The 115,343-nt window shown below is 62.1% G+C and carries 104 protein-coding genes and 1 pseudogene (1 of these 105 running past the window's edge); 59 read left to right on the top strand and 46 right to left on the bottom strand.

Going from position 1 to position 115,343, the window contains the following annotated elements:
- Together LB556_RS25035 and LB556_RS25030 are read right to left on the bottom strand one after the other, a co-directional pair.
- Positions 1-356 carry the 5' portion of a sulfate transporter family protein gene (locus tag LB556_RS25035; RefSeq protein ID WP_224570274.1) on the bottom strand. Its footprint begins 355 nt before the window's first position, so the window shows 356 of its 711 coding nt (coding positions 1-356); its start codon is at positions 354-356; the stop codon falls past the left edge of the window.
- A gap of 118 nt (positions 357-474) precedes the next feature.
- Positions 475-1,377 carry an EamA family transporter gene (locus tag LB556_RS25030; protein ID WP_224570273.1) on the bottom strand — a complete coding sequence of 301 codons (903 nt, stop codon included), beginning with the start codon at positions 1,375-1,377 and terminating at the stop codon, positions 475-477.
- Positions 1,378-1,650: 273 nt separating this feature from the next.
- Here LB556_RS25030 and LB556_RS25025 point away from each other — a divergent pair, with 273 nt between their 5' ends.
- Positions 1,651-2,643, top strand: a complete 993-nt coding sequence (locus tag LB556_RS25025; RefSeq protein ID WP_224570272.1) for an adenosine kinase — start codon at positions 1,651-1,653, stop codon at positions 2,641-2,643.
- A 295-nt stretch (positions 2,644-2,938) separates the two neighbouring features.
- Positions 2,939-3,649 carry an antitoxin Xre/MbcA/ParS toxin-binding domain-containing protein gene (locus tag LB556_RS25020; protein ID WP_224570271.1) on the top strand — a complete coding sequence of 237 codons (711 nt, stop codon included), beginning with the start codon at positions 2,939-2,941 and terminating at the stop codon, positions 3,647-3,649.
- A gap of 46 nt (positions 3,650-3,695) precedes the next feature.
- On the opposite strand, the gene LB556_RS25015 is transcribed toward LB556_RS25020, so the two are convergent.
- Both LB556_RS25015 and LB556_RS25010 read right to left on the bottom strand, forming a co-directional pair.
- A complete protein-coding gene (locus tag LB556_RS25015; protein WP_224570270.1) occupies positions 3,696-5,975 on the bottom strand; it encodes an NADP-dependent malic enzyme in 2,280 nt (759 codons plus the stop codon).
- A 131-nt stretch (positions 5,976-6,106) separates the two neighbouring features.
- A complete protein-coding gene (locus LB556_RS25010) occupies positions 6,107-7,300 on the bottom strand; it encodes a glycosyltransferase (protein WP_224570269.1) in 1,194 nt (397 codons plus the stop codon).
- 161 nt (positions 7,301-7,461) lie between these two features.
- Between LB556_RS25010 and mutS the strand changes: the two genes are divergently transcribed.
- A complete protein-coding gene (gene mutS, locus LB556_RS25005; RefSeq protein ID WP_224570268.1) occupies positions 7,462-10,230 on the top strand; it encodes a DNA mismatch repair protein MutS in 2,769 nt (922 codons plus the stop codon).
- A gap of 22 nt (positions 10,231-10,252) precedes the next feature.
- Here the strand turns inward: mutS and LB556_RS25000 are convergent, their stop codons facing one another.
- The 3 genes from LB556_RS25000 to LB556_RS24990 all read right to left on the bottom strand — a co-directional run bounded on the left by LB556_RS25000 (position 10,253) and on the right by LB556_RS24990 (position 14,137).
- Positions 10,253-11,098, bottom strand: coding sequence for an aldo/keto reductase (locus LB556_RS25000; protein ID WP_224570267.1), 846 nt, complete (start codon positions 11,096-11,098; stop codon positions 10,253-10,255).
- Between the two features lie 91 nt (positions 11,099-11,189).
- Positions 11,190-11,582: a DUF305 domain-containing protein gene (locus tag LB556_RS24995; protein WP_224570266.1), complete on the bottom strand. Its 393-nt coding sequence runs from the start codon at positions 11,580-11,582 to the stop codon at positions 11,190-11,192.
- A gap of 44 nt (positions 11,583-11,626) precedes the next feature.
- Positions 11,627-14,137 carry a heavy metal translocating P-type ATPase gene (locus tag LB556_RS24990; RefSeq protein WP_224570265.1) on the bottom strand — a complete coding sequence of 837 codons (2,511 nt, stop codon included), beginning with the start codon at positions 14,135-14,137 and terminating at the stop codon, positions 11,627-11,629.
- Between the two features lie 201 nt (positions 14,138-14,338).
- Between LB556_RS24990 and LB556_RS24985 the strand changes: the two genes are divergently transcribed.
- The 4 genes from LB556_RS24985 to murJ all read left to right on the top strand — a co-directional run bounded on the left by LB556_RS24985 (position 14,339) and on the right by murJ (position 20,799).
- Positions 14,339-15,151 (top strand): glycosyltransferase family 25 protein, encoded by an 813-nt coding sequence (locus tag LB556_RS24985; protein WP_224570264.1) that lies wholly within the window; start codon positions 14,339-14,341, stop codon positions 15,149-15,151.
- Positions 15,152-15,464: 313 nt separating this feature from the next.
- A complete protein-coding gene (locus LB556_RS24980) occupies positions 15,465-16,319 on the top strand; it encodes a glycosyltransferase family 25 protein (RefSeq protein ID WP_224570263.1) in 855 nt (284 codons plus the stop codon).
- 33 nt (positions 16,320-16,352) lie between these two features.
- The gene (locus tag LB556_RS24975) at positions 16,353-19,154 is read left to right on the top strand and encodes a [protein-PII] uridylyltransferase (protein WP_224570262.1); all 2,802 of its coding nucleotides are present in this window, start codon (positions 16,353-16,355) and stop codon (positions 19,152-19,154) included.
- A gap of 46 nt (positions 19,155-19,200) precedes the next feature.
- Positions 19,201-20,799: a murein biosynthesis integral membrane protein MurJ gene (gene murJ / locus LB556_RS24970; RefSeq protein ID WP_224570261.1), complete on the top strand. Its 1,599-nt coding sequence runs from the start codon at positions 19,201-19,203 to the stop codon at positions 20,797-20,799.
- Positions 20,800-20,829: 30 nt separating this feature from the next.
- Here the strand turns inward: murJ and LB556_RS24965 are convergent, their stop codons facing one another.
- On the bottom strand, positions 20,830-20,997 hold the full coding sequence (locus LB556_RS24965; RefSeq protein ID WP_224570260.1) for a hypothetical protein: 168 nt from the start codon (positions 20,995-20,997) through the stop codon (positions 20,830-20,832).
- 307 nt (positions 20,998-21,304) lie between these two features.
- Between LB556_RS24965 and trpS the strand changes: the two genes are divergently transcribed.
- From trpS to LB556_RS24950, 3 genes are all read left to right on the top strand, one after another.
- Complete coding sequence (gene trpS, locus LB556_RS24960; RefSeq protein ID WP_224570259.1) at positions 21,305-22,372, top strand: tryptophan--tRNA ligase; 1,068 nt, start codon at positions 21,305-21,307, stop codon at positions 22,370-22,372.
- A gap of 162 nt (positions 22,373-22,534) precedes the next feature.
- Positions 22,535-23,026, top strand: coding sequence for a universal stress protein (locus tag LB556_RS24955; RefSeq protein ID WP_224570258.1), 492 nt, complete (start codon positions 22,535-22,537; stop codon positions 23,024-23,026).
- A 142-nt stretch (positions 23,027-23,168) separates the two neighbouring features.
- On the top strand, positions 23,169-23,738 hold the full coding sequence (locus LB556_RS24950) for a NifU family protein (RefSeq protein ID WP_224570257.1): 570 nt from the start codon (positions 23,169-23,171) through the stop codon (positions 23,736-23,738).
- Positions 23,739-23,849: 111 nt separating this feature from the next.
- On the opposite strand, the gene LB556_RS24945 is transcribed toward LB556_RS24950, so the two are convergent.
- Positions 23,850-24,467, bottom strand: coding sequence for a L,D-transpeptidase (locus LB556_RS24945; protein ID WP_224570288.1), 618 nt, complete (start codon positions 24,465-24,467; stop codon positions 23,850-23,852).
- A gap of 226 nt (positions 24,468-24,693) precedes the next feature.
- Here LB556_RS24945 and cueR point away from each other — a divergent pair, with 226 nt between their 5' ends.
- From cueR to LB556_RS24920, 5 genes and pseudogenes are all read left to right on the top strand, one after another.
- Positions 24,694-25,104, top strand: a complete 411-nt coding sequence (gene cueR, locus LB556_RS24940) for a Cu(I)-responsive transcriptional regulator (RefSeq protein WP_224570256.1) — start codon at positions 24,694-24,696, stop codon at positions 25,102-25,104.
- 304 nt (positions 25,105-25,408) lie between these two features.
- A pseudogene (locus LB556_RS24935) lies at positions 25,409-25,954 on the top strand (IS1595 family transposase); the annotation flags it as partial.
- Positions 25,955-26,107: 153 nt separating this feature from the next.
- Positions 26,108-26,947: a hypothetical protein gene (locus tag LB556_RS24930; RefSeq protein ID WP_224570255.1), complete on the top strand. Its 840-nt coding sequence runs from the start codon at positions 26,108-26,110 to the stop codon at positions 26,945-26,947.
- Between the two features lie 232 nt (positions 26,948-27,179).
- On the top strand, positions 27,180-27,350 hold the full coding sequence (locus LB556_RS24925; protein WP_181763313.1) for a hypothetical protein: 171 nt from the start codon (positions 27,180-27,182) through the stop codon (positions 27,348-27,350).
- Between the two features lie 94 nt (positions 27,351-27,444).
- On the top strand, positions 27,445-28,113 hold the full coding sequence (locus tag LB556_RS24920) for an NYN domain-containing protein (protein WP_224570254.1): 669 nt from the start codon (positions 27,445-27,447) through the stop codon (positions 28,111-28,113).
- A gap of 287 nt (positions 28,114-28,400) precedes the next feature.
- On the opposite strand, the gene LB556_RS24915 is transcribed toward LB556_RS24920, so the two are convergent.
- Positions 28,401-28,769: a hypothetical protein gene (locus LB556_RS24915; RefSeq protein ID WP_224570253.1), complete on the bottom strand. Its 369-nt coding sequence runs from the start codon at positions 28,767-28,769 to the stop codon at positions 28,401-28,403.
- A gap of 449 nt (positions 28,770-29,218) precedes the next feature.
- Between LB556_RS24915 and LB556_RS24910 the strand changes: the two genes are divergently transcribed.
- Positions 29,219-29,719 (top strand): MmcB family DNA repair protein, encoded by a 501-nt coding sequence (locus LB556_RS24910; protein ID WP_181171036.1) that lies wholly within the window; start codon positions 29,219-29,221, stop codon positions 29,717-29,719.
- A gap of 72 nt (positions 29,720-29,791) precedes the next feature.
- Here the strand turns inward: LB556_RS24910 and nhaA are convergent, their stop codons facing one another.
- From nhaA to LB556_RS24885, 5 genes are all read right to left on the bottom strand, one after another.
- Positions 29,792-30,988, bottom strand: coding sequence for a Na+/H+ antiporter NhaA (nhaA, locus tag LB556_RS24905; RefSeq protein ID WP_224570252.1), 1,197 nt, complete (start codon positions 30,986-30,988; stop codon positions 29,792-29,794).
- 176 nt (positions 30,989-31,164) lie between these two features.
- Positions 31,165-31,728, bottom strand: a complete 564-nt coding sequence (locus LB556_RS24900; RefSeq protein WP_224570251.1) for an ActR/PrrA/RegA family redox response regulator transcription factor — start codon at positions 31,726-31,728, stop codon at positions 31,165-31,167.
- A 64-nt stretch (positions 31,729-31,792) separates the two neighbouring features.
- Entirely contained in the window at positions 31,793-33,124 is a 1,332-nt protein-coding gene (locus tag LB556_RS24895; protein WP_224570250.1) for an ActS/PrrB/RegB family redox-sensitive histidine kinase, read from the bottom strand.
- A gap of 157 nt (positions 33,125-33,281) precedes the next feature.
- Positions 33,282-35,744, bottom strand: coding sequence for an ATP-dependent helicase HrpB (gene hrpB, locus LB556_RS24890; protein WP_224570249.1), 2,463 nt, complete (start codon positions 35,742-35,744; stop codon positions 33,282-33,284).
- 47 nt (positions 35,745-35,791) lie between these two features.
- Complete coding sequence (locus LB556_RS24885; RefSeq protein WP_224570248.1) at positions 35,792-36,682, bottom strand: DMT family transporter; 891 nt, start codon at positions 36,680-36,682, stop codon at positions 35,792-35,794.
- Between the two features lie 27 nt (positions 36,683-36,709).
- On the opposite strand from LB556_RS24885, the gene LB556_RS24880 reads away from it, so the two are divergent.
- The 15 genes from LB556_RS24880 to LB556_RS24810 all read left to right on the top strand — a co-directional run bounded on the left by LB556_RS24880 (position 36,710) and on the right by LB556_RS24810 (position 50,666).
- Positions 36,710-37,405, top strand: a complete 696-nt coding sequence (locus LB556_RS24880) for a PIG-L deacetylase family protein (protein ID WP_224570247.1) — start codon at positions 36,710-36,712, stop codon at positions 37,403-37,405.
- Positions 37,406-37,638: 233 nt separating this feature from the next.
- Complete coding sequence (locus tag LB556_RS24875) at positions 37,639-38,970, top strand: ABC transporter substrate-binding protein (protein WP_224570246.1); 1,332 nt, start codon at positions 37,639-37,641, stop codon at positions 38,968-38,970.
- 215 nt (positions 38,971-39,185) lie between these two features.
- Positions 39,186-40,133, top strand: a complete 948-nt coding sequence (locus LB556_RS24870; RefSeq protein WP_224570245.1) for a carbohydrate ABC transporter permease — start codon at positions 39,186-39,188, stop codon at positions 40,131-40,133.
- The gene (locus LB556_RS24865; protein ID WP_224570244.1) at positions 40,130-41,080 is read left to right on the top strand and encodes a carbohydrate ABC transporter permease; all 951 of its coding nucleotides are present in this window, start codon (positions 40,130-40,132) and stop codon (positions 41,078-41,080) included. Before LB556_RS24870 ends, LB556_RS24865 begins: the two co-directional genes overlap by 4 nt.
- Positions 41,077-41,283, top strand: a complete 207-nt coding sequence (locus tag LB556_RS24860; protein WP_224570243.1) for a hypothetical protein — start codon at positions 41,077-41,079, stop codon at positions 41,281-41,283. The genes LB556_RS24865 and LB556_RS24860 overlap by 4 nt, the downstream gene beginning before the upstream one ends.
- 2 nt (positions 41,284-41,285) lie before the next feature.
- Positions 41,286-42,398: an ABC transporter ATP-binding protein gene (locus LB556_RS24855; protein WP_224570242.1), complete on the top strand. Its 1,113-nt coding sequence runs from the start codon at positions 41,286-41,288 to the stop codon at positions 42,396-42,398.
- Complete coding sequence (locus tag LB556_RS24850) at positions 42,391-43,404, top strand: ABC transporter ATP-binding protein (protein WP_224570241.1); 1,014 nt, start codon at positions 42,391-42,393, stop codon at positions 43,402-43,404. Before LB556_RS24855 ends, LB556_RS24850 begins: the two co-directional genes overlap by 8 nt.
- Before the next feature lie 71 nt (positions 43,405-43,475).
- Entirely contained in the window at positions 43,476-45,119 is a 1,644-nt protein-coding gene (locus LB556_RS24845; RefSeq protein WP_224570240.1) for a dihydroxyacetone kinase subunit DhaK, read from the top strand.
- A gap of 72 nt (positions 45,120-45,191) precedes the next feature.
- Positions 45,192-45,794, top strand: coding sequence for a dihydroxyacetone kinase subunit DhaL (dhaL, locus tag LB556_RS24840; RefSeq protein ID WP_224570287.1), 603 nt, complete (start codon positions 45,192-45,194; stop codon positions 45,792-45,794).
- Positions 45,791-46,180 carry a dihydroxyacetone kinase phosphoryl donor subunit DhaM gene (gene dhaM, locus LB556_RS24835; RefSeq protein ID WP_224570239.1) on the top strand — a complete coding sequence of 130 codons (390 nt, stop codon included), beginning with the start codon at positions 45,791-45,793 and terminating at the stop codon, positions 46,178-46,180. The genes dhaL and dhaM overlap by 4 nt, the downstream gene beginning before the upstream one ends.
- 21 nt (positions 46,181-46,201) lie before the next feature.
- On the top strand, positions 46,202-46,504 hold the full coding sequence (locus LB556_RS24830) for an HPr family phosphocarrier protein (protein ID WP_140760692.1): 303 nt from the start codon (positions 46,202-46,204) through the stop codon (positions 46,502-46,504).
- A 41-nt stretch (positions 46,505-46,545) separates the two neighbouring features.
- A complete protein-coding gene (gene ptsP / locus LB556_RS24825; RefSeq protein ID WP_224570238.1) occupies positions 46,546-48,120 on the top strand; it encodes a phosphoenolpyruvate--protein phosphotransferase in 1,575 nt (524 codons plus the stop codon).
- Between the two features lie 9 nt (positions 48,121-48,129).
- The gene (locus LB556_RS24820) at positions 48,130-48,546 is read left to right on the top strand and encodes a hypothetical protein (protein ID WP_224570237.1); all 417 of its coding nucleotides are present in this window, start codon (positions 48,130-48,132) and stop codon (positions 48,544-48,546) included.
- A gap of 41 nt (positions 48,547-48,587) precedes the next feature.
- Positions 48,588-49,574, top strand: coding sequence for a dihydroxyacetone kinase subunit DhaK (gene dhaK / locus LB556_RS24815; RefSeq protein WP_224570236.1), 987 nt, complete (start codon positions 48,588-48,590; stop codon positions 49,572-49,574).
- A 51-nt stretch (positions 49,575-49,625) separates the two neighbouring features.
- Positions 49,626-50,666, top strand: a complete 1,041-nt coding sequence (locus tag LB556_RS24810; RefSeq protein ID WP_224570235.1) for a nucleotidyltransferase family protein — start codon at positions 49,626-49,628, stop codon at positions 50,664-50,666.
- 8 nt (positions 50,667-50,674) lie between these two features.
- Here the strand turns inward: LB556_RS24810 and LB556_RS24805 are convergent, their stop codons facing one another.
- Genes LB556_RS24805 through LB556_RS24795 form a run of 3 tightly spaced genes read right to left on the bottom strand, consistent with a single transcriptional unit; the run spans position 50,675 to position 52,389 of the window.
- Entirely contained in the window at positions 50,675-51,658 is a 984-nt protein-coding gene (locus LB556_RS24805; RefSeq protein ID WP_224570234.1) for a serine kinase, read from the bottom strand.
- The gene (locus tag LB556_RS24800; protein ID WP_224570233.1) at positions 51,655-52,089 is read right to left on the bottom strand and encodes a lasso peptide biosynthesis B2 protein; all 435 of its coding nucleotides are present in this window, start codon (positions 52,087-52,089) and stop codon (positions 51,655-51,657) included. Before LB556_RS24800 ends, LB556_RS24805 begins: the two co-directional genes overlap by 4 nt.
- 9 nt (positions 52,090-52,098) lie before the next feature.
- The gene (locus tag LB556_RS24795; RefSeq protein WP_224570232.1) at positions 52,099-52,389 is read right to left on the bottom strand and encodes a PqqD family protein; all 291 of its coding nucleotides are present in this window, start codon (positions 52,387-52,389) and stop codon (positions 52,099-52,101) included.
- Between the two features lie 810 nt (positions 52,390-53,199).
- Between LB556_RS24795 and LB556_RS24790 the strand changes: the two genes are divergently transcribed.
- Positions 53,200-55,107, top strand: a complete 1,908-nt coding sequence (locus LB556_RS24790) for a propionyl-CoA synthetase (protein ID WP_224570231.1) — start codon at positions 53,200-53,202, stop codon at positions 55,105-55,107.
- 146 nt (positions 55,108-55,253) lie between these two features.
- On the top strand, positions 55,254-56,336 hold the full coding sequence (locus tag LB556_RS24785) for an acyltransferase family protein (RefSeq protein WP_224570230.1): 1,083 nt from the start codon (positions 55,254-55,256) through the stop codon (positions 56,334-56,336).
- 132 nt (positions 56,337-56,468) lie between these two features.
- On the opposite strand, the gene LB556_RS24780 is transcribed toward LB556_RS24785, so the two are convergent.
- The 6 genes from LB556_RS24780 to LB556_RS24755 all read right to left on the bottom strand — a co-directional run bounded on the left by LB556_RS24780 (position 56,469) and on the right by LB556_RS24755 (position 64,051).
- The gene (locus LB556_RS24780; RefSeq protein ID WP_224570229.1) at positions 56,469-58,856 is read right to left on the bottom strand and encodes a polysaccharide biosynthesis tyrosine autokinase; all 2,388 of its coding nucleotides are present in this window, start codon (positions 58,854-58,856) and stop codon (positions 56,469-56,471) included.
- A gap of 148 nt (positions 58,857-59,004) precedes the next feature.
- A complete protein-coding gene (locus tag LB556_RS24775; RefSeq protein WP_224570228.1) occupies positions 59,005-59,901 on the bottom strand; it encodes a UTP--glucose-1-phosphate uridylyltransferase in 897 nt (298 codons plus the stop codon).
- Positions 59,902-59,975: 74 nt separating this feature from the next.
- A complete protein-coding gene (locus LB556_RS24770) occupies positions 59,976-60,944 on the bottom strand; it encodes a glycosyltransferase family 2 protein (protein WP_224570227.1) in 969 nt (322 codons plus the stop codon).
- Complete coding sequence (locus LB556_RS24765) at positions 60,934-61,884, bottom strand: glycosyltransferase (RefSeq protein WP_224570226.1); 951 nt, start codon at positions 61,882-61,884, stop codon at positions 60,934-60,936. Before LB556_RS24765 ends, LB556_RS24770 begins: the two co-directional genes overlap by 11 nt.
- Positions 61,884-62,864, bottom strand: coding sequence for a glycosyltransferase family 2 protein (locus LB556_RS24760; RefSeq protein ID WP_224570225.1), 981 nt, complete (start codon positions 62,862-62,864; stop codon positions 61,884-61,886). Before LB556_RS24760 ends, LB556_RS24765 begins: the two co-directional genes overlap by 1 nt.
- A gap of 14 nt (positions 62,865-62,878) precedes the next feature.
- Positions 62,879-64,051, bottom strand: a complete 1,173-nt coding sequence (locus LB556_RS24755) for a glycosyl transferase family 1 (protein WP_224570224.1) — start codon at positions 64,049-64,051, stop codon at positions 62,879-62,881.
- 470 nt (positions 64,052-64,521) lie between these two features.
- Here LB556_RS24755 and LB556_RS24750 point away from each other — a divergent pair, with 470 nt between their 5' ends.
- The 4 genes from LB556_RS24750 (at position 64,522) to LB556_RS24735 (ending at position 69,635) form a co-directional block, all read left to right on the top strand.
- Positions 64,522-65,808 carry a glycosyltransferase family 4 protein gene (locus LB556_RS24750; RefSeq protein WP_224570223.1) on the top strand — a complete coding sequence of 429 codons (1,287 nt, stop codon included), beginning with the start codon at positions 64,522-64,524 and terminating at the stop codon, positions 65,806-65,808.
- A 56-nt stretch (positions 65,809-65,864) separates the two neighbouring features.
- Positions 65,865-66,842, top strand: a complete 978-nt coding sequence (locus LB556_RS24745; protein ID WP_224570222.1) for a family 16 glycosylhydrolase — start codon at positions 65,865-65,867, stop codon at positions 66,840-66,842.
- 194 nt (positions 66,843-67,036) lie between these two features.
- Positions 67,037-68,533: a lipopolysaccharide biosynthesis protein gene (locus LB556_RS24740; RefSeq protein WP_224570221.1), complete on the top strand. Its 1,497-nt coding sequence runs from the start codon at positions 67,037-67,039 to the stop codon at positions 68,531-68,533.
- 103 nt (positions 68,534-68,636) lie between these two features.
- Entirely contained in the window at positions 68,637-69,635 is a 999-nt protein-coding gene (locus tag LB556_RS24735; RefSeq protein ID WP_224570220.1) for a phosphoribosyltransferase family protein, read from the top strand.
- A 10-nt stretch (positions 69,636-69,645) separates the two neighbouring features.
- Here the strand turns inward: LB556_RS24735 and LB556_RS24730 are convergent, their stop codons facing one another.
- The 9 genes from LB556_RS24730 to LB556_RS24685 all read right to left on the bottom strand — a co-directional run bounded on the left by LB556_RS24730 (position 69,646) and on the right by LB556_RS24685 (position 78,948).
- Positions 69,646-70,857 carry a glycosyltransferase family 2 protein gene (locus LB556_RS24730; protein ID WP_224570219.1) on the bottom strand — a complete coding sequence of 404 codons (1,212 nt, stop codon included), beginning with the start codon at positions 70,855-70,857 and terminating at the stop codon, positions 69,646-69,648.
- Positions 70,858-70,887: 30 nt separating this feature from the next.
- Positions 70,888-71,970 (bottom strand): glycosyltransferase, encoded by a 1,083-nt coding sequence (locus LB556_RS24725; protein WP_224570218.1) that lies wholly within the window; start codon positions 71,968-71,970, stop codon positions 70,888-70,890.
- A gap of 6 nt (positions 71,971-71,976) precedes the next feature.
- The gene (locus LB556_RS24720; RefSeq protein WP_224570217.1) at positions 71,977-72,360 is read right to left on the bottom strand and encodes a UDP binding domain-containing protein; all 384 of its coding nucleotides are present in this window, start codon (positions 72,358-72,360) and stop codon (positions 71,977-71,979) included.
- A 66-nt stretch (positions 72,361-72,426) separates the two neighbouring features.
- Entirely contained in the window at positions 72,427-72,876 is a 450-nt protein-coding gene (locus LB556_RS24715; protein WP_224570216.1) for a hypothetical protein, read from the bottom strand.
- 13 nt (positions 72,877-72,889) lie between these two features.
- Positions 72,890-74,332 (bottom strand): GMC oxidoreductase, encoded by a 1,443-nt coding sequence (locus LB556_RS24710; protein ID WP_224570215.1) that lies wholly within the window; start codon positions 74,330-74,332, stop codon positions 72,890-72,892.
- A gap of 67 nt (positions 74,333-74,399) precedes the next feature.
- Positions 74,400-75,731 carry a UDP-glucose dehydrogenase family protein gene (locus LB556_RS24705; protein WP_224570214.1) on the bottom strand — a complete coding sequence of 444 codons (1,332 nt, stop codon included), beginning with the start codon at positions 75,729-75,731 and terminating at the stop codon, positions 74,400-74,402.
- Positions 75,732-76,032: 301 nt separating this feature from the next.
- Positions 76,033-76,434: a hypothetical protein gene (locus LB556_RS24695; protein WP_224570213.1), complete on the bottom strand. Its 402-nt coding sequence runs from the start codon at positions 76,432-76,434 to the stop codon at positions 76,033-76,035.
- Between the two features lie 297 nt (positions 76,435-76,731).
- Entirely contained in the window at positions 76,732-77,754 is a 1,023-nt protein-coding gene (locus LB556_RS24690) for a glycosyltransferase family 2 protein (RefSeq protein ID WP_224570212.1), read from the bottom strand.
- A gap of 63 nt (positions 77,755-77,817) precedes the next feature.
- Complete coding sequence (locus tag LB556_RS24685) at positions 77,818-78,948, bottom strand: nucleotidyltransferase family protein (protein WP_224570211.1); 1,131 nt, start codon at positions 78,946-78,948, stop codon at positions 77,818-77,820.
- Between the two features lie 508 nt (positions 78,949-79,456).
- Between LB556_RS24685 and LB556_RS24680 the strand changes: the two genes are divergently transcribed.
- The 6 genes from LB556_RS24680 to LB556_RS24655 all read left to right on the top strand — a co-directional run bounded on the left by LB556_RS24680 (position 79,457) and on the right by LB556_RS24655 (position 85,279).
- Positions 79,457-79,609 carry a lasso peptide gene (locus tag LB556_RS24680; protein ID WP_224570210.1) on the top strand — a complete coding sequence of 51 codons (153 nt, stop codon included), beginning with the start codon at positions 79,457-79,459 and terminating at the stop codon, positions 79,607-79,609.
- A 123-nt stretch (positions 79,610-79,732) separates the two neighbouring features.
- A complete protein-coding gene (locus LB556_RS24675) occupies positions 79,733-80,047 on the top strand; it encodes a PqqD family protein (RefSeq protein WP_224570209.1) in 315 nt (104 codons plus the stop codon).
- Positions 80,048-80,156: 109 nt separating this feature from the next.
- Positions 80,157-80,549 (top strand): lasso peptide biosynthesis B2 protein, encoded by a 393-nt coding sequence (locus LB556_RS24670; protein WP_224570208.1) that lies wholly within the window; start codon positions 80,157-80,159, stop codon positions 80,547-80,549.
- Entirely contained in the window at positions 80,546-82,468 is a 1,923-nt protein-coding gene (locus LB556_RS24665; protein ID WP_224570207.1) for a lasso peptide isopeptide bond-forming cyclase, read from the top strand. The genes LB556_RS24670 and LB556_RS24665 overlap by 4 nt, the downstream gene beginning before the upstream one ends.
- On the top strand, positions 82,465-83,442 hold the full coding sequence (locus LB556_RS24660) for a serine kinase (RefSeq protein WP_224570206.1): 978 nt from the start codon (positions 82,465-82,467) through the stop codon (positions 83,440-83,442). Before LB556_RS24665 ends, LB556_RS24660 begins: the two co-directional genes overlap by 4 nt.
- Positions 83,435-85,279, top strand: coding sequence for an ABC transporter ATP-binding protein (locus LB556_RS24655; RefSeq protein ID WP_224570205.1), 1,845 nt, complete (start codon positions 83,435-83,437; stop codon positions 85,277-85,279). The genes LB556_RS24660 and LB556_RS24655 overlap by 8 nt, the downstream gene beginning before the upstream one ends.
- 116 nt (positions 85,280-85,395) lie before the next feature.
- Here LB556_RS24655 and LB556_RS24650 read toward each other — a convergent pair whose 3' ends face one another.
- The gene (locus LB556_RS24650; RefSeq protein WP_224570204.1) at positions 85,396-85,671 is read right to left on the bottom strand and encodes an exopolysaccharide production repressor exox; all 276 of its coding nucleotides are present in this window, start codon (positions 85,669-85,671) and stop codon (positions 85,396-85,398) included.
- A gap of 600 nt (positions 85,672-86,271) precedes the next feature.
- Here LB556_RS24650 and LB556_RS24645 point away from each other — a divergent pair.
- Positions 86,272-86,949, top strand: coding sequence for a sugar transferase (locus LB556_RS24645; protein WP_224570203.1), 678 nt, complete (start codon positions 86,272-86,274; stop codon positions 86,947-86,949).
- A gap of 83 nt (positions 86,950-87,032) precedes the next feature.
- A complete protein-coding gene (locus LB556_RS24640) occupies positions 87,033-88,289 on the top strand; it encodes a polysaccharide biosynthesis/export family protein (RefSeq protein ID WP_224570202.1) in 1,257 nt (418 codons plus the stop codon).
- A 212-nt stretch (positions 88,290-88,501) separates the two neighbouring features.
- On the opposite strand, the gene LB556_RS24635 is transcribed toward LB556_RS24640, so the two are convergent.
- Entirely contained in the window at positions 88,502-89,800 is a 1,299-nt protein-coding gene (locus LB556_RS24635) for an O-antigen ligase family protein (protein ID WP_224570201.1), read from the bottom strand.
- A gap of 582 nt (positions 89,801-90,382) precedes the next feature.
- Between LB556_RS24635 and LB556_RS24630 the strand changes: the two genes are divergently transcribed.
- The 5 genes from LB556_RS24630 to LB556_RS24610 all read left to right on the top strand — a co-directional run bounded on the left by LB556_RS24630 (position 90,383) and on the right by LB556_RS24610 (position 97,418).
- Positions 90,383-91,135, top strand: a complete 753-nt coding sequence (locus LB556_RS24630) for an SDR family NAD(P)-dependent oxidoreductase (protein WP_224570200.1) — start codon at positions 90,383-90,385, stop codon at positions 91,133-91,135.
- 233 nt (positions 91,136-91,368) lie between these two features.
- Positions 91,369-92,718, top strand: coding sequence for a glucoamylase family protein (locus LB556_RS24625; RefSeq protein ID WP_224570199.1), 1,350 nt, complete (start codon positions 91,369-91,371; stop codon positions 92,716-92,718).
- Complete coding sequence (locus tag LB556_RS24620; RefSeq protein ID WP_224570198.1) at positions 92,708-94,237, top strand: mercuric reductase; 1,530 nt, start codon at positions 92,708-92,710, stop codon at positions 94,235-94,237. The genes LB556_RS24625 and LB556_RS24620 overlap by 11 nt, the downstream gene beginning before the upstream one ends.
- 349 nt (positions 94,238-94,586) lie before the next feature.
- Entirely contained in the window at positions 94,587-95,804 is a 1,218-nt protein-coding gene (locus LB556_RS24615) for a glycosyltransferase family 4 protein (protein ID WP_224570197.1), read from the top strand.
- Between the two features lie 39 nt (positions 95,805-95,843).
- On the top strand, positions 95,844-97,418 hold the full coding sequence (locus tag LB556_RS24610; RefSeq protein ID WP_224570196.1) for a glycosyltransferase: 1,575 nt from the start codon (positions 95,844-95,846) through the stop codon (positions 97,416-97,418).
- On the opposite strand, the gene LB556_RS24605 is transcribed toward LB556_RS24610, so the two are convergent.
- The 3 genes from LB556_RS24605 to LB556_RS24595 form a co-directional block, all read right to left on the bottom strand.
- Positions 97,401-98,360 (bottom strand): hypothetical protein, encoded by a 960-nt coding sequence (locus tag LB556_RS24605; protein WP_224570195.1) that lies wholly within the window; start codon positions 98,358-98,360, stop codon positions 97,401-97,403. The two genes, LB556_RS24610 and LB556_RS24605, sit on opposite strands and share 18 nt — an antisense overlap.
- A gap of 140 nt (positions 98,361-98,500) precedes the next feature.
- Positions 98,501-99,076 (bottom strand): DUF1349 domain-containing protein, encoded by a 576-nt coding sequence (locus LB556_RS24600; protein ID WP_224570194.1) that lies wholly within the window; start codon positions 99,074-99,076, stop codon positions 98,501-98,503.
- Between the two features lie 57 nt (positions 99,077-99,133).
- The gene (locus tag LB556_RS24595; protein ID WP_224570193.1) at positions 99,134-100,573 is read right to left on the bottom strand and encodes an aldehyde dehydrogenase family protein; all 1,440 of its coding nucleotides are present in this window, start codon (positions 100,571-100,573) and stop codon (positions 99,134-99,136) included.
- Positions 100,574-100,849: 276 nt separating this feature from the next.
- On the opposite strand from LB556_RS24595, the gene LB556_RS24590 reads away from it, so the two are divergent.
- Positions 100,850-101,509, top strand: coding sequence for a TetR/AcrR family transcriptional regulator (locus LB556_RS24590; protein ID WP_224570192.1), 660 nt, complete (start codon positions 100,850-100,852; stop codon positions 101,507-101,509).
- 46 nt (positions 101,510-101,555) lie between these two features.
- Here LB556_RS24590 and LB556_RS24585 read toward each other — a convergent pair whose 3' ends face one another.
- Positions 101,556-102,041, bottom strand: a complete 486-nt coding sequence (locus tag LB556_RS24585; protein WP_224570191.1) for a hypothetical protein — start codon at positions 102,039-102,041, stop codon at positions 101,556-101,558.
- A 253-nt stretch (positions 102,042-102,294) separates the two neighbouring features.
- On the opposite strand from LB556_RS24585, the gene LB556_RS24580 reads away from it, so the two are divergent.
- A complete protein-coding gene (locus LB556_RS24580) occupies positions 102,295-102,588 on the top strand; it encodes a hypothetical protein (RefSeq protein ID WP_224570190.1) in 294 nt (97 codons plus the stop codon).
- 7 nt (positions 102,589-102,595) lie between these two features.
- Positions 102,596-102,823, top strand: coding sequence for a hypothetical protein (locus LB556_RS24575; protein ID WP_224570189.1), 228 nt, complete (start codon positions 102,596-102,598; stop codon positions 102,821-102,823).
- A gap of 307 nt (positions 102,824-103,130) precedes the next feature.
- Here the strand turns inward: LB556_RS24575 and LB556_RS24570 are convergent, their stop codons facing one another.
- The 4 genes from LB556_RS24570 to LB556_RS24555 form a co-directional block, all read right to left on the bottom strand.
- Positions 103,131-103,718, bottom strand: a complete 588-nt coding sequence (locus LB556_RS24570) for a hypothetical protein (RefSeq protein ID WP_224570188.1) — start codon at positions 103,716-103,718, stop codon at positions 103,131-103,133.
- 33 nt (positions 103,719-103,751) lie between these two features.
- On the bottom strand, positions 103,752-104,861 hold the full coding sequence (locus LB556_RS24565; protein WP_224570187.1) for an MrcB family domain-containing protein: 1,110 nt from the start codon (positions 104,859-104,861) through the stop codon (positions 103,752-103,754).
- Positions 104,862-105,140: 279 nt separating this feature from the next.
- Positions 105,141-105,329, bottom strand: a complete 189-nt coding sequence (locus tag LB556_RS24560) for a hypothetical protein (protein WP_224570186.1) — start codon at positions 105,327-105,329, stop codon at positions 105,141-105,143.
- A complete protein-coding gene (locus LB556_RS24555; RefSeq protein WP_224570185.1) occupies positions 105,330-105,569 on the bottom strand; it encodes a hypothetical protein in 240 nt (79 codons plus the stop codon).
- A 330-nt stretch (positions 105,570-105,899) separates the two neighbouring features.
- On the opposite strand from LB556_RS24555, the gene LB556_RS24550 reads away from it, so the two are divergent.
- Complete coding sequence (locus tag LB556_RS24550; RefSeq protein ID WP_224570184.1) at positions 105,900-107,273, top strand: hypothetical protein; 1,374 nt, start codon at positions 105,900-105,902, stop codon at positions 107,271-107,273.
- A gap of 272 nt (positions 107,274-107,545) precedes the next feature.
- Here LB556_RS24550 and LB556_RS24545 read toward each other — a convergent pair whose 3' ends face one another.
- Entirely contained in the window at positions 107,546-108,676 is a 1,131-nt protein-coding gene (locus tag LB556_RS24545; RefSeq protein WP_224570183.1) for an FRG domain-containing protein, read from the bottom strand.
- 319 nt (positions 108,677-108,995) lie between these two features.
- Between LB556_RS24545 and LB556_RS24540 the strand changes: the two genes are divergently transcribed.
- A complete protein-coding gene (locus LB556_RS24540) occupies positions 108,996-110,603 on the top strand; it encodes a P-loop ATPase, Sll1717 family (RefSeq protein WP_224570182.1) in 1,608 nt (535 codons plus the stop codon).
- A 481-nt stretch (positions 110,604-111,084) separates the two neighbouring features.
- On the opposite strand, the gene LB556_RS24535 is transcribed toward LB556_RS24540, so the two are convergent.
- Positions 111,085-111,699: a recombinase family protein gene (locus tag LB556_RS24535; RefSeq protein WP_224570181.1), complete on the bottom strand. Its 615-nt coding sequence runs from the start codon at positions 111,697-111,699 to the stop codon at positions 111,085-111,087.
- A gap of 177 nt (positions 111,700-111,876) precedes the next feature.
- Between LB556_RS24535 and LB556_RS24530 the strand changes: the two genes are divergently transcribed.
- Both LB556_RS24530 and LB556_RS24525 read left to right on the top strand, forming a co-directional pair.
- Positions 111,877-112,182 (top strand): hypothetical protein, encoded by a 306-nt coding sequence (locus LB556_RS24530; RefSeq protein WP_224570180.1) that lies wholly within the window; start codon positions 111,877-111,879, stop codon positions 112,180-112,182.
- 80 nt (positions 112,183-112,262) lie between these two features.
- Positions 112,263-112,760 carry a hypothetical protein gene (locus LB556_RS24525; RefSeq protein WP_224570179.1) on the top strand — a complete coding sequence of 166 codons (498 nt, stop codon included), beginning with the start codon at positions 112,263-112,265 and terminating at the stop codon, positions 112,758-112,760.
- Between the two features lie 162 nt (positions 112,761-112,922).
- Here LB556_RS24525 and LB556_RS24520 read toward each other — a convergent pair whose 3' ends face one another.
- Positions 112,923-113,267 carry a hypothetical protein gene (locus LB556_RS24520; protein ID WP_224570178.1) on the bottom strand — a complete coding sequence of 115 codons (345 nt, stop codon included), beginning with the start codon at positions 113,265-113,267 and terminating at the stop codon, positions 112,923-112,925.
- A gap of 683 nt (positions 113,268-113,950) precedes the next feature.
- Between LB556_RS24520 and LB556_RS24515 the strand changes: the two genes are divergently transcribed.
- Both LB556_RS24515 and LB556_RS24510 read left to right on the top strand, forming a co-directional pair.
- Entirely contained in the window at positions 113,951-114,193 is a 243-nt protein-coding gene (locus LB556_RS24515) for a helix-turn-helix domain-containing protein (protein ID WP_224570177.1), read from the top strand.
- 273 nt (positions 114,194-114,466) lie between these two features.
- Positions 114,467-115,252 (top strand): LEM-3-like GIY-YIG domain-containing protein, encoded by a 786-nt coding sequence (locus tag LB556_RS24510; RefSeq protein WP_224570176.1) that lies wholly within the window; start codon positions 114,467-114,469, stop codon positions 115,250-115,252.
- The last annotated feature ends 91 nt before the right edge of the window (positions 115,253-115,343 follow it).

Raw genomic sequence — 115,343 nt, 5'->3', positions numbered from 1 at the left:
AATGCCGGCATGGCGCGTCCCGCCGGGTCGCCGGGATAGTCGGTGCGCTCGACCACTTCAGCGACATCGTCGAGGAAGAGGCCAGCGACCACGGCCGTGACCGGCGCCACGAGCAGCGCCATGCCGAAGGCCAGCGCGATGGCCGCGATGATGCCGCCCAGCCAGCCAGCCCAGGACGGCAGGCCGGGCGCCAGTGTTTGCAGCCACGGCAGGGCCAGCCATTCGACAAGGCTGGTCAGGCCGAACCACAGGGCGACCAGCGCCAGCAGGGTCAGGCCGAGCGTCTTGACGAACACGGCACGAAACGGAGGCGAGAGCAGCTCAAGGGCCGCGGTGCGGGCAGCGTCGAAAATCACCGTACTTCAACCCCAGGTCAGCGGACACAGCCACAAGGCAGGACGCCTCCGAGATAGGCAGTGCGGACCGCGAGCACAAGCGCGGGCCATTGCACGCCTCGGCATCCCCTAAACTTGCCTATCGGGCGAAGGCCGGCTTGCGCACCGGTATGGTCATCGCAGCCACGCCGGCGACGACAAAACCCATGCCGAGCCAAGCCGTGGGACCCAGGCTCTCGCCGAGGAAAACGGCGCCGATGCCGACGCCGATCGGCACCCGCAGATAGGCCTGGGACGTGGTGCCGACCGAACCCAGCGTGTGGATCAGACGGAAATAGATGACGAAAGCCAACGCCGTCGAAAACACGGACAGGCAGAGCAAAGCGAGGATAGAGGCCGCCGAAGGCGCCAGCGTCCACGGCCGGTCGACCGCCAGGCTGAGCGGCACCAGCATGACGGCGCCGCACAGCATCGAACCGGCGGCGGGAAGCATCGGATCGAGGCCCTTGAAGCTCCGACCGAAAATGGCGGCACCGGCATAGCAAACGGTTGCCGCGACGATGGCGATCTGTGCCCAGAGCTGGTGGCCGATGCCGCCGAGCGCCTGCGCGCCGACGATAAGGCAGATGCCGGCGATGCCGGCGCCGACGCCGATCAGCTTGCGCGTCGTCACCGGCTCATGGCGGGTGATCAGCGCGGTCAGCAGGAAGGTGAAGATCGGCGAGGTGGCATTGAGGATGGTGGCAAGGCCGGCGTCGACCGAACGCTCGGCCGCGGCGATCAGCGTGAACGGGACGACGCTGTTCAGGCAAGCCTGGAAGGCGAAGCGGCGCCAGCTCGCCGCGTCGCCCGGCACGGCAAGGCCGCGCCAGCGGATGATGGCGAACAGGATGGCGCCGGCGATCAGGGTGCGGGCGGCGATGAAGGTGATGGGCGGGATGGTCTCGACGCCGATCTTGATGAAGGTGTAGGACGCGCCCCACAGCACCGCCAGCACGCCGAGCAGCGCCAGGTCGGTGGTCGTATCGCTCTTTGCAGACATGGGCTTGCCGCCTTCGGATCGGGATCGGACAAGCCCTTTTAGGCAACGCCACGACGAAATGCTTCGGCCACGATCGAATTGTCATAGCGCCTGGGGTACAACGAAAACCAGGTGCGGAACCGTCTTGCTGGCACGCGGTTTCCGGCTCGTTCGGCAAGGGATGGGCCTCGCCTCCGGCTATGACAGAAAATCGGTTGCCAGTTTTCAGGGTCATGCTGTAGACCCGCGCGGGCATGGCAGGAAGCCGGCTCGGGGTTTTTCGCGGAGACATTGATGCCGGACTATGACGTGCTTTGCATCGGCAATGCGATTGTCGACATCATCGCCCAGTGCGAGGAGGATTTCCTCGAGACCAACGGCATCATCAAGGGCGCGATGAACCTCATCGACACGCACCGCGCCGAATTGCTCTACAGCCGCATGGGGCCGGCGATCGAGGCCTCCGGCGGCAGCGCCGGCAACACGGCGGCTGGTATCGCCTCCTTCGGCGGTCGCGCCGCCTTCTTCGGCAAGGTCTCCAACGATGTGCTGGGCGAAATCTATGCGCACGATATCCACGCGCAGGGCGTCGCCTTCGACACAAGGCCGCTTGAGGGCGAGCCGCCGACGGCGCGCTCGATGATCTTCGTCACGCCCGATGGCGAGCGCTCGATGAACACCTATCTCGGCGCCTGCGTCGAACTCGGGCCGGAAGACGTCGAGGCCGACAAGGCGTCGGGCGCCAAGGTCACCTATTTCGAGGGCTATCTGTGGGACCCGCCGCGCGCCAAGGAAGCCATCCGGCAGACGGCCAGGCTGGCGCACGCGGCCGGCCGCGAAGTGTCCATGACACTCTCCGATTCGTTCTGCGTCGACCGCTACCGCGACGAGTTCCTCGACCTGATGCGTTCAGGCACGGTCGACATCGTCTTTGCCAACAGCCACGAGATCAAGTCGCTTTACCAGACGTCGTCGTTCGACGAGGCGCTGGCGCGGATCCGCAAGGATTGCAAGATCGCGGCGGTGACCCGCTCCGAAAAGGGCTCGGTCATCGTGCGCGGCGACGAGACCGTGGTCATAAAGGCCACCGCCATCAAGGAGCTGGTCGACACGACGGGCGCCGGCGACCTCTACGCCGCCGGCTTCCTGCATGGCTATACACAGGGACGCGACCTCCAGACCTGCGGCGATCTTGGCTCACTGGCGGCCGGATTGGTGATCCAGCAGATCGGCCCGAGGCCACGGCAGAACCTGCGCAAAGAGGCCGAGCAGGCGGGGTTGTTGTAACTCATCCAGCTGGTCGCGTTGCTGCCCTTCGCGGCCGCCACCCCTTTGGGCGTTCGGATCCTTTGCACGGACCGCTTCTGGCCGTCGCGCGGTTGTCACATACCGCTCCTACACGAAAATGCGAGCGTGCCCTGACTGACATTTCGGAACGCTTATCGGGGTGTGAAGCAATGCAGGACAGCAACCTGTCGGGTCGCTGCATCTGTCGCCGTCACGCCCTCCACTTTCCACCCTAGCCGTTCAACAACCGGCCGCGGCTGGAGGGAGGAGCGCGCGCGGCCCAGAAGACAGATGCATGACAAGATTTCAGACTAAGACGACCGGTATCACGCAGGACGATTTCGCCGACATGGTCGCCGAAAAGGTCGAGCGTGCGCTTGCCCATTATGACGAGGCCATCAACGGGTCCACAATGGTCTCGGTCGGCAAGATCGCCGGCAGCATAGCGTCCGCCGTCACCTTGCTGTCGCCCAAGCACCAGCGCGCCATCGACGCCATCCATGCCGACCTTCCCGGCCTTGCCTCGAAATTCGTGCGTGCGCTCGCGGCGGAAGCCGCGCGCCGCAGCGAGGCCGGCACCGCCGGCGCGGACAACCTGTCCTCGACCCTTTTGGCCGGCGCCGAGACAGCGCTCTCGCTCCCCCAGTCCGACGACCTCGAATCGATGCTGATCGAGGACTGGGCCGGCCGCGTCGCGGGCTCGACCTACCTCGAGGAAAACCTGCGCATCGCCCGCTCGACCCTGCACCGCTGGCAGAAACGCGGCGACGTCGTCGCGCTGCGCAAGGGCGGCCGCAAACACGTCTTCCCGCTGGCGCAGTTCGTCGACGGCAGGCCGGTGGCGGGCATAGGCGAGGTGCAGGAACTGATCGGCAACCCGAGGCTCGCATGGCTGTGGCTGACCCGCCCGGCGGCACAGCTCGACGGCCGCATTCCGATCGACCTGCTGCGGCAGGACCAGGCGGAGGAAGTGGTCGCGGCGGCGCGGGCGTTCGCGCCGGGGTGACGGCCCCAGCCTGATCGCCAGCTTCGTCGGTCGCGCGGACTGTTCCTCAGGTCCCCGCCGTATAGGCCGCGATCGCCGCCATATTCACGATGTCCGAGTCCTTGGCGTTCAGCGAGACGATCTGCACCGGCTTGTTCAGGCCGACCAGCAGCGGGCCGATGACGGTCGAGCCGCCGAGTTCCTGCAGCATCTTGGTCGAGATCGAGGCCGAGTGGAACGCCGGCATGATCAGCACGTTGGCCGGGCCGGTCAGACGGATGAACGGATATTGCGCCATGGCGCGGGCGTTGAGTGCCACGTCGGCCGCCATTTCGCCGTCATATTCGAAATCGACGCGCCGCTTGTCGAGAATGCGCACGGCTTCCTGGATACGCTCGGAACGCTCGCCCTGCGGATGGCCGAAGGTGGAATAAGCAAGCATGGCGAGCCGCGGCTCATAGCCCATGCGGCGGGCAAAGCCTGCCGCCTCCTCGGCGATGTCGGCGATCTGCTCGGCGTTGGGCATGTCGTGGACGGCGGTGTCGGCGACGATCACCGTGCGGCCGCGCGCCAGCACGATCGAGGCGCCGATGACGCGGTGCCCGGGCTTGGCGTCGATGACGCGCCTGATGTCGTCGAGTGCAGTGGAATAGTTGCGGGTGACGCCGGTGACGATGCCGTCGGCGTCGCCCAGCGCCACCATGCAGGCGGCGAAATGGTTGCGGTCGTTGTTGATCAGCCGCTGGCAGTCGCGGAACAGGAACCCTTTGCGCTGCATGCGTTCGTAGAGGTAGTCGGTGTAGATCGAATTGCGGCGTGACAGGCGCGCATTGATGATCTCGATGCCTTGCTTGTTCAGGTCGATGCCGGCGTGCCTGGCGTTCTCCTTGATGACGTCGTCGCGGCCGAGCAGGATGGCCGTGCCGAGCCGCTGGTTCACATAGGAGACGGCGGCGCGCATCACCTGCTCCTCTTCGCCTTCGGCGAAGACGATCCGCTTGGGCTGGCGGCGCACGCGGTCGTAGATGCGCTGCAGGGTCGAGGCGATCGGATCGCGGCGGGCGGAAAGTTCCTGCGCGTAGCGGTCGAGATCGAGGATCGGCTTGCGGGCGACGCCCGAGTCCATCGCCGCCTTGGCCACGGCAATCGGGATGGCCGAGATCAGACGCGGGTCGAACGGCACTGGGATGATGTAGTTGGGGCCGAATTTCGGCCGGTTGCCCTGATAGGCAGCGGCAACGTCGTCGGGCACGTCCTGGCGCGCCAGTTCGGCCAGCGCCCGGGCGGCGGCGATCTTCATGTCGTCATTGATGGTGGTGGCCCTGACATCCAGCGCGCCGCGGAAGATGTAGGGGAAGCCGAGCACGTTGTTGACCTGGTTGGCATAATCCGAACGCCCGGTGGCCATGATGGCGTCGGTGCGGATCTCGGCTACTTCCTCGGGGGTGATTTCCGGATCGGGATTGGCCATGGCGAAGATGATCGGGTTCTTGGCCATCGACCGCACCATGGCGGTGGTCAGCGCGCCCTTGGCGGAAAGGCCGAGGAAGACATCGGCGCCGTCGAGCGCTTCGGCCAGGGAACGCGCCTCGGTCTTGACCGCATGCGCTGATTTCCACTGGTTCATGCCCTCGGTGCGGCCCTGGAAGACGACGGCCTTGGTGTCGCACAAGGTGATGTTTTCGGGCGAAAAACCCATCGCCTTCATCAGTTCGATGCAGGCGATGCCGGCGGCACCCGCGCCGTTGCAGACCATCTTCGTGGTCTTCATGTCGCGGCCGGTGATCTCCAGCGCGTTGATCAGGCCGGCGGCCGAGATGATGGCGGTGCCATGCTGGTCGTCGTGGAAGACCGGGATGTCCATCAGCTCGCGCAGGCGCTGCTCGATGATGAAGCACTCCGGCGCCTTGATGTCTTCCAGGTTGATGCCGCCGAAGGAAGGACCGAGGAAGCGCACGCAGTTGATGAACTCGTCGGCATCCTCGGTATCCACCTCGAGGTCGATGGAATCGACATCGGCGAAGCGCTTGAACAGCACCGCCTTGCCTTCCATAACCGGTTTGGAGGCCAGCGCGCCGAGATTGCCGAGGCCAAGAATGGCGGTGCCGTTGGAGATGACGGCGACCATGTTGCCGCGCGTCGTGTAGTCGAAGGCTCTGGATGGGTCCTCGGCGATGGCGCGCACGGGCACGGCGACTCCCGGCGAATAGGCGAGGCTGAGATCGCGCTGCGTCGTCATCGGCTTGGTGGCGACGATCTCCAGCTTTCCGGGCCGGCCCATGGCGTGGAATTCGAGCGCTTCCTGCGCGCTGACGGACGGACCGTTGTTCTCGGTTTTCCTGGCCATGATCTTTTTGATTTCCTCGCCGGTGCGGCACCTCCTTGAAGCGGGCGCCTGTGTGCCTGCGAATTAAGACCACGGGCCGCCGCGTGTAAACCACGAAGCTGGGCAAAGCTGCTTCAAGGCGGACACGGCGGTCACGGCCGTTCTTGTGGCGTCCTGGACGGCGGGATCTCGCGCGCGTGCTGGCGCACCGTCGCCCAGCGCCGCAGCATCCCGATTTCGGGAAACGGCCATTGCGATAGCGGCGGTTGGCTGCTTCCTATCCTCTTGAACAGGTCGGAAAGAAATACTGTGAGCTCCTGCCGTTGAGCCCGCACCTTGGCCAGCGTGCGGTCGCGGATCTCCTCACGCGGAATGGCGCGGTCGCGGAGCGTCTCGACCGCGCGCCGGATCGCCGCCGGATCGGGCTCGGCGATGATGCAATAGTCCGGATCGAAAAAGACGTCCCGGCCGCCGACGCTGGGCGTGCTGACCACCGGCAACCCGGCCATCAGATATTCCATGCTGGAGCGCATCGCTCCCTCCGCTGCCGACAGACAGAGACCAACCGCGGCCTGGTTGTAGACGCGATTGACCTCATGTGGCGCCAGCGGAGCCACGACATCACGGACGGCGGGGTTGGCTATGCGGTGCAGCGGCGACTGCGACCGCAGGCGGCGGATAAAAGCACGGTCGCCGGCCCGGGGCAGTTCGCCAATCGAAAAGGTGACGTGGACAAGCCTTTCTATGTCGAAGGCGAGATAGTGGCGCTTGGTGTGCGAGATGCGAGCATTATAGACGGCGTCGAACTCGACCGGGACGTCCAACAAGGGCCGGAAAATCTCCTCCGAGACCATAAGATTGTGGTTGGAGAAGATCGCGGTTCCTCCGACCGCGGCAACCAGACGGCGCTCTTCCTCGGTATTACAGAGAAAAATCAACTCATGAGCTGGAAAGCGCTCGCGGTACCAGGCGATGTCTCTGCCGAGGCTTGGGATGACACGCGGCCGCTCGAGCGTCCAGTTCGGCATCATCAGGAAGACGACGCGACGCGACGCGAGGCGCCGGCCGATCGCCACGATCGAGCTGAGCGGCCGTGGCCCGCCGATCGGCGTGTAGATCACCAGCGGATCGTGATTGAGAACATGGACAGCGACCCGGATGTTTCCGTCGAGACCGGAGAAGGGACCGGTATCCGGAAGGAAGAAAGGAAGCCGCTTGGCCGCCATGAGCTTCAGATCGCCTACACTTTGACTGGCGTGCCGGGCTGTCATGAGCCAGAGCCGTTCGAGTGGCGAGTCGATCGGTCCCACCATCTCCTCGAACGTTTCGTGCCCGTCCCTGTCCATGATGCCCCGCTACTAATACTCCAAGGCGACAGATATTCGCGATCACACCATCGGACAATGCCGCTGAATAGCCGTTCCACGGAAGATGGCTCGCGGTCTTCCCCTGCTTTTCGACGGCCCGGCATTAAACCCCGCCATCACATCTGCTAGCGTGCCGCGCCATGAACATGCACAGCCCGAACGAGCCCGACACCGCCCCCGAGGCGATGACGCCGCCACAGCCCGGCGCTGCCGTCACGCCGATGATGGAGCAGTTCATCGAGATCAAGGCGGCGAACCCGGATTCGCTGCTGTTCTACCGCATGGGCGATTTCTACGAACTGTTCTTCGACGATGCCGAGAAGGCGAGCCGGGCGCTGGGCATCGTGCTGACCAAGCGCGGCAAGCATCAGGGCCACGATATTCCCATGTGCGGCGTGCCGGTGCATGCGGCCGACGACTATCTGCAGAAGCTGATCGGCCAGGGTTTTCGCGTCGCTGTCTGCGAGCAGATCGAGGATCCGGCGGAGGCCAAGAAACGCGGTTCAAAATCGGTGGTGCGCCGCGACGTGGTGCGGCTGGTGACCCCGGGCACGATCACCGAGGACAAATTGCTGGCGCCGTCGGAATCGAGTTTCCTGATGGCGCTGGGCAGGGTGAAGGGCGGGGCGGAGCCAAGAGGCGGGGAGCGCGGCAGCGCAGCAGGGAACCAAGGAAGCTTTGCAATTGCCTGGATCGACATCTCGACCGGCGCCTTCCGCGTCGCCGAGACCACCGCCGACCGGCTGCTGGCCGACATCTTCCGTGTCGATCCGCGTGAGCTGATCGTCGCCGAGCCGGTGTTCCACGATCCCGAGCTGAAGCCGGTGTTCGACGTGCTCGGCCGTGTCGCCAGCCCGCAGCCGCCAAGCCTGTTCGATTCGGCCTCGGCCACGGGACGGATCGCGCGCTTCTTCGAGGTAGCGACACCGGACAGTTTCGGCACGTTTTCGCGGGCCGAACTGTCGGCGATCTCGGGCGCCATCGCCTATGTCGAGAAGACGCAGAAGGCCGAGCGGCCGCCGCTGTCGCGGCCCGAACGCGAGGAGCAGGGCTCGACCCTGTTCATCGATCCCGCGACGCGCGGCAATCTCGAACTGTTGCGCACGCTGTCCGGCAGCCGCGAGGGTTCGCTGTTCAAGGCCATCGATCGCACGGTGACCGGCGGCGGCGCGAGGCTGCTCGCCGACCGGCTGATGGCGCCGCTGACCGACCCGGGGGCCATTGCAGCACGGCTGGATTCAGTGTCGTTCTTCCGTTCCGAAGTGCGGCTTTGCCAGGCAGTGCGGATGAGCCTGAAGAGCGTCGCCGACATGCCGCGTGCGCTATCCAGGCTGGCGCTGAACCGGGGTGGTCCGCGCGATCTCGGCGCGCTGCGCGCCGGCTTCGAGGCGGCGGGCGCCATCGCCGAAACTTTTGCCGCGACCGCCCTGCCCCAGGAACTGGCCGGCGCAATGGCCGCGATTCACGCGCTGCCCAAGTCACTTGCCCAGCACCTCACCCAGGCGCTCGGCGAGGAACTGCCGCTGCTCAAACGCGACGGTGGCTTCGTTCGCGGCGGCTACCATGCCGAACTCGACGAGATGCGGGCGCTGCGCGACGAGTCGCGCAAGGTGATCGCCGGACTGGAGCGCTCGCTGATCGAGGAGACGGGTATCCGCTCGCTGAAGATCCGGCACAACAACGTGCTCGGCTACTACATCGAGGTGACGGCCAACCATCATGCCGTGATGACCGGCAGCGATGGGGCGAAGGCGCGTTTTATCCATCGCCAGACCATGGCCAACGCCATGCGCTTCACGACGACGGAACTCGCCGAGCTCGAAACCAAGATCGCCAACGCCGCCGACCGGGCACTGAACATCGAGCTGACTGCCTTCGATGCGCTGACGGCGGAGGCGGTCGGCGAGGCCGAGGCGATCCGCGCCGGTGCCGATGCGCTCGCCGTGCTCGACGTGTCGGCGGCACTTGCGCTTCTGTCGGAAAGCGAGGCCTGGTGCCGGCCGGTGGTGGATTCCAGCCTTGCCTTCGAAATATCCGGCGGCCGGCATCCGGTGGTCGAACAGGCGTTGCGCCGTTCGGGCGAAGGCCCGTTCGTGGCCAATGATTGCGACCTCTCGCCGGAAGGCAGTGCCAAGAACGGCGCGATCTGGCTGCTGACCGGCCCCAACATGGGTGGTAAGTCCACGTTCCTCAGGCAGAACGCGCTGATTGCGATCCTTGCCCAGACCGGCTCCTTCGTGCCGGCGGCATCGGCCCATATCGGCGTCGTCGACCGGCTGTTCTCGCGCGTCGGCGCTTCGGACGACCTGGCGCGCGGCCGCTCGACCTTCATGGTCGAGATGGTCGAGACGGCGGCGATCCTCAACCAGGCCGGCGAACGCGCGCTGGTGATCCTCGACGAGATCGGCCGCGGCACCGCGACATTCGACGGCCTGTCGATCGCCTGGGCGGCGGTCGAATATCTGCACGAGAAGAACCGCTGCCGCGCGATCTTCGCCACCCATTTCCACGAGATGACGTCGCTCGCCGGCAAGCTGGCGCGGCTTCACAACGTCACCATGCGGGTCAAGGAATGGGAAGGCGACGTCGTTTTCCTGCACGAGGTCGGCAAGGGTGCGGCCGACCGCTCCTACGGCGTGCAGGTGGCGCGGCTCGCCGGCCTGCCCGAGGCGGTTGTGGATCGCGCGAAAGCGGTTCTGCACCAGCTCGAGGAGGGCGAGGTTTCGGGCAAGACCAACCGGCTGGTCGACGACCTCCCGCTGTTTTCGGTGGCGATGAAACGCGAAGCACCAAAACCGGTGAAGAGCGACGCGCTGGGCGCCGCACTCGGTGAGATCAATCCCGACGAGATGACGCCAAGGGAAGCGTTGGAGGCGCTTTACCGGCTGAAGGGACTGGTGGGGAAGTAGCAAGGCGGTATCACCCGCCGTTCTAAATCATCTCCAGTCCGCGCTTGCGCGTCGGTGGCGGGAACGCATGGTCGAGATCGGCGATGTCCTGCGCCGTAAGGTCTATGTCCAACGCAGCGACATTCTGGCGGACGTGCTCCTGGCTGCTGGCCTTGGGGATGGCGATGACGCCCTGCTGTCGCATCACCCAGGCCAGCGCGATCTGTGCCGGCGTCAAACCGTGGCGGGCGGCGACGGCCTCGAGCTTGCCGCTGCGTGCCAACGCGCCTTGCTCCACCGGCGAATAGGCCATCAGAGGGATGCCACGTTTCCGCATCCAGGGCGTGAGATCGAATTCCGGGCCCCGGCGAACCAGATTGTAGAGCACCTGGTTGGTCTGGACCTTGTCGCCGTCGGACAGGAGCGCCAATTCCTGCATCTCGTCGGTGTCGAAATTGCTGACGCCCCAATGGCGGATCTTGCCGGCTTCTTTAAGCGCCTCGAAGGCTTCGACCGTTTCCGACAGGGGCACGCTGCCCGGCCAATGCAGCAGATAGAGATCGATGCGGTCGGTGGCGAGGCGCTTCAGGCTGTTCTCGCAGGCGCGCTGCACGCCGGCACGTGAAGCGTTGGACGGCAGAACCTTCGAGACCAGGAAAACCTCGGCGCGGCGCCCGGCGATAGCCTGGGCAACCACCTCCTCGGCACCGCCGTCGGCATACATTTCGGCGGTGTCGATGAGCGTGACGCCGAGATCGAGACCAAGCTTGAGGGCATTGACCTCCTCGGCCCGGCGGCGCGAATCCTCGCCCATCTTCCACGTGCCCTGACCGAGTACGGGGATCGCCTCGCCGGAAGGCAACGTGGTGGTTCTGACGCTCGATGACATGACAGGCCTCCAGTTCAGGTCGGATCGCAGCACAGGCCGGGCGCGAAATCCAGGACGCTTGCGCCGCAACCTCCCTTGTTGCGCCCAAAGCCTACTTCACCGGGTGGGCGGCGAGCCAGTCCTGCATCTGCTTGATTTCGGCTTCCTGCGCGGCAATGACCGCTTCGGCGAGCTTGCGGATTTCCGGATCCTTGCCGTTGGCCAGTTCGACCCTGGCCATGTCGATCGCGCCCTGATGATGCGGGATCATGCCGCGGACGAAATCGACATCGGCATTGCCGGTATATTGCGAGGCCATCATGTCGGCATGCATCTTGTCCATCGCCGCCTTGTAGCCCGCCGTAGAGGGACTTTCCGCCCCCATGGCCATGGCACCCATGTCGTGCTTCACCTCCTCGCTCCGCGCCGGCACGCTTTCTAGGAAAACAGCAAGCAGCATCCCTGCCGCCATCAGCAGCAGCACGAGTTTTTTAGCCAAGGTCATTCATGGTCTCCTGATGGTTGATTTTCGTATCTGGGGGCCTAATCTCAGAGTTTCAACGTTCTGAGCCGCAATGCGTTTGCGATGACCGAGACGGAGGACAGGCTCATCGCCGCCGCCGCCAGCATGGGTGACAGAAGCGTCCCGGTGAGCGGATAGAGCACGCCGGCCGCGACCGGGACGCCAAGCACATTGTAAAGGAAGGCGAAGAACAGGTTCTGCCGGATATTGCGGATGGTCGCCCGGGCCAGGGTGCGGGCGCGGACGATGCCGTTGAGATCGCCCTTGACCAAGGTGATGCCGGCGCTTTCGACCGCGACGTCGGCGCCGGTTCCCATGGCGATACCGACATCGGCGGCGGCAAGCGCCGGCGCGTCGTTGACGCCGTCGCCGGCCATGGCGACGCCGCCGGCGCCGCTGCCGCGCAATTCGTCGACGAGTGCGGCCTTCTGTTCCGGCAATAGGCCGGCGCGCACCTCGTCGATGCCGAGACGCCCAGCGATCGCCCTGGCCGTGCGTTCATTGTCGCCGGTCGCCATGATGATCTTCAGCCCGCTGTCATGCAGCGCCTTGATCGCCTCGGTGGTGGTCGCCTTGACCGGATCGGCGACGGCGACGATGCCGGCCAGCTTGCCGTCGACAGCGACGAACATTGCCGTCTTGCCATCGCCCTGCAGTGCTTCCACGCCGGCCATCATCGTGGAAACGTCGATGGTCAGGTCGGCCATCATCGCGGCATTGCCGAGCGCGACCTTCTTTTTCGATACCGTGCCGGAGACGCCCTTGCCGGTAACCGCCTCGAAGCTGCTCGCCTCGGCGATCGTCACGCCGCGCTGGCCCGCCCCGTCGACGATGGCTTCGGCCAGCGGATGCTCCGACCCCTTTTCCAGGGTCGCGGCGTACCCCAGCAAATCGTCCTCGGAAAAGCCGCTGGCGGCCACGACATCGGTCAATTTCGGCCGGCCTTCGGTCAGCGTGCCGGTCTTGTCGACGATCAAGGTGTCGACGGAGGCGAAGCGTTCGAGCGCGGCGGCTTCCTTGATCAGCACGCCGGCGAGCGCCCCGCGCCCGGTGGCGATCATGATCGACATCGGCGTGGCAAGGCCGAGCGCACAGGGACAGGCGATGATCAGCACCGAGACCGCCGAGACGATGGCGAAGATCAGGCTGGGCTGAGGGCCGAAGACCGCCCAGGCGATGAACGCGGCGATCGCGGCCAGCACGACGGCCGGGACGAAATAGAAGGAAACGCGATCGGCCAATCCCTGGATCGGCGCGCGCGAGCGTTGTGCCTTGGCGACGAGTTCGACGATGCGCGACAGCGTGGTCTCGGCGCCGATCCGCTCGGCGCGCATGATCAGCGAGCCGCTTTTGTTCAGCGTGCCGCCGGTCAGGGCGTCGCCTTCGGCCTTCTCGACCGGCAAGGGTTCGCCCGTGATCATCGATTCGTCGATGGAAGAGCGGCCTTCCAGCACCGTGCCGTCGACGGGAACAGCATCGCCGGGACGGATGCGCAGGCGATCGCCTGTCTTGACGTCGTCCAGCACCACATCGGTCTCGGCGCCGTCCTCGGCGATCCGCCGCGCGGTTTTCGGCGCGAGGTCAAGCAGGGCCCGGATCGCCGAGCCGGTTTTTTCGCGGGCGCGCAGTTCCAGCACCTGGCCGACAAAGACCAGCGCGACGATGACGGCGGCGGCCTCGAAATAGACCGGCACCGCACCGCCATGGCTGCGGAACTGGTGCGGAAAGATGTCCGGGAAGAGCGTGGCGACGACGCTGTAGAGATAGGCGGCGCCGACGCCGAGCGAGATCAACGTCCACATGTTGGGGCTGCGGTTGAGGATCGAGTCCAAACCGCGATGGAAGAACGGGAAGGCGGCCCAGAGGACCACGGGGCTGGCCAGCACCAGTTCGATCCAGACCTTTGTGCGATCCTCGACCAGGCCCTCCAGCGACAGGCCGACCATCGGCGCCATGGCGATGATCAGCAGCGGAACCGACAGCACCGCGCTCACCCAGAGCCGCCTCGCGAAATCGACAAGTTCGGGATTTGGCCCTTCATCGCCCGTCGGCACGCCCATCGGCTCGAGCGCCATGCCGCAGATCGGGCAGGAGCCGGGCTTGTCGCGGATGATCTCGGGGTGCATCGGACAGGTGTATTGCGTCCCCTTGGGCATCGGCGCCGCCGCCGGCCTGCCACCGAGATAGGTTTGTGGCGCCGCCTCGAACTTCGCCTTGCAGCCGGCGGAACAGAAATAGAAGCCTTGGCTCTCATGACGGGCGAAATGTTTCGCCGTCGAACGGTCGACGCTCATGCCGCAGACGGGGTCGGTGGCCGTCAGGTAGCTTTCCGGCTCTGCCTGGAACTTCGAGCGACAGCGCTCGCTGCAGAAATGATAGAGGCGGCCGCCATGCTCTGATGTCGGCTTGCTGGCAGCCGGATCCACCGTCATGCCGCAGACCGGGTCGCGCGGAGCCGCATCCGATGCAGCGCCTTTCGGCGCGCAACAGACGCCATGCGAGCCATGCGGGTGGTGATCGTGATCTGAATGCGTCATTGCGACATGCCTCGATGATCTGCTTCGGAGCGGAGGTAGTGCTTCCAGTAACTGGAAGGTCAAGGGCCGTTTTGATTTTTAGGGTCTGCGGGCCTAGCGGATTGACCGAATGGCAAAAACTGTACACAACCGCGCCTACACTGAAACATTTCCGTTGCTGATATTATACTCGCTGCCCTTCCCGCTGGACTTTGGTCGACAATGAAGTGCCTGGTCATAAACCTCGATCGGTCCCCGGAACGACTTGCCCATATGAGGGCCGGGTTCGGCCGTATAGGCATCGCGTTCGAACGCGTCGTGGCTATCGATGGATACAGCCACCCCGAACTCAAGCAGCAAGCTCAGCATCCGATGTATGGAGCCCGGCAACTGTCGAGCAGCGAAATCGCCTGCCTGCACAGCCATCGCGCCTGCTGGTCGATTCTCGTGCAGGACGAGGCGCGCTACGGCGCTGTATTCGAGGACGACGTGGTCTTCTCAGCGAATGCCGGCCGGTTGCTTGCAGACAGCGACTGGATTCCGGCCGATGCCGACATCGTCAAGCTGGAGACGTTCTTCAAAAAGACCATGATCCACCGGATGAGGATTTCCGCCCGTCATGGGTTCTCAATGTACAGGCTCTGCAGGTTCCATCCTGGGACCGGAGGCTACATCGTCTCCAGACGAGCCGCGCGCGATCTCCTCGATGCGACCGAAAAGGTGAATCTGACCGCCGATGACATGGTCTTCAATCCGGCGTTCTCACCCTCTGGCGGGAAGATGATCTACCAGCTTGTACCCGCCTTGTGCGCACAGGCCCAGTTCCTCGGCTCCATAGGAGCGGGATTGCCGAGCCTGCTCGACCAAGAGCGCGAAACCGCACGGGTCGCAAGCGGACTGGCCATAAAACGCAGAAGGCCGTTCTTCGAGAAGATGAGAGTGGAAACCAGGCGCATCGTCGAGTGGGTCGTCGACCACTGCAGGCTTCGGCGGTACACGATCGTCGCCCTCGATCCACCCGAGGCAGGACGATAGACCTGTTTCGGGATGGGACATCCCGAAGACGGCCGGCACCTTCGCGAGGGTTTGGGCTCCGCTTCGAATTCCGCCTGGCTACCAATGACTTCGAGCGAAAATTTCTCGACTTCTCGCAACAGGTAATTTTCCAGTAATCCTGGGGTCATAGCCTGGGTTCCGGCTTTGGCTTCTGTTTACGACGCGAATTCAACCCAGAAAAATCAACAACCATATTTTTACCTGTGCTAGACAACAGCTGCGATGCTGAATTTCTCCCTCAGTTCCGCGAAACAGAGATTTCATACATTTTTTGCAAAGATAGCCGTTAGAAATGAAGTGCTTGGTTATTAATCTCGATCGTTCTCCCGAGCGGCTCGCCCATGTGACCGCCGAGTTTGCCCGCATCGGCATTGAGTTCGAGCGGGTCGCGGGCATCGATGCCGCGCAACGTCCCGACCTGGCGCTGCAGCCGCAGCACGCGATGCACGCCATCCGGCCGCTTTCCGGCAGCGAGATCGCGTGCCTGCATAGTCATCGTGCCTGCTGGACGATCATTGCCCAAAACGACGCGCCATATGGCGCCGTGTTCGAGGACGATATAGTCTTTTCAAGCAAAGCCGGCATGTTGCTGGGCGATACAGGCTGGGTGGCGGCGGGCGCGGACGTCGTGAAGCTCGAGACGGTCTTCTCCAGAACCGTAATCCAGAGGAAAAGAATCGCCGCTGGGCATGGTTTTTCCATGGTCCGGCTCCGCAAAGGCCATCCGGGGGCTGGAGGGTATCTCCTCTCGCGGCAAACGGCACGCGATTTTCTGGAGGCAACGGCGCGGGTCAACATAGCGGTCGACGATCTCATCTTCGATCCCACCATGGCAGCCGGCAAGACCGTCTACCAACTTGTTCCCGCGCTGTGCGCGCAGGACCAGTTCGTTGGCGACAGGCTGCCAAGCCTGCTTGACCAGGAACGGGACGCCGCGCGGACAGCGAGCGGGCTTATGGGAAGGCGGAGGAAGCCTGCAGCCGTGAGAATCAGGAGGGAGGCCAGGCGAATCATGAGGTGGATCGCCGATTTCTGCCGGCTGCGGCGGCAGATTGTCGTTCCGCTCGCTCCAGTCGAAGCAAACGACATGGCCGATTTCGGGGTTGCTGGCAGGCCCCATACCCAGCGCCGCGAAAACGCGCTATAGACGCCGCCCAAAAGGCAAGGCCAACCGGTATCGATGGCGAAAATCTCCCTGAAGCTCGATGAACTGATCGACGGCGACGCCTTGCGCCGCGAGATGACCGCGCTGACCGCGGCCAGTGCCGGCGACGGCTCCAGCCAGGCCATCCGTGCTGCCGTTCTTCAGCTTCTCAAGGGGCGTCTCGCCGAGGGCCGCAAGACAGCCGAGGCCATGCTGAGGCAAGATGGCGGCGGCAACGCCTGCGCCGAGCGGCTGTCGCACCAGATGGACGAACTGATCCGCGCGCTCTACGATTTTGCCGCGACGCATGTATACCGGGTCAAGAACCGGTCCTCGGCCGAACGCATGGCGGTCGTTGCCGTCGGCGGCTATGGCCGCGGCACGCTGGCGCCGGGATCCGACATCGACCTTCTGTTCCTGCTGCCCTACAAGCAGACGCCGTGGGGCGAACAAACAGTCGAGTACATGCTCTACATGCTGTGGGACATGGGGCTGAAGGTCGGCCATGCTACCCGCAACATCGACGAGTGCCTCAGGCTGTCGCGTACCGACATCACCATCCGCACCTCGATCCTGGAAGCGCGTTTCCTGTGGGGCGAACTCAAGCTCTACGACGAACTGATGCTGCGCTTCGACCATGAGGTGGTGCGCACGACGGGACCGGAATATGTCCAGGCCAAGCTCGCCGAACGCGACGAGCGCCACGCCAAGGCCGGTGAAAGCCGTTATCTGGTCGAGCCCAACGTCAAGGACGGCAAAGGCGGCTTGCGCGATCTGCAGACGCTGTTCTGGATCGGCAAGTATTTTTACCGCGTGCGCACCGGCGAGGAACTGGTCGAGAAAGGCGTCTTCACGGAGGCCGAGTATCGTGAGTTCCAGAAGGCCGAGGATTTCCTGTGGGCGGTGCGCTGCCACATGCATTTCCTCACGGGGAAGGCCGAGGAGCGGCTGCATTTCGATATCCAGCGCGAGATTGCCGGACGGCTCGGCTATACCACCCATCCCGGCCTGTCGGCGGTCGAACGCTTCATGAAGCACTACTTCCTCGTCGCCAAGGATGTCGGGGACCTGACCCGCATCTTCTGCGCCGCGCTGGAGGAGGAGCAGGCCAAGCACGTTCCCGGCTTCAACCGCATCTTCCTCACCTTCCAGCGCCGCAAGCGCAAGCTTGCCGGCACGTCGGACTTCATCGTCGACAACCATCGCATCAACATCGCCGACGACGGCGTCTTCGAGCGCGACCCGGTCAATCTTCTCAGGCTGTTCTGGTTCGCCGACAAGCATGGGCTGGAATTCCATCCCGATGCGCTGAAACTGCTCACCCGTTCGCTCGGCCTGGTCAACAAGTCGCTCAGGCGCGACGCGGAAGCCAACCGGCTGTTTCTCGACATATTGACCTCGGACCGCAACGCCGAACTCAACCTGCGGCGCATGAACGAGGCCGGGCTGCTGGGCCGGCTGATCCCGGATTTCGGCAAGATCGTCGCCATGATGCAGTTCTCGATGTACCATCACTACACGGTCGACGAGCACTTGATCCGCTGCATCGGCGTGCTGGCCGAGATCGAGCGCGGCGACGGCGAGAAGGTGCACCCGCTGTCGCATTCGCTGATGCCGAGCCTGAAGAAGAGCCGCGAAGCGCTCTATGTCGCCGTGCTGCTGCACGACATCGCCAAGGGCAGGCCGGAAGATCATTCCGAGGCCGGCGCTCGCATCGCACGGCGCATCTGCCCGCATATGGGGATGTCGGCAGCCGATACGGAAACCGTCGCCTGGCTGGTCGAGAACCATCTGGTGATGTCGATGACGGCGCAGACCCGCGACCTCAACGACCGCAAGACCATCGAGGACTTCGCCTCGATCGTGCAGTCGGTCGAGCGGTTGAAGATGCTGTTGGTCCTCACCGTCTGCGACATCAGGGGCGTCGGACCGGGCGTGTGGAACGGCTGGAAAGGCCAGTTGCTGCGTACGCTCTACTACGAGACCGAACTGCTGCTGACCGGCGGGTTTTCGGAGGTCTCACGCGCCCAGCGCACGGCGGCGGCGCGCGAACGCCTGGCCGAGGCGCTCGCCGATTGGCCCGACAAGGCGCGCAAGCGCTATGTCGGGCTGCACTATGAAAACTACCTGCTGACCGTGGACCTGCCGGACCAGCTTCGCCACGCCGAGTTCATCCGCGAGGCTGATGCGGCGGGCAACAAGCTCGCCACCATGGTCAAGACCCACCAGTTCGAGGCGGTGACCGAAATCACCGTGCTGGCGCAGGATCATCCCCGCCTGCTCTCGGTGATCGCGGGCGCTTGTGCCGCTGCCGGGGGCAACATCGTCGACGCGCAGATCTTCACCACCTCGGACGGCCGCGCGCTGGACACCATCCTGATCTCAAGGGAGTTCGACCGCGACGAGGACGAGCGGCGGCGCGCCGAGCGCGTTGGCCGGCTGATCGAGGACGTGCTGTCGGGCAAGAGCTGGCTGCCGGAGATGATCGAGAAACGCACCAAGCCCAGGCGCGGGTCCAAGGTGTTCAAGATCCCCCCGCGCGCCGAAATCCGCAATGCGCTGTCGAACCGGTTTTCGGTGATCGAGGTCGAGGGGCTCGACCGCCCCGGCCTGCTGTCGGAAATCACCGGGACTCTGTCCGACCTGTCGCTCGACATCGCATCGGCGCATATCACCACCTTCGGCGAGAAGGTCATCGACACTTTCTATGTCACCGACCTCACCGGCCAGAAGATCGATAGCCCGGCCCGCATCGCCACCATCCGCAACCGGCTGATGGCGACGCTCGAAGGCGCGGCACTCGAACGCGGCGGCAAAGCCAAGGCAGCCGCCGAGTGACGGCCATCATCTCCTTCTCCCAATCCCACAGGCAGTTTGCGAACGCATGAGTCTGGTCAAGAAATTCGCTACCGTCGCTTCCGGCACGCTGATGAGCCGTGCGCTCGGCTTCGGCCGCGAGATGCTGATGGCTGCGGCGCTCGGCACCGGGCCGGTCGCCGACGCCTTCAACGCCGCCTTTCAGTTTCCCAACACGTTTCGCCGGCTGTTCGCCGAGGGCGCGTTCAATGCCGCCTTCGTGCCGCTGTTCGCCAAGGAGATCGAGACGCACGGCACGGACGGTGCCAAGCGCTTCTCGGAAGAAGTCTTCGGCGTGCTGTTCACCGCGCTGCTGGCGCTGACCATCGCCATGGAACTGGCGATGCCGCTGATCGTGCGCTACCTGGTGGCGCCAGGCTTTGCCGACACGCCGGGCAAGTTCGAGACGACCGTCCGGCTCGCGACGATCATGTTCCCCTATCTGATCTGCATGTCGCTCGCCGCCATGATGGCGGGCATGCTGAACTCGCTGCGGCGCTATTTCGCGGCGGCGATCGCGCCGGCTTTCCTCAACATCATCCTGATCAGCGTGCTCGGCTACGCCTGGTACCATGGACTGGACGCCCATGCTGTCGGCTTCGCCCTGTCCTGGGGCGTGCTGGCGGCTGGCCTCGTGCAACTCGCCATCGTCTGGGTGGCGGTGCGCAATGCCGGCATCGCGATCGGCTTCCGCCGTCCGAAGATGACGCCGAACGTGAAGCGGCTCCTGATCCTGGCGCTGCCGGCGGCGATTACCGGCGGCATCACCCAGATCAACCAGCTGATCGGAACGGCCATCGCCTCGGCGCAGGACAGTGCAGTGTCGTCGCTCGCCTATGCCGACCGCGTCTACCAGTTGCCGCTCGGTGTCGTCGGCGTCGCGGTGGCGATCGTGCTGTTGCCCGAACTGTCGCGGGCGCTGAAATCCGGCAACCTGATCGAGGCGGCCAACCTGCAGAACCGCTCCGTCGAATTCACCCTGTTCATGACCCTGCCGGCGGCGGCGGCACTGTGGGTGATGGCGGAACCGATCGTGCGGCTGGTCTACGAACGCGGCGCGTTCGCCGCCAACCATTCGACGCCGACGGTGTCGGCGATCCTGGCGATCTTCGGATTGGGGCTGCCGGCCTTCGTGCTGATCAAGGCTTTTACCCCAGGCTACTTTGCCCGCGAGGACACGCGCACGCCGATGATCTTCGCCGCAATCTCGGTGGCGGTGAACGTCGCCACCGCGCTCACCCTGTTCCCCACGATGGGCGCGCCTGGCATTGCCGTGGCATCCGCCGTCGCCGGCTGGGTCAACGCGCTGATGCTGCTTGGCGTGCTGATCCGGCGCGGCCATTGGGGGCGTGACGTGCCGCTCTTGACGCGCATTCCGCGCCTGGTGCTGTCGGCGGCCGTGATGGGCGCGGCACTCTATTTCGCCGAGCACTATTTCGCCGTCAGGCTGGGGCCCGGCTCGCCGCTGATGATCAAGGCAACGACGGTGCTGGCGCTGGTGGCTGGCGGGGCGACGCTCTATTTCATCATCGCGTTCGCCACCGGCGGCGCCGATTTCGGCATGATCCGGCGCAATGTCGGGCGCAGGGGATCGCCACTGCCCAAGGAACAGTCTCCAGATCCGTGAGCCTATTGGTTGCAACCCCGTCCAGTACGATCAATCTTCGCCGGACAATTCGTCGTAGATCGAGCGCGGGAGCGGCACACGTGCCTTTTTGCCAAGTTCGATGCCGAATTCGGCCCGAAGCCGCGCGGCTATCGCCAGCGGCGTCTCACGGTCGCGCCGGCTCTCCAGACCTTCCTCGTTGTTGACGGCGACCGGCATCTATTTCTCATCAAGGTCATATACGGGGCAGATTCTCTGATAGCACACATTTTGGGCGCCGACCTCACCGGCTGAGGGGCAAGCGCTGAAGTGCCATGCCAAAGCATAGAAAAAGCAATCCGACCTGACGCAATTGCACTGCCGCTATCCCCGAACAGCCTCTTGATCCTCTTCGCGCCTTCGTCCATAAGCGCGCCGTCGCAAGACTTTCGCCGCGCGCGGTTTCCAGCCGCGCGATTGGCTCCGAAAAGTCTGCAACTTTTCGGAATCACGCTTATACGGCCCTCCACAAGCCATGAGGAAACCCATGTCCGCCTTCAAGCCACTCGTCTTCTCCGGCGTCCAGCCGACCGGCAATCTGCACCTCGGCAACTACCTTGGCGCCATCAAGAAATTCGTCGCCCTGCAGGAGACGTCCGATTGCATCTACTGCGTCGTCGACCTGCACTCGCTGACCGCTCAGCTCGTTTATGACGACCTTGCCGACCAGACGCGGTCGATCACCGCCGCCTTCCTCGCCTCCGGCATCGACCCGAAGAAGCACATCGTCTTCAACCAGTCGCGGGTGATGCAGCATGCCGAGCTCGCCTGGATCTTCAATTGCGTCGCGCGCATCGGCTGGATGAACAAGATGACGCAGTTCAAGGACAAGGCCGGCAAGGACCGCGAGAATGCCTCGCTGGGCCTGCTCGCCTATCCCTCGCTGATGGCGGCAGACATCCTGCTTTACCGCGCCACCCATGTGCCGGTGGGCGAGGACCAGAAGCAGCACCTGGAATTGACACGCGACATCGCCCAGAAATTCAACAACGATTTCTCCGACCGCATCGCCGGCCTTGGCGTCGGCGTCGAGATGCAGGTCGGCGAGGAGACGGTGAACGGCTTCTTCCCGATCACGGAGCCGGTCATCGGCGGGCCTGCGGCGCGCATCATGAGCCTGCGCGACGGGTCGAAGAAGATGTCGAAGTCGGACCCATCGGACTTGTCGCGCATCAACCTGACCGACGACGCCGACACGATCTCGAAAAAGATCCGCAAGGCCAAGACCGACCCGGAGGCCTTGCCGGGCGAAGTCGACGGACTGGAAAGCCGGCCCGAGGCGGAGAACCTGGTCGGCATCTATGCGGGCCTCGCCGAGATGTCCAAGGCCGACGTGCTGAAAGAGTTCGGCGGTCAGCAATTCTCCGTGTTCAAGCCGGCGCTGGCCGACCTGGCGGTGGAGAGATTGGCGCCGATCGCCAGCGAGATGCGCCGCATTCAGGGCGACCGCGCCTACGTCGACGCCGTGCTCCGGGACGGTGGCGAACGTGCCGGCGTGCTCGCAGAGACGACCATGAAGACGGTGCGCGACATTGTCGGGCTGCTGCAGGGCTGAGCCCGATCGTCATTGCGCCGCCCCATGCCGGCCCAAGACTGACTGGCCAAAGACTGACTGGCCCCAGACAATTGGCCCAGGGCATACCGACTCAAGACCGGCGGCTTGCCGCCGGCTTGCGACGGTGGCAGATTGCGGCCGAACGATACCGAGTAGATAGACATGGTCTCCAAACGCCTCAGCCGCGAAGCCGGTCATCGCAGGAAATTCCTGACGATCATCGATGACACGCCGGAATGCGAGCGCGCCGTGGCCTACGCCTCGAAGCGGGCGCAGAGCACCAGCGGCACGCTGGTGCTGCTTTATGTCATCGTGCCGGACGATTTCCAGCACTGGCTGGGCGTCGAGAAGATCATGCGCGAGGAGGCGACCGCCACAGCGCGCACGGCCTTGGACGGCTACGCCAACAAGGTGCGGCAGAAGCTCGGCATCGAACCGGAGATGGTCGTGCGCGAAGGCAAGCCGACGGAAGAGATCCACAAGCTGATCGAGGAAGACCAGGACATCGCCATCCTGGTGCTGGCGGCCGGCGCCGGCAAGGAAGGGCCAGGGCCGCTGGTTGGCGCGGTCGCCGGCAAGGGTGCCGCCTTCCCCATTCCAGTGACCGTCGTGCCGCAGAATCTGTCGGACGAGGAGATCGACAGCCTCGGTTGAGGGCCGCCCGGATCCAGCCCAGCCAGCAAAAACATTCCGCCGGCCGGCCATCGGGGCGATGCCTTTCGCTTGAATGTCCCGCCCATAGGGACTATTTAGAATTATTCCAAACTAGTTGCCCAAAACGGGCATGGAGACGGCCATGTTCATCCAGACCGAGTCGACGCCCAATCCGGCGACGCTGAAATTCCTGCCCGGCAAGGAAGTGCTCGTGGAAGGCACTGCCGATTTCCGCGATGCCGAGAGTGCGGCGACGGCTTCGCCGCTGGCCGGTCGGCTGTTCGAAATTCCCGGCGTCACCGGCGTTTTCTTCGGCTACGATTTCATCACCGTGTCCAAGGACGGCCCGGACTGGCAGCACCTGAAGCCGGCGATCCTCGGCGCCATCATGGAGCATTTCATGTCCGGCGCGCCTGTCATGGCCAAGGCCGGCCCCGCCGCCGAAACCAGCCAGACCGGCGAATTCTACGACAAGGCCGACGAGGAGCTCGTCATCACCATCAAGGAACTGCTCGACACGCGGGTACGTCCGGCGGTGGCCCAGGACGGCGGCGACATCACCTTCCGCGGCTTCGAGAACGGCACCGTGTTCCTGCACATGAAAGGCGCCTGCGCCGGTTGCCCGTCGTCGACGGCGACGTTGAAGCACGGCATCCAGAACCTGCTGCGGCATTTCGTGCCCGAAGTGCAGCAGGTCGAACAGGTCGTTTAGCCGACGATTCCCACAAAACAGACAACAAAAAACCGGGCCGAATTGCCCGGTTTTCTGTTTGGGACGTCCGTTGTTGCCTGGACGGTCCGCGTATGAAAGGTGAATTCTCCTCTATATCACGATGACCTTGGCGCCGACCGAGGCGCGGTCATAGAGATCGATGATGTCCTGGTTCATCAGCCGGATGCAGCCTGACGACATGGCTTTGCCGATCGAGTTCCATTCCGGGCTGCCGTGCAGGCGGTAGCCCATGTCGCCGCCCTTGTTGAACAGGTACATGGCGCGCGCGCCGAGCGGGTTCTTCAGGCCCGGATCCATGCCACCGGCGAACTTGGTGAGTTCAGGCTGGCGCTTGATCATTTCGCGCGGCGGCGTCCATGTCGGCCATTCGCGCTTGATCGCGATATGGGCGGTGCCGTGCCATTCGAAGCCCTCGCGGCCGACGCCGATGCCGTAGCGGATGGCCCGACCGCCGCCCTCGACGAAGTACAGGAACTTGTTCTGCGTATCGACGATGATGGTGCCCGGCTTTTCCTTGGTGTCGTAGCTGACTTCCTGGCGATGGTACTTCGAGGGCACCTTCTCGATCGGGATCCGTGGCAATTGGTAGCCGGCATCGGTCACCGCGCCATAGTCGTTGGAGAAGATCTGCCCGCCGATGGTGCTGCAACCGGCAATAGCGGTGGACAGCGCCAATGCGGCGATTACTGCAAGCGACTTCATGCGCATGTGGTGATCGGTGCCCCGGTCTGAAACCTGAGCGGCCAGAGCCGGCCGCTTTCCCGCCATCATTCATGCTGGCATTTGCTTTGCTTGCCAAGCACACGATGCCTATATGCTGGGACTTACGCTCCGGTAAGCTCAGCACTATGGCATTTCGGCAACAGCCTTCACCGGATTGTGAAGTAATTTCAATGGCCCGATCCGAGCGGCCTGCAAAATCGAGGAGCCAGCCATGAATGTCGGCGACGCCGCCCACCGTTCAGGCCTGCCGGCCAAGACCATCCGTTACTATGAGGAGATCGGCCTGATCGCGCCCGCGCGCGCCGCCAATGGCTATCGCGATTATTCGGGCGACGACATCCATCGGCTGGCTTTCCTGCGCCGCGCGCGCAATCTCGGCTTTTCCATCGACGATTGCCGCCAGTTGATGGCGCTCTACAAGGATCGTGCCCGCGCCAGCCACGACGTGCGCGCGATCGCCGCCGCCCATGTCACGGCCATCGAGGAGAAGGTGCGCGAGCTGCAGTCGATGCGCTCGACGCTGCAGAAGCTGATCCACGCCTGCCACGGCGACGAACGGCCGGATTGTCCGATCCTGGATGACATGGCGGGGGCGTTGGAGAATGATCGCCAGCACGCTTAGAATTGCATCCGCGAGCCAAACGCCAGCGCGTATCCGCTGGCCTTCCGCGAAGGCTAGAGCAAAGGATTCCATATCGTAGGAAAGGGTCGTTTGCTCGCCGTCCCTTGAGCCGCCCGCCGGCGCGGTTTTCTAGCCATTCCCCTACGGCAGGATAAAGCCTGACGTGCCGGCAAGCCGATCTAGCAGCTTGCGGGATTCCTCGATTATGCGGCGCGTCTCTTCGATGTCTGAGCGCAGATCCTCAACATGTGCCACCGCCCGTTGCTGATAGAGGCGCGCGCTCACATTGAAATAATCGTCAGGCTCCCCTATGGGCGGCAACGGCAAGACCGTCGAAGTGGACGAAACCTATATCGGTCGCCTCAAAGGCACCCAGGTTAAGTCAGGCGGCGGCGCACACAAGAACACTGTCGTTACGCTTGTCGAGCGTGGTGGCCGCGCCCGTTCCTTCCATGTCGATACCGCCCGCATGGGCAATGTCATGCCTATCGTTCGCGCCAACATCGCCCGCGAAAGCGCTCTGATGACTGACGAAAGCGGCATCTATCGCCGCGCGGGCCAGGAATTCGCTTCCCACGATGTCGTCACGCATTCCAAGGATGAATATGTCCGCTACGAAGGTGCAAAGACCGTCCACACCAACACCGTGGAAGGCTTCTATTCGATCTTCAAGCGCGGCATGAAAGGCGTTTACCAACATTGTGCGGAACACCACCTTCACCGCTACCTTGCGGAATTCGACTTCCGCTACAGCAACCGTATCGCCATGGGCGTTGATGATGGCACCCGCGCCTTCATCGCCTTGAAGGGTGCCGCCGGCAAGCGCCTCACCTATCATAGACCTGCTTGACGAGAAGCGGACGCACTTCCGAAAGCCGGTACAGCTAGAGTTAGCGCTTTGGCGATACGCGAGGCGCTAGCACTAGCTCATAGTTATCCCTCCCTATGGGGCTTGCCGACTCGCTTGGAGGCTGTTACATGACAGCCAAAAGGTAGAGGCGAAATGAGCGACCACGCATTCCCCACTCACGCAGATGTCCGGAAATGGCAGGCTCAGCTAGAGCAGCTTGTCACGGAGGAGTCCGCGATGAAGGCGCGCCATGCCGAAGAGGAGGCACGCATTAAAAACAAGCGCACACGGCTAAACAAGCTGATCGAAGCGGCGGCGGCGTTCATGGATGCGATGAACGACGAGAGTCCGGTCGAGGTTGACGAAAAGCCGGTCGCGGTAAATCTGCCAGAGGTCGAAAAGCCGCAAGTGCCGTCCAAGAGCGAAATAGCAAGGCCGGCCACAAGGCGCGCTGGCAACCAGACCTGGACCGCTACAATCCATAGGGTCATTCAAGACGAAGGGCGTGGTCTAACGTACCAAGAATTGAAAGAAGGTCTTTTGAAGACCCACCTAGGCGAAACGCTACAGCGGACGGACAAGGCGTTCTATGGAGGGATTGCGAAACTTGAATCGCGGCAGATGATCATCAAACACAACGGTCGTCTATTCTCGCCTTCCGGTTACAAGCGCTTCATGGATGATGTCGCCGCCGGGCGCGTTGAAGACACACCCTATGTAGCGGCTAGCAACAGTTGGCAGGTATCTCCCAACGAAGAAGCCGTTACCCGACTTCTCTCGCGTCATCCGAAAGGACTGACCACAAGCGAAATCGTAGAGAGTTTGCTGAACGACCCTCCTCCCGACTTGGCTGTCACCAAGAACCGGAACTCACTCTATAATCTCCTCGCTAGGGAGAGGGAGAGGGGAAATCTAGTTAAAGAGGGAGACACGTATTCTCTACCTCTCCCTGAAACCGAAAGCAGCGGCTCCGATGAGGAGGCCGCTGCCTAAGAGATCGAGTGTGTCGCGGTTTGGCTTGCCGGCGGTCGCGACACAGAACCCAAGCGAGAAAGGAGGATGCGTCATGTGGTTCATGACCCGGAGAATACCGGTAGCCGCCTAACGGCGGTTCACCCTGCCCCTTTCCACAAGGGGTAAGAACGAAGGTGGCGGTGCGTCCATAGCATCGGCACCTTCGCGCTATTGCGTATCAGATTCACCTGAAAACGTCTAGGTTGAGATCATGCCCGACAAAAAGCCGCAGATCGACAAATTCCGCGAAGCGGCGCGGGATCTGAAAACCGACCAATCCGACGAATCCTTCGAGGCGGTTGTGAAGAAGATTGCCAAGGCACCAAAACTTACGGCGGAACAGATAAAGAATATGGTGCGCCAAAAGCGCCAAACTGATTGAAAATAGCCCTAAAAAAGGAAAACCCCAGTCGCCGGAGCGCTGGGGCGGTTGCACTGAGAGCAGCGCAACGATGTGAGCGCAAGGTAGTGTAGAATTGGGGAAAGATCAAGACCCGCCTGAGGGAAAACGTGCGGCGCTTTATGTCGACGGGTTCAACCTCTACCATCCAATCCATGAAAAAGGCGAGGCCTTCCTTAAGTGGGCGAGCCTTTGGAAACTGGGAGAGATATTCTGTCGGAAGAACGGCCTAACCCTGGTTAAGGCCGTTTGCTGCACAGCCGTGCCTCAAGACGATGCCGGGAAACGTGACCGACATAACAGCTTCAATTCGGCCCAAATTGCTTGCGGCGTAACGATCCTGAAGGGGCATCACGTAATTGATCCAGAGAGCAAAAAGAGGAGCGAGAAACAGTCGGATATCAATCTCGCTCTGTCGCTTATGATGGACGCCGAGGACGACGTTTTCGATTGGGCATTTCTTCTAAGCGCCGATTCGGATCAAGCGGCAACGGCCAAGTTTTTCGCGGACCGGCACCCAAAGAAGGCATTGGTCGGAGTGGCCCCACCGACCAAAAACGTTCCTGACAAGGTCATCCCGTATTGCATCTCCCATTTCATGATGAGCTTTGACCAACTGGAAGAGTGCATCATGCCGGCCATGGTTCCCGGCCTCAAAGGCTTCATCCGCAGACCGGAGGCATACGCTCGACCGGATTGGTGGATGCATCCAGATGACCGCCCGAAAAAGAAGCCTAAGGAATAGTGGTGCTCGACCTATCTTGCGGGACCGGAGGTTCCCCCTACAGCTCCTGTAGCCATTCCCCTACGGCTGGGTAGCGCCTGACTCGGCGGCGAGCCGGCTAGTAGCTTGCGGGGATTCCTCGGGGCATTCGTGAGGCGGTCACAAAAAGCCCGTCGCAGCTAATAAGCGTAAGCGACGGGCTTTTGTGCGGCTACACCCATGGAGGAGGGATCGACCACCTTGCCATGCACAATGTGGCAACAGTGCAACGGTTCCAAACAATTTTAGCTATCGCCAGATTGCCGGGGCTACTTCCGCACAATCCAATCCAGCAAGCCGGATTCAACCCGCTCGCACCCGGTAAACTCGTAAACCAGGGCCTGGGCGAGATCGCGCCATTGAGTCTCCGGCGCCTTCGTTTCCAACACCACATCTTGAAAGGCGCTGCGGAGAATGTCGGCATCGAAGGCTGACACGCGGTGCTGTTCAACGTCTCCGTGCGCCTCGTCTATCTTGCGCTGTCGCAACCGCTTTAGCAGGGCTCTCGATAGCGCTATTGCGCGGCGGGACTGGTCCAAGTCGCGGCGAAAGGCGGCTCTCCCCGCACAGGAGCCTTGCTGTAGCCGGAAGCTGGCTTCAACAGCTGCCCGCGCCATGTCTATGTGGCTTTCGACCATTGCTACCTCCCCGTAGCTCAGGTTGTATTTACTCCTCTAGTAACGGGTTTCAATGTCGGTTTGGTACCAATGGAGCGGTGCCGGCTTTTGCCCGCTTTGGACGGTTCGCCGCTTCGATTATTCGCAAGGCTTCTTCTGGGGTAATGCCACACTTGCGCGCATAGTAAGCGGCTTCAGTTTGCACCTCGTCATCGGACGGTAGCGCAATAATTGCCTGCTTTGCTTTGTGTTTCGCCTTCCTGCCCATAGAACGAATCATACCACAAAACGATGCGCCCCGAACAAGGCGGCGTGGCGATTGTTCCGTCCGTTACCTCCTGATGATCCAATCAGTCGCAGGCTACTTGCTGTTACTCAGTAGCCATTGATTTGTCATTGGGTTTGTCAACCAGATAATCGCCCGCCAAGAACGGGTTCAAACCATGAACAAAATCTGGCATGGTGCTGTCATGCCAATCATCTCCCCGATTCTCCTGAACCCGCTCATCGACGGCCGCCAGTCGGAGCGCGCCATGCTGGTGCGGCGTGGCGTGCAGCGGCTGCTGATGCAGATGGGCGCACATGTTCTGCCGGAGCTGTCGCTGGCGACGGGCCGGCGCGCCGACCTCGTGGCGCTGACGCGGCAGGGCGATATCTGGATCATCGAGATCAAGTCCTCGATCGAGGATTTTCGCGTCGACCGCAAATGGCCGGACTATCGGTTGCATTCCGACCGCTTCTTCTTCGCCACCCATCCCGGCGTGCCGGCCGAAATCTTTCCCGAGGAATGCGGCTTCATCCTCTCCGACGGCTACGGCGCCGAAATCCTGCGCGACGCGCCCGAACACCGCATGGCGGCGGCAACGCGCAAGGCGCTGATGCTGCGCATCGCGCGCGCCGGCGCGGCGCGCCTGCTGGCTGCGGAGCTTGCGGGCGTGGCGGTGCCGGCGCTGGAGGGGGAGAGCGAGTAGCTGCCGTCGAAAGCTGGCGGCGTATGGTCGCTTTCAGTGTTTGCGCGGCGGCGTCTGCCAGAAGCGCGGACGCTATTCCTTGTCCTCTTCCACCCCGCCCACGGCCGGCGTCATCAGCAGCACCGCGGCACCAAGCAGCGCGGCGACGAAGGAACCCGCGAGGATGCCGACCTTGACCGCGTCCTGCAGCGCCACGTCGCTGGCGAAGGCGAGAAGGCCGATGAACAGGCTCATGGTGAAGCCGATGCCGCAAAGCAGCGAGATGCCGATCATGTGCGCCCATCCGGCATGGGCCGGCAGGTCGGCGAGGCCGAAGCGGATGGCGAGCGCGGAGGAGCCGAACACGCCGACCAGTTTGCCGACCACGAGGCCGGCGGCGACACCCAGCGTCAACGGCTCGATCAGGGCGCCGAAACTCAGTCCGGCGAGCGAAACGCCGGCATTGGCAAAGCCGAAGATCGGGACGACGACGAACGCCACGAGCTTGTGCAGGCCATGTTCAAGCCGATGCAGCGGCGAATTGTCGAGATCGTGGCCGATCCCGGCAGAGCGTTCGAGCGGTATGGTGAGCGCGAGTGCTACGCCGGCCAGCGTGGCGTGGACGCCCGACTTCAGCACCAGCACCCACAGGATGGCGCCGAGCACGAGATAGGGCACCAACGTCATCACCCGCATGCGGTTGAGCACGACGAGCGCGGCAATGACGGCGAAGGCGGCGCCGAGATAGGCGAGCGACAGGCCGCTGGTGTAGAATATGGCGATGATGATGACGGCGCCGAGATCGTCGATGATGGCAAGCGCGGTCAGGAAAACCTTCAGCGAGGCCGGCACGCGGCTGCCGAGAAGCGACAGCACGCCGAGCGCGAAGGCGATGTCGGTGGCGGTGGGGATGGCCCAGCCGGAGAGTGCGGCCGGGTTGTTGCTGTTGATGGCGACATAGACCAGCGCCGGCACCGCCATGCCGCCGGCGGCGGCGATGCCGGGCAACACCCGGCGTGGCCAGGTCGAAAGCTGGCCGTCCAGCATCTCGCGCTTGATCTCCAGGCCGACGAGCAGGAAAAACACCGCCATCAACCCGTCATTGACCCAGTGCGAGATGCTGAGCGGGCCAAGATAGGCGTGGAGAACGGCGAAGTAGGTGCCGGCAAGCGGCGAATTGGCGACGATCAGGGCAAGGGCCGCCGCTGCCATCAGCACGATGCCGCCGGCCGCCTCGCTGTCGAGGAATTCGCGGAAGACGGAAATCGGCCGTTGCTTCAAATCCTGCATGTCGCCTCCGTTGAGCTGCTAGTTTCGACTTTGCCCATATGCTTCTTACGGGCGTTTGCGCCGCCTCACCTGCCTGCATCCTCGCCCCGTAGTGGCGGGGAGAGGGACGGCTTCGCGACCGGTTTCGCCGGTCGTCGACGTCGCAAAAAGGACGTCCCAAGCGGCATCCAGTGGTGCTAACGCGGCGCGCGCTTGGCCAGGATCCGCTGCAGCGTGCGGCGGTGCATGTTGAGCCGGCGCGCGGTCTCGGAGACGTTGCGCTCGCACATTTCGTAGACACGCTGGATATGCTCCCAGCGCACCCGGTCGGCCGACATCGGGTTTTCCGGCGGCGCGGCGCGCTCGCCTGTGGTGCGGGTCAATGCCGCGAAGACATCGTCGGCGTCGGCCGGCTTCGACAGATAGTCGACCGCGCCGAGTTTCACCGCGGTCACCGCGGTGGCGATGTTGCCGTAGCCGGTCAGGATGATGGTGCGTGAATCCTCGCGCTTCTCGCGGATGGCGGCGACCACGTCGAGGCCGTTGCCATCGCCCAGCCGCATGTCGACCACGGCATAGGCCGGCGGATTGGCGCGGGCCTTGCCCACGGCCTCCTCGACGCTCTCCGCCGTCTCGACCACAAAACCCCTGGTTTCCATGGCGCGGGCCAGACGGGTCAGGAACGGCTTGTCGTCATCGACGATCAGAAGCGAAGTGTCCTCGCCTTCGACCATTGCGCCACTATTTTCATCGCCTGTCATCGTCTCGAAAATTCCTGCTGCCTTAATTTTACGCAGATATAGTTTTGCGGGGCTATTGTCCAATTCACGCGGTGTCAAGCATGGTCGCCGGGGCCGATTCCGGGTTCAGGAAGACAGTTCTCGGCCACGAAATCCGCACCACGGCCCCTTCGCCAAGCCCGCTCGAGTTGCGAAAATCGAGCGTGGCTCCGGAACGTTCGAGCAATGTCTTGGCGATGAACAGGCCGAGCCCCAGGCCGCCGCCGGCTTCCGTGCCCTGGCGTGTCGACATATAGGGCTCGCCGATGCGGTCGATGATTTCGGGCGGAAAGCCCGGGCCGTCGTCGGTGATCGAGAAGGAGACCATCGCCTCGTCCCAGCTCCAGCGCACGGTGACGCTCTTGCGGGCGAAATCGACGGCATTCTCGACCAGGTTGCCGAGACCGTAGATGACACCCGGATTGCGCCGCCCGACCGGCTCCGGCCCGGTCCGCTCGCCCGGACGAAGCTTGATCGAAATGCCGAAGTCGCGATGCGGCGCGGTGACCTCCTCGACCAGCGAGGTCAGCGGCAGGCGGGACAGATGCGCCTCGCCTTCCGATGACAGGCTGGTCAGGCGCTTGAGGATTTCGCGGCAGCGCTCGCTTTGCGAGCGCAGCAGCTTCACGTCTTCCCCGTATTTCGGATCGGTGCCGAGCGCCTTCTCCATTTCCTTGGCGACCAGCGTGATGGTGGCGAGCGGCGTGCCGAGTTCGTGCGCGGCGGCGGCGGCCAGGCCGTCGAGCGCCGAAAGATGCTGCTCGCGCTGCAGCACCAGTTCGGTGGCGGCAAGCGCGTTTGCCAGAAGCCGCGCCTCGGCGGCCACCCGGAAGGCATAGATCGCCGTGAACGCGATCGAGGACAGCACCGCCATCCACATGCCGGCGACATAGATGAAAGGCATCTCCAGGGGCGCGCCTTCAGACCAGGGCAAAGGCAGATGGATGAAAACCAGCAAGGTCGCCGCCGACATCACCAGTCCGCCGAGGACGGCGGTCAGGCGCAACGGCAGCGACGTCGCCGAAATGACGACGGGCACGGTCATCAGCAGCGAGAACGGGTTGGTCAGGCCGCCCGTCATGTAGAGCAGGCCGGCAAGCTGCAGGCTGTCGAAGATCAGGATGCCGAAGGCGGCGAACGGGGTGAGCCGGTGCGCGGCCGGGAAGCGGAAGGCCAAGAACAGGTTCATCCAGGCCGAACAGGCGATCAGGGCAAAACACAGGCTGACGGGCAGCGGGAACTTCAGGCCGTAGGCGACGACGAGCACCGTCAGGCTCTGACCGACAATGGCGAGCCAACGCAACCGGATCAGCGTGTTGAGGCGCAGCCGCTGGCTCTGCTGGAAGTCGGGTGAACGCAAAACATTGATCATGGCCATGAATTACAGCCGTGGAAGGGGTTGCGCCAGTAGCGCTGTACTGCCCAAGGCCTTCCCGGCTTCGTCATTCCTGGGCGAAGCAGGAGCGAAACGCCGTCGCGCAGAACCGAGGATGACCCCGGGTGAGCGCTACGCCAATCGTGCGTTGCGCCCAATGCTAGGTGCCGCGCGGCTTGGCGCGGGCGGTAGCGGCGGCAAGCAGCGGGTTTTCCGGCCAGACATGCTTGGGATAGCGGCCGCGCATGTCGGTGCGCACATCGGCCCAGGAGCCGCGCCAGAAGCCAGGCAGGTCGCGCGTCGTCTGGATCGGCCGGTGCGCCGGCGACAACAATTCAAGCGTCAGCGGCACCGTGCCGTTGGCGATCGCGGGATGGCGGTCAAGGCCGAACAGCTCCTGGACGCGGATCGCCAGCACCGGCCATTCGCCGTCATAGCGGATCGGCACGTGGCTGCCCGACGGGGCGTCGAAATGGGTCGGCGCCAGCGTATCGATCCCGCGCTGCAGGTCATGCGGCACAAGGGTGGCCAGCCCGGCCGAGACAATGCCGGGATCGATGGCGGCCAGGGATGCCGCACCGGACAGAAACGGCAGCAGCCAGTCGTCGAAGCGCTCGATGAGCGCTTCATCCGACATGTCGGGCCAGGGTTGCCCCAGGCCTTTGTGCAGCCAGGACAGCCGCTGGCGCAGCGTCTGAGCGTCCTTGCTCCAAGTCAGAAGCGAAAGCCCATGCGCGTGCAAGGCCTCGATGATGGCGCGGTCGGCATCGGCGCCAACCGGCGGCGGCAGCATGCGTTCGGCGAGCGTGATGGCGCCGAGGCGCACGGTTTCGCGCACGCGCACGGCGCGGCGCTCGCGGTCGAAGCTCGTTTGCCGGAGCGTTTCGATGTTGCCGCCAGATGCTGACCGGATGTCCTCCTCGCTGATTGCCGCCGCCGCCGCGATGCGCGCATTCTGCGCCTTGCCCTGCAGGTCGGCGACGACCAGAAAGGGCTCGCCCGCCAGCGGATCGGCGGCGTCGAGCATGGCGCCGGAGCCATTGGCCAGCACGAAACGGCCACGCTCGCCGCGCGCCTTGGCGACACGGTCCGGCCAGGCATGGATGAGCAGGGTTCCGGCTGGAACAGCTCCGCTGGTCTTCGCCCCGCCCGCCTGCCTGCCGAGGCGCTCGGCAAGCTGGCGCGCCGACGTGGCGCGCTGCGATTTCTCGCCGCGAAAGCGCATCAGCCGCCGTTCGAGATCGGCGCCGTCGCCGCCAAGGCCACGCTCGGTGAGCAGCACGGCGAGCATGGCTGCTTCCTGCCCCTGTCCGGCTTTCGCCGCCTCGGCGACCATATGCGCCAGGCGGACGGGCAAAGCGAGCTTGCGCATCGCAGCGCCCGCATCCGTCAACCGCCCTTGCCCGTCGATGGCGTCGAGCGCGCGCAACAGCGCCCTTGCTTCATTGAGTGCCGGCGCCGGCGGCGGATCGAGGAAGGCAAGCGTCGCGGGGTCGGCAACGCCGAAGGCGGCGCAGTCGAGCAGGAGGCCCGACAGGTCCGCCTCGAGGATTTCCGGCGGCGTGAAGGCGGGAAGTGCCGCCGTCTGCTCGGCGCGCCACAGCCGGATGGCGACGCCGGCCTGCGTGCGTCCGGCGCGGCCGGCGCGCTGGTCGGCGGAGGCCTTGCTGACGCGCACGGTCTCCAACCTGGTCAATCCGCTGGCCGGCTCATAGCGCGGCAGCCGCGACAGGCCGGAATCGATGACGACGCGCACGCCGTCGATGGTGATGGAGGTCTCGGCGATCGAAGTCGCCAGAACCACCTTGCGGCGGCCTGGCGCCGCCGGCTTGATCGCCGCGTCCTGCGCCTTGCCGTCGAGTTGACCATGGAGCGGGACGATGTCGGTGTCGGCGCCGACCTTGCCGGCCAGCCGCTCGGCGGTGCGCTCGATCTCGCGCTGGCCCGGCAGGAAGGCCAGCACGCTGCCGCCCTCGTCGGCAAGCGCCGAGCGGATCGCCTTGGCTATGGCGTCTTCGATCGGAACGCCTGCCGGCCGTTCGTCGTAGCGGATGTCGACAGGGAAGGCGCGGCCCTCGCTTGCGATCACCGGCGCGCCCGACAGGAGTTTCGCCACCCGCGCGCCGTCGAGCGTTGCCGACATCACCAGCAGTCGCAGATCCGGTCGTAGCGCGCCCTGCACGTCGAGCGCCAGCGCAAGACCGAAATCGCCGTCGAGCGAGCGCTCGTGGAATTCGTCGAAAACGACCGCCGAGACATCGGGCAATTCGGGGTCGTCGAGGATCATCCGTGCGAGCACGCCTTCGGTGACGACCAGGATTTTGGTTCGGGCCGAAGTGCGGTTTTCCATGCGCATGGCATAACCGACGGCGCCGCCGGGTTCCTCGCCCAGCAGGTCGGCCATGCGGCGGGCGGCAGCGCGGGCGGCCAGCCGGCGCGGCTCGAGCAACACGATCTTGCCCGTGCCCAGCCAGGACGCATCGAGCAGCGCCAGGGGCACCAGTGTGGTCTTGCCAGCGCCGGGCGGCGCCACCAGCACAGCGCTGTTGCCATCATTGAGCGCTTCAACAAGCGCCGGCAGCACGGCTGTGACCGGAAGTTCCGGCAGGAGTCTTGTCGTCATCGCGTCCGCATATCAGCGGTCGCGGTCGCTCTGCAATGTGTAAGCCCTCAAAGCCTGGTCCGTGAAAACGGGTTCCAGCGCACCGTGCCGAGCCGCACCTCCTCGCGCATCATGGTCAGCAGGCCGGAGCCGCCGACGACGGCGAGGCCAACCAGCGACAGCCAGTCGGGATATTCCTGGAAGAACAGCGCGCCGAGGATTACCGCCCAGACGATCTGCGAATAATGCGTCGGGGCGATCCGGTTGGCGGGCGCGTATTTGGCGGCGAGCAGTTGCAGCAATTGTCCACCCGCAGTAAAAGCGCCCGCCATCGCCAGCCAGACAAGCTGCATGACGCTTGGCAGGGTGAAAGCGGTGGCGGCGGCGCCGACCCCGTTGAAAACAAGGCCATAGCCGACGAGCACGCCGAGCATCGACGTGCGCTTCTCCTGCTGGGCAAGCGACCGCAACAGGATGACGCTGGTCGCGGCAAGGAAGGCATTCACGAAGGCGGCCAGATGGCCGAGGTTCAATTCGCGAAAACCCGGCCGCACCACCAGCATCACGCCGGCAAAGCCGGCGACGACGGCCAGCCACCGCCAGGGACCGACCTTTTCCTTCAGGATGACGGTGGACAGGATGGTGACCAGCAAGGGCGCCAGGAAGATCAGTGCGTAGACTTCAGCCAGCGGAATGGTAGTGAAGGAATAGACGCTGAGCACGCCCGAGGCGATGCCGGCCCACGCTCGCGCCTGCACGGCCCATGGCCGCTTCATGCGCCAGAAATCACGCCAGCGTTCGCCCGCCGGGCGGGTGAAGAAGAGGAAACAGCCGGCAAACAAGGTGGCGAAGAAGCCGATCTCGAACACGGTGAACTGCCCACCCAGGCTCTTGATAACGGCATCGCTGCCCGAATAGCTTGCATAGGCGATGAGGGCGAGCAGGATTCCGTTTGGCACGTTTTTCCATTTCCGGGAGAGAGTAGCGTGAAAATACTGGCGCTCGGCGCGCATCCCGACGACATCGAGATTTTCATGTTCGGTACGATGGCCGCCTATGCGGCGCAAGGCGCAGAACTGACTTTTGCCGTGGCCACGGATGGTGCCAGGGGCGGCAGGAGTGATCCCCGGGTTCTGGCCCGTGCCCGCCGCGAGGAAGCGACGGCCGCGGCCGCGCTGCTTGGCGCAGCGCCGCGCTTCCTCCACTTTCCCGATGGCGAGCTGGTGGCCGACGGCGCGCTTATCAGCGCGTTGAAAACGCTTCTACGCGAGGTTGGACCGGATCTGGTGATCACGCACGCCCCCAATGACTATCACGCCGATCATCGGTCCCTGTCTGACGGCGTGCGCATCGCGGCCTCTTTCGCCGTTCCCGTGCTGCACGCCGACACGATGGGCGGCACGGGGTTCGCGCCCACGCACTATGTCGACATTTCCGCCTATCGGGATCTCAAAGCGCAGGCGATCCGCGCCCACCAGTCGCAGGGCCCGGAGCAATATGTCGACAGAGCACGCATCCAGAACGAATTTCGCGCCGTCCAATGCAACGGCGTCCCCGGTTCATTGGCCGAGGCCTTCCGCTTCGAACCCAGATTTCCCTTCGCCGACATACGGGCCTTGTTGCCGCCGGCACCGCCCCTGCGGCCGGTGACACCAATCCCGAACGCGAACGAGACCGGCTAGTCGGCAGCCGGAGCAAGCATCCGGCGGTCATTTCCCAACGATTTCAATCAGCCGTTTGGGCATGTTGCGATGCAGCAACGAATTCGCTTGCCTTGTTTAGTAAAAATTGCATCACTAAACAAATTACTAAACATCCGCGGCGCGACGATGCCGCCATGTTTGGGCCTCTGAGGAGAGAGGTTGAGGGCTCTTGGGACCGTCATCCGGACGTGTCTCACAAATGGGAGGAAGGCATGAAATCGAGCTTGAAACTGGCTATGGGACTGGCCTCGGCGATCGCAGCGTCGACAGCCGTCTCGAACGCCGCGCACGCTGAAGACCTGACGCTGTGCTGGGCCGCCTGGGACCCGGCCAACGCGCTTGTCGAACTGTCCAAGGATTTCACCAAGGAAACCGGCATCGGCATGAAATTCGAATTCGTGCCGTGGACCAACTATGCCGACCGCTTCCTCAACGAATTGAACTCGCACGGCAAATTGTGCGATCTGATCATCGGCGACAGCCAGTGGATCGGCGGCGCGGCCGAGAACGGCCACTACGTCAAGCTGAACGACTTCTTCGACAAGGAGAAGATCAGCATGGACGACTTCGTGCCGGCGACCGTCGTCGGCTATTCGGAATGGCCGAAGAACACGCCCAATTACTGGGCGCTGCCGGCCATGGGCGACGTCGTCGGCTGGACCTATCGCAAGGACTGGTTCTCGAAGCCCGAACTGCAGAAGGAATTCAAGGAGAAGTATGGCTGGGATCTCGGCCCGCCGGCGACATTCGACCAGCTGAAGCAGATCGCCGAGTTCTTCCAGAAGCGGCAGATCGACGGCAAGACGGTCTATGGCGCTTCGATCTACACCGAGCGCGGCTCGGAAGGCATCACCATGGGCGCCATGGACGTGCTCTACAGCTACGGCTTCCAATACGAGAACCCGAAGAAGCCCTACGAGATGGAAGGCTTCGTCAACTCCGACAAGTCGGTTAAGGGTCTGGAATTCTACAAGGCGCTTTATGACTGCTGCACCCCTCCGGGCGCCTCGAACAGCTACATGGGCGAAGGCGTCGATGCCTTCAAATCCGGCCAGGTGGCGATGCACATGAACTTCGCCTTCACATGGCCGGGCCTGCAGAAGGACGAGAATGTCGGCGGCGACAAGATCGGCTATTTCGTCAATCCGAAGGGTCCCGACGGCGACCAGTTCGCCCAGCTCGGCGGCCAGGGCATTTCGGTGGTGTCCTATTCCGACAAGCAGGAATCTGCGCTGAAATACATCAAGTGGTTCGCCAACAAGGACGTGCAGGCCAAGTGGTGGTCGCTCGGCGGCTACTCCTGCCTCAACGCGGTGGTGAAGGACCCGAAATTCCCCGCCAGCCAGCCCTACGCGCAGACCTTCCTCGACTCGATGGCCATCGTGAAGGACTTCTGGGCCGAGCCGAGCTACGCGCCGCTGCTGCAGGCCTCGCAGAAGCGCTTCCATGACTATGTCGTCGCCGGCCAAGGCTCGCCCAAGGACGCGCTCGACGGGCTGGTCAAGGACTGGACGCAGGTCTTCCAGGACGACGGCAAGATGTAAGCTCCTCCCGAGCTAGGCCCAGGGCCGGATGATTTCTGGTCGGTTCGACCAGAAATCATCCGCCTCCAGATCATCCGAGAGAGCATGATGTCGTCCGAAAACCGCTTCACACTTTTCGGCATCATGCTCTGGGTCCCGTGCCGCTCTTGGCACGGGACGCGGTTCAGATAAATTCCATGACAGAGACGCCTCAAGTGACCGAAGCAGGATTTACCATGCTCAATCGGACAGCGGAGACCGTTGCCCGGGCGACGCCCGAGCCGTTGGCGCGCAAGGTCCGGGGCATCAGCGACAAGGGCCTCGCCTGGCTGTTCATCTCGCCGACGATCCTGTTGCTGCTCGCCATCAACATCTTCCCGCTGTTCTGGGCGATCTATCTTTCGTTCACCAACTACCGCGCCAACCGGCCGAACGAAGTGGTGAAGAATCTCGGTTTCGCCAACTACCAGCGCATCCTTGGCGACCAGGATATCTGGATCGCCATGCAGACGACGGCGCATTTCGTGTTCTGGACCATCCTCTTGCAGACGCTGATCGGCTTCACGCTGGCCTGGCTGATCGACAGGAAGTTCCGCGGCCATGCCTTCTGGACGACGCTGATCCTGGTGCCGATGATGCTGTCGCCGGCGGTGGTCGGCAATTTCTGGCGCTTCCTCTACGAGCCGCAGATCGGCCTGTTTTCCTACGTCATCTCGTTCGCGTCAGGCATTCCCCCGACAAGCATCCAGATGCTCTCGAACGTCTCGTTGGCGCCGTGGTCGATCATCATCGTCGACACCTGGATGTGGACGCCCTACGTGATGCTGATCTGCCTCGCCGGCCTGCGCTCGATCCCCGAATACATCTATGAGGCGGCCGAGGTCGACCGCGCCTCCAACTGGCGGCAGTTCTGGTCGATCACACTGCCCATGGCGCTGCCCTTCATCATGCTGGCGGTGCTGTTTCGCGGCATCGAGAACTTCAAGATGTTCGACATGGTCAATTTGCTCACCGGCGGCGGGCCGGGCTCGACCACCGAGGTCGCCTCGATCACGCTGAAGCGTCAGGCCTTCGAAAGCTGGCGCACCGGCTACTCATCGGCCTTCGCCATCATCCTGTTCGTCGCGGTGTTCGGTCTCGCCAATATCTACGTCAAGGCGCTCAACAAGGTGAAGCAGAGATGAGCCTGACCACTGCCCATTCGGTCGTCGCCCCCTCGGCAAATTCGAAGCGCATCGCCGGCGCCATCATCATCGCCTATGCGCTGGTCTCGATCGTGCCACTCTTGTGGATCTTCGCCACCAGCTTCAAGACGCCTCCGGATTCGATCGCCTATCCGCCCAAGATCGTCTTCCAGCCGAGCATCGAGGGCTACTGCAACCTGTTCACGACGCGGACAAGGCAGACACCGGAGTACATCAACTCGCTCGGACCGGCGACCGGCTTCTGCGACGAGACCGTGCGCAAGCGCAACATGGTGATCGCCGGCCCGTCCAACTTCCTGCCGCGGTTCGTCAATTCGCTCATCATCGCCTTCGGCTCGACCTTCTGCGCCGTCTTCCTCGGCACGTTGTCGGCCTATGGTTTTTCGCGCTTCAAGGTCCCGCTTGCCGACGACCTGCTGTTCTTCATCCTGTCGACGCGCTTCATGCCGCCGATCGCGGTCGCCATTCCCATATACCTGATGTACCGCGAACTCGGCCTGTCGGACACCGCGCTCGGCATGATCCTGCTCTACACGGCGGTCAACGTGTCGCTGGCGGTGTGGCTGCTCAAAGGCTTCATCGACGAGATTCCGCGCGAGTACGAGGAAGCCGCCATGATCGACGGCTATACGCGGCTGCAGGCCTTCTGGCGCACCGTGCTGCCGCAGGCGACCACCGGCATTGCCGCGACCGCCATCTTCTGCCTGATCTTCGCCTGGAACGAATATGCCTTCGCGGCCCTCTTGACCTCCGGCACGGCACAGACCGCGCCGCCCTTCATCCCGACCATCATCGGCGAAGGCGGCCAGGACTGGCCGGCCGTCGCGGCCGGCACGACGATCTTCCTGGTGCCGATCCTGGTCTTCACCATCCTGCTGCGCAAGCAATTGCTGCGCGGCATCACTTTCGGCGCGGTGCGCAAATGAGCATGACCCAACCTGCAAAACGCAAGTCCCGCTGGCCACGCTGGGCCAGGCGCGGGCTGATGGAAAACATCGCCACGGCGCTGATCGCCATCGGCTTCCTGATGCTGTTCCAGCCCTTCGCGCTGTCGCTCTACACCTATTCGTTCATCACCATGCTCGCCGGCACGGTGATGTTCATCATCGTCTCGAAGTTTCCGGAATAATCATGGCCGAGATTCGCGTCCAGCATCTGAGGAAGGCCTTCGGCGATTTCGTCGCGGTGCAAGACTCCAATTTCGTCGTCGAGGATGGCGAGTTCTTCGTCATGCTCGGGCCGTCCGGCTGTGGCAAAACCACCACCTTGCGCATGATCGCCGGGCTCGAGCTGCCGACCGGCGGCCAGATCCTGCTCGGCGGCGAGGACGTCACCATGCTGCGGGCGCGCGAGCGCGACATCGCCTTCGTCTTCCAGCTGTTCGCACTCTATCCGCATATGAATGTGCGCAAGAACATCGGTTTCCCGTTGCTCGCGCAAGGCATGCCCTCGGCCGAGATCCGCACCCGCGTCGAAGAAACGGCGAAGCTTCTGCGCATCGACCATCTGCTCAACAAATCCGTTTCCGGCCTTGCCGGCGGCGACCGTCAACGCGTCGCGCTCGGCCGCGCCATCGTGCGGCGGCCGAAATGCTTCCTGATGGACGAGCCGCTCGGCACACTCGACACCGAATTCCGCGATCTGATGGTCCATGAACTGCGCGAGTTGCACAACCGCATCCATGCCACCACCGTCTATGTCACGCACGACCAGATGGAAGCGATGTCGATGGCTGACAAGATCGCTGTCATGAACCACGGCGTCATCGAACAGTTCGGCACTCCGCGCGAGATCTATGACCGCCCGGCGACCATGTTCGTCGCGGACTTCATCGGTTCGCCGCCGATGAACTTTCTGGGCTTCGGCGGTGGGCTTTCCAAAGGCGCGCAGGAGATCGTCGTCCAGGGGACAAAAGTCGCGGTGCCGGAGGTGCGCGAGGACATCGCGCCGGCCGACATGGCACTTGGCATCAGGCCCGAACACATCCGCTTCGATGACGCCTCCAAGCTGCGCGGCGCCATCTACGGCACCGAATATCTCGGCACCACGCAGATCGTCGCGGTGGAAACGACGGACGGCATCATCAAGGCGCGCGTGCCGGCCGAAATCCGGCTCAACCCGGGCGACCATGTCGGCCTGACGCTGAACAGCGCGCGGCTGTCGCTGTTCGACAAGGGATCTGGCCGCGCCGTGAGAACGGCGATCCACGACACCGCATCGGAGCGGAGAGCGCAGCATGGCTGACGTGCACATCAAGGGCGTGACCAAGAGTTTCGGCGAGCAAGCCGCGGTCAGCGGGCTCGACCTGCATATATCAGACGGCGAATTCGTCGTGCTGCTCGGACCGACCGGAGCCGGCAAGACGACGACGTTGCGGCTGATCGCCGGGCTGGAGCGGCCGGACGCCGGCACGATCGAGATCGGCGGCCACAATGCCACGAACCTGTCGCCGGCAGAGCGCGATACCGCCTTCGTCTTCCAGCAATATTCGCTCTATCCGCATTTGTCGGTGTTCGACAACCTTGCCTTTCCGCTGCGCTCGCCGGCGCGGAGAATACCGGAAGACCAGATCCGCCGCCGCGTCGAGGAAGTGGCCGGCATGGTGCGCATCCGTCACAAGCTTGCCAACCGTTCGACGAAATTGTCGGGCGGCGAGATGCAGCGCGTCGCCATCGGCCGCGCATTGGTGCGCAAGCCCTCCATCTACCTGATGGACGAGCCGCTGTCGTCGCTCGACGCCAAGCTGCGGGCGGACCTGCGGCTCGAATTGAAGCGCATCCAGTCCGAACTCGGCGCCACCATGCTCTACGTCACCCACGACCAGATCGAGGCCATGACCATGGCCGACCGCATCGGCATCCTTGACAAGGGCGTGCTGGTGCAGATCGGCTCGCCAAGGACGATCTATTCGGAACCGGCAAACCTGCATGTCGCGGCAAGGCTTGGCCAGCCCGCGATCAATCTTCTGCCCACCGGGCTGCTTCCCGACGGCGGCGCGCCGACGGGTACGAAGACGATCGGCGCACGCACCGAGCATCTGGCCATCGAGAAGGCGACGAACGGCCATGCCGACGGCGTCGTCGACTGGGTCGAACATCTCGGCGACCAGAACCACCTGCACGTGGCGGTGGGGCCGAAGAAACTGGTGACGCTGACCGACCCCGACACCGATCTGGCACGAGGCGACAAAGTGGTGATCCGCTACCGGTCGCCGCTCTATTTCGGCGCTGATGGACAACGACTGATGTGAATGGTTTTCGGCTTTCCTGCCAAGGCTGATGCCGGCTTCTGATTGACGATTGCGAATACGGGACGAATTCGATGAAGCACTTTTTCAACCGCAGGGAAACGATCGTCACCGAGGCGCTTGACGGCCTGTTGCGGACCATTGGCTCGGGCGACCTCGCGCGCCTCGACGGCTATCCCGAGATCAAGGTCGTGCTGCGCGCCGATTGGGACAAGTCCAGGGTTGCCGTGGTCTCCGGCGGTGGCGCCGGGCACGAGCCTTCGCATGCCGGCTTCGTCGGCAAGGGCATGCTGACGGCGGCGGTCTCGGGCGAGATCTTCGCCTCGCCGAGCGTCGAAGCGGTGCTGGCCGCCATTCGCGCCGTCACCGGACCGGCCGGTTGCCTGCTGATCGTCAAGAACTACACCGGGGACCGGCTCAATTTCGGCCTGGCGGCCGAGAAGGCGCGGGCCGAAGGGTTTGCGGTCGAGATGGTGATCGTCGCCGACGACATCGCGCTGCCCGACATCGTCCAGCCACGGGGTGTTGCCGGCACCTTGTTCGTGCACAAGATATCGGGCCATCTGTCGGAAGCCGGCCAGGATCTGGCATCCGTTGCGGCGGCCGCGCGCGCGGCGGCGAAGGACATCATTTCGCTCGGCATGTCGCTATCGTCCTGCTCGATCCCAGGCCAGCCGCATGAGGACAGGTTCGGCGCCGATGACGGCGAGCTCGGCCTTGGCATCCATGGCGAGCCCGGCGTCGAGCGCATCGCGGTGCAAAGTGCCGACCGGCTGGTGGCGGTCATGGCGGAGCGCCTCGCGGCGCGGCTCGACCCGAAGGCCGCCTATGCCTTGCTGATCAACAATCTCGGCTCCGTGCCGCCACTCGAAATGTCAGTCGTCGCCAATGCGGTGCTTGCCTCGCCGCTCGCCAGGACCGTCAAGCTGGCGATCGGCCCCGGGCCGCTGATGACGGCGCTCAATATGAACGGCTTCTCGCTGTCTTTGATCAAGCTCGACGCGGCCCGCGAAACCGCCTTGCTGGCACCGGTCGGCCCGCACGCCTGGATGCCGGCAAAGCCGGTCGTCGAACCAACTGTTGTGCCGATGGCAAAGGCAGCCGGACAAAATGCGGCATACGAGGCCAGCCAGGACGCGGCTACCAGGCACCTGATCGTCACGGTCTGCGAAAGACTGATCTCGCTCGAAGCGACATTGAACGGACTGGACGCCAAGGCGGGTGACGGCGACACCGGCTCGACGGTGGCGACTGGCGCGCGCAGCATCCTCGAACGGCTTGACACACTGCCGCTTGCCGACCCCCCAGCGACGCTTGGGGCGATGGGCGATATTCTGAGTTCATCCATGGGCGGCTCTAGTGGGGTGCTGTTGTCGATCTTCTTCACGGCGGCGGCGCAGGCCCTGGATGGCGGCACCGATGTGCCCAAGGCGCTGCTTGCGGGGCTTGAACGAATGACGTTCTACGGTGGCGCCAAAGCAGGCGACCGCACGATGGTCGACGCGCTGGAGCCGGCCTTGAAGGCACTCGACGGCAAGGGCCTGGAAGAAGCCGCGGTGGCGGGCCGGCGCGGCGCCGAGGCAACGGCCACGATGGAGAAGGCCAAGGCTGGGAGGTCCGCCTATGTCGGCGCCAAATTGCAGGGCGTGGCCGACCCCGGCGCCCACGCCGTGGCCGAGGTGTTCGCGGCCGCCGCCGCGCTATACGCGGCGGCCTGATGCATGGATCAGTTGTCGGACGACCGTTCTTTCGCTACTGCGGGCAAGGTGCAACCCGGGAATTCGGCCGACATGACGGCGCTGGACCTTTCGAGGCTGATCACGGCCGCCGCGGATACGATTGCCGACCACGCCGAGGAATTGACGGCGCTCGACCAGGCGATCGGCGATGGCGACCATGGGCTGAACATGAAGCGCGGCTTCGAGGCTGTGCGGACAGAGGCCGATGCGTTCGCCGCAAAGCCGCTGCCCGAGGCGCTGAAGGCGATCGGCACCAAGCTGGTGATGACGGTGGGCGGAGCCTCCGGCCCGCTCTTCGGCACGTTGTTCCTGGCGCTGGGCAGGGAGATTTCGGCGGACCCGGACCGGGCCGATTTGACGGCTGCCTTCGGCAAGGCGATCGAGGCCGTGGCCGCGCGCGGCAAATCGCAGGTTGGACAGAAGACATTGCTCGATGTTCTGCAGCCGGTGCATGACGCTTTGGCCGGGGGAATGACGGCGGCTGAGATAGCCGACATCGCCGACGCCGCCGCCGAAGCGACGGTGCCGATGAAGGCGCTGCGCGGCCGTGCCTCGTTTCTCGGCGACCGCTCCATCGGCCATATGGATGCCGGCGCGCGCTCGACCGCGCTGCTGGTGCGCACGCTGGCGCACATCATCGGGGACAAGGGATGAGCAATGTCGGGATCGTGATCGTGTCGCATTCGCCGCTGGTCGCGGAAGGCACGGCTGACATGGTACGCCAGATGGTGGGCGACGAAGTGCCGCTTGCATGGTGCGGTGGAAACGGCCATGGCGGGCTCGGCACGACTGTCGAGGCGATCATGGGCGCCATCGACAAGGCCTGGTCGGAAGCCGGCGTCGCCATTCTGGTCGATCTCGGCGGCGCCGAGACCAATTCGGAAATGGCCGTGGAGATGATCGGCGAGCCCCGCGCGCAGAAGATCATCGTCTGCAACGCGCCGATCGTCGAGGGCGCGGTGATGGCGGCGACCGAGGCGTCCGGCGGCGCCTCGTTGAAAGAAGTGGTGGCGACGGCGCACGAACTGTCGCCGTCGTGAGTGAACGGGAACGTTGAACATATGTCCGCAACCGCCGAAGCGACCGTCCTGATCACCCATGATGTGGGTCTGCATGCGCGTCCCTCGGTAAAGTTCACCAAGCTGGCCAAAAGCTTTGCCGCCGACGTGGAAATAGCACTCGCCGCCAACGGCCCATGGTTCGATGCCAAAAGCATCGTCAAGGTGATGGCGGCCAAGGCGCCGAAGGGCACCGTGCTGCACATCAGGGCCAACGGCGATGGTGCCGATGATGCCATCCGCGCACTGATCGAACTGGTGCAGCGCGATTTCGACGAGGATGCCGGCCATGTCCGTTCGGCTTGACGCCGATGCATGCCCTGGCCGGCCCGCGGGGAATGCGGGCCATGCGCATTGAGGGTGTTCCGGCTTCAGCCGGCTATGCCGAGGGGCCTCTGTTCGACCTCGGGCGGCCCGCGGGCATCTACGCGAGCAAGGCAAGCTCCGCCGAAGAGAAAGCGGCGCTGGAGGCCTCGATCGACAAGGCGGTGAAACGGCTCGTGGCCATGGTCGAGACCGCCGACAGCGATGCTGCCGGCATACTCGAATTCCACATCGCCATGCTGGAAGATGACGCGCTGAGCGGGCCGGCCTTCACATCGATCGCCTCCGGAAAGCCCGCCGACGCGGCATGGCGGCAGGCGCTGGACGCCGAGATCGCGGGCTACGAAGCCTCGGACCAGGATTATTTCCGCGCCCGCGCCACGGACCTGCGCGATATCAGGGACCAGGTGCTGCGCGCCCTGACAGAGGACGGCGGCCGCACGGCACCAGCCGGCGCCATCCTCTGCGGCGAGGACATCGCGCCGACGCGCTTTCTCGAAATCGACTGGAGCCATGGCGGCGGCATCGCGCTGCGGGCAGGCAGCACCGCCAGCCATGTCGCCATGCTGGCGCGCTCGCGTGGCGTGCCGATGGTCGTGGGTCTGCGCGAGCCGCTGGCCGCTGTTGCCGGCACCGCGCTGCTCGACGCGGAGCACGGCGCTATCGTTCTGGCGCCCTCGCCCGCGGAGATCGGCTCGTTCCGGCGGTCGTCCTCCGCCTTCGCGGCCCGCCAAGGCGACGCGGAGACTTTTCTGGCACGGCCGGCCGCGACGAAGCGAGGCACCGCGGTGCGCGTGCAAGTCAACATCGCCGACCCCCGGGACGTCGACGCCATCGATATCGCGACCTGCGACGGTGTCGGCCTGATGCGCACGGAATTCCTGTTCGGCAAGACGCTGCCGGATGAGGAGACGCAGTATCGCGCCTATCGCAAGGTGCTGGAATGGGCCGGCGAAAAACCGGTGACGATCCGCACCGTCGATGCCGGAGGCGACAAGCCGGTGCCGGGCTTCACGGTCGAAGAGGGCAATCCGTTCCTTGGCCTGCGCGGCATCAGGCTGTCGCTGGCCAGGCTCGACATATTCCGCGTTCAAATCAGGGCATTGCTGCGCGCCGCGCCACACGGCAATCTGAAAGTCATGTTTCCCATGATCGCCACGCCGGAAGAGTATGAACGCGCCGCCGCCCTGTTCGCCGAGCAACACGCAGCCCTTGCCGCGCGTGACATCGCGCAAAGAATGCCGCCGCTCGGCATCATGGTCGAAGTGCCTTCGGTGGCCATCGCGCCCGAGGCATTCGCGGGCGTAGCCTTCCTGTCGATCGGTTCCAACGATTTGACGCAATATGTGATGGCGGCCGCGCGCGACAATGCTGCTGTGGCACACCTGAATTCCGTCAGTCATCCCGCGGTGCTGCGGCTTATCGGCTCGGTCGCGTCCTTCGGACGGGAAAATGGGATTCCCGTCAGCCTGTGCGGGGATGCCGGCGGCGATCCGGCCGCGATTGCCTCATTGCTCGAAGCCGGCCTGCGCGATCTCTCGGTCGCGCCGGCGCAACTCGCCATGGCCAAGGCGGCCATCGCTGACGTGCCGGTCTAGGGGGCAGGCATGGTCGACCCGACACCGGAGCCCGAAGAGGCGATCCGCGCGTACAAGACGATCCTGTCGCAGGTCATCGACCAGCGGCCGTCAGGCATGCGCCAGCGGCTCGCCGACGCGCTCGGCAAGCACCGCAGTTTCGTCACGCAGATTTCGAGCCCCGCCTATTCGATCCCGATACCGTCAAAGCATCTGCCCGCCATCTTTTCCGTCTGTCATTTCAGCCAGCCAGAACGGGACCAGTTCCTTGCCGCATATCACCAGGCGCATCCGGGGAAAATCTCGGCCGCCGCGGGCGCGCGCAAGACAAGGCACGTTTCGCTCATCGTGCCGGATTTCGGCGACGACAGACAGAATGCGGCGCTCGACCGCGCGATCAACGAATTCATCCAGAAGGTCACCAGCATCACCGGCAAGAACGGCTGATCGACCTCATGGATGCCAGGCTATTTCGGGAGGAGACGGCCGTGAAGAAATTCATGAATTCGGTGGACACGGTGCTGACCGAGAGCCTCGATGGTTTCGTTGCCGCCCATGCCGACATGCTGGTGCTTGGCGAGGAGCACAAATTCATCCGCCGCAAGGCCCTCAAGCCGGGCAAGGTGGCGCTGATTTCCGGCGGCGGCTCGGGCCACGAGCCGCTGCATGGCGGCTTTGTCGGCCATGGCATGCTGGACGCCGCCTGTCCGGGCCAGGTGTTCACCTCACCGACGCCGGACCAGATGCTTGCGGCCACGCAAGCCGTCGACACCGGCGCCGGCTGCCTGCTCATCGTCAAGAACTATGAGGGCGACGTGATGAATTTCGACATGGCGGCGGAAATGTCGGAAGGCGTCCTTCAGGTGGTGACCAATGACGACGTCGCCGTCGAGAATTCGTCCTACACGACCGGCCGGCGCGGCGTGGCCGGCACGCTGGTGGTGGAAAAGATCGTCGGCGCGGCTGCTGAACATGGCTTGGCGCTGAAGCCGCTCAAGGCGCTGGGCGACCGCGTCAACGACGCGACCCGCTCGATGGGCGTGGCGCTGACCAGCGGCACCGTCCCGGCGGCCGGCAAACCGACCTTCGACATCGGCGATGGCGAGATGGAATTCGGCGTCGGCATCCATGGCGAACCCGGCCGGCGCCGCGACACCTTGAAGAGCGCCGATGCGATCGCCGAGGAGATCTGCGCGGCGATCCTTGGAGACCTGGGCGACAAGGCGAAAGGACCCGCGCTGCTGTTCGTCAACGGCTTTGGCGGCACGCCGCTGATGGAGCTCTATGTGATGTACAACAGCGCCCGCCGGATTTTCGAGAAGCATGGCGTGATGATTGCCCGCTCGCTGGTCGGCACTTATGTCACCTCGCTCGACATGGCCGGCTGCTCGATCACGCTGACCCTGCTCGATGACGAATCGACGGGCTGGTGGGACGCACCTGTCCACACGGCCGCGCTGCGCTGGGGCATGTAAGGCTGGCTTCAGCCGCGCTTTTCTGTAACCATTCCGGACATCGACTTAGCGATGGATTTGCCCGGATTGACGCTGCCGTCCCTCACCTCCGCCGAAGAAAGACTGCTGCTGCGCTTCGCCGATCCGGAGGTCGTGGCGGCCGAGGACAATTTGTCGGCAAAGATCCTGTCAGCTCTGCTCGACAATGCCGAATTCCACGGCGTCCTGCCGATCATGCTGCGCAAGCTCAGGGAGCGCGGCGACTCGCACCTGCCTGGGGATTCGGGCCTGCAAGCCAGGCTTGACGATCTGCGTCAGAAGGCGACCATCGCCACCGGCCAGTCGATGCTGCTGCAGTATCATGGCGACCGCATCATGAAGGGGATGGCGGCGGAAGGCATTCCAGCGCGGATCGTCAAGGGACCGGTCTTCGCGCGAAACCTCTACCGCAACGTGTCCGACCGGCCGTTCACCGACATCGACATCATCGTCGACCCCGCCGACCTGGCGCGGGCAAACCGGGTGATTGCGGAATGCGGCTTCGAGCTTGGCAGCGACGAGGCCGAATCCTACCGGCTGCAGGAGTTCAAGTGGCTGGAAAAAGATAACTCCAGCCTGCTTGTCGAACTGCATGGCGACCTGGTGCATGACACCGGCATGCGGCGGCGCCTGTCGCTGGGTTTTCGCGAACTGGGTATCATCGATGGCGAGGCAACCGACACCCCGGCGGCCCTTTTGACGATCGCCATCGTGCACGCCGCCGGGGGGCATAAATTCCACCGGCTGCAGCTTTGTGTCGACGTGCTGCAAGGCGTGCGGGCGTTGCAGTCAGCGGAATCGGAAACCCGCCTGCTCGAGGCGGCGCGCATGACCGGGATCGAACTCGAACTGGCGATCGTGCTCAACGTGACCGGCCGGCTGTTCGGCGAACCGCATGCGCTCGAACTCGCGGCGCGGATCAAACCCGACCTGTCGATATGGCTGGCCAAAAGGCTGATCACGACGAACACCCTGCTCAGGGTCAATTCCAGGGAGAAGATCGGCTCGCGCCTGCGCCGCGATGCGTTCCGCTGGATCCAGAGGCTGGCCAAGGCCAGGCCACACGCGGCATGAACCGACCGTCAGTCCCGTGATGTCAGTGTGGCGCTTATCAGCGCCGCCGCTTCGGCCGGGCGTGCGCCTGTTTCCAGGGTGAAGGTCGGCACGGACGAGACCAGTCTGCCGATCGTCGCCAGCCGGCGCTTCTGCAGGGGCAGCAGGCCGGTCATGCCGGTGCGGACATTGTCCATTGCCAATGCAATCATCGCATCGGTCCGGGCCATGGGCGCGAGCCGGGTCTCTTCGTCGGCGGATCGCGCAAGATGCAGGAGCGCGACTACCGGACGGGCGGTCGGGCTTTCGATTTTTACGATCCCGTCCAGCTTATCCAGCGAAACAGCCTGTTCGCCATTGCGGTCCCAGGATGGCCCGAGACACGGAGCCACTTGCGGGATCATCCGCGCGGTCTGCTCGTGGATCTTGACGTGGCGCGGCAAGCCCCAGGCAACAGGAGTGGCGGAAGCGACATTCACGATCATGGCGTCGTCGGAGCACAGGCCGTATCCCTGCGTTGCCAAGGCCAGCGATGTGGTGGTCTTGCCGGTGCCGCTCGGGGCATGGATCAGCACGACGGCGTCACGGCCCGGCAGCGTCAGGCCCGCGGTGTGCAGCATATGTTGGCCGCCGGCGTCGAGTGCCGCGTCCAGCATCAGCATGGACGGCGTCCAGGCGGCCTTGCTGTCGGGCACGACGCGGAGTCGAGCCCACCCCTTCTCGTTGATCTCGACGGTCTGGCGTCCCGGCAAGACCAGATGGACGCTGGCGCCGTCCGTTATCATCCGGCAATAGCCGTCCTCCGGTATCTCGCCGTCGAAGACAAGGGAGCCAACGGGCGTCTCGTCCAACGCCTCCGCCTCGGCAATCTCGAGATGGAAATCCGCCTCGGTCGAACCTTCGATGCGCAGGCTGGCGAGCATCCTGTCGAAGTCCCGCCATAGCTCGGCGCGTTCGGCCGATATGCCGAGGACCTGGCCGTTGAGGTCATAGAAGACGCGGGGTCTGGTCAAGCGGGGCGCACCTTCGCGGCACGGTCATGGTGGCGATAGATCTCGACCATGCCGGGAAGGCTGTCGCTGACCACCGGCCTGCCGTCGAGACAGACCCAGCAATGTGCCGACAGCCGGGACGCTTGCAGCGACTTCGGATCGACGCCGAAGCGCAACTCCGGATCGAAGCCGGCGAGGCGCAGGAAACGATGGCCGAGCAGACCTTCCCGCAGGCACCTGCGGTCGCGCATCAGCCAGGGACGGCGCACAGCACGGTTGACCCGAGCGACAATGTAGGGAGCGGGTAAGCCGCGATAGGGCGACGACGAGACGAGCGGCGCCCATTTCAGCACCTCCTCGAAGCTGCGGTTGGCAATGAGGACCGGCATCAGCCGCGCGCTTGCCCAGAGGTGGCAGCGGAACAAGGCGCGCAGGAGAGGACAGTCCGCCATCGAGTACCCTTAGCTATCAAGCCCCGGAGCGGCGAGAATGCCTTCCGACACCAGATCGGCGGCCAGCGCCGCCATGTCCTCGTCAAGCATGCCCTTGTCGACCTCGAACTCCTCGCAAAGCAGGCCGACGATCTGACTGAAGCTGCGCGCGCCATCCACCTTGTCGAGAAAGGCTTCGGTCGTGCCGTTGCAGGTGTAGAGCTGGCCGCTACGCGCCAGAAGCACGACCGCGCCGTCGCCGACATGCTGGACCGAGGCGTCGTCCGCCAGCCGCAGAACCGTTCCAGAGGCAATTTCCATCACGACCCCCCAAAAGCCAACGCAAAACCCCGAAATGAGATAGCGCGGTGGCGGCGCGCTGTCTATCGGCCAGCCGGGGATGATCGGGGATGGCCCGCGCCGCGCTGTGCTTGCGAAAGGCTCTTGTCAGGCCGCAACATCCCTCCACAGCCGAATATCGCCCCAGAAATAGTCGTCGGAGATGACACGCGCGGCAAGTGCGACGACTGGCAGGACCGTTGCTTTTCTTCCCTTAGGTGAGGTAAGAACTCCCCGGGTCTTGGGGAGATAGCGTATGCGTTACAATTGGGAGCGGGCTCCGACAACTTTCGAACGTCATCGAAAGGCTCTTGCGACAGCCATTTTGATCTTCGGCGGCGTAGGCCTCATGCTGGTGGCATTGCCGATCTAGCACGATGGACATTTGCCCAACGAATCCGGTTCGTTAGTCGGCTATCGACGGGTTGCTTGGCGGGAGTTCCGTCACCGCGGCAGCACGACGATCACCGCCGGCTTGCCGGCGGGAGCATTAGGCAAGGCCTTGCACGGCTTGTCCCTGCTGGCTCACGTGGACCCCAAGCGCCCTCGCCGCGCGACGTCGAAACTCGCCGGATAATCGGCCGTGCCCTTCGCCGGAATATGTCCAGCTGGGTGGTCGAACTGCCGTCCGTCATAAGTCGGCGAAAGCCGTTTCCGCGACACCTGCTCCAGCCAGGAAATGTCCGTCAGGTCAAGACGCGGCGGATTGAGACGAAAATGCAGGAAGACATCTCCGGAAAAAACAGCATAGGCTATCGGCGAGGACGGCAAATGGCTTCTGGGAGGATATTGATGGCTTCACGCTATCACGAGGTCTATGACGGCTGGAAACGCGACCCGGAAAAATTCTGGGCCGACGCGGCTGGCGCCATCGACTGGTATACGCCCTGGGACAAGGTGTTCGATGCCGCCGCCGGCGTCTACGGCCGCTGGTTCACCGGCGCGACCTGCAACACCTGCTACAACGCGCTTGACCGGCATGTCGCCGGCGGGCGCGCCGATCAGGTCGCACTGATCCATGACAGCGCCATCACCGGAACGGTAAGGAAGTTCACCTATGCCGAGCTGAAACGCGAGGTGGTGGCGCTGACCTCGGTGCTCAAGAATCGCGGCATCGGCAAGGGCGACCGTGTCATCATCTACATGCCGATGGTGGCGGAAGCGGCCATCGCGATGCTTGCCTGCGCCCGCATCGGCGCTGTCCATTCGGTCGTGTTCGGCGGCTTTGCCTCGCATGAGCTTGCCACACGCATCGACGACGCCAAGCCGAAACTGATCATCTCGGCCTCCTGCGGCCTGGAGCCGGGCAGGGTCGTTGCCTACAAGCCGTTGCTCGACAAGGCCATCGAGATATCCCGCCACAAGCCGGATGCTTGCCTGATATTGCAGCGCGACCAGTTGCGCTGCGATTTGAAGGACCATTTCGACATCGACTATGCCGACGCCGTCGCCCGCGAACGGGCGGCCGGCGCCAATGTCGATTGCGTGCCGGTGCTGGCCACCGACCCGCTCTACATCATCTACACGTCGGGCACGACCGGCCAGCCCAAGGGCATCGTGCGCGACAATGGCGGCCACATGGTCGCGTTGAAATGGACGATGGACAATGAGTTCGGCGTCAAGCCGGGCGAAGTGTTCTGGGCGGCGTCCGACGTCGGCTGGGTGGTCGGCCATTCCTACATCGTCTATGCGCCTCTGCTGCATGGCTGCACCAGCGTGCTGTTCGAAGGCAAGCCGATCGGCACGCCCGACGCCGGCACCTACTGGCGGGTGATCTCGGAGCACGGCGTGGTCGCACTGTTCACCGCGCCGACCGCCTTCCGCGCCATCAAGGGGCAGGACCCCAAGGGCGAGTTCGTGCCGAAATACGATCTGTCGAAATTCCGCACGCTGTTTCTCGCCGGCGAACGTGCCGACCCCGAAACCATCAAATGGGCGGAGCAGAAGCTCAACGTGCCGGTGGTGGATCATTGGTGGCAGACGGAGACCGGCTCGCCGATGACGATAAACCCTGCCGGGCTCGGCCTGCTGCCGGTGAAATACGGCTCGCCCGGGGTGCCCATGCCGGGCTACGACATCCGCGTGCTCGACGATGCCGGCCATGAGGTGCCGCGCGGCACGCTGGGCAACGTCGTGGTCAAGCTGCCGCTGCCGCCGGGCTGCCTGCCGACGCTGTGGAATGCGGACGCCCGCTTCCGCCAGGCCTATCTCGATGAGTTCCCCGGCTTCTACAAGACAGCCGATGCCGGCATGATCGACGACGATGGCTATCTCTACGTGATGGCCCGCACCGACGATATCATTAATGTCGCCGGCCACCGGCTGTCGACCGGCGCGATGGAAGAGGTGCTGGCCGCCCATCCCGATGTCGCCGAATGTGCCGTCGTCGGCATCGCCGATGCGATGAAGGGCCAGGTGCCGCTTGGCTTCGTTGTGCTGAACGCCGGTGTCACCCGCGAAGGCGGCGCCATCGAGAAGGAGGTCGTCGCTCTGGTGCGCGAGCGCATCGGCCCGGTCGCCGCCTTCAAGACCGTGGTGACGATCAAACGGCTGCCCAAGACGCGGTCGGGAAAAATCCTGCGCGGCACCATGCAGAAGATCGCCGACAAGGAAGCGTGGACCATGCCGGCGACCATCGACGATCCTGTCATTCTGGACGAGATCACCGTTGCTATGAAAGCGCGCGGGATCGGCGTTTGACGAAGCGCAGCGGCAACGGCGAGGCGTTGCCATTCTCGGATGTTTCGGCGCGGCGCAGTTTGTGATCGCCGCGGCGCTCGCTTGTTGATTGTGCAACGCAGCATCACACCTTACGTTTCCCGCGGGGGGCCGTCCGATCGGATCGCATGGCTCAGCAGAAGACAACGTTTGGCGGCATCGACATATTGCGGTTTCTCGCCGCCGTGCTGGTCATGATCTACCATCACGGTTTCTGGGTGTGGGCCTATCCCGACGGCATCTCGGCGCAGGCCACGGGTGGCGTTCCGGCGCAGCCCGGTATAGGTGCCTGGGTCGGGTCCGGCTGGGTCGGCGTCCAGATCTTCTTCGTCATCAGCGGTTTAGTCATCGCGTTCAGCGCCGAGAGTTCGACGCCGCTGCGGTTCTTCGAGGCAAGGGTCAAAAGGCTGGCGCCGGCGGTCTGGATTTGCGCGCCGGTCACCGCGGCGCTTTTGCTGCTCATTGGCTTGAGCTGGCCGACCGATGCGGTGGTCAGGCTCGCTCGAACGGCCCTGTTCGCGCCCTATGGTCCCTGGGTGGACAGCGTCTACTGGACGCTCGGCATCGAGATCGCCTTCTACGCCATCGTCTGGGTCCTGTTGCGGCTCGGCCGCTTCCACCTGATAGAGAGGGTTGCCATCGTCGTCGGCCTTGTCAGCACGTCGTTCTGGTGCCTCTATTATCCGCTCGGCTGGTCCGACTTCGCCGAGACGCGCTGGCTGCAGCTCGTCCTGGTCCATCATGGCTGCTTCTTCGCGGTCGGCGTGCTCATCTGGCTGATGCGGTTCAAGGCGGCGACGGCCCCTCGCCTTGGCTTCTGCCTGCTATTCCTCGGCGGCGGCGTGCTGCAGATCGTCAGCTCCGTCGAGGTCCGCAGCGTCAAGGTCGGAGCCGTGATGCCCTACGCGCCGCCGATCCTGATGTTCCTCGTGGGCATCGCGCTGATGGCGTGGTCGCTCAAACTCGATCTCAGCTGGAGCGGCTGGCGCCGGATCGGCCTTATGACCTATCCGCTCTATCTGATCCACGACGTCATCGGCGCGGCGATGCTCGGCGCCATGGTGCGCGCGGGATTTCCTTATCTCCTGTCGATGGCAACAGTCGGTGCGACCATGATCGCGGCAAGCTGGCTGGTGGCGACGGAAGCCGAACCGCGCGTACGGCTGCTGCTCGATCACACGCTTTTCCGCTACCGGCTGAGGGCGGCGTAGCCATATTTCCAGACTTCGAGCGATGCGCCGCTCCGCTTCATGTCCGGCCGCACGAAATGAGGGAGGGTCGAAGCCTTTGCGCAATATCGAAATGAGAACCTCAGCGCAGCCCAACGGTGGGGGCAGCCTGTCTCAGACCGTCGTCTTGCCGCGCACTTCCGTCTTGTCGAGATAGTAGCTCGAGTATGTGTCGAAGAATTTCTCCGACGCGCCGAAGGATCCGTATTTGGCCAGCTTCTTCAGGTTGACCTTGTTCAGCACCACGCCGACGATCTTGTTGGCGACGTAGGGTTCGGATACCAGCATCGAGCGCACCATGGCGCGCGGCGTGCGGCCCCATTCGGTAACCAGCACAAAGCCATCGACGAGCGGCGCGAAGGCTTTGGCATCCACCACCGGCCCGAGCGGCGGCAGATCGACAATGATATATTCGAAGGTTTCCTTGGCGTTCTCGATGAAGCGACGCATACCGGCCGAGGAGAGAAGCTCGCTGGTGTGCGAGAAATGCCCGCGCGACACCGCCGGAATGATCGCGAGCTTGGTCTGCCTGTCGATCTTGCCGACGGACTGCCAGGTCTGGCCGCTCACCACTGCTTCCATCAATCCCTGGTCGGCTTCCATGCCGAGGCTGCGGCTCAGGCCCGGATTGCGCAAATCGCCGTCAATGAGCAGCGTCTTGGCGCCGTTGGCGGCGAGCAACCCGGCGAGATTGGCCGCGACCGTCGACTTGCCTTCGCCGGGCAGGACCGAGATCACGCCGATGACACGACTGGCTTGCCCTTCCATGACGACATCGAAGGCGATCTTGGCGCTGCGCAGCGTTTCGGAGAACATCGATGCCGGAGCGTCGATGCTCACCCGCATCCGCGCGCGCCTCTCAATGGCGGCCGGAGACCTGGCGACCTTGACATCCGGCTGACCCTCGTCCGGCTTGTCTTCCTTGGCGGGTTTGCCGCCAATGGTCGGCAGGTAACCGAGGAATTTGAGGCCGACGCGGTCGCGCACCTCCTCGCCGGTCCTGAAGAACCGTTCGTTGAACTCGTTGAGACCGCCGAAACCGGCGCCCATCAGAACGCCGAGCACCAGCGAAAGACCGAGCACGACGACGGTGCGCGGGCTCGAGGCTGAGAGCGGTGTCGACGCGTCCGAGATGATGCGTATCTTGCCGACCGGGAAAGATCGCTGCTGCGCGGCTTCCTCGTAACGGCCGAGGAAGGTCTGGTAGAGCGTCGTCAGCGCCGTCGCCTTCTGGTCGAGCTCGCGCAGCTTGACCTGCGACTGGTTGTCGACGGAACTCTTGCCCTGGGCGGCGGCGACGTTGGCCCTGAGCGCTGTCTCGCGCGCCAGGGCCACCTCATACTCGTTGCGATAGCTTTCGGTGAGTTGCTTCAGCTCGCCGAATATCTGGGCCGAAATGTCGGCCTTTTCCTTGGCGAGCGCCAAGGCTTGGGGATGCTGGGCGCCGAAATTCGCCTCGACATCCTGCTGCCGCTTGGCGACCGCGAGATAGCGGGTCTTCAGGGCTGCGATGACCGAGCTGGCCGGCTGGTCGCTGGATATGGCGGCGTCCTTGAAAGCGTTGTCGGAGCCGCCGTCGACGATCGACTTGTACTGCTGGTAGCGAGCGCTGGCACGGGCCGTGTCGGCCTGCGCCACGATGAGCTGGGCGTTCAGGTCGGCGAGTTGCTTGTCGCTCATCAACTGGCCGTCGCTGTTGGCGGAAAGACCATGCTCGGCCCTGAACTTCTCGACCGCGAGCGATGCCTGCTGCGAGCTTTCGCGCAGGTCGGTCAGACGGCCCTGCAGCCAGACCGCCGCGCGCTCGGTGGCGTCGAAGCTGGCATCGAGCTGGTCGGCGAGATAGGCGTCGGCGTAAGCCTTGGTGATGGCTTTCGCCAAGCCCGGATCCGTCCCCTGGTAGCCAAGCGCGATGACATAGCTTCGCCCGACGCGATCGGCCCGGATCTCGTTCTGCAGCTTAAGGATGGCGTAGTCGCGTCGGGATGCGGCGATCAGCGCATCGCGCGCGGCGGGGTCGAGCTTGTTGATGTCGCCGACGCCAGGCACGACATGGCTTGGACGGACATACTGGATCAGGCCGCGGATCAGGCCGATGCCTTGGGCAAGCGCCGATTGCGGCGGGTTCATGAACGTGTCGTTCTGGTCGAGCTTGAGCTTGTCGACGACCACGGCGGCCAGCCGCGTCGATGTCAGGATCTCGATCTGGCTCAGAATCGCGGAGTCGGTCTGCATTGTCGTCGAGGCCGCCGAGATGTCGTCGACGATCTTGTTCAGCCCCTCATCGATCAGCACGCTGGAGATCGACACATATTTGGGTGGCGTGGTCTGCAGATAGAGCAAGCCGAGGAAAAGGCCGATGGCGGCACACACGGCAACCACCTTGGCCTGCCGTGCGGCCATGCCAAGCAGCCGCTCGATGTCGATGAAGTCGTCGCCGTCTTCCGCGTTCGAATTCGGCAATGGCATCCTCTTGTCTAGAGGATAGTTTGCATAATTCATCTTCGGTCCAATTCTGGCTTGTCTCGCTCGCAGGCCCCGGGACGATCGGGAGCATTGGCGGGCGCGGCACACGCTTGGTGCCGGACAGCGCGGGGCCGGCTGGCCCCTCCGCCGTCAGCCGCCCGACAATGTTCCCGAAAGTTGGGCATTATGCGGCTTCTTCCTGGCGTTCATGCGACCGGACGAACTCCCGGAGCATCTCGAAAACCGGACCCTTCATGTCATCGCGCGCCAGCGCGAAGGCGACATTGGCCTGGATGAACCCTTCCTTGGAACCGCAGTCGAACATGCGCCCCTTGAAGGGCTGGGCAAAGAACGGCTGCTCCCTGGACAGGCGGACCATGGCGTCGGTCAGCTGGATCTCATTGCCGGCGCCGCGTTGCTGGTTGCCCAAAAGCTGGAATATCTCGGGCTGCAGGATGTAGCGGCCGTTGATGTAGAAGTTCGACGGCGCGTTGGCCGGCGCAGGCTTTTCGACCATGGCCGTCACCTCGAAGCCGCCACCAATGTCGGCGCCACGGCCGACCATGCCATATTTGTTGGTCTCGCCGGGATCGCAGCGCTCGACGGCGATGACGTTGCCGCCGGTCTCGGCATAGAGGTTGGTGATCTCGGCCAGGCATCCGCGCCCGCCGAAAGAGACCATGTCGGGCAAAAGCAGGGCGAAGGGCTCGTTGCCGATGACTTCGCGCGCGCACCAGACGGCATGGCCGAGGCCTTGTGGCGATTGCTGGCGGATGAAGGAGGTGGCGCCGGCCACCGGTAGCAGGCTTTCCAGTGACTGCAATTGCGCCTTTTTGCCGGTCTGCTCCAGCGTTCCGATCAGTTCCGGATGGAGGTCGAAATAATCCTCGATGACCGCCTTGTTGCGGCCGGTAACGAAGACGATGTGCTCGATGCCGGCCTCGAAGGCCTCGTCCACCGCATACTGCACGACAGGCCTGTCGACGACGGGAAGCATTTCCTTCGGCAACGACTTGGTCGCCGGCAGGAACCTTGTCCCAAGCCCCGCCACCGGTATCACGGCCTTCCTGATTTTCTTCATCGCAAATTCCTTCTGAGGAGATCGACTTCAGTCCATTCGCAGGCCACGAAAAATCCCTCCATGTGCCTGCATCTTCACCTCCCCACCCCCACGGCAAACTGTGCCGCTACTCTTCGCAACCGCACGGCGATCGGCATGCCCATATGGCTGACCGCCGCCGGGTCGCTGAGCGCCGTCCGGATCGCCTTGAGCGGAGACCGCGCCTTGATGTGCTGGACCATCGCCAGGAACGAGGCCGCCTTGCGCAGGCTGCGGCCGCGCCGGGCGAAGGCGGCCTGGGCCGCGTCGTCCATCCGATGGGTCTGAGCGAATTCGGCATCCGCCTTGCGCATCGCCTCGACATGGTGAGGCTCGAGCACGCGCGAGATGGAGCCGCCGCGGATATGATAGGCATAGCCGATATCAGGCTCGACCACGCATCTGCCGCCCACGGCCAGGGCCTCGGCAAACAGGATGTAGTCCTCGCCGATCCTCAGTTTCTCGTCATAGCGTAAGCGGTTTTCGTCGAGGAACCGGCGCAGGAAGATCGGCTTGAGGTAGCCGAGATTGAACTTCGATTCGAAGACGACATTGCCGGCGATGTAGGTGGCCAGCGAAATCTCGCGCAGGCCTTCCAGATACAGGCGCGGGAACATCGCATCCTCGGCCACGCCGTCTTCGCGGACGACCTGAAGATTGTCGACCGCGATCTCGGCTTTCGCCTTTTCGGCGCGGCCGATCATGGCGGCGATGCGGCCGGGAAACACCGCGTCGTCGGAATCGAGAACCGCGATCCACTTGCCGCGCGCTGCGTCGAGCCCGGCATTCCTGGCCCCGCCGGGACCTCGGTTCCGTTCGAGGGCCACGACACGCACGATGTGTTCGGGATAGGCACGCGCCACATCGACCGTGGCGTCACACGACCTGTCGTCGACGACGATGATCTCGACGCTGACGCCCTTCTGCGCGATGGCGCTGGTGATCGCCCGATCAAGGGTTGCCTCGGCGTTATAGGCGGCAATCACAAAAGAAACATCGGGGACGAAGGTTACATCAGGCCGCACGCTTGCCTCCTTCCCCTGGTGAAGGCTGGCCGTAGAGGCGCAGTTCGCGGACACCGACAAGGCCGCTGACGACGCCGACATGCATGATGCCGCGCAGCACGCTGCGGTTCCTGCGCACCGGGTTGGCGACAACGGGAAGCGCGGCAGCGAAGCAAAAGGCCGCCTTTGCCGCGGCAAGGCCGACATGCCTGATCCGCCCGATGCCACGCGCATTGCTGCCAAGGAGGTGACCATGCGTCTGACCCACGCGAAAACGGCGGCGGCCGAGCCAGTCAAACGCGGCCCTGGCACGCGGCACCGCCTCGTCCACCCACGCCTGCGGCGCAAAGGCGATCCGGCCGCCGGCCTTGTGCATCTGGTCGAAGAATTCGGTGTCCTCGCCGCCGGTCTGGCCGCGCGCTAGGCTGAAGCGGCGGCCGCGCAAGCTGTCCGATCGCATGCGCAGCAGGACGTTGCAGGTGTAGCCCGTACGGATTTCGCCGCGCACGCGCACCGGCAAGGTGGAATGGAAATCGCCGCGGCGCATCCAGTCCGGCGCATCCGGGCCATAGAGCGCGCGCACCGGGCCGAGAACCGCTGCGGCCCCGCTCGTTTCAGCCGTGGCTACCAGTTCGGCGAGCCAGTTGACGCTGGCGGTCTCGTCGTCGTCGATGAAGGCCAGAAAATCCGCCTCGCTGGCATCGAGGCAAGCGTTGCGGGCGATCGAGATGTTGCGCGCCGGGCAATGCCGGTAGCGGACCGGCAGCTTCAATTCCCGTGACAGCGCCGTCACCAATTCCCTGGCGCTTGGCGTGTCGTCATTGTCGGCGACGACAACGCCGACCTCGAAGCCGTCAGGCAGGGCAAGAGCGGCGAGCGAGCGCAACGTGTCGGCCAATTCCGGCCGCCGGAAAGTGCACACGCCGATGTCGATGCCGCGGATCTCGGCCTGAACCGCCATCACGCCGCCCTCCGCCGCGCGCCGAGGCCGAGAAGCTGCAGCCAGAAGCCGACGGACCAGCCGAAATGCATCACCATCGCGGAGACGCCGGCAAGCGCGCTATCGGCATTGCGCTGGCTGATGGCCGTCACCAGGCCGTAGCCCAGACACACCGCCACCCACAGCAACAGCGGCAGCGCCGCGATCCAGTGCACGAACGAGAAGGCGGCGAGCACAACCACCGGGAAGACCGCCAGCGGCACCATCTGCCGAACCTTCGGGATCACCCGGTGTTTCAGCACGTTCTTGGCCCGGCCGCGGCCATAGCCGAGATACTGGAAATAGAGGCCGCGCAGCGAGCTACGCGGATAATAGACCATCTGCGTCCTGCCGCTCATCCAGATCCTGTAGCCGGCCTGCCTCAGCCGGTAGTCGAGTTCGGCATCCTCGTTGTGGCTGAACGCTTCGTCATAGCCGCCGACGGCCCGGAAGGCCGATATCCGCATCAGCGCGTGATGGCCGTGATCGACCCACTCCCCGGCGGAGAGGTGGCGATGCTTGGAGCCGCCGGTGCCGAGCTTGGAGTTCTGCGCCGCGGCCGCAGCCTTCTGCACGGTGCCGCTGCCGCTGGTCAGCATCGAAACCACCACCGAATCCGCGCCGGTGGCCTGCGCCTCCTCGACCAGCCGGTCGCAATAGTCGTCGGGATAGCCGCCATGGGCATCGATGCGGATGAAATATTGCGCGGCCTCGCCAAATTTGGCCACCGCAAGGTTGATCGCGGCACTCTGGATGCGCTTTTCATTGTGGAGCAGGACGATGCAGGGATCCATCTTCTGGCGCTCGCCGACGATGGCCAGCGTGCCATCGGTGCTGCCGCCATCGGCCACGACGATCCGCGCGCCAAGCCTTGCCGCCGCCGGGCAGAGCTGGTCGAGCAGCGCGCCGATATGGGTTGCCTCATTCAGGCAGGGGATCACGATCAGAAGCGTTTGCGTCATCGGGCGACCTCCATCTATGCCAGGGCTTCGGCCACGAGGGGTTCGCGTACGGTGGTCAGGCGACGCAGCTTCTCGACCAAGGCGCTGCAGTCGCTGCGATCATGGCTCCACATCCTCGGATTGTGGACCAGCACGCGTGCCTTCAGCCTGCCGAAGCGGTGTTGTTCCATGCTGCCAAGCGCGGTTTCGAGCGCCTCGGGCGTGGCATGCGGCAACAAAACGCCGATATCCTGCTGCCGCAGGAACCGTCCGGTCTCGGTGTTGTCCATCGAGATCGGCACCGCACCGAAGCGGCAACCTTCATAAAGGCGGTTGGGCAGCAGCCATTCGGAGTTCTGACCCTCCTCGAAAAAATCGATCGCCCAGGAGAAATGGACGTCCTGATAGATCGCCGCCATGTCCTCGGGGTTGCGATACGGTCCGCGAAACGACAGGTAAGGTTCGGCATCGACGAAGGCATGAAAATCCGGGAATTCGGAAAGTGCCGGACGGCCACGCAGCACGATCTCGAACCGGCCTTCCATGCGGCGCGTGAAGCCGGCCAGCAGTTCGAGCGAGCGGCGGCACCGAAGCGCTCCGAACCAGCCGATCCGCCACGGCGGAGCGACAGGTCCTTCCACCGCCTCGCGCTCACCGGGCAGAATCGCCGCGATCTCGAAATACTTGTTCTCGACCAGTTCCACCGGTGCCGCGACCTGGCGGAAGGGCTTGAAATAATTGGCGACGAAAGCGGGCGAACTTGTCACCAGCAACTTCACGTCCCGCGCCAGATGGCGCTCGGCGGCGCGCAGCGCCTTGCCCAGGACATCGTCGCGAAGCACCAGGCGGTGAATGTCAAGACATTCGTAGACGATCGGGACAGCGGCGCCGAAAGCCGACCGGGCGCGGCGGGCCAGTGCCAGCATTTCCAGATTGCGCGCGATGATGAGGTCGGCCCTCGGCGTACCCCTCAGTTTCGTGCGAAGCGAAACCGCCGCCTTCGCCACCGCCGCCAGGCGCTGGGTGAATCGGCCGTCGCGCGTCGCGCCAAGGTCGATCGGCCGCAATCCTTCAACGTCGGCAATCGGGTTCGCGGTGCGGCGGAAGCCCGCCAGGGTGACCCGGGCGCCACCTGCCCTGAGCATCGTGATCCGCCGGCGAACCGCCGGATCGGAAACATCGTGCACCAGGTACAAGACATGCAGCATGAAAACTCAATCGCTGTTGGCCCACCCGAAGGGAAGCCTAGTACAGCTCTTGCTGCATCGCAACATTTTTGGTGCGGCGTAGCAAAATTAGCGATCTTTGCCGCGCTGCACAAAACATCCGATCCAATTTTTTGACAGCGTCGGCGCGGCCACGCAATCGAGGGTTCGGAGTCACATGCCCTTCCGCGCCCGGAAATCGGGGCGTTTTTGGGTTGCAACCCCCGCAAGATGACGATCGCATCGGCCCAAATCGCTTCCCGCCCGGCAGCAGAGCTGACAGTTAATCAATTGCTAAAACCGTATTGCACTGCAACACAAAATGGTGTTGAGTTCTTGTCAGGGAAGTTGGGCCTTGAGTTTGGCTAGGGATCCGCTCTTGCATTCTGTTGCAGTGCGGCAGCGTGCTTTCTGCATCTTTGGGATGGCTTGCGAATACCCCCGACGCCGCTGCTTGAAGACGAGTGGTCAGTATGGGCAAGTCTCTTCGTATTGCGGTCTTCGACGACAAGTATCCGACCAGCTTCGTTACGCCGCGAGCATCCAGGCATACGATCCTGCGACAGCGATTCCTGCCATTAAATCTGGTCTCATCCAAGCTGGAAGGCGTGACACTGATCGAACCTGCCTTGTCTGTCGACATGGTGCATGCGTTCAACCGGATACCGATCAATTCCTCGAAGTACATCATGTCGTTCGAATCCCACTTGCCGCGACAGTTTGCCCTTCGCAAGCGCGGGTTGATGGCCCGCTACCTAAGGTCGCGGATTGCAAGCCCAAATTGCCGTCGCATCATCGCACTGTCGCATTTTGCCCGCAGAAGTTTTCTGGCCCAGCACAGCGACAATCCCGAAGTCGATCTCCTGGCGGAAAAGCTGTTGGTCCGCCACCCGAACATCGTGGTGCCCGCGACGGACGATGCGATGTCCGAAAACAGCGCCGAGGAACTGGTGCTGACATTTGTCGGCGCCCACTTTGGCCGCAAGGGCGGATGCGTTGCCGTCAAGATCGCCGAAAAGGCTGTTCAGCAGAAATTGCCAATCCGGGTCAACATTGTCTCAAGCCTTCAGGTTGGCGGCCATATATGGACGGATCCGACAAGTCCGGGATTCTTCGACCCCTACATCAAGCTCCTCGAGCTGAGAAACGTCCGGCATCACGGGGTGTTGCCCAACCGATCGGTGCGGCAATTGCTGCGCAACTCGCACTTCGGCATCCTCACCACGTTTGGCGACACGTTCGGCTATTCAGCGCTGGAATCCATGTCCGAGCACACGCCGGTTATTGGAACGAAGGTCTGCGCCTTGCCCGAATTCCTCGAGGACGGGGTCAACGGGATCGCCTTGCCTGTCAGGCTCGACGACATCGGCGATTGGTGGAGTCCGGGATACGACGCGCGGGGGGAGGCAAAATATGCCGAATATTTCCGTGATGAGGTCGAGCGGCTGGCCAGTTTGGCCATCGATCGATTGAAGCCGTATATCGGGCAACCCGCCTTGATGGAGCCGCTCCGGCGCGATGCCCGCAGGACCGCGGAAACCATGTTCGGGGCAGAATCCGCGGGCGCGTTTCTCGATGCGCTTTACGATCGCGTCGCATTGGAAGGGGTGCGCGAGTCCGTGCAACTCGATCCTGCCCTCGATGTTGCATCTCCCCAGTCCTTGCAGCTTGAAGGCGTCCGGCCCGGTTCATCGCAGTTTGAAGCCGGCAGGCAAAAATGCAGTGGACAAACCCGCCCCCCAGCAGCCTCCGTGGCTTGAGCATCTCTCCAGGCGTTGCAGCCGCTGCCGCCTGCGCCCGCCGATAATGTCCTGACATGAAAGGCTTTTCCGCATTGCAATATTTTTTGATGCAATGCAGCAAAAAATCGCCTTATCATTGGTATAGGGTTCGATCATCAAAGTGGCGTCCATGCCACCGGAAGACCAAGGCCGCATCAAACGGCCGGCTTGGCATCGTCGCCGCTGACAAGGTCAAGGCGACCCAATGGAGGCTAGCGATGAATTCCACACGCAGACAATTCCTGACGCTTCTGGCGGCCTCCACGGCGGTGCAATGGGCCGCCGGCCATGCACTGGCTGAAAGCGTAACGGCGGGGAGCGGGGATGTTGCCCTCGACAAGCTTCCCGACTGGTCGGGCGTCAAGCTGCAACTTTGGAAATACAACAATCCCTTCGTGCCGTCGCAGTGGAGCGAACCCAAGCTTGGAGGCTACGACTGGAAAGCCGAGAACGTCAAAATCGTCGACGGCGCCCTTCAGCTTACCGTCAGCGAGAAGGCCTCCGCGGAGGTCATCTCTGGCGCCAACTCCGCTTCCTCGTCGGCAAAATGGGAAGTGGACGTAACGCTTCCCACTATGAAGCCAGGGCTGATTGCGGCGCCGCTTTGGATTTTCAACGACAAGGCGCATGAGGAAGTCGACTTTGAGATCGTCGGCACCAAAGGGATGCAGCTTACCGTCTGGGCCAATGTCGACAACAAGCACAAGACCGTTTGGATGAAATTGTTCCAGCCCGGCGACCTCTCGGGCAAACGATATCGCCTGGGCATGCAATACGAGGCGGGGAAAAGAGTTGCCTTCTTCATCGACGGCAAGGAGGTGGCCGTCGTAACGCCGGCGGACACTCCCGGCGGAGCCTTCCCGAACAAGCCCATGAAGCCGTATTTCGATCTGTGGGTGGCGGCAGGCGCGGCCATGGATCCGCGTTGGGCCGGCAAATGGGAGCCAATGGCCCCCTCCGAAAGACTGGTCATGACACTCCACGGATACAGACGCAGCGACATCGGCCAATGAGCTGACCCTTCACGGCGCCAAGGCTGCTTTGTCGAGCATCAAGGCATCTGGACCAGGCATGCTGCATCGCAACATTTTTGGTGCGGCATTCCACGTTTTCTGTTGCGCTGCAAAATTATTGCCGTAGTTTATGGGCGGCGGCGGTCGTGGAATTTCGGGCTCCGGAATCCGCGCAAAGATCAGGAATCCTGAATTTGGAAGCCAACCCATTCGATCCGCCAGAAGGCTCGCTGCGGAAATCGGTCGGCCGCGGTGCCGTCGTGACCGCAATGGCGCAGTCGGTGCGGGTCGCCACCCAGATCGTATCCGTCATCGTGCTGTCGCGGCTCTTGTCGCCGCAGGATTTCGGCGTCGTGGCCATGAGCGCACCGGTGCTGGCCTTCATCGCCCTGTTCCAGGATTTCGGCCTGACCCAGGCGACGATCCAGAAGACAGGCATCCGGCATGACGAGGTAAACTACCTCTTCTGGATCAATGTCGCCGTCAGCGCCACACTGGCCTGTGTGCTCGCTGGCGCGTCACCCCTGGTCGCCGCCTTCTACGGCGAGCCGCGCGTCGCCGGCCTGGTGGCGGCATTTGGATTGCAGATCCTGGCCTACGGCCTGGGCGCACAGCATCTGGCGCTGCTGACGCGCCGCATGCAGTTCGGCCGTCTGGCGATCATAGACGTCGCCGGGGCCGTCGCGGGTCTGGCGGTATCGATCGCCTGGACCTTCATCGACCGCTCTTATTGGGCGCTGTTTGCCGGCACGCTGACCGGCGCGGTGCTGCCGACGCTGTGTTACTGGGCAAGTTCGCGCTGGCGGCCGGGCATGCCGCGCAAGGCCGCGGGCATCGGCGAGCTGATCAATTTCGGTGCCGGGATTACCGGTTTCAATTTCGCCAATTTCTTCGCCCGCAATCTCGACAACGTGCTGATCGGCAAATACTGGGGCGAGGCCCAGCTCGGCCTTTATGATCGCGCCTACAAGCTGCTGCTGTTTCCGTTGACCCAGATCACCAACCCGCTGTCGAAGGTCATGGTGCCGGCGCTTTCCAGGTTGAAGGACGAGCCGGACCGCTACCGCAGCGCCTATCTCCGCGTCATGCCGCTGATCTTGCTGGTCGCACTTCCGGGCGTCGCCTTCTCGACAGCCATGTCCGATGTGCTCATCCCTTTCGTGCTCGGCGAGCAATGGCGACAGAGCGCCAACATCTTCCTCGCACTCGGCTTTGCCGGGTTGCTGCAACCCCTGAACAATCCGGCTGGATGGCTTTTCGTTAGCCAGGGCCGCTCGGGCGATTTCATGCGCTGGGGTATTATAACGGCCGTGACATCGGTGCTGGCCTTCGTGCTTGGCCTCCCCTATGGCGCACTGGGCGTAGCGATCGCCTATGCGGTCAGCGAATATATGAGGACACCGTTCCTGTGGCTCTATGTCGGCAAAAGTGGGCCGCTGCGGGCCAGCCATGTCCTGCACGCGGCTACGCCCTTCGTCCTTGGCGCCCATCTGGCGCTGGCCGCCGTCTGGTTCATCAAGCCGCTGCTGCCGCACCAGCAGCTTGTTGCGCTGGCGAGCGCGGCATCAATTGCCTACGCAGTCACCATCGCAATTGCACTGGTGTTTGCTTCTGGCCGCGAAGCCTTGCGAGAGGCCCTGAAGCTGGTGCCGAAGCGGACACCCGCGATAGCCGCAAACGAGGCAAAGTAACATGCGCATGCCGTCAGGATCAGTGCTGACCATGCCGGCGGCATCCGAAACCAATGCTCTTCAAAACCGGGTCTAATCCATGCACTACCGATCGATCTCCGACATGAACGACGCGATTATCAGCAACCTTCACCGGCTGCCGCGAGACATCGACCTCGTGGTCGGCATTCCAAGAAGTGGCTTGCTGGCAGCCAACTTGCTGAGCCTTACGGCCAACATTCCGATGACCGACCTGGACAGTTTCGTTGCTGGCAAAGCTTTTTCTTCTGGCTCTACGAAGCGCCAGTCCGCATTGGTTCGCGAAATCTCGGATATGAAGAAGGTTCTCGTAATCGACGACAGTATATTAAGTGGCACGTCCATGAGAAATGCGAGGACAAGAGTCTCCGCGTCTGGAACAGCGGCCGAACTGATATTTTCGGCGGTTTACGGACTGCCTGAGGCCAGGAGCGATGCTGATTTTGTGTTCGAAGCTTTGCCTCCGCCGCGTATCTTTCAATGGAACTTCATGCATCATGGCTTCTTGGAACAGAGCTGCGTCGACATCGACGGCGTGCTTTGCCTTGACCCGACCGAAGCGGAGAATGACGACGGACCAGCATACGAGAAATTCCTGAGCCAAGCGCGGCCGCTCTATGGCCCGACTCGCAAGATCGGATGGCTTGTCACCAGCCGACTTGAAAAATATCGGGCGCTTACGGAGGCATGGCTGACCAGTCAGGGCATAGAGTATGGAGAACTTGTCATGCTCGACCTGCCGAGCAAGGCGCAGCGGCAAAGACTTGGCGCACACGGCTCCTTCAAGGCCGACTTCTACCGCAAATCCGATGCGATCCTGTTCGTCGAAAGCGAACACGCGCAGGCGGCCACAATAGCCAGGCTCTCAGGGAAACCGGTGCTTTGTGTCGAAACGCATCAGGTGGTCTATCCGAACACGCTATCATTGCCTCGACTTGAGCAAATGATGCGAAACGTTCCCCACAGAATCAGAACTGCAAACACATACGCCGGACGAAGGGAAATAGTTGCTAAAGTGGCCCGCTTGACGTTGGGTAAAAACAGATACGAGACCTTACGGAAATGGGTTAGAAAACCCACGTGAAAGTCGGTTTTCAAATCGGTGCATTCGATACCTTATAGATCTTCTTTTCAAACAATGTGCGAATGAGTAGCGGAACCCCACCTATGCGCGCAGTGGCTCTTAACACATTAAATGCAGCCATTGGCCGCTTCCCCAGCAGCTCTCTTTTTACATGGTAAGGGTAGGACCAGATCAACGCGCTGGCCATTTTCTTTCCTATGGAGCTATCCAAAAGCGTGTTGCAGGCAGAAATATAGAGCGAGGTACCTGCCTCCGCGGGCAACCCGAAAGCGTACTCCTCCAATGAGGAGCTCAGTATGTCGCGATCCATCGCCTCCAGGGCCTGGATACGTTCGGCCTTCGCCACATTCATGGCGGAGATCAGATCGTCTGCGGCGTAGGTCCAGAGGCCCTTCCTCGCCATAACAGCACTCCGCTGCAAAAGGGATCGGAACCTTTTCAGACCTGACCGAATCCCACTCCCTTCCTCCGAAGGGAAGAACTCAAATACGTCGTGAGACAGATAAATCTCCTTAAAGAAAACTCTGTCAAACTCCCGCCAGGTTTTTTCCTTCTCTGAGCTTTCAATCTGAAGATTCTGAGACCCACGCACTCCATCATGCACCCTGTGCAGAAACATCAAGCCGGGCACTTGCACCCCAGAATACGTTCGCGATATTCTCAATATCATTTCGTAATCTTGAGATCGAATTAGTCTTTCGTTGAAATCTCCCACAGCATCATAGCACGATTTTCTTACCAACAATCCAGGCTGTATTATAAAGCACTTTGTCATCAAGGCACAATATGTACCCTGACCTGAAATGATGTTACGGAATACGGGTTCGCGACCTTCTACCCCCTCCGGGCCTACTTTGCTGAAAAAATCAAACCACCCATACGAAAACGATGCCTCCGGATTGGAATCTAGAGCATTCTTCAGCTTCTCCAGTGCGTCAGGCAGCGCAAGGTCATCATCATCGAATATCCAGATATAATCCGCATCCGTCGCCATTCGCATCGCCAGATTCAGCGCGCTAGACTTTCCGCCGTTGCTTTTCTTTACGTATTTCACTTCGCTTCCGAAGCCTAGTGCGACCTCTTCAGTTCGGTCTGTAGATCCATCATTCACGATTATGATTTCATCGGGCCTTACGGTTTGGTTCAAAAGGCTTCTTATCGCATCACCTAGATACTCTGCGCGATTGAACGTCGGAATTATCACTGTTGTTCTGGTTGACATCCTGCAGCCCTCTGCAATTTCTGTTGTCTTTTAGGCAGTTTTCGTCAGAATAGTACTGCTGTTTTTCAAACCTAATATGTCTATCAGCTTGGAGATTTGGTATTCACGGTCCATCTCTGGACGCTTTGAATAGGAGAGAGCCGCAGACGACTTTTCGTCGTAGAATTCCTTGTCGTGCCACAGGTTCTTAACCGCCGAGACCCACACCTCTATAGCCGCGTCGGGATCGACAAGTATCCCGCCGGGTCCAATTGCCTCGGGAAGACCTCCAATGTTTGTCCCGACCGTCGGTATGCCGCTGAGGTGCGCTTCTGCCGCGACGCGGCCAAAGGCTTCCTCCCATCGGCTTGGCGCGAGAACAATCTTTGTTAAGCCGTAGACGGTCTTCATGCTTCTGGTTCGTGGTCTAAGCGTCACATTCTCGAGCGCAGCGACTTTCCGCTTTAGACTCTCGCTTTCTTCGTCACTCAGTGTCCATGTTTCAATAAAGCTAAATGGTATTTCGGGGCAGCGCTCGGCGATGGCTAAAGCCGTTTCCAACCCCTTTAGATGATGTGGATTGATGAACGTCACATTTGTGCGCGTGGATATTGTTTGATACTTTTGACGCTCTACGAGAGGGTAAACAACCTCTGCATCTATTCCGTAAATATCTTTGAAGCGCCTCGCTGTAAATTGTGAGTTAGCGATATATGTGATGTTACGCAGTTCCGCCAGACTGCCGCCCAGATCTTCCAGTTCCACATTGTGCAGATAGACGACGACGCGCGCATTCGTCCTGGCTAGGGCAAGCCCGATTTTTACCGGATATCCAGACTGAAGCACGACGACATCAGCCTTGACGCGATCCGCCACTTCCGCCGCTGCTTCCCAGGCGAACCAAGAGCGATAGGTCGGATAGCCCAGTTGGTAATCCACCACATATCGCGTTCGTGCAAGCTTAAGCTTCAGACGGCTTTTGGCGCCAAGCCAGCCCTCGCCGGTAAGTCCCGCAAGAACCGCCACGGAATGCCCCCGGCGAATGAATTCCCCAGCGAGTTCATGCGTGCTGGACTGGGCACCACCTGAGATTTGGGGAATGTATGGATGGGCGCTTGCGAGGAGAATGTTCATGCCGAATTACGCCGCCATTCTGGCGATGCCGTGATATTCGATCGAACGGTGCGCGATGATCTTGGGGTCAAACAGGTTTCGACCGTAGAAGATGATCAGCGTGTTCAGCGCGTCCTTCAATGCATCGAAGGAGAGAGCGCGGAAGCTTTCCATTCGGTGGCAATCAACAATGCATCGGCGCCGCGCTGTGCCACCTCCTTGGCCCCGCTCGCGCAGGCCGTAGATGGCCTGGCAATCCTGCACCGCTTCAAGCTCATCGGCATGCACATTGGCCCCCACCTTCCACAGCGCTTCTATCAGCGTGCGGGCCGGCGCCTTGCGCAAGTACGCGGTATTGTGCCTGAAGGCCAGCCCCCAATGTCCGTTCCCTCTTGAAAAGATGACTTTCATGATTGGGCTCCTTCTCGCATCCCCTGTTCAAAGCAGCAGGACGAAGACGCACGTCTTGACACCGCTTCAGGCATTCTGTTGCATCTCGAAATTAGCGAACGGATTGGTGCATGACTGCCATCCGGTGAACCGGATGGGATCATCGGGCGAACCGCGCCAGGCGTAGTCCGTCAACATATGGAATTCGGCGACCACCCAGCGCTCGAAATGCCGGAGATCGCGCCGCTTCTGTCCAGGCAGCAATGCACGGGCCTGCCCAAGCTTGGTCGTTTCGAGCAACGTGACCGCATCGCTCAGTTTCTCGCCGGGAAATATCCAGGGATTGCGGTTTTGGAACTCCAGCACGAACTGCTCGAGATGCTCTTTGCGGATGTTGAGCCTGCCGAGATATTTTTCGAGTGTGACGCGAACCAGATCCTCGTCCGAAAACGAGGATACGGCCGCGTAGGCCACGCCCGTCGATGCAACTCCGCCAGCCATGATGGCCAGTGCCGAACGCCGCGTGATTTCGATCATCGCATACCTCCCTTCACGCCATCCGGCTCGCTGCCCGCAAGGACAAAGCCGCTGCGGTCAGGCTCGGATTGGCACAGGAACAACTCGGATAGGTGCTGGTGCCGACGACAACCAGGTTCCTCAACCGGTGATGGATCATGTTGCTGTCGATGACCGAATCGGCCGGGCCGGTGCCCATCCGCAATGTGCCCTGGACATGCGATTCCGTGGGCCGGATACCACGGTCGAAAAGCCGTTCGACGGGCAGCGGGGCAAGCAGTCCAGGCAATTTGTCCAGCGCCCGGGCCATGCCCTTGACCGCGTAGTCCGACGGTGCCTTGAAGGAGACGAAGGCGTTGTCTTCCTCGTCGAGGGTGACGAAATTATCGTGATCGAGCAGGTTTTCGGTGACCACGACCAGCGGCAATGCCTGGCGCAGCCGTCCCTTCTCGGCGCGCATCCCGTGCTGCCAGCGGTTCTCGAAATAAACGAGTGCCGCCGCGTGTTCGGACCGGTGAGGACCGTCATAGAGGCCGAAATTGAGGCCAGTGGTGATGGTGCTGCCGTCGAAATTTTCGACGCCGTCGAGATAGACCTCGAAACTCCAGCCATAGGATTCATGCAGGCCGCGCCCGACGAACTCATCCCCCAGCCCGGAGCGCAGCATGATCGCCGCGCTCTGGATGGCATTGGCGCCAAGAATGAACAGATCGCCGCTGACCTGATATTCCTTGCCGTCATGGACGAAGGTGACCGAACGGACCGTGCCGCCGACATGATCGAGCCGCCGCACTTCGGAGCCGAGGCACACCGATATATCGGGGTGCTCGAAGACATGCATCAGGCCGTTGTTGGCGGTGAACTTGGCATCGACCGGGCACAGCCAGCACCGAAGATTGGCGCAGCAGGATGTGCGTTGCGCGGTCGGCACCCGGGCTCGCGCGGTCGGCATGACGAAATGCTGATCGGACTGGGCCGCCTTCATCATCCTGTCTGGCGTCGACATTCGATGCGGCGGCTGCGGAAACGGCCTTGAGCGCGGTAGCATCGCCGCCATATCGGGATCGCCGGAGATCGACATGATGTCTTCGGCGTCGCAATAGAACGGCTCGACATCGGCGTAGCTGATCGGCCAGTCGTTGCCGACGCCGTAGGTGCTTTTCAGCCTGAAGTCGTTGGGATGGAACCGTGGCGTCTGCGCGAACCAGCAATTGGTACCGCCGCCCAGACCGATCGTGTAGTTCCAGGGCTTGTCGGAATTGGTCTTGTAGGTCGTCTCGTCGTCCACGTCGGTGTTGGCGTTCTGGTCGAGCTGCCATTCATGGGTGTTGTGGCGGCCCCACTCGAGCACCAGGATGCGCGCCTTGCGCCGCCTGGCGAACTCATGCAGGAAAAAAGCCGAACCGAAGCCGGAACCGATCGCGATGAGATCAAAATGATCCGTGGTGATTTGCTCTGGCTTTACGTCCAGCACCATTAGCCACGACTCCTTTCCATGCCGGGCGCACCCGCCAAATCCTGCTGCCCTCCCCCCACGCCTGGTCTCACGCCGCCATTCTGCCGATCGAGTGATATTCGATGCCGTGGCGCGCCACGACCTTGGGATCGTAGAGGTTGCGGCCGTCGAAGATGACCGGCGTGGTCAGCGCATCCTTCAGCGCATCGAAGGACGGCGCGCGAAAACTCTTCCATTCGGTGGCGATCAGCAGCGCGTCAGCGCCGCGCAATGCCGCTTCCTTGGTGCCACACAGCGTCAGGTCGTCGCGCAGCCCGTAAATGGCCTGGCATTCCTGCATGGCCTCGGGGTCGTAGGCCTGCACGGTCGCGCCAGCGTTCCAGAGCGCTTCCATCAGCACACGCGCGGGCGCCTCGCGCATGTCGTCGGTGTTGGGCTTGAAGGCCAGGCCCCACAGCGCGAACGTCTTGCCGTTGAGGTTGCCCTTGAAATAGCGGTGCACCTTGTCGAACAGGACGGATTTCTGGTCGTTGTTGCGCTCCTCGACGGCGCGCAGCAGCTTGGCGTCGAACTTGACGCCCTCGGCGGTCTTGATCAGGGCGCGGACGTCCTTGGGGAAACACGAACCGCCATAGCCCAGACCCGGATAGATGAAGTGATAGCCGATGCGCGGATCCGAGCCGATGCCCTTGCGCACCTCCTCGATGTCGGCGCCGAGCTGCTCGGCGAGATTGGCCATCTCGTTCATGAAGCTGATCTTGGTCGCCAGCATGCAGTTGGCGGCGTATTTCGTGAATTCGGCGCTGCGCACGTCCATCACGATCATCTTCTCGTGGTTGCGATTGAAGGGCGCGTAGAGTTCGCGCATCACCGCCTCGGTGTCCTCGCTGTCGGTTCCGACGATGATGCGGTCCGGCCTCATGCAGTCGGCGACGGCCGAGCCCTCCTTGAGAAATTCGGGATTGGAGGCGACGTCGAACCTCAAATCCTCGCGCCCCCGCTTCTTCAGCGTCTCGGCGATCCTGGCCTTCACCTTTTCGCAGGTGCCGACCGGCACGGTCGACTTGCCGACGACGATCTTGGCGGTATCCATCTCGCGGCCGATGGTCTCGGCGACGGCCAGCACATATTTGAGGTCGGCCGAACCGTCCTCGCCGGGTGGCGTGCCGACGGCGATCATCTGGATTTCACCATGCCTGACGGCGGCCGCCGCATCGGTGGTGAACTTGATGCGGCCGGCGGCGTGATTCTCCTTGACGATGCTTTCAAGGCCTGGCTCGAAGATCGGGACAAAGCCCTGGTTGAGCCGCTCCACCTTGCTTGCGTCGACGTCGACGCAAACAACCTGGTGGCCGACCTCGGCAAGCACCGCCGCCTGCACGAGGCCGACATAGCCAATTCCAAACACCGTCAAGTTCATTCGGTTTCATTCCCATCCAGGGCAGCGGACCGCTTCTGGGCTCTGCCGGTTCAATTCGTCTTTCCCAACTTGTTTACACCGCACACCAGCGATTCCGGAAACTGGCAGGGCTGGAGGGCGGTGAACGTAACAGTTCGACCAAAGCTTGCGGCCCGGGTCCGCGAATGCTCCCATCCAGCCCTTCGTCGTGTCGCTGCCCCAAAGGCTGAAGCCAGGCCGGACCGCCGGCCGAAATGCAGGGTCGAACGGGCGTCGATTGCTGTGGACATGATTTTTGGATCCGGATCCCGCGCCGCCACCTTCACCCCCGGCCGACTCCTGCCTGCCTGGCCGATTCGACCGTGGCTGCCAAATCGGTGGCTGCATTCTCACCGAAGACCACGTCCAGCGAATGACGGAGTTCGCGCATCATGCCGCTCTGGCGCGACAGTGCCGCGATGCGGCGCTCGCTGTTCAAGATCGACTGCGTCAATGCGCTGACTTCGGACGAGCGGCGGTCGGAGGCGGAACCGTTTTCCATCGCTTCGACGAGGAAGGCCGCGTTGGTCGCCTCCTCGCGGTAGCGGCTCTCCAGGCCGGTTTTCTCGGCATCGATTTCAGCCGCGATTTGCTCGAACAGCTTCGCCAGCCGGTCCAGGCGCGCAACGTCGGTCTGCCCGTCGCGGACCGGATCCCTTGATCTGAAGCCGAATATCGAGGCCATGACCATAAACTCCCGTCATCGTCGGCTTTCTGGGCCGGCTTTCCGCCGGGCCACGGGCCGTTCCCCGCAGCCGGGGCTGAAAAACTGGTACCGCGTCGTCCAACTCCTCTGATGAAGAGAGACTTCGGACCAGTCCGGTCGGGGGCAGTTCGGCTGGTCGTTAATTTGCTGCACCGCAACATAGACTGCCATCCCCGGAGCCGAGAGGCAACCACCAATTCGTAAACTCATAAATCCGGTCGAAATGGTTGCGTGGTGGGCTCGCGGCCGGCAGGCAACACCGAGCGCTCCCCTGCCTTACGGTCCCTTGCCCGTGCTGGTTCCGGCCATCAGGAAACGCAGCGCTGGCACGTGCTTGTTCCTCGATACGAGGCCAACACTGCGAAACAGCGCCTCGAGTTTGTCGGATGCGACGCCCTGGACGATGGGAATGAGGTTGGACTGGCTTGCGAAGGCGTAGGCCGCGGCCGAAGCCAGGCCCCGCTCGGCCTTCACGTCGAGGAAATTGCGCAGTCGGTATTTGTCGCGCACATGCCTCTCATGCCGCCGCAGTACCGCCTTGGACCGTTCCGGCAGGCTGTCGATGGCCAGTAGCGCCAGATCGGCATCGGCCAGCCGCTTCAGGTCCTGCGTCTTGTGGCGGCCGCTGAGCGAATCGGCGCGCACGACGGCGCCGTAGCCGCACGAACGGATGACCTTGAACCGTGCCCCATGGGCGACCGCCCGCGCGTAAAGCTCATAGTCCTCGCCCAGTCGCAGGCCTTCGTTGTAGCGCAATCCGTGGCGGTCCAGGAAGGCACGACTGATCACGGGCTTCAAGAAGCCGAGTTCGCCTCTCTGCACACTGCGCCTGGAGATGTTGCCTTCCACGAAGCGTTCGAAATCCAGGAATTCCGGATCGGCGGCAAAATCCGGGGCGACGATCTTGGTCGCATCCTCGGTCGTGTCATCCCTGATGAGCATGATGTTATCGGCGGCAAAATCCCAATCGGCGCCTGCAAACAGGTTACGAAACCGGCCCTTCAGGAAGAAATCGTCAGCGTCCAGAATGCTGACGAACGGCGCTCGTGAGCCGGCGATCGCGGCATTGCGGGCAAAGGATGGGCCGCGATTGACGTCGAGGCGCATGACCGCAAGCCGGCCGCTGCCATCGTCGGCGGAGCGGGCGACCTCGGCCGTGTTGTCGGTGGACCCATCGTCGACGACGACGACCTCCACCACTTCCGGTTCGCGTAGCGCGGATGCGATGGCAACCGCGATCGTGGCCGCCGCGTTCTTGGCCGCGATGATCACGCAGACCTGGGATTTCGTCATCGACATGAATTCGCCTCTTGCACAGGTTCCGTTCTGCCCTCGCCCTGTACGTATTCGATGTCCGCGCCATCACGGGCCGGCCGGCCGTTCGAAGATGCGGCGGCTGATGTCCGCCGACGCGGCCCAGCCGGCCTCGGCCAGATAGCGGATGGGAGCCCGGCCACACAATTCCCACAACACCGTCCGCCGCTGCGGCCAACGCAGCGACGACAGCCACGGCGCGATGACCATGTTCAGCAGGTCCCCGTTGCCGATGCGCGACAGGATCGGCTTGGCTCGCTCCGACAGAAGCGTGCCGGTGCCGCCCAGCAACACGTCGGCGGCGCGCAGGCCGAGCAACAGAGTGTCCTCCAGCCCCTGGCTCGCCGCGGCATCGAGCACACGCTGTTGATCGGCCTCGTCGAGGTGGCTGGCGCTGGCCCTGATATCGCAGACGTAGCCGGCGCAGGGCTCACGGTTGAACAAGGCCTTGGCGACGCTGATGCAGGACAGCATCAGCGTGTCGGCGGCCGACGTGAACGGAACTTCGGCGCCAGTGATCTCGACAAGACGTTTTCGCCGCAGGAACCCTTCGGCATCGCGCGGGCTGGGCGAGCCGGGCTGCTGGAGCCGGTAATGAAGATCGACCGTGGACGATCTCGACCCACTGCCGCGAACCATGTGCTGTTCGCCGAGGAAGCGGACCCACCAGACCGAACGCGACTTGCCTGACACCTCGTAGCCGATCGAGCGCAGCGCTTGGCGTGCCCGCAAGAATCCGGCAGGCGAAACCAGGATATCGACATCGCCCGAAGGCTTCATGAAGTGATCGTCGTAAAGCAGATGCTGCTGGAACGGCCCCTTCAAGAAAACGAAATCGATCCGCCTGTCGTGCAGCGCCTCATGGATGGCCATCGAATCCATGAGGCAGGCGGCGTTCATCGAAACCGTCCTCCTGCGATAGGCCTCGAGCCACTGGTGGAGTTCGGCCGGCCTCTCGTGCGCCGGCGCACGCGACAGCGCCTTCAGAACGAAGATAGCGACCTTGTTCAGCCTGGCGATATCGGTGATGGCAGCGTTGGAAAGGCCCAGCGTCGACACGTCGCCGGCCGAGGCGGCCGGATTCGCGAAATACAAACGTAAGCAGGCTTGCACATAGGCGATTTCATCGGCGCAGTCGGTCGCGCGTAGTGTTTCGTAAGAGCTTTCCGGCAAGGCCATTGAGCGCACGGTCTCCAAAAGCGGTTTGCGCGATGCGTATGCTGCAAGTGCGAAGCAAAGCATCCTCAAAAACCGCGGCGCCGTAAAGTCTTTCCTTTCGCGGCGCGGGGCTTTGCAACCATAGCGTTTGCCGGCTTCCCGCGAAAGTGGAGAGGCGCGTGACTGCGTTCCAACCCTGTCGCGGCGCGTCAACCGAGCTATCGGCGATGGTCAACTGAAAGGGAGATATAGTTTAGCGTCCTCTAAGATCAATCGCCTGGATGAATTTCATTTAAGGTAATCAAATCAGCTATTTACATGGGTACCGGAAGCAAGCGCCGATTTCATGCGGCTCCACCTCACGAGAGGCGTGATCGACACACGACGAGTGACGTTCGCAACCCATAATTGATTAACGTCCGGTAAATCAGGCTTGACTCATAAATGTTGCTGTGCAGCTATTGCAATGCAGCATGAAAGTGCTGACGGCAATCGACAGGCCGTTTCCAGTCCTTGATAGGAGCGTAAAATGGAACAGAATGTTGAAAAGCAGGAGTACGAAACGCCAAACCTGACGGTACATGGTTCAATTGAAACCATTACACAGGGCGGGGCATCCGGTGCGGTAACGGACGCAGCATTCCCGGCGGGAACGCCTTTCCAGGACATTACCTTCTCTTGAGCCTACCGCGGTTTCCAGAGCGACTTCGTTGGGACTCTGGATGTCAAAAAGTAAGAGGGTCGGGGGCTCACAAGCCTCCGACTCCGCCTCACGGCTTGGAACGCGTAGTGTAAAGGTTTTGCGATGAGCTGGGACCCATCCAATCACGATTTGGCCGACCACGATGTGGTGAGCGCGACCAAGGATGCAGTGGCCTGCGAATTCGGCGAAGGCCTCGCGCTTCTCAATCTGAAATCCAACATTTATTACAGCCTAAACGGTGTCGGCGCCTTCATCTGGGAAATGATCCAGGAACCCAAGCCGATCGCCGACATCCGCAGCGCCGTTGTGGCACGCTACAATGTCGACGCCGAACGCTGCAAGGCCGACGTCGAGGCACTGCTGAAAGGGCTGGCGGAAAACGGGCTGGCGAGGCTTGAGCATGGGTCCCTCGCCTAGGCAGGTGTCGCAAAACGCCATGATAGCGCGGCAAAGACCTGTTACGCAAAGAAACCCCAGGCCGATGACGCGGCGACCTGGCAGGCGAAACCTGGCCCGGATTTTGTCCATGAGCGGCTCGGAAATGCTTTTCCTGTGCCGCTGCCTGCTGGTGGTCGCGACCGTCCGGCTCGGGCTGACATTGTTCTCCTACAACCGGGTCCGCGCGATGGTGACGCGGCACAACGCGCGCCACTGTGCCAGCATGGGCGAGTTGCGGCTTGTCGCCTGGGGAGTTACAGCGGCCGCACGGTTCGTACCTGGCGCCACATGCCTGACGCAGGCGCTTTCGGGCCAGTACCTCCTCGCGCGCAAGGGCAATGCTTCGAATATCCGCATCGGCATCGAGCGCGGCACGGGCGAGCAATTGAAGGCGCATGCCTGGCTGGTCAGCGACAACCATATCGTGCTTGGCGGATCCGTCGAGGGTTTCGCCCATCTGGTCGACCACGGCAGCCGATGAGCGGCGTGGCCGGAATCCTGCAGCGACAAGGCCCCGCGCCGGCTGAAGCGGCGGGCGGCATCCAGCAGATGCTGGCGCGCATGCGTCATCGTGGTCCCGACGGAAGCTCCTGGTGGCTGGACAGCGGCATCGCGCTTGGCCACGCCTGGCTTAACACGACCGACGAAGCCGGCCCCGGCCCGCTGACCATGGCCGGCGGCAAGCTCGCCATCACCGCCGACTGCCGGCTCGACAACCGCGATGAGCTGCTCGCCAGGCTCGGCATCCGGGACAGGTCGGTCGCCGACGCGGCATTGCTGATGCGGGCCTATCTGCGCTGGGGCGAAGCCTGCCCCGTGCACCTACAAGGCGATTTCGCCTTTGCCGTCTGGGATGCCGAGCGGCAGATCTTGTTCTGCGCGCGAGACCATTTCGGGGTCAAGCCATTCTACTACCACGCGGCGGACCGACGCTTTGCCTTTGCCTCCGAGATCGGGCCAGTTCTAGGACTGGACGGTGTCGATGCGCGCCTCAGCGAGCACCGGATTTCGGGATTCCTGGCCGGGCTGCCCGACGACCCCCAGTCCACGCCCTACACCGACATCTTCGCCCTGCCGGCGCGTCACAGCCTCACCGTCACGGCGCAACGCCTGGTGCTGCGCCGGTATTGGCAGATCGAGCCATCAAGGCGTGTGCCGCGCTCCGATGCAGCTGAGGAATTCGCGCATCTGTTCTCGCAATCGGTCCGCAACCGCATGCGGGGAAGTCCGTCGGTCGGCGCGATGCTGAGCGGCGGCCTCGATTCCTCCTCGATCGCCTGCGTGGCCGGGCTGCAAAATGCGGCCGAGTGCAAGCCGAAGCTGCCGACCTTCTCACTGATTTTCGAGAAGGGTTCGTCGATGGACGAGCGCTCCTTCATCGAAGCCGTGCTGGATCAGCAGAAGGCCGACCCGACGCTGATCCCCGTCGGCAATTATGCACCGTTCGCTGAATTCGACCGGGTTCTGGAAGAACAGGAAGGCACCTTTCTGGCGCCGGGCCTGACGCTGACGCGCGGCATCTACCGGACCGCGGGCGCCAAGGGTATCAAGGTGCTGCTCGACGGCCACGGCGGCGACGAGGTTGTTTCACAGGGACATGGCTATCTGCACGAGCTTGCCAATGGCGGCAGATGGCTGGACCTCTGGCGCGAGGTCCGCAGCGCTTCCAACACATACGGCGACAGCACGCTCGGCCTCTATTTCCAGTTCCTCACGATATACGGGCCGGCCTGGCGCATCGCCAAGCTGAGACAGCTCGGGAGCCGAGCCCTGAACAGGCTCCGCGGACCTGCCCAATCGCAGCGTGGCCGGAGCTGGCGCGACCTGATCAATCCGGACCTTGCCAGGCGAACCGAGCTCATCGACCGGTTCCATCGAGCCGGCTATATGCCGCCCGGCGTCCAGGCCAGCGATGCACTCAGCCATCGCTGGATCCTGTCCAACGGCTATGTCCCGCATTCTTTCGAGGTTCTGGACAAGGCCGCCGCCAATTTCGGCGTCGAGCCGCGTTATCCGTTCTGGGACAAGCCGCTGGTCGAATTCTGCCTGGGGCTGCCGGGCGAGCAGAAGCTCCGTCACGGCTTTGGTCGCTACGTGCTGCGCCGTGCCATGGAGGGTATCCTGCCGGCCGCGGTCCAGTGGCGGCGCGACAAGATCAATTTCACCGCCAATCTGGTCAATGGCATGGTGCGCAACCACCGCGACCTGCTGGAGCAATTGCTGGTTGGCGACGCGGGCCGCATCGCGCCCTATGTCAACCTGCCGCAGGTCAATGCTGCCTATGGGCGGCTGATGCGCCAGCCGGACCAGGCGGCGGCGCTCGATATCCAGTATGTCTGGCGCTCGGCGTCACTGTCGCTATGGCTACGGCAGGTCCAGCATGGCGGGAGCGCCGCATGATGTCTCGCCATGAGCCGTTTCCCGGCGATCTCGACCTTCTGCCCCAGCGCGGCGGCATCGCGGGAGAACGACATTACTACCGCGCCTACGGGCTGATCATCGCGTCCGACCTGTCGCTGCCCGAGCTGGAGCCGGTGGAACCGGGCGCGGCCGACATCGAGATCGCCATCGGCCCGATCGATATGCCCAAGCCTTCGGCGGAGGCCGCGACAATCTTCCGCTTCGAGCCCAACCGGCAGTACCTGGCCTGGGAGGCCGTCGGCGCATTCCTGATCAGCGACGCCCGCCGCATCGATGTCCAGCCGGCACCCGGCGTCGACGACGCCTTGCTTGCCTTCCCGTTGCTGGGGCCGGTGTTGGCGCTGCTTCTGCACCAGCGCGGCCTGCTGGTTCTGCATGCCAGCGCCATGGCCGTGACCGGCAGAGGCGCCATCTTCATGGGCGACAAGGGCGCCGGCAAATCGACGACGGCAAGTGCGCTGATCCGGGCCGGACACGATCTGCTTACCGACGACGTCGTGGCGCTCGACCTCGCAGACCCGAACCAGCCGATGATCGTTCCGGGATTTCCGCAGATCAAGCTTGCCGCCGATGCCGCGGCGGCGATCCCGCTTGGGCAGGCGCAAGTGCGGCCGCAAGTGCATCCAGCGATCGAGAAGATGCAGCATCGCCTGCACGGCGCCTTCTCCGGCCATAGGGTGCCGGCGGCCAGGATCTACATCCTCGAGCGTGGGGAAAGGGCCGGGATCACCTCCTTGCCTCACATCGCCGCCTTGCCGGCCATCATCAAATTCTCCTACGTGACGCGTTTCGGGCGCGCGGCGCTCTCCGGCGATTTCGCGGCGATGCATCTTCGCCACTGTTCAGCAGTCGCTAACCATGTCGGCGTGTGCCGGCTGGACGTTCCCACGGGCATCGACAGGATCGGCGAGGCTGTGGCGCTGATCGAAAAGGAACTGGCTGGAGATGCCTAGGTCGTCGGTCTTCAGCCTGTCGCTGTTTCGCGATGTCGCCGCGTTCGGCGCCGCCATCGCCCAGATCGGCGGGCGGCGAGCCTGGACGGCGCTGCTGTTCCTTATCCTCGGCAGCCTGACGGAAGGCGTCTCGATCCTGCTGCTGGTTCCGCTGTTGCATCTGATCGGGCGCGCGGACCAGGATTTCGCGGTCAGGCTGCCGAACATCGATTTCGTGCGCTGGCTGGTGCCCGGCGGAACGCTGCAATTGACCACGGTGCTTTGTGCGCTGGTCGTGCTTGTTGCCGTGCAGGCGGCCTTCAACCGCTTCAAGTCGGTCTACATGGCAAGGCTGCTCTTCGATTTCATCAACCGTTTGCGCATGAACCTGTTCGAGAGCATCGGCAAGGCGCGGTGGGGGGTGTTCACGCGCATGCGCGGCTCCGATCTCGACCATGCGCTGACCGGTGACATCGACCGCGTCCAGGGCGCGGCCTTTTCCCTGCTGATGCTGGTGCAGATCACTATCCTCCTGGCGGGCTATCTCGTAATTTCCATGTTCATCTCGCCGGTCATGACCCTTTTTGCGGTGGTCATCGGCATCATGATGTTCATAGCGCTGCAACCGTTTCGCTCGCGGGCCACCGCTTTCGGCCGGATCCTGACGACCAATCGTCAGGACCAGTACCGCACGGTCTCGGAATTTCTCGGCGGCATCAAGGTGGCCAAGAGCCTGAATGTCGAGGCCAGCTATTTCGCGCAGCTTCAGGCAACGCTTGAAAAGATGAAAGCCGATAACATCGCCTATGTGCGGAACAGTTCGATCGGCACCGCCGTGTTCCAGGTGGCGAGCGTCGTGGGCTTGAGCCTGTTCATTTATGTGGCGCTGGTTCGCTTTCACCTGTCGCTGGCCGAGATCGTCGTGCTGCTCCTGGTCTTCATGCGCATCGCGCCGCGCTTCATGGACATGCAGATGCAGGCCCAGCAGGTGCTGATCAACCTGCCGGCCTATACGGCAATGCGCGGCCTGCAGGCACGTTTCGACGCCGAGCGGGAGCCTGGCCATGTCGAACCTGGGGATGCCCGCAAGCTGGTTCTCGATACGGGGCTGAACATTCGTGACGTCTCCTTCGCCTATGACGACGGCGCCGGCAAGGCGGTGGTGAGCGACATCACTTTCGGCCTTCCGGCCGGCAAGGTCACCGCCCTGATCGGCCCGTCCGGGTCAGGCAAGAGCACGATCGCCGACATGCTGCTCGGACTGCTCGAGCCAACCGCCGGCAAGATTCTCGTCGATGGCGTCGAGATCGATGCCGGCAATCGCCGCCGCTGGCGCGATCAGGTGGCCTATGTGCCGCAGGACGTGTTCCTGTTGCATGACACGATCGCGGCGAACCTGCGTCTTGCTGCGCGACAAGCCAGCAACGACGAACTGTGGACGGCACTGCGCGCCGCCCATGCCGGTGAATTCGTCGAACGGCTCGACCTGGGGCTGGAGACGGTGGTCGGTGACCGGGGCGTGCGCCTTTCGGGCGGCGAGCGTCAGCGCATCGCGCTGGCGCGCGCGCTGTTGCGCAAGCCCGCGCTGCTCATCCTGGATGAGGCAACAAGCGCGCTCGACTGGCGGAACCAGTCGCTTATCGCCAGGTCGATCGACGGCCTTCGCGGCACAATGACGATCCTGACCATCGCGCACCGGCCTTCGATGATCGCCTTCGCCGACTGGGTGGTGGCGATGGAAGACGGCCGGGTCGTTGAAGTCGGGCAATATCAACGGTTGAAGGCGAAGCCGGGCAGCCGGTTGTCCAGAATGCTGTCGGGAGAACAGTCGCAGACCGAACCCGCAGATGTGGCCTGAGGACGCTGAAGTTCCCGCGGGACCGGCTCAGCGTTTCGGTTGATATCGCGAGCCGCTGTAACTCTTTGTTTTGACGCCATTCCCCGGGGGAAAGCGCTATGATTCCTGGAATTGCTCTAATGCAGGCCCCGCCGGGCACTGCCGAGCTTCTCGCCCTCGGGCACCTGAGTGGAGTTCTGCTGTCTCTCGGCCTCGCGCAGCCTGTCGGCTGGCGTCGGCGCGCTCCTGGCGATCATGGCATAGACAACCGCGAAGTAGCCGGCCTGGATGACCACGGCGCAGATGATGACGCGCAGCAATGTCGTGCCAAGCGAAGCCCCACCCAGCCACGACCAGCCAATGACGATGGCGAGCGCGAAAAGCATCCCGATGATGAATTTTGGAAGCGACATACCCAACAGCCCATAAACCGGCTCGGGTCATATCCAAAGATAGCCCCACCCGAGCGCCGTCCCTTGTCATGCGGGCTTGTCAAGGCACCCGCTGCCGACCGGTTGCTTCCGGCCTTTCAACCTGTCGCCACCATGACAGGTATAATTTGCAATTCTATTAAGGCGAGCAGAAGGCGGCAAGGGCAAGCACACATATTTTTGACTGAGCTTACGCCATCGACTCTGCCATGCTGCATCGCACACGATCGCATTTCACTCAACCTGCAGCCATCGCAAGTTCCGAGTACAGTCTATAATATTACGTAGTATTTTATGTTAATAGTTTCGAGCATGAAACACACCTAAAGCACTAATATGTTTCATTCCGCGAGCCAGAGAACGCACTGCCCAAGATTCGCCCCAAAAAGGCCCGGAATTTTTTAGATTTGCCCATTTAATGTCACAAATGTGCTAAAAATTCCGAAATTTGTGCAAGGCAAGCTTATTATTTAGTCAATTCATGACGCGACCATTTCAATGGCATGGGAAATTGTGTGTTGCGCTGCAGCATTTTTTTGATATCGTGCGGTAAACCATTCGTTCAACGCATGGAGTTTCCGCATGAGGGATATTGCCAAGTCGGCCACGGCGGGCTTTTCGCAGGCTGACACCGACTTCCCGCCGCCGATCGGTGGCCTCATCAAGCGGAGTTTCGACATCGCCGGCTCTCTGGCTGGACTGATCGCGCTTAGCCCGCTGTTCATCATGATAGCATTGCTCGTCAAACTCTCCGATGGTGGATCGATTTTCTACGGTCACCGGCGAATCGGGCGCGGCGGGCGGCTGTTCTCCTGCCTCAAGTTCCGCACCATGGTTCCGGATGGGGACAAGGTGCTGGCCGCCTATCTTGCGACCAATCCAGACGCCAATGCGGAATGGAAGGCGACCCGCAAGCTGAAGAACGATCCCCGCGTCACCCGCGTCGGAGCGGTCCTGCGCAAGCTCAGCCTCGATGAATTGCCGCAGATCATCAACATCCTCCAGGGCGACATGAGCCTTGTCGGGCCTCGCCCTGTGGTCCGCGACGAACTGGAAATCTACGGAAGCGCGGCCGTCTATTATCTGAAGTCCCGGCCCGGGCTGACCGGCCTGTGGCAGGTCAGCGGACGCAACGACGTTTCCTATGACAGCCGCGTCGCGTTCGATCGCCATTATGTCGAGAACTGGTCGCTATTCGAGGATGTTCGCATCATCATCAGGACCGTGCCGGCGGTCTGGATGTCGCGCGGTTCTTACTGATCGGCCGGGCTGTCAGGCATCCGGCGGCAAGCTCATCGGGCGATGGGGCCAAAACGGATCGGAACGTTGAGTTGAAAACAGACATGTTCGAAGCCTTTGGCAGCGGCCGGTTTTCCGGCCGCTCGCGGCTGTTGGCGACGTGCCTTGCGATGTCGCTCGCTTTTCCCCAACTGGCCGCCGCCGACGATTACCGGCTGGGCTCCCAGGACAAGCTCACCATCCGCATCGCCGAATGGCAGACCGTCGAAAGCACGTTCCGCGACTGGTCGTCGGTCAACGGCCAATACACGGTCGGTCCGGCCGGCACGCTGTCGGTGCCCTTCGTCGGCGAATTGCAAGCGGCGGGGAAGACCACGGCGGAGGTCGCCGCGGCGATCGGCGAGGCGCTGCAACACAAGCTCGCTTTGTCGGACAGACCCGAAGCCTCGGTCGAAATGGCGCAGTTCCGGCCGTTCTACATTTCGGGCGAAGTGCAGAACCCCGGCCAATTTCCCTATGTGCCCGACCTTACGGTGCTGAAGGCGATCAGCGTCGCCGGCGGCATCAGGCGTAACGCCGACTACGGCCCGCAGCTCGGCAAGGACCTTGTCACCGCCAAGGGCAATTTCGATATCTCGGACGACCAGCGCGTCCGGCTCATCGTGAAGCGCGCCCGCATCGATGCCGATATGGCCGGCAAGTCAAGCTTCGACGTGCCGAAGGAGGTCGAGGGCGATCCGCGGCTGCCGACCATCGTCAACGACGAAATGACCATCCTGACCGCCGACCAGAAGGCGCTGAAGCTCAAGCTCGAGGCGCTCGACGATCTCAAGGGCGTGCTGCAGGCAGAAATCGAATCGCTGCAGAAGAAGATCGCCAATCAGCAGAAGCAGGTCGAGCTGGCGCAGCAACAGCTGACCAGCATCGGTCCGCTGGCGCAGAAGGGTCTGGTCGCCAATGCGAGGCTTCTGGATTCGCAGCAGTCCGTCGCCGACCTGCAGGGCAAGATCCTCGACTATGAAACAGCCATCCTCACCGCCAAACAGGCGATCAGCAAGGCGACACAGGACGCCATCGACGCTCGGAACACCTTGAGCTCGAACCTCGCCACCGACCGGCAGCAGACCGAAGCCGACCTGAACGAGGCCGCGCTGAAGGTGAATATGCAGCGAGGTCTGATCGCCCAGGCCAGCGATCCGGCCACGACGGCCGCCATCACCAACGACCAGCAGCCTACCTTGCTCTATTCGCTGGTGCGCAATGTCGACGGCAAGACCAGCGAAATCGCCGCCAAGGAAGACACGCTGGTGCTGCCTGGCGATGTGATCAAGGTCAAGCTGGCGCCGCTGGCCAGCCAGTAGGACGCGGAGTTCGCGCGCGACCCGTCGTCATTGTAGATCCCTGACGCAAGGACTTTTGAACCTCCGCCCGACCTGCCCGGCGGAGGTTTTTGCTGACAGGATCTCCGGCATCGGGAGCCAGAAACGGTCATCGGACCGACATCGGACGGAAGCCGGTACGCGGGACGGAAGCCGGTACGCGCTTTCCTGAATTCCCTACCGAACCCTCATCACTACTCGGCCGCCGCCGGACGGTGAGGCCAGGCTGCCTCTCCAGCCTTCGCATCCGCCGGCTCGAAGGCCGGCGACCGTCGCGTGCGGGCGACCGGTAGCCGTGCCAGCTTGAAGAAGCTGAAATACATCAGGAAGGAGCCCATGATGTAGGGGTTGAGAATCTCGACCTCGACGAAGGAGCGGATAAGCAGCAGGACCATCACGCCGATGAGAACCACCGATTCGGCCTGCCATGTCCTGAAGACCACCGCCGCGATATGGCCGAATAGCGTGCGCAGCATGATCAGCGATATCAGCACCGCACCGGTGAAGCCGAGCTCGACGAGAACCTCGACATAGGTGTTGTGGAAGTGGAAGCCGGTGCGGGTGCTGATGTAGAATTCGTTCCACAGCCGCTCGGCCTCGGCAAAGCCCTGCACCCAATAGGCAGCATAGCCGACGCCGAGGATCGGCGACCGCATCGCGGCGTTCCAGCCCTGCTGCCACAGATAAGTCCGCCCGGTGAGCGTCGAATCCTTGCCGAACATGCCAAGCACGAAATCCATGAGCCCGAGATTGAGCGCGACAAAGGTCACCGCGACGATCATGCCGGCGCCGACCACGAAGATCACCCCGCGATAGCGCCGCGACAAAAGCTTGCTCATCGCAAGAAGCGCCACCAGCGCCAGAACCGCAGGTGTGGAGGCCATCGAGGTGGCGGAATGCGAGGCGAGCAGCACGTAGGCCGAAAGCAGCACGACCGGCACGATCAGTATGAAGCTTAGCCGGCCACGCCGAAGGAATGCCAGGAACACGACGGAGAAATAGATGCCGAGCGAGCCGACAAAGCCGATCTGGTTCTTGGAGGCAAAGGCGCCGACGAAATTGTAGGTGCCGTCGAGGACGTCCGCGGAATGGCCGCCGACCTTCAGCGAGTAGAGCAACACGAAGAATATCCCCACAAGGGTGCCTATCGTCAGGGTGCGCACGCTGACGGTGCGCGCCGCGACGTAGGCGCAGACGATATGGGAAAGGTACTGGACCGCCGTTCTGGCGGTGATGCCGGGCGCCTGCGACCAGAACACGGAGAAGCAGACATAGGCCGCAAACAGCAGCGGCAGCCAGGCACTGGACAGCTGCCGCAGGAACCGCCGGTAATCCACCAGAATGAGCGGAAGCCAGACGGCATAATAGGCCAGGATCACCGGCTGGCCGAAAATGACGGAATAGGAGAACGCCCAGATCGAGACGGCAACGGCAAAGCTGCCATAGACCGAATTCTTCTCGGGATCGACCAGCAGGGATTTGGGAATTTTCATCTCAGGGTCCCGTCAACACGACCCGGGAGCGGCAGGCCGCGAACCAGCCGGCATATCCGCAAACAGGGGCGTACAAGGAACGGCGTCTCCATTGTGCAGTGCAATATAACCTATCTCACCCCTTGCTCAATGGCAAATCCGGTCACCTTGTCTTACAGCGCGGCGACCGCCGAGAGATCGCCTGCCCATCGACAGGCCGGAGGCAACCGGATATGCGCTCCAGGCAAGCCGCACGTGAAACCAACCCGGGACGAGACGGACCATACGGCGAAGACGCGCACTTTTGTGGTCGCCGGTACGCGCCCTCGTCGGCATCCTGCGCGCCCTCCGCCGGCCACTCCTCGCCCGGCAGAGGCACCCGCTGCGGCATCGGGGAAATCATCCCCGGGAAGTGCCCGCATGCCGAACTGGCCACGCTCTGGCGGCGATGGTGGAAGCGCCGCGCGACCAGATCGCCTTGGTCCGGTGTTGGCCCAGACGATCCGGCCGCATGCCGGCTTGAACTCGGTCGGCAGTTATCCTCAAAGTCCCGACGAGCCATCGCATTGCCGGCTTCAGCCACGTTGGACAGGGGGGAATGACATGCCGATGAACTTCGCGGGCCGATTCACCGGCCGGTCAGCGGTGATTACCGGCGGCGCCTCGGGCATCGGGCTGGCGGTCGCGCAGAGGATCGTCGACGAAGGCGGGCGCGTCTGCGTCTGGGATCGCGATCCCGCACAGATCGGACAGGCGAAAGCCGTCATTTCCACCCTGCATGGACTGACGCTGGACGTTGCGGATGCGGCAAGTGTGGAGGCCGCCGCACGATCGACGATCGAAACGCTCGGCGGCGTCGACATACTGGTCACCAGCGCCGCCATTACCGGGCCGAACATGTCGACCTGGTCCTATTCGACCGAGGATTGGCAGAGGGTCATCGACATCAACATCAACGGCGTCTTCTACTGCAACAAGGCGCTGGTGCCGCACATGCTCGAGCGCAACTACGGCCGCATCGTCAACATCGCCTCGATCGCCGGCAAGGAAGGCAATCCCAACGCATCCGCCTACAGCACCTCGAAAGCGGCGGTGATCGGCCTGACCAAGTCGCTCGGCAAGGAGCTCGCCAAGACCAAGGTGACGGTCAATTGCGTGACGCCTGCCGCGGTACGCACTGCGATCTTCAAGCAGATGAGCCAGGAGCACATCGACTTCATGCTCTCCAAGATACCGATGGCGCGCTTCGGCGAGGTCGAAGAGGTGGCGGCGCTGATCGCATGGATCGCCTCGGAGGAATGTTCGTTCACCACGGCCGCCGTGTTCGACGTTTCCGGCGGCCGCGCCACTTATTGAGCCGGGTCGGGCAGTTCCGAACTGGCCCGCGCCATCACAATTCCGCGTGACAAGGCAACGATTGGAGCTGGACAGGCTTATGGCAGCTGACGTCTGAATGGGCGTCCATAGTCGGGTTTGCAGGAGAGCCATGACACGAAGAGAGAGCCCGGCACATGCGGCGCCCCCTGGCCATTGTGCCGGAGGCATGCGATCGACGGGAGCAACAACCACCAGACCGGAGCTTGCGTCATTTGCTTAGAGCAGATCCCGCCGCACTGGCCGAAGATGAGCTTCTTGATCGCTGTCAGAGCGCCGCCTTCGGCTACTTCCTCGAGAATGTGAACCCCGATAACGGGCTGGTCGCCGACACGTCGCGGCCCGATTCGCCCTGCAGCATCGCCGTCGTGGGTTTCGCCCTGTCCTGCTACCCGATCGGCGTCGAACGTGGCTGGATGACACGCGAAAAGGCTGCGGAGCTGACACTGTCCGCATTGCGTTTCTTCTCCGCCAGCACGCAAGGCAGCGGCCATGACGTCACCGGCCACAAGGGTTTTTACTACCATTTCCTCGACATGCGGACCGGCTTGCGCGTCTGGCGCTGCGAGTTGTCGATGGTGGATACCGCCTTGCTGATCGCCGGCATGCTGGTGGCGGGCGCCTATTTTTCCGGTGACAACGACGATGAGGCAGAGATCCGCCAACTGGCCGAGGCGCTTTACAGGCGCGTCGACTGGCGATGGGCGCAAGGCAGCAGTCCCACCTTGCGCCAGGGCTGGAAGCCGAGGAGCGGCTTTCTGCACTATGGCTGGGAAGGCTACAACGAGGCGACGATCCTCTATGTGCTGTCCATGGCCTCACCGGACCGCCCGACCTCCGACGACAGCTATGAGGGCTGGACGGCGACCTACCAGTGGGAAAACATCTACGGCCATGACGTGCTCTATGGCGGGCCGCTTTTCATGCACCAATTCTCGCATGCCTGGATCGATTTCGCCGGCATTCGCGACGCTTTCATGCGCGAGAAAAATTCGGACTATTTCGAAAACAGCCGTCGCTCGACATACCTTCACCGCGACTATGCCCGGCATAATCCTTACGGCTTTGACGGCTACGGCGAGAACCTGTGGGGCCTTTCGGCCGGGGACGGACCAGGCGGTTTCCGCGCCAGCGTGGAGCGACGGCGCCACCGGTTTTCCGGTTATGCGGCGCGCGGGGCGCCTTTCGGCCCGGATGACGGCACGATCGCGCCATGGTCCTATCCGGCATCGCTGCCTTTCGCGCCCGACATCTGCCTGGCGGCGTTGCGCCACCTCGTCGACCGTTATCCGGGGGTGGTCGACAATTACCGGCTGCCGAGCGGTTTCAACCCGACATTGGCCAACCGGCGAAAATTCGGCCGCAACGGCTGGGTCTCGGAAGGCCATTACGGACTGGACCAGGGCATCGTGGTGATGATGATTGAAAACCACCGTTCAGGCCTGATCTGGGAGCTCATGCGTTCCAACCCCCATATTCGTCGCGGCCTTGGCAAGGCCGGCTTCACCGGCGGATGGCTGTCATCGACGGCAAGGCCGGCATCCGGGGGGCGCGATGTCGAGTGAGCCGACGAGAGCCGCCGCCTTTCCCGTCGACCGGCACGACGTCGAACTGATCAGGGGCGCACATCCCCCGCACTGGAAGAACCCGAGCCCGGATGGCCCCTACAATCTCGTTGTCATCGGCGCCGGGCCGGCGGGGTTGACCGCCGCGCGCGACGCGGCGAGCCTTGGCGCGAAGGTCGCGCTGATCGAACGCGGGCTGATCGGCGGTGCGTGTATCAATGTCGGCTGCATTCCATCGAAGTCGATTATCCGCACGGCAAGGCTCTACGCCGACATGCGCGATGCCGAGGGCTTGGGCGGCGATCCGCCGGACCATCTTCGTGTCGACTTTCAACGGGCAATGACACGGATGCGGCAGATCCGGCAGCGGATCAGCCGTGCCGATTCTGCAGCGAGCCTGGTTTCGGAAGGCATCGATCTTTATTTCGGCGAGGCGCGATTTGCCGGCCACGATACGATCACCGTCGCGGAAACGACGCTGCATTTCAAGAAAGCGCTGATTGCAACAGGCGCGCGTCCGGCCTTGCCTGCCATTCCCGGGCTGGTCGAAGCCGGTTATCTCAGCAACGAGACGATGTTCGACCTCACGGAATGCCCGCCGCGGCTCCTCGTCATCGGCGGCGGGCCGCTCGGCTGCGAGACGGCACAGGCCTTCTGCCTGCTCGGCGCGAAGGTCATCCTGGCGCAGAGCGATCCGATGTTCCTGCCCGGCGAAGAGCGCGACGCCGCGCAGATCCTTTCGGATGCACTGGCGCGCGAGGGGGTTGAGGTGCGCCTGAATACCGAAGTGGTGGCGGTGCGTGGGAAAGGCGCAAACAAGCTCGCCGACCTGAGGCGGGATGGCGACACAACGACGATTTCGGTGGACGAGATCATCACCGGCGTCGGCCGTTCACCCAATGTCGAGGGTCTCGGCCTCGAAGAGGCCGACGTGGCGTATGACGCCAACGGCATCAAGGTGGACGATTATCTGCGAACCAGCAATCCGCAGATTTACGCGGCGGGCGACGTCTGCCTCGAATACAAGTTCACTCACACCGCCGAAGCAACGGCGCGCATCGTCGTGCGCAATGCCTTGTTTCGCGGCCGCGAAAGGCTCAGTGAACTCGTCGTTCCCTGGTGCACCTATACCGATCCGGAGATCGCCCATGTCGGTCTCTATCCCCTGGAGGCGCGCCGCAACGGCATTCCGGTCAAGACCTATACAGTGCTGATGCATGATGTCCCCCGTGCGGTCATGGACGGCGAGGAAGAAGGGTTCGTCAAGATCCATGTCAGGGAGGGGTCCGACCGCATCCTGGGGGCGACGGTCGTGGCCAGCCATGCCGGCGAGATGATCAACGCTGTGACCCTGGCCATCCGATCCGGTATGGGATTGCACGCATTGGCCGACGTCATCCATCCCTCCCCGACACAGGCGCAAGGGATCAAGATGGCGGGCGACGCCTACAGGCGGACACGCTTCACCTCCTTGCGCAGGCGCCTGGCGGCGCGCTGGCTGGCATGGTCCAGGCGATAACCCGGCCAGGAGCCGCGATATATGCCGAAATGTTCGCGAATACACGGCCAGGCGCGCGGTGCTTCTCTACCACCACGACGAGGCAGGGATGGCGTGGCGGTTCGTGCAGGCCCCGCGCCACCTTTCTCGCGATAGCTGTCGAGTTGGACAAGCTTGCCGACTCAGGCGTTCTCGGGAAATCCTGCAGTGGAGGAAGGCCCGGATAGCTCTGCGGATTTCAAGGCAGCTTATCAAGCACGACCGATACCGCTATGCGATGGGCAGGATGCGTGCCGTTCGCGCCCACGGGAGTCTGGGGCGGAGCTGGAAGGCATCGCAATATCGCATACGAATTCGCATCGGAGCCATCATGGAACGACCCGACTACCCATCGCGCGCTGGCGCGGACACGGAAAGGCGCACGCTGATCGTGTCCTTCGACCCGGCATTTCCGTCGGTTTCGGGTGCAGACTTGAGAAATTTCAACAATGCCAGCCTTGCGGCCGAGTACGGCCCGGTCCGGCTTGCCTCGATCAGGCCGCTGGGCGACCCGTCACAGCCGTCCGATGCGCGCATTCATGCGGTTGGCCTGACGGTTGATGGAGAACCGCGTTCAGCCTCTCTCGGCTGGTGGAGGATCGCGGGGGAGAACCGTATTCCCCGCACGGCACTGGTGCGGCTGCGGAGCCTGGTGCAAACCTTCAAGCCCGACACGATCGTCGTCGAGGGTACCGGCCTGTTCAAGCTGCTGCGACCTTTGCGCCCGCTGACGAAACACCTCATCCTCGACATGCACAATGTCGAGTCCGACCTGGCGGCACAGCTGCGGCATGTCCGTCCGGCGCGATTCCCGGCGGTGCTTGGCTTCCGACGGCTGGAGAGAAAAGCGCAATCCCTCGTCGACAGGGTCTGGGTCTGCTCGGACCAGGATCGCAAAAGGCTGATGGCCCTTTCCCGGCACAAGGTGCCTATCGATGTCGTTCCCAATGGAATCCCCAACATCGAGAATATTCCGCAGGCGATGCCCATCGAGGCCGCGACCGGCGGCGGCTTTCCGGCAATCCTGTTTGTCGGGCATCTCGGCTATCCGCCGAACGTCGATGCGGCAGAACGCCTTGCAGGCACCATATTGCCCCGCATCCGGCAGATCTTACCGGAAGCAAGACTTACTCTTGCCGGACGAAGCCCGAAGGCGGGCGTGCGGGCGCTGGCCAGATTGCCTGGTGTGGAGCTTGTCGAAGACCCCGAAGAGGTAGCCCCGCTCCTTTCGAGAGCGCATCTCAGCATTGTCCCGCTCAAGGCAGGCGGAGGCACCCGCATCAAGATCCTGGAGGCCATGGCCTGGGGGGTGCCGGTGATCGCGACGCCATTGGCGGCCGAGGGCCTGGATCTGGTCGAGAATGACGAGGTGCTCCTGTCGACCTCCGACGAGCGACTGGCCGAGATGGCTGTCGAGCTCTGCCTCGACCCTGAACGCCGGGCGCGGCAGCGCATGCGTGCGCATCAAGCCGTATGGGCGAGGTTTGGCCCGCAAGCGATCCGCGACACCGTCCGCGCCGGGCTTGGACTGGACGAGGACGGCAAGTGACGATCAGGACACCTCCCATCATATCTCAATGAGCCGCCGATGATCCCGCAGATCCTTCATCAGACGTGGAAGACCGACATCGTTCCCCCACGCTTCCAGGTCTATGCCGATAGCTGGAAGCGTCATAATCCACATTGGACGGTCATGTTCTGGAGCGACCGGATGCTGCTCGACTTCGTGGCCGAGCACTACCCGGATTATCTGCCGACGTTCTGCAGCTACACGAATGGCGTGCAGCGGTCGGATGCGGCCCGCTGCATGCTGCTGCATCATTTTGGCGGGGTCTATGCGGATATCGACTGCGAATGCGTCGCCCCCTTCGATCCAATCATGGACGAGACCCGGGTCGTATTGTGCAAGGAGCCGGCCTCGCATGCGGCCATCCAGGCGGATTTCCGGGGTTTGCCCTATCTCGTATTCAACGGGACGATGGCCAGCCCAGCCGGTCATCCATTCTGGATACACGTGCTTTCCCTGATGCATGGGCTCGCCAGCGCCAAGGACGTGCTCGACGCGACCGGTCCTTGCCTGTTGACCTCCGCACAACTGGCCTATGGCGATCAAGCTGCCCTCGTCATCCATCCATCCGGCCTGTTCGCTCCGGTGACATCGGCCGGGAGCGCTGAGCGCGAGGCCGGCGATGACGAGACGGCGCTTTCGATCCATCACTGGGCCGGCACATGGTGGATCCCCGAGCCGCCACCAACTTGGAGGACCAAGCTGCGCAACCGAGCTTATCGGTTCTGGTATCAGCTGACGCGCGGCTCCTATCTGGATGAGGCCAAGGCGAAAGCCAGCGTCGACACGACGGTTCTGGCGGCGCCGCTGCCTTCAGGCCGAAACGTTGCCATCCTGGTGCCGCTTCGCGATGCCGCCGACCTTATCCAGCCTTTTCTCGATGCGCTGGACGGGCTCGATTATCCCATGGACAGGATCAAGCTGGTCTTCTGCGAGGGCGACAGCCAGGATGGCAGCTGGCAGCGGCTACAGGCCGCAACAGCTGGATTGGCCGGCAAATATCGTGAAATCGTCCTGTTGCGGAGACATGTCGGGACAAGGCTCGACAGGGTGAAACGGGCAAAGCCCAGGATGCAGCGGACGAGACGGGGCGCAATTGCCAAGGTGCGGAATTATCTGATCGATCACGGGCTGCGGCAGGATGACGACTGGGCGCTGTGGATCGATATAGATGTCTGGCGCTTTCCTGGCGATGTGCTGAACCGGCTGATGGCTGCGGGACACCGCATTGCGGTGCCCAACTGCGTAAAGGTAGCCGGCAGCAGCAGCTTCGACCTCAACAGCTTCGTCATAAGACGGCAGACCAAGGACTATCGCTATTATCGCGAGATACGCGGTGGCCTGCACCAGCCTCCCGCGCAAACACCCCACCGCTATCATCTCAGCGATGTCAGGCACCTCGACATCATCGGCCTCGATGCAGTCGGCGGAACCATGCTGCTGGTCGACGCCGCGTTGCATCGCGGCGGCCTTCGCTTTCCCGAAATTCCCTATCGCGACCTGATCGAGACCGAAGCCTTCGGCGTGCTCGCCAACGAACTCGGCATCAGGCCGGTCGGCCTGCCGAAACTGGAGATCCTACACGTCCCGTGGTGAAGCGGAGGCCTGCCGGAGTTCCCGCCTGAGAGGTTCCAGATAGGCCTGCGGCCGCAGGCGGCGCCACAGATAATCGCGATCGGTCAGGTGCGCGACTTCGTTGATCCAGCGTTGCGGCGCTCCCGGATCCAGGACCTCGCGCCAGTCGTCGATGATGATGACAGGCAAACCTTCGTAGAGCGGATCGAGCGGTGAGGTCTTGGTCACCACGATGCAGCCCAGATAGAGCAATTCCCATGTCCGGTGGCAGTCCAGCCCGTTGCCCGTCGTCGAGAGCACCAGCGGATATTGTGAATACAGCTGCCAGATCCCGCGCTGCGATACCCGATTTTTCAGGAAATCGATGTGAGGGCATCCGTCCAGGGCATCGAGCAGTTCCCGACGCTGACCGGAGCCTTTGCTGACCCTGAAATCGCAGAACACCCTGGGCGGCCGACGCTCGGCATCGCCCTGCTGCTCGCGCAGGGTTTCCAGCTGCCGCACAAGGCCTGCAGGCGTTGCAAGGGACCGTGGCGTGTGGAGGTCCAGTCCGATCGGGAAAGGCTTGATCCTGGGATGGCCGCCATCACAATTCTGGCTGTACCACGACACCAGATACGGGCTCGCGAGAAGCCGCTCCACAGTGCCCTTCGCTAAATCCGATGATACCGAGCAATCGCCATCGGTGGTCAACAGGACGAATGGCGCCTTGATGGTCGGCAGGGCCACCCTTGCGAACGTATCGATGTCGCAGTTTCGCGGAATCCTGGCCAGGGTGCTCAGCCGTACCCAGACTATGCCATGCGCGCCACTATAGTGGTCCTGGAAAAAGGCATCGCTCTGGGCCGTTTCGGTCGGCGCGTAGCGATACCAGCCGGGGCCGGCGAAATCACAGAAATGCCCGATCCCTTGCGACCACAGCACTGGAGGAACGCTGAAGAACCTCAGCGCCTTGGAGTACATGGCTTTTTTGCGCTTTGCCCACCGACGCGACATGCCCATCGGCAACGCTTAGCCCAGACGTCGTCATGGCTGCAATGTCCCCCGGTTCCATTCCCACAGGCAATGCGAGAGTCCGCCGGTTCAATCCTGGGCAGCAGACGTCAGTCGTGCAATACCCGCGAAATCGGTGGGCCGACCGAAAATCCGGAGAACGTGACCTCGAAGCCCTCACGCTGCGGCGAACAGCACATCATGCCGACATCGACCGTCTCCGAGATCGGGAAATAGGCGAGCCGCACCGGCTTCCAGTGACCGTCGGAAGCGTCGAGATACTGGACGCGGATGGCCTCGCCATGGCGGGTTAGCCGGATGCTGACGCCATTCTGGCCGGTGGGAATGGCCACCAGCGACCAGTCCGAGGTGTCGTTGGTGACGACGACGGAGAAATAGGCGAGGCCGTCGGTGTATTCGATGCCGGCCTTGATCCAGTGCGTTTCGCTCAGTCGGATCATCAGCCCGGCCTGGTCGTACAGCGCCTTGTAGTCGCCCTTGACGGTGACTTCGGCGGTGAAATCGCCCTCGACCCGCCGATACAGGAAGTGGCCGTTGTCGCGCCAGAAACCATAGAAGGTCTCGCGCCAGAAATCGGTTTCCTTGCCGGTGCGCACGCGCACGGCATCACCGTGGATGGCGTGGTTCGGCGGCGGGTTGAGCCAGGTCAGGTCCTGCAATGTCATCGCTTTGCGCCCGCCCGTTTCTCGAGATGGTTCGCCGGCTGGCGAGCCGGCGCCTGATCATCCAGCAAACGTATAAGCGGTCTTCACCGTGGTATAGAACTCCATGGCATAGCGGCCCTGTTCGCGCGGGCCGAAGCTCGAGCCCTTGCGCCCGCCGAAGGGAACGTGGAAGTCGACGCCGGCGGTCGGCAGGTTGACCATCACCATGCCGGCTTCGGAGTTGCGCTTGAAGTGCGTGGCGTGCTTCAGGCTCGTCGTGCAGATACCCGAGGTCAGGCCGAACGGCGTGTCGTTGGCGACGGCAAGCGCCTCGTCATAGTCCTTGACGCGGATGACGCTGGCGACGGGGCCGAAGATTTCCTCGCGCGAACTGCGCATGGCATTGGTGGCCTCGGTCAGCAGCGCGGGCTTGAGATAGAAACCCGGCGTCTTGCGGTCCAGCCGTTCGCCGCCGAAGGCGAGCGTGGCGCCTTCCCGGACGCCGATGGCGATATAGTCCTCGTCCTGCTTGAGCTGCGTCGCGTCGACCACCGGGCCGATCTGGGTCTGCGCGTCGAGCGCATCGCCGATCACCAGCTTTTCCATGCGCTCCTTGAGCGCGTCGACGAAACGGTCGTGAATGCCGTTGGTGACGATCAAACGCGACGAGGCCGTGCAGCGCTGGCCCGTCGAGAAGAAGGCGCCGTTGAGCGCGCAATCGACGGCGACCGCGAGATCGGCATCGTCGAGCACGACCAGTGGGTTCTTGCCGCCCATTTCGAGCTGGAACTTGCGCATGTGCTCGACGCTTGCCGCGGCGACACGCTTGCCCGTCCCCACCGAGCCGGTGAAGCTGATGGCGTTGACATCCGGGCTGTCGAGCATCGCCTGACCGACCACCGAGCCCTTGCCCATGACGAGGTTGAGCACACCCTTGGGCAGGCCCGCGCGATGCAGGATGTCGACGATGGACCAGGCGCTTTCGGGAACGAGCTCGGCCGGCTTGAAGACGATGGTGTTGCCGTGCGCCAGCGCCGGAGCGATCTTCCAGGCGGGAATGGCGATGGGGAAATTCCATGGCGTGATGATGCCGACGACGCCAACCGCTTCGCGCGTGATCTCGACGCCGACGCCCGGCCGCACGCTTGGCACCACCTCTCCCGACAGGCGCAATGTTTCGCCAGCAAAGAAATCGAATATCTGGGCGGCGCGGATGGTCTCGCCAATGCCCTCGGCCAACGTCTTGCCTTCCTCCCGTGCCAGATTGCGGCCGATTTCGTCCTTGCGCGCCATGATCTCGTCGGCCGTCTTTTTCAGCACCGCGTGGCGGGCCAGCGGACCGGAGCGGGACCAAGCCGGAAACGCTGCCTTGGCCGCCGCAATCGCCTGGCCCGCCTGTTCGACCCCAGCCGAGGCATATTCGCCGACGACATCGCCGGTATCCGAGGGGTTGATGTTGCGGGAGCCGGCATCGCCGACCCATTCGCCATCGATGAGGTTCTTTCGAAACGCTGTCATGTCCTTGCCTTCCCTAGCTACCGGGCCGCGCGGCGGCATCTGTCTGGTGTGGTTTTTGCCAGACAATTGCCTTGCGGGAAAGCGCGTAAAGGTTTTGCAAGCCGCGACAAAAGTCCCCGGGCTGCCGTCACGCCAGCAATGCGACGACGACGGCGCCGTCTCGACAACCGACCCGGCCAAACTCTGTGGACAGGTCTCCGGGTCGGATCGAATTGCTCCGTACAGCTATGTCCATGACCTTGATTTGCCTGATGCGGCATGTCATGCGTCGCGCCGATGGCAGCACTCGAGACGACGATCCAGCGCGCCGGCGCCACCGGCAACATCAAGGCCACTCGCGAAGACTGGCTGAAGCTGGCGCTTGAAACGTTGATTTCGGACGGCGTGGAGCGCGTCCGTGTGCTGACGCTTGGCCAGCAGCTCGATGTCTCGCGCTCGAGCTTCTATTGGTATTTCAAGAGTCGCCAGGACCTGCTCGACCAGTTGCTGGAGCATTGGCGGCAGACCAATACCCGGTTCATCGTCGAGCGCGCCGAACGTCCTTCCGCGACTGTCATTCGCGGGGTGATGAGCATTTTCGAATGCTGGGTGGACGAAAGGCTGTTCGATCCGCGGCTGGACTTCGCGGTCCGGGCCTGGGCTCGCCGCTCCTCCACCATCCGGCGTGCGCTTGACGAGGCCGACGAAGAACGCGTCAATGCCATCCGCGGCATGTTCATGCGTCATGGCTATGAGGCGGAAGACGCGTTCGTGCGCGCCCGCGTGCTCTACTTCATGCAGATCGGCTACTATTCACTCGAACTCAACGAGCCGATGAGCAGCCGTCTGCCGCATGTTGCCGCCTATCTGCGCAGCTTCACCGGTCAGGACCCCTCGGCGCAGGACGTCGAGGATTTTTCGCGCTACGTCGAGAAAACCGTTCCCCGCGGCCGGTAGCCATCCCGACAGCCAGCACGCCCGCCCTCCCGACCGGGCAGCGCATTCAGAGCGTAAACGACCAGAACAGGCAGGCCAGCGTCGCGGCGGCGAAGACGACGAAGAACAGGCTGCGTAGGAGCACGTTGCGGCGCAGCTCGTTCATGACGAAGTGGCAACCGATGATCGCGGCTGCAAACAGGAAGCGCCAGTTCAGCACCGACCGCAAGACGTCCCACTGACCCAAGGCCCATCTGGCGACGAGGCAGCCGATGATGGCCGCCAACAGCACGATCGCGGTCCAGAAAAGAGCGTCGGCGATGTGCGTCAGGACAATGCTCGCCGCCCGGATCGGCAGGATCATCATCAACAGCGCGCTGAAGAAATAGACCGCGGCAAGCGGGATGAACATGCCGGCATCGGCGATGCCGTCGAGGCGCCTTGCACCGATCGCCCCATAGGGATAGCCGTGCCTGGCCACCGTCAGGCTCAACGCCATGAGCAGGCCGGTCAGCGCGGCGACGAGTGCGAAGGTCGTGAGGGCTTTGCTCATGGTGTTCCGGTCCCCGGCGAATCAGACAGGAACTGATGTAACCGACGGTCGTAAATTGCGCGTAAGCTTTCGCCGCAGCCGGTATTCCGAAGGGGACAACCGACAGCGTGAACAGCGACGGTTGGTCGACGGCGGCGCGCGCGCCGGTGTGCGGGATGACTCGCGAATGGACATATGGCGAGGAGGAGCAGCCTCACTTCGGCTCGCCTCCGGCTGACTGTGCGGAATCGGACATAGCCTTGAAGAGCGCCGCATGTTGGTCGAAAGTCGTATCGGCTTGGATTTCAGGGAGGCATTCTTGATGACCAACACGTTTCACACCATTACGGTGGAAGGAGCGGCCGAAGCCTATGTCCGTTCCAGGGGCAAGGCCCGCTTTCTCTCCATTGCACAAGCAATCCGGGCCATCCGGACGCTCATGCCGGCATGCAACGCCACCGACCACGAATTGGAGGAAATGCTGGCGGCGGCCTGCATCGCTCACATGGTGCCCATCGCTTTCGACGCAGCAAGACCGGATGGCTCGGCGTCGCCACTCCATTCATAGGCTGGAGATGTCCGTGCTTGCGCAGAGGACTGTTCCGACGGACGTTCGCCAGGCGGTCGTCCGCTACCTGATCGACAATGTCGGCAACCCAAGCGTTTCGCTATCCGAAATGATCCACGCCGCGAGAAGGATGTTTCCGCTTTGCGAACTCACGGATTGGGAACTTGGCGACCATATAGCGCGAAGCGCGATCGATGCAGGATTTTCTATCGAGTTCGACGCGGAAGTGCCGTGATCGGACGAGGTCGTTGGTTCCCAGTTCGTTGAACGATGTGATGGTATCCGGGACGCGCAACCGGGGCCATAGACCTCACCGCGACGCTGGGACGTCCCGCCAGACGAGTTACATCCGCAGAGCAATGCTTGAAATCAACGAGTTTCCCTAGAAACCCCAGAGACTGTTTGGTGGAGCCAATCGGAGACTAACCACCTTCCGAAAAATGTAATAGAAACAATAGTTTACTGGTTGATTGAGCAAGGGGATGTACCGCACGTGTGTACCACTTTTGGAACCCGGGTGCAAAATGCAAGTCCTCTCGCGGCTATCCGGGGACGTAACTTATCATTCCATCAGCATGCACCAACGCAATCTCGATGCCAGCCATTTTACAGCGAGGAGCAAGCTTAAGGCTTAGCCGCTCCACTTCTGTCGTATAAGGTAGCACGGCCACTTGGCGCTCGTTTGCTGGCTCGCGCACCATTAGCTGTCCGACCAGTTCAGCTAGACCCTTACGCAGACGACTCTTTTGGCCAGCGTGGGTCGAATTGATCGTACCGCCTTTGCACTCGGCGACCACTCGGCGACCATCAATTTCACCCACAACATCTCCACGGCCCGAGCTAGGGTTCACAATGATCGTGTGTTCGCCTTGTCGATATTGGCCGCCATATGGCGTGGTGCCAATCGCCTTCTCTCGGACAAATCCTCGCCCTAAGAGGAAGGCTGCAATATCGAAGACTTTTGCGTGCTCTCCATCAGGGTGAATGCTGACCACACATGCGCCGGCCGATTGGGCCATCAAGTGCGACGCATAGGCCAGCATCACGGCGGCTTCAGTGAATTTGTGCTCGATCCCGCCGTCGGCATAACGTCGACGCTTCTCCGGCGCGTCGTAGAGAGTAATGAACACTTCGCTCCTCCTCGGACTCCCGCAGGCGCTATGTTATGACTCGGTCAGGCTCTTCGTTATCGCGGGACGGGTCACGCGAAAGGCTGTCGGCTCGTGGAACCATTCATCAATGTCCCATCCAAGCAACCATTCTACGTTGCCGCCGGAGCAGGAATAGGCACCATTTTGCTCGGACAACCGAATGCTTGACACGATGATGAGAGCAGTGTTTCCCTTCTCGTTCCGATGAAGTGCGACTTCGTTCGCGGTCATGAGGATGCCATCGGCTCGGTCGCTTGTCGTGCCTTTCACCTCGACCTTTATGCGTGTCCCGCTCACCGTCGCCTCGAAATCGAAGGGGCTTGAGGCCGACGTGTCTCGAACCACATACCTATTGGCGCGTAAGAACTGCGAAGCCACATCCATCGCTCGTTTCTCAACCGCTTTTCTAGCCGGTGCGGACAGCCCATATCCTTGCCGGCCAGACGGCCGATCTAGCGGGCTTAGAGCCGCAGCAATTTCTAGCTCGCGTTGATCGGCATCGGTGAGATCGCGCCCCATGGCTTGGGCAGCGTAGATAGGACGGAGACGTTGTGCGGCCTGATCGAGTAGTTCCCCAAAGTTCGTGGTACGGATGTCTGAATATGCAACACGATGAGAAATAGCTGTGGCTCGCTGGAATGAAATCGGAAGTGAGCGTCTGGCACCGAAATCGGCGGGGTCGTCAAATGGCACCAAGGACCCAAACTCCTCGATCACAACCTGCCGAGCCCAAGCAGTCTGTGCATCGAGTTCATGATCCGGAAGCGGAACCGAGCTTCCTTTATGAAAGCGGGAAGAACCGCACCCGACCGTCACGTGCACTGCTGTCCCATCTGTCGAGAAATGCATCACGCAATAGAACCCTTCGGTCAGGCTCGGCGACATGCTGCGTGAGCAGAACCTTACCCAAGGAAGCTCTGTCTTTCGCCCAATGCCATCCGAGGCATCCACGAGGAGATCGTCACCGAATGGCCCCAAGGCCGCAGCCAAGCTAGGGCCGAGCTTCTCAACTTCCGCCTTAAGATCACTTCGCACCAGCCGACCGCGTTCCTGCATCGCTGGCGTATTTTCTGCTGAGTATTCAGGTTGCAGTTGGCAGATACGTTCCAGTGCCTCGCGCACAGCGTCCCCCTTAGCTTGTGCTTCCTTCGATCATAGGTGCAGCACCTAACCCGAAACACCTTATATGTCGAAGCGTAGCCTAGCCTAGCGACGATAGGCGCATAGATCGCATCTTCGACCACAAGCCCAGCGACGAACGCGTTGGCGGCTTTGAGCCTAGCCAGCATGGACCCGTTGTCGTCGGCTATCGTCGATGAATGCAGCATGGCTAGGCAACTTTTTGCAACTGTTGCAAACTCCCCCCAGCGGGAACTCAGCGGTGTCCGAGATGCGCGTCCCCTAAAGCCTGCCGTTCATCCGCTCGATGAGCCGACCAGCCGTTTCGAGGCCCTCGGCGATCTCTTGCAGTTCCGCTCCGGTGCAGTCCTTAAGCAGTTTACCGTTCGGCATGCGCATGTTGAGAAGATCGTTTCTATCCGCATGCTCCTTGGTGAGGTCAACGAGTGCGACGGCTTCGTGGATATTCATCTATTTGGCTCCTGTTTGCGATAGCTTGGCCCCAATGAACACCGCTGGCCAGACCGCCAAGAATAGCGCCGCCGCGACCAATACGGCCGGCCGGAGCCGTAGAAGATCGTCCAGCATGTCGCGGCTGTTCGCGGCAACGCTTGGGCTGGCGTCGGGATTGGTGAGAGCGCGCTGAATGAAAAGCGCGCCCGCGCCGACCCATAGAATGCCGGCCAGAAAAATCGTGTCCGTCGTCGTCATTGAAAGCCCCTGCCGTTTGATGGCCGGAGTCTACGATAGGTCTGATGAATAGCAAGTGGTCGACGAAAACCATATAGATGGCATAAATAGGACGTACACTGTTAAGCAAAGGACTAAGTCTTCGTCAACACATGCGTTTTGAAATTTGCTGCAAGCTTTTTCTGCCACCTAACCTACTGATCACTGGTGACGGCCGGCCGGTTATGCTAGATAGAGGCGCTCGACCCATCCACACCTTGAGCAGTGTGTTTGGGTTCTAGGAGGCGGCGCGGCTCTTTTCCTTGGTTGGGAGGCCCGCGCCGCCTCCAAATCAACCAAGGAACCAAGGCCATGTCGAACGTACTCCCGTTCCGCTCGTATTCCGTCGCCCGCACCGACGCGGACAAGCAAACCGACTCCGCCAGTTTTGAAGGAAACGTCATACGGGGATGGCCGGCCGCCCTCAAGCCTTGGATGACGCCCGCCGTGCAGGCGCTCCGGCCTTCGCCGGACACCCTTTCCCCGACACGGGACACCCAACTCGCTGATAACCCGGTCCCGCCGCTCCGTGATCCTATTCAGGCCATAGCAGCGCGCCAGATTGTGCCCCGCGACATCTCCGACGACCTCAAAGCCTTGCCTCCACTCGACGTGGTAGAGCCCGCCCTGTTGTCCCTTGTTCCGGCTAGCTGCCTGTCATTTTCTGGCGATTTCTGGACGCGTGATCACGCATCTAAGAAAGGGATATCACGCATCCAGAAATCACGTGTTCAGCAAACCACGCCCGGCATCGTCCCGACCGAACAGCGGCCGGAGGATGCGGAAGCCTTCGCGGCCATGAGAGGCTTAGACCAGTATCGGCTTAAGGAGCAGTACCCGGAAATCCACGAAATGACCTACTCATCGTGGAAAAACATGAAGAGCCGTTGCAAGAAGGAGGGCTCGCCGGTTCATTCCCGGTTTGATGACTTCGGGAACTTCCTAGATGAAGTCGGGCCAAGGCTCCGCCCGGAATACACCTTGGACCGCGTAAAGCCCGGAGAGCTAGGCGGACTCTATGAGCCCGGCAATGTCCGATGGTTGGATAAGAAGGGGCAGGCCAACAATCGCTCCAGTACCCGAATGTTGACCGCTTTCGGAGAGTACCAGTCGGTGTCCGTCTTGGCAGAGCAGTACGGCCAGAAACGCAATACGGTTCTCAACCGGATAGATCGTCAAGGATGGTCGGTCGAAGAGGCATTGACCGGCAAGCGCGGCGGCAACGATCAGCGCCCGTGGGATCATCATAAAGACGACAAGCAGAGAGAGGCGGCAGAGCAATTCTATCTTGGACACAGGCGGCCCGGCGAAATACCGTTTGAGTTCTGCATCCGGAAGTTTGCCGAAGGCATGGGGCCATGGGCCGAATACCTTGAGGTATGCGGTTTCTACCTTGCCGAAGAGGAAGCCCCTACGGCAGGCATCGCCGCTCATTGCCTTGCGGAGCTTCAAAGAGCCCAAAACACGTTACAGCGGTTTAGTCCTACAGGCCGATGGCTGGGGCATATTGGGGCAGAACTGAAGGCCACCCTCAAAGCAGCCGAAAAAGCTGACAAAGCAAAACGTGCCCGGCGAGGCTTCCGGCCGACCGAAAATCGCCGCAGGCGTGATCGGGAAGCCGAACATCTCAACGAGTTGGAGAGCAACCCGGAGCTTGCTTATCCAGATGACGATATGCCTTGGTAGCCTAGCTCCGCCCCCCAGATGATCCAACAACGGGCTCAGTCCGGACTTGATAGGCTTGGGGCGTATCTCTTGGCCGGAGCCCCGTACCGCCCTGTGCAACCGGTTGCAAAAGTTCGGCCAGAAGTTTGGGGCATCGCGCCCGTCTTACCCCGACACCCACTTCGCAAGCCTCGCCAGCGTTGGCCGGGAGCATCTCGTGGCCGAGACTATCGTGTTCCAATTTTGGCCGGCCTTAAGCATGCTCAGGATCGCATTGTTCTGGTAGCGGGAGTTCAGTTGAACAGTCGCCTCTTCAGTTCCGTGCAAGCTCCCTCAAGTCCCGGGAACATTGACGCGGCTGTGATCCCCATAAGGCGAAGTTCCCGCTCGACGGTTTCGCGTTCGGACCTGAGGAGATCGAACACCCTTAAGAAACGGTAGCTCGTGTCGGCCTCCCGTGCTCGGATGTACGTCTCGATGTCGTCCAAATTCGTCACCGTTGACAGAGCCTGCTGCGGCAAGGCGCGCTCGTTCTCTATCGCCAGAGCCTCAAGCAAGGAAAAATGCGGCCTACAGAAGGTCAGGTACTGTAGTTGCGAATACCGGGCTGCCCATTCCTTCCGGTCAAACATCAGGATACGCACCTTATGACTGTCGTTTGCAGGGCCCGGATCGCCTGTGAACGCAAAGTACGCTGCAACAAACGGTGAGTGGGACCAATCCAACAGAGGCGTCGGAAATCCATGATGTTGGGCAAGATTGAGAAACGCCCCCATTTGGCGTGGATCCCCAAGATCGAACAGGTGCCTTGTCTGCGCAGTCAAGGCACGGTGGAGTATCTGCACATCCTTGCCAACGTAGGGCAGAAGGTCTTTGCGGCGCGTTCGATGGAAGGCCGTTCTGAGCCTATGGCCCAAACTTTGTCCCCGAAAGATATACCGATCAGGTTCAAGGCTGGTAGCGAACTTCTTGAACTGCGCCCATGTCCTAATTCCCCGTTCACCTTTGTAGGTCGAGGGCTTGTCGGCCTTGCTCGGCCACAAGGTCGCCGTCCCTTGAGTTCCGGCATTAGAGGTCCAACTTATGCTCATGGTCCGTGCGCCGACCTTTAGGCTCAATTGGACGACCGTTGGCAAAGTAGCGCCGGGAAATAGCGTCGCCGCCTCGGCCAAAGTCATCAGGCGCGGTTCAATCGGATGAAGCAACTCAGTGGGAAGCGTGGCCGTCTGATGAGCGACATTGCCGGGAAGGTCAAACCTAACCAGAACACCGGGCAGTCCCGAAGCATCGGTCGTATAGGCCGAGCCTACCGCACGCTGGCCCTCCCTATCAGCATCAAACAGCAACTCGCCAGTGTTTGTGCCTTGGAAACGCCCCTGCCATTGCCCGTACAACATCTGCCCCCCACGGACCCAAGAAACCATTGTTTCCCCGGACCGGCAAGCCCAGCAAGGCTCGAAAGCGCAACGTTCGGAGGACCGTCCGGTGTTGATCTAACAGCGAAAGCGTGGGGCATACGCAATTAGAAGCCCTTGCTCACTTGTAATGGAGTAACCTCCGCGACAGTCCCATCATGAGCGGCCATCATCATCATCACGGCATATTATTCCAAGCCCACAACCCGCCATGACTCAAAGGGTTAGGTGAAACTAAGAAGACGGACTCACATGTTTTGCACGTGTCATGACTTGCGGTGAGAGAGGCGAGAGGCAATTATCGAAGCACCGGGCTGGGGGATGTTTTATGAGCAGTTTTGCTGAGAAACAGTTGCCATTGAGGCGGCTACGATTTGGAAATGTTGACGCTCGATACGAAGTCACGTCTCGCGATCCAAATGACGAGAAGCACTTCCGCACTTCGTTCGTCGAACCGACGGGTATGAACGTCGACGAATTTATTGATGGGCATCGCTTTTTTGTGCACGGCGCGAAGGGTTCCGGCAAGACATCTTTATTGCGGTTTATCGAGCTTAAGGTCACCGATCAAAAATCCCTCTCAAAATTTATATCATTCGCAACTGAAATTTCCGACCCTGAAAGAGATAAAATCTGTAGGATTTCGGGGATTGACGTCTACGAGCAAGATGGCGTCGAGGTCTCCAACAATAATGCTGTCGAAATGTGGATGATTTTCATCCTTCGCCATCTAGGCCGCCTTATAGAAGAAAATAGGAGTGATTTTACAAGCCATAAGAGCATATCAGTTTTTTGCGAATTGATGAAAAAGTTTTACGACGGAGAAGACAATAAAGGCCTTCTAAGGTGGCTGTCTATCGCTCTAAAAACTGGCCGATATAAATTCAAGTCAAAATACATAGATGCATCTCTGAAGGGTCCTGAAAAAGAGGACGAGAAAGAGTACCCGGTCAGTTACGTGATAGACCAATCTTTTAGACTATTACGCGATCTTGGATGGGAAGGGCTTCGAGGTCTATACGTTATTTTTGACGAGCTAAACCTGTCATTTGCGTCCAAGGCAGCACATAAGCGGGATATAATTCTTATACGCGACCTTATAATTGCTATAGACCGTTTGAATATGTTTTTTGTATCCGAAAGGAAGCCCGTCTACATACTAGGGTCTGCTCGGTCAGAAGTCCTCCATGCTCTCAACGCCCCAACTCATGAAATCAATAAAATCTTAGCTGATAGGGGACGTGAGCTTCGTTGGTTTGCCAACACCGCAGGAGCAGAATGGCCCATCATCAGACTTCTGGAAAGCAAGATAAACGCCTCCGAGAAGCTCGCCGGATTGAAACCCTCTGACGGTGTGATGGAGCGTTATTTCTATCGGGATATTATTGGATTTGGACCCCGTGATTTCGTGGTCGAGACTACTTGGTGCAACCCACGCGACATCGTCTCACTTTTTGGGGAAGCAGCCGCCCACGCGCTTCCAAACGAGGCGGTCTTCGGCGGACCCGTCATCGCAAGGGTTATGGAGCAATATAGTACGGCTGCGTGGCGCGAAAAAGCGGAAGAACTCAGCGTCGAATACGCTCCGCAGGAAATTCAAAGCATAAAAAAGATGCTTCTTAATTTTGCTCGTCATTTTAAGCTACTTTCTTTTGAAAAAAACTGGCGGAACAAGGCTGAGAACGACCCGACGATGACGATGATGATATCAAAATTCAAGTCTTCAAAAATCATTGAAGATTTGTACCGGATTGGTGTTCTTGGGCAATCTTCGAAAGAGCCGACTGAACACGCACAGTCATTTAACCAGCACTGGGCATACCGTGGAGACAACACGTTCGACATATCGTCATGGCTTGTTGTTCACAAAGCGCTCTGGCCCGAATTGAGACTTGGAAAGTTGCGGGCTGGCGTGGATGGACGCGAGCGCGGGTAATGGCGACCAGTAGTGAAATCGCCTATCTGGAGGCAGCTTTAATGCGGTCAAGCGTATTATCTAACGACCCCATGGCTCTGACGAACTTCATCGGCGAGCACCCGCAGATGCTTCTCGATTAGGCAGAGCGCAGCGAGAACGCCGCAGACAGTCGAGGCCACGGCAAAGCGGATGATAGAGCCGAGATTGCACCGGCCTATGGCAGGTAGAGGTTCCCCGAGGACGCGAAGGACGCGACAATGATCGGCGCTATGAAAGGCTGATGGTGGAAAGCACACTTACGAGCGCTCGACTCATTTCGTTCCCACCTGAAGCAATTCGCCCCCGGTGTGACGGCAAGCACCCTATCTAGCAATTGCCGGAAACGGACTGTTTTTGGCCACAACAAAAGCGTGCAGACCCCCTCGCACGAGCCTGCCGCCGAGAGACCTTGCAACCGGTTGCAAAATTTGCGGTCCAGAAGGTGGGGCATCACCCCGTCCTACCCCGCCACTCGCTTTGCAAGCCTCGCAAGCGTTGACCGGGAGCACCCCGTGGCCAAGACTATAGTGTTCCAGCTTTGCCCGCCCATGAGCATCCTTAGGATCGCGTTGTTGCGCGACTTGTCTTCGGGACGGCCTCGGTATTTGCCCTGATCCTTTGCCTTTGCGATGCCCTGCGCCTGCCTGCGGCGTCTGTCATCGTAATCTTTTCGCGCAACTGCTGCCAAAATGTCCATCAACATGCCGTTTAGGGCTTCGAGCATGCGGGCTGTGAAATCGTCCGCGTTGGCCGTCGCCATACCGTGCGAGGTCGGGAGGTCCAAGGCGACAATCCGTATACGCCGTTGTCGGATTTCATCTTTGAGGCGTTCCCAATCGGCGGCGTTCAGCCGGCTCAAACGGTCGACCTGTTCGATCAGAAGGATATCGCCCGGCCGGCAGTCCGACAGTAACCGAAACAACTCAGGACGCGCTAACGACGCGCCGCTTTCATTCTCGACGTAGGTAGCCGCGATGGGAAGACCGCGCTCCTTGGCAAAAGCAAGTAGATCGGCCCTAGCGCGGCTCGCGTCTTGCTCCTTCGTTGAGGCTCGAAGATATGCGCGTACGAACAATATGAGACCCCGGTTCGATATGATTGGTCCCATATTGCCCGGTACAATTAGGGTGGTCAAACGTTATTATCGAACCGGCGCAAAAGGCGGTCCGGTAAAGGCATACTCAAAAGGGCAAATAGGATTTGAGGTTTTCCTTGGCGAATGCAATATCGAACCCAACCGAGAGGAGAGGTTATGGATTTTTCGGAAATGGATAGATTGGCATCCGAGCGGGCTCAAAGGGTTGCGCCAAAGCCTCAGTATGAGCCGTTCATTGCAGGTATCACGGGGCTGATGGGAGCATCTATCGTCGTTTCAGTATTCATGGGTATAGCAGGGCTTGAGGCCGAAGCCTTTGGACAGGCTGTATCCATCACTTCGGCGCTGGGGTTTGCTGCCCCATTCTTCTATTTTCGCCACGAGGAAAAGAAGCACTCGAAAGCCTATTCCGAGGAATTTCGGCGTATTCAGATCGAAAATTCTGCAGCCTCCAAAGCCTAGTTATTGCAGTCCTATCCTATCTTTTTTCCGACGGAGATGAATGCGTGACAGGCAACGGGTTGGACCTCGGAAATCTCACGATGTCATTCGAGATTGATATGAAGCGATTGATCTCGGCCCTGCTGACGGAAGACGATATCGGCACCATGCTACGATGTCATTATGAGGCGGAACGTGCCGCCAGACACGCGTTAAGGCTGATCGATGATAGCCTCCCTCTCGCTAGGCGCGGCATGCAGAAGTATTTAAGCCAAATGCTCAACCGTTTAGAGATGCTCGGTGTTCCACCCCATTTTCTCGCGCCCCTGAGGACTCTTAACAGCCACAGAAATTCGTTTGGGCATCGTGGACAAGAGCTAATCACTGACAAACAGGCATCCGACCTGATGAACACAGTCAGACGTATTACTCCCGGCTTCGGCGAGCACTGGCGGCTGACCGTTCACGGGAAACGCGCCTTTGACAAGACGTATGGCGAGGCGACGACGAAAGAGCGGTACGTCATGTCCGCCTGCACCGGCGTAACGTTCATAGGAGCTTTCCCTGAAATAGCGAGAGTGGCCGCAGCGAAGACCTGAAGCCTTCGTTGCAACTTCCACAGCGGCATTACCCTAATGCGTCCCCCATGAAGATGGATCGCAGCAGTGCCACTTCATGGTCTCCGAGAGCTTTCGCCGGCCAAGCCTCAGTCATCAAGGACAGTCCACTTAGGAGGGCCCCGGTATGCGGGCTTGGAACTCTCAATGCTGCGCGCGAATATGTGCAACCAGACCGAACGCCTCCCGAAGCCCCAGCAAAGAGCCAGTCCGGTCAACGGGGAAGTCGTCGGGGAACGTCACCGCTCGCGTTGTTAGCTGACTGCCAGACATTAACTGCTTGACGAGCGTAGGGGTTGCGGGCGCACACCCTTGCTCGTTAGTTGAGACCGGAATATTCGAGTCAACCCGAAAGGCTCCGGTGCGCCCCGGAAAATCATGCTTGCTTAAACAAATCCACTGCGGATCGGAAGAACCGAAGTACAAAATAAATATGTCGGTGCCGGCTCCCAAGATAGTGCATTGGCGGACATCGATCATCTTGTCCATTTTGCATTCAACCGACCAACCACTAACGCCCACGTCGTTTGAAGGTGTTTCGATACCCCCGCTGCCGTCAGGATAAATATTGTATTCGAGGCCTGACGGAGTTTGTCCGGTTCGATGGGGCGATCCGGAACTTGTGTCCTCGTATTCGTTGGGATACCAGCCGTCGACCAATGCCACCCTACCTGTGGATGCGGCGGACTTGTCGGCAACGCACGATGCCAATCCGAGAGCGCAGATCAATACTGCACCTGCAAATGAGCGGGATGTGAGCGGCATGGAAGGTTAATTCGGAAGGTTGCAATATGCGGTGCTGTTCCCGCCGCTGTATGGGGAAGTGATTTGCAACGTCCAGCCGTTGTCAAATCGCCGATCCTTCTGGGTCATCATTCCGCTAAGTTGGCCGCATAGCTGCCGTGCCTCCTCGCTATTCATGTCAAGCGACGCGGTGACGGTCTGGTTCCAGCCAGAGACCTCACATTTGGTACTCGCCAAACCCGTGGCGTCTACCAGCGCGCAAAGGTAGTAAGCATTCTCGACTGTGTCAGCCAAAGCCGGCGTCGAAGCCAATGATCCGAGAGTGAAAAGTAGACGACGCATCTTGCCCCCATGGACGATTTTCCATCCAATTTTTGGATAATCTGAATATCGGATTACCGGCAGGTTGATCACTGGTCAACCGTTCAATGCCGAAGTCGGTTCACTCCGAACGCCACAGAATGATTGCGGCGACGCTGGCAAGTCAGCGGCGGGCAAAAGGGCTATCGCAGGCCGAGGTCGCTAAAGGTCTTGGTAGGCATCAGCCGTTCGTTGCGAACATCGAAAGCGGCGAGCGCCGCGTCGATCTTGTTGAACTCATGGACATCGCCAAAATCATCGATTTGGATGTGGTGGCGTTGGTGCGAAATCTCCAAGACAACTCAGAGTGAAATTGATTTTAAGGACTCATGGGTAGAAATAATTCCTACCAATATATGAGTCTACATACATTATAGAATATTATTTCTTTTTCTTTTTGACTGCCGACTTTGCTGGTTTAGCTTTTCCACCCGCGATAATCGAGCGAGTCCCTCCCGACAAACCTTTAATCTTTCGAAGATGGACCTTCTGTCCCATTCTAGCCATTGACGCCCTGCCCTAGTTTAGTGACATTCGGTTTATAATCTAGCGCTTCGCTTTCATCTAGGGGGACAATTTCTTTCATGACAAATTTGAGTTTTCCCCCAGAGGTGCAGGACAGGCTTGGCTTCTACGTATATCGACTGATCGACCCTAGAAACGGTGAGACTTTCTATGTCGGGAAGGGTCGAGGAGACCGGCTCTTTCAACATGTGAAGGGGAAGGGAGTGGACTTCGAGCGGCACCAAGACAGCGTCAGCGAGAAAATTGCGCGTATTCACGATATCATAAATGACGGCTTTGAGGTCTCACACGTTGTACAGCGACACGGTTTAACATCCGACGAAGCCTTGCTAGCTGAAGCTGTTCTTATCGATGCGTTTCCCGGATTAACTAATGTAAAAGGCGGAGCCGGGAACGCTCAGTATGGTGTGATGCACGCGGATGCGATAATTCGCCTATATCGAGCCGAGACCTTAGTCCTCAAACACAGAACTATCTTTCTCACGATTGCCTCCGGATCGATAGACAACTGGTACGAGGCGTGCAGAGGTGTTTGGAGGATTGGCCGTAAGCGCGCCGCTGAAGCGGAACTGGTGATGCCGGTATTTCAAGGTCTTGTGAGGGACGTATTCGTCCCAGAACGTTGGGTTGACGCCACGCCGAACAACTTCAAGAAGCTGGAGCGCGCCGATCCGAGCCGCCTTGGTTTCGAGGGAAGGCGCGCCGACGACGATGTTCTAAGCCAGTACCAATTTAAGCGTCTTCCCGAAGACTTGATCGGTAATAACAAATCAATGAACCCGGTCAGATATTCCTATGGCCATGGGAGTCCACCCTCGGGTTGGACCCATAACTCGAACGGCTGAAAGCTGTCTTATCACTAGTCACATGGAACAAAAGTAAGCCTCATTTTGTTTGGCTTCTGTCACAAGAGCAGGAGTTTGATCCATGGTTGGC

The organism is Mesorhizobium sp. ES1-4, from assembly GCF_020164745.1.
In the GTDB taxonomy this organism is placed as follows: domain Bacteria; phylum Pseudomonadota; class Alphaproteobacteria; order Rhizobiales; family Rhizobiaceae; genus Mesorhizobium.
The sequence above is the reverse complement of the archived record's forward strand: the minus strand, read 5'-3'. Positions and strand labels throughout refer to the sequence as shown.

Excerpts from the sequence above, each read along its gene's own strand:
- LB556_RS24640 (WP_224570202.1), top strand. The coding sequence starts at position 87,033 with ATGTTCGAAGCCTTTGGCAGCGGCCGGTTTTCCGGCCGCTCGCGGCTG.
- LB556_RS24600 (WP_224570194.1), bottom strand. The coding sequence starts at position 99,076 with ATGACATTGCAGGACCTGACCTGGCTCAACCCGCCGCCGAACCACGCC.
- LB556_RS24785 (WP_224570230.1), top strand. The coding sequence starts at position 55,254 with ATGGCTCAGCAGAAGACAACGTTTGGCGGCATCGACATATTGCGGTTT.
- LB556_RS24620 (WP_224570198.1), top strand. The coding sequence starts at position 92,708 with ATGTCGAGTGAGCCGACGAGAGCCGCCGCCTTTCCCGTCGACCGGCAC.
- LB556_RS24810 (WP_224570235.1), top strand. The coding sequence starts at position 49,626 with ATGGATTTGCCCGGATTGACGCTGCCGTCCCTCACCTCCGCCGAAGAA.
- LB556_RS24955 (WP_224570258.1), top strand. The coding sequence starts at position 22,535 with ATGGTCTCCAAACGCCTCAGCCGCGAAGCCGGTCATCGCAGGAAATTC.
- LB556_RS24705 (WP_224570214.1), bottom strand. The coding sequence starts at position 75,731 with ATGAACTTGACGGTGTTTGGAATTGGCTATGTCGGCCTCGTGCAGGCG.
- LB556_RS24790 (WP_224570231.1), top strand. The coding sequence starts at position 53,200 with ATGGCTTCACGCTATCACGAGGTCTATGACGGCTGGAAACGCGACCCG.
- LB556_RS24515 (WP_224570177.1), top strand. The coding sequence starts at position 113,951 with ATGCCGAAGTCGGTTCACTCCGAACGCCACAGAATGATTGCGGCGACG.
- LB556_RS24635 (WP_224570201.1), bottom strand. The coding sequence starts at position 89,800 with ATGAAAATTCCCAAATCCCTGCTGGTCGATCCCGAGAAGAATTCGGTC.
- nhaA (WP_224570252.1), bottom strand. The coding sequence starts at position 30,988 with ATGCAGGATTTGAAGCAACGGCCGATTTCCGTCTTCCGCGAATTCCTC.
- trpS (WP_224570259.1), top strand. The coding sequence starts at position 21,305 with ATGTCCGCCTTCAAGCCACTCGTCTTCTCCGGCGTCCAGCCGACCGGC.
- LB556_RS24670 (WP_224570208.1), top strand. The coding sequence starts at position 80,157 with ATGAGCGGCTCGGAAATGCTTTTCCTGTGCCGCTGCCTGCTGGTGGTC.
- LB556_RS24690 (WP_224570212.1), bottom strand. The coding sequence starts at position 77,754 with ATGTCGATGACGAAATCCCAGGTCTGCGTGATCATCGCGGCCAAGAAC.
- LB556_RS24675 (WP_224570209.1), top strand. The coding sequence starts at position 79,733 with ATGAGCTGGGACCCATCCAATCACGATTTGGCCGACCACGATGTGGTG.
- LB556_RS25020 (WP_224570271.1), top strand. The coding sequence starts at position 2,939 with ATGACAAGATTTCAGACTAAGACGACCGGTATCACGCAGGACGATTTC.
- LB556_RS24895 (WP_224570250.1), bottom strand. The coding sequence starts at position 33,124 with ATGGCCATGATCAATGTTTTGCGTTCACCCGACTTCCAGCAGAGCCAG.
- LB556_RS24720 (WP_224570217.1), bottom strand. The coding sequence starts at position 72,360 with ATGAAAGTCATCTTTTCAAGAGGGAACGGACATTGGGGGCTGGCCTTC.
- LB556_RS24685 (WP_224570211.1), bottom strand. The coding sequence starts at position 78,948 with ATGGCCTTGCCGGAAAGCTCTTACGAAACACTACGCGCGACCGACTGC.
- LB556_RS24695 (WP_224570213.1), bottom strand. The coding sequence starts at position 76,434 with ATGGCCTCGATATTCGGCTTCAGATCAAGGGATCCGGTCCGCGACGGG.
- mutS (WP_224570268.1), top strand. The coding sequence starts at position 7,462 with ATGAACATGCACAGCCCGAACGAGCCCGACACCGCCCCCGAGGCGATG.
- dhaL (WP_224570287.1), top strand. The coding sequence starts at position 45,192 with ATGACGGCGCTGGACCTTTCGAGGCTGATCACGGCCGCCGCGGATACG.
- LB556_RS24745 (WP_224570222.1), top strand. The coding sequence starts at position 65,865 with ATGAAAGGCTTTTCCGCATTGCAATATTTTTTGATGCAATGCAGCAAA.
- LB556_RS24525 (WP_224570179.1), top strand. The coding sequence starts at position 112,263 with ATGTCATTCGAGATTGATATGAAGCGATTGATCTCGGCCCTGCTGACG.
- LB556_RS25010 (WP_224570269.1), bottom strand. The coding sequence starts at position 7,300 with ATGGACAGGGACGGGCACGAAACGTTCGAGGAGATGGTGGGACCGATC.
- LB556_RS24580 (WP_224570190.1), top strand. The coding sequence starts at position 102,295 with ATGTTGGTCGAAAGTCGTATCGGCTTGGATTTCAGGGAGGCATTCTTG.
- ptsP (WP_224570238.1), top strand. The coding sequence starts at position 46,546 with ATGCGCATTGAGGGTGTTCCGGCTTCAGCCGGCTATGCCGAGGGGCCT.
- LB556_RS24650 (WP_224570204.1), bottom strand. The coding sequence starts at position 85,671 with ATGTCGCTTCCAAAATTCATCATCGGGATGCTTTTCGCGCTCGCCATC.
- cueR (WP_224570256.1), top strand. The coding sequence starts at position 24,694 with ATGAATGTCGGCGACGCCGCCCACCGTTCAGGCCTGCCGGCCAAGACC.
- LB556_RS24775 (WP_224570228.1), bottom strand. The coding sequence starts at position 59,901 with ATGAAGAAAATCAGGAAGGCCGTGATACCGGTGGCGGGGCTTGGGACA.
- LB556_RS24605 (WP_224570195.1), bottom strand. The coding sequence starts at position 98,360 with ATGTACTCCAAGGCGCTGAGGTTCTTCAGCGTTCCTCCAGTGCTGTGG.
- LB556_RS24820 (WP_224570237.1), top strand. The coding sequence starts at position 48,130 with ATGGTCGACCCGACACCGGAGCCCGAAGAGGCGATCCGCGCGTACAAG.
- LB556_RS24630 (WP_224570200.1), top strand. The coding sequence starts at position 90,383 with ATGCCGATGAACTTCGCGGGCCGATTCACCGGCCGGTCAGCGGTGATT.
- LB556_RS24540 (WP_224570182.1), top strand. The coding sequence starts at position 108,996 with ATGAGCAGTTTTGCTGAGAAACAGTTGCCATTGAGGCGGCTACGATTT.
- LB556_RS24845 (WP_224570240.1), top strand. The coding sequence starts at position 43,476 with ATGAAGCACTTTTTCAACCGCAGGGAAACGATCGTCACCGAGGCGCTT.
- LB556_RS24780 (WP_224570229.1), bottom strand. The coding sequence starts at position 58,856 with ATGAATTATGCAAACTATCCTCTAGACAAGAGGATGCCATTGCCGAAT.
- LB556_RS24875 (WP_224570246.1), top strand. The coding sequence starts at position 37,639 with ATGAAATCGAGCTTGAAACTGGCTATGGGACTGGCCTCGGCGATCGCA.
- LB556_RS24985 (WP_224570264.1), top strand. The coding sequence starts at position 14,339 with ATGAAGTGCCTGGTCATAAACCTCGATCGGTCCCCGGAACGACTTGCC.
- LB556_RS24965 (WP_224570260.1), bottom strand. The coding sequence starts at position 20,997 with ATGCCGGTCGCCGTCAACAACGAGGAAGGTCTGGAGAGCCGGCGCGAC.
- LB556_RS24855 (WP_224570242.1), top strand. The coding sequence starts at position 41,286 with ATGGCCGAGATTCGCGTCCAGCATCTGAGGAAGGCCTTCGGCGATTTC.
- LB556_RS24710 (WP_224570215.1), bottom strand. The coding sequence starts at position 74,332 with ATGGTGCTGGACGTAAAGCCAGAGCAAATCACCACGGATCATTTTGAT.
- LB556_RS24730 (WP_224570219.1), bottom strand. The coding sequence starts at position 70,857 with ATGTCAACCAGAACAACAGTGATAATTCCGACGTTCAATCGCGCAGAG.
- LB556_RS24645 (WP_224570203.1), top strand. The coding sequence starts at position 86,272 with ATGAGGGATATTGCCAAGTCGGCCACGGCGGGCTTTTCGCAGGCTGAC.
- LB556_RS24800 (WP_224570233.1), bottom strand. The coding sequence starts at position 52,089 with ATGGCGGACTGTCCTCTCCTGCGCGCCTTGTTCCGCTGCCACCTCTGG.
- LB556_RS24860 (WP_224570243.1), top strand. The coding sequence starts at position 41,077 with ATGAGCATGACCCAACCTGCAAAACGCAAGTCCCGCTGGCCACGCTGG.
- LB556_RS24560 (WP_224570186.1), bottom strand. The coding sequence starts at position 105,329 with ATGAATATCCACGAAGCCGTCGCACTCGTTGACCTCACCAAGGAGCAT.
- LB556_RS24545 (WP_224570183.1), bottom strand. The coding sequence starts at position 108,676 with ATGGTTTCTTGGGTCCGTGGGGGGCAGATGTTGTACGGGCAATGGCAG.
- LB556_RS24945 (WP_224570288.1), bottom strand. The coding sequence starts at position 24,467 with ATGCGCATGAAGTCGCTTGCAGTAATCGCCGCATTGGCGCTGTCCACC.
- LB556_RS24760 (WP_224570225.1), bottom strand. The coding sequence starts at position 62,864 with ATGACGCAAACGCTTCTGATCGTGATCCCCTGCCTGAATGAGGCAACC.
- LB556_RS24910 (WP_181171036.1), top strand. The coding sequence starts at position 29,219 with ATGCCAATCATCTCCCCGATTCTCCTGAACCCGCTCATCGACGGCCGC.
- LB556_RS24660 (WP_224570206.1), top strand. The coding sequence starts at position 82,465 with ATGATGTCTCGCCATGAGCCGTTTCCCGGCGATCTCGACCTTCTGCCC.
- LB556_RS24930 (WP_224570255.1), top strand. The coding sequence starts at position 26,108 with ATGAGCGACCACGCATTCCCCACTCACGCAGATGTCCGGAAATGGCAG.
- LB556_RS24980 (WP_224570263.1), top strand. The coding sequence starts at position 15,465 with ATGAAGTGCTTGGTTATTAATCTCGATCGTTCTCCCGAGCGGCTCGCC.
- LB556_RS24900 (WP_224570251.1), bottom strand. The coding sequence starts at position 31,728 with ATGACAGGCGATGAAAATAGTGGCGCAATGGTCGAAGGCGAGGACACT.
- LB556_RS24610 (WP_224570196.1), top strand. The coding sequence starts at position 95,844 with ATGATCCCGCAGATCCTTCATCAGACGTGGAAGACCGACATCGTTCCC.
- LB556_RS24795 (WP_224570232.1), bottom strand. The coding sequence starts at position 52,389 with ATGGAAATTGCCTCTGGAACGGTTCTGCGGCTGGCGGACGACGCCTCG.
- LB556_RS24595 (WP_224570193.1), bottom strand. The coding sequence starts at position 100,573 with ATGACAGCGTTTCGAAAGAACCTCATCGATGGCGAATGGGTCGGCGAT.
- LB556_RS24865 (WP_224570244.1), top strand. The coding sequence starts at position 40,130 with ATGAGCCTGACCACTGCCCATTCGGTCGTCGCCCCCTCGGCAAATTCG.
- LB556_RS24530 (WP_224570180.1), top strand. The coding sequence starts at position 111,877 with ATGGATTTTTCGGAAATGGATAGATTGGCATCCGAGCGGGCTCAAAGG.
- LB556_RS24510 (WP_224570176.1), top strand. The coding sequence starts at position 114,467 with ATGACAAATTTGAGTTTTCCCCCAGAGGTGCAGGACAGGCTTGGCTTC.
- LB556_RS24990 (WP_224570265.1), bottom strand. The coding sequence starts at position 14,137 with ATGACGCATTCAGATCACGATCACCACCCGCATGGCTCGCATGGCGTC.
- LB556_RS24950 (WP_224570257.1), top strand. The coding sequence starts at position 23,169 with ATGTTCATCCAGACCGAGTCGACGCCCAATCCGGCGACGCTGAAATTC.
- LB556_RS24750 (WP_224570223.1), top strand. The coding sequence starts at position 64,522 with ATGGGCAAGTCTCTTCGTATTGCGGTCTTCGACGACAAGTATCCGACC.
- LB556_RS24725 (WP_224570218.1), bottom strand. The coding sequence starts at position 71,970 with ATGAACATTCTCCTCGCAAGCGCCCATCCATACATTCCCCAAATCTCA.
- LB556_RS24520 (WP_224570178.1), bottom strand. The coding sequence starts at position 113,267 with ATGGACAAGATGATCGATGTCCGCCAATGCACTATCTTGGGAGCCGGC.
- LB556_RS25030 (WP_224570273.1), bottom strand. The coding sequence starts at position 1,377 with ATGTCTGCAAAGAGCGATACGACCACCGACCTGGCGCTGCTCGGCGTG.
- LB556_RS24975 (WP_224570262.1), top strand. The coding sequence starts at position 16,353 with ATGGCGAAAATCTCCCTGAAGCTCGATGAACTGATCGACGGCGACGCC.
- LB556_RS24655 (WP_224570205.1), top strand. The coding sequence starts at position 83,435 with ATGCCTAGGTCGTCGGTCTTCAGCCTGTCGCTGTTTCGCGATGTCGCC.
- murJ (WP_224570261.1), top strand. The coding sequence starts at position 19,201 with ATGAGTCTGGTCAAGAAATTCGCTACCGTCGCTTCCGGCACGCTGATG.
- LB556_RS25015 (WP_224570270.1), bottom strand. The coding sequence starts at position 5,975 with ATGGCCAGGAAAACCGAGAACAACGGTCCGTCCGTCAGCGCGCAGGAA.
- LB556_RS24575 (WP_224570189.1), top strand. The coding sequence starts at position 102,596 with ATGTCCGTGCTTGCGCAGAGGACTGTTCCGACGGACGTTCGCCAGGCG.
- LB556_RS24555 (WP_224570185.1), bottom strand. The coding sequence starts at position 105,569 with ATGACGACGACGGACACGATTTTTCTGGCCGGCATTCTATGGGTCGGC.
- LB556_RS24830 (WP_140760692.1), top strand. The coding sequence starts at position 46,202 with ATGTCCGCAACCGCCGAAGCGACCGTCCTGATCACCCATGATGTGGGT.
- dhaM (WP_224570239.1), top strand. The coding sequence starts at position 45,791 with ATGAGCAATGTCGGGATCGTGATCGTGTCGCATTCGCCGCTGGTCGCG.
- LB556_RS24995 (WP_224570266.1), bottom strand. The coding sequence starts at position 11,582 with ATGACCTTGGCTAAAAAACTCGTGCTGCTGCTGATGGCGGCAGGGATG.
- LB556_RS24915 (WP_224570253.1), bottom strand. The coding sequence starts at position 28,769 with ATGGTCGAAAGCCACATAGACATGGCGCGGGCAGCTGTTGAAGCCAGC.
- LB556_RS24590 (WP_224570192.1), top strand. The coding sequence starts at position 100,850 with ATGGCAGCACTCGAGACGACGATCCAGCGCGCCGGCGCCACCGGCAAC.
- LB556_RS24585 (WP_224570191.1), bottom strand. The coding sequence starts at position 102,041 with ATGAGCAAAGCCCTCACGACCTTCGCACTCGTCGCCGCGCTGACCGGC.
- LB556_RS24665 (WP_224570207.1), top strand. The coding sequence starts at position 80,546 with ATGAGCGGCGTGGCCGGAATCCTGCAGCGACAAGGCCCCGCGCCGGCT.
- LB556_RS24850 (WP_224570241.1), top strand. The coding sequence starts at position 42,391 with ATGGCTGACGTGCACATCAAGGGCGTGACCAAGAGTTTCGGCGAGCAA.
- LB556_RS24925 (WP_181763313.1), top strand. The coding sequence starts at position 27,180 with ATGCCCGACAAAAAGCCGCAGATCGACAAATTCCGCGAAGCGGCGCGG.
- LB556_RS24715 (WP_224570216.1), bottom strand. The coding sequence starts at position 72,876 with ATGATCGAAATCACGCGGCGTTCGGCACTGGCCATCATGGCTGGCGGA.
- LB556_RS25000 (WP_224570267.1), bottom strand. The coding sequence starts at position 11,098 with ATGTCATCGAGCGTCAGAACCACCACGTTGCCTTCCGGCGAGGCGATC.
- LB556_RS24870 (WP_224570245.1), top strand. The coding sequence starts at position 39,186 with ATGCTCAATCGGACAGCGGAGACCGTTGCCCGGGCGACGCCCGAGCCG.
- LB556_RS24765 (WP_224570226.1), bottom strand. The coding sequence starts at position 61,884 with ATGGCGGTTCAGGCCGAGATCCGCGGCATCGACATCGGCGTGTGCACT.
- LB556_RS24550 (WP_224570184.1), top strand. The coding sequence starts at position 105,900 with ATGTCGAACGTACTCCCGTTCCGCTCGTATTCCGTCGCCCGCACCGAC.
- LB556_RS24735 (WP_224570220.1), top strand. The coding sequence starts at position 68,637 with ATGAACGACGCGATTATCAGCAACCTTCACCGGCTGCCGCGAGACATC.
- LB556_RS24755 (WP_224570224.1), bottom strand. The coding sequence starts at position 64,051 with ATGCTGCATGTCTTGTACCTGGTGCACGATGTTTCCGATCCGGCGGTT.
- LB556_RS25025 (WP_224570272.1), top strand. The coding sequence starts at position 1,651 with ATGCCGGACTATGACGTGCTTTGCATCGGCAATGCGATTGTCGACATC.
- LB556_RS24615 (WP_224570197.1), top strand. The coding sequence starts at position 94,587 with ATGGAACGACCCGACTACCCATCGCGCGCTGGCGCGGACACGGAAAGG.
- LB556_RS24680 (WP_224570210.1), top strand. The coding sequence starts at position 79,457 with ATGGAACAGAATGTTGAAAAGCAGGAGTACGAAACGCCAAACCTGACG.
- hrpB (WP_224570249.1), bottom strand. The coding sequence starts at position 35,744 with ATGACGACAAGACTCCTGCCGGAACTTCCGGTCACAGCCGTGCTGCCG.